General features: G+C 71.1%; 95 protein-coding genes and 1 tRNA gene (2 of these 96 cut by a window edge). 40 read left to right on the top strand and 56 right to left on the bottom strand.

Annotated features, from left to right (window positions below; translation table 11 throughout):
- On the top strand, nt 1–245 hold the 3' portion of the coding sequence (locus FOF48_RS23090; protein WP_143904933.1) for an FAD-dependent monooxygenase. 1222 nt of this gene lie to the left of the window's left edge; the window shows 245 of its 1467 coding nt (coding positions 1223–1467); its start codon lies beyond the left edge, outside the window; its stop codon occupies nt 243–245.
- A 66-nt stretch (nt 246–311) separates the two neighbouring features.
- On the opposite strand, the gene FOF48_RS23085 is transcribed toward FOF48_RS23090, so the two are convergent.
- From FOF48_RS23085 to FOF48_RS23065, 5 genes are read right to left on the bottom strand one after another with little or no spacing between them, the layout of a single operon-like run.
- Nucleotides 312–1139 carry a 3-keto-5-aminohexanoate cleavage protein gene (locus FOF48_RS23085; protein WP_143904932.1) on the bottom strand — a complete coding sequence of 276 codons (828 nt, stop codon included), beginning with the start codon at nt 1137–1139 and terminating at the stop codon, nt 312–314.
- A complete protein-coding gene (locus FOF48_RS23080; protein ID WP_221938248.1) occupies nt 1136–1534 on the bottom strand; it encodes a hotdog fold domain-containing protein in 399 nt (132 codons plus the stop codon). The genes FOF48_RS23085 and FOF48_RS23080 overlap by 4 nt, the downstream gene beginning before the upstream one ends.
- The gene (locus FOF48_RS23075) at nt 1531–2316 is read right to left on the bottom strand and encodes an OAM dimerization domain-containing protein (RefSeq protein ID WP_143904931.1); all 786 of its coding nucleotides are present in this window, start codon (nt 2314–2316) and stop codon (nt 1531–1533) included. The genes FOF48_RS23080 and FOF48_RS23075 overlap by 4 nt, the downstream gene beginning before the upstream one ends.
- A 4-nt stretch (nt 2317–2320) precedes the next feature.
- A complete protein-coding gene (locus tag FOF48_RS23070) occupies nt 2321–2800 on the bottom strand; it encodes a hypothetical protein (RefSeq protein ID WP_143904930.1) in 480 nt (159 codons plus the stop codon).
- Nucleotides 2797–4347, bottom strand: a complete 1551-nt coding sequence (locus FOF48_RS23065; RefSeq protein ID WP_143904929.1) for a lysine 5,6-aminomutase subunit alpha — start codon at nt 4345–4347, stop codon at nt 2797–2799. Before FOF48_RS23065 ends, FOF48_RS23070 begins: the two co-directional genes overlap by 4 nt.
- 355 nt (nt 4348–4702) lie before the next feature.
- On the opposite strand from FOF48_RS23065, the gene FOF48_RS23060 reads away from it, so the two are divergent.
- The 3 genes from FOF48_RS23060 (at nt 4703) to FOF48_RS23050 (ending at nt 8966) form a co-directional block, all read left to right on the top strand.
- On the top strand, nt 4703–6247 hold the full coding sequence (locus tag FOF48_RS23060) for a catalase (protein ID WP_143904928.1): 1545 nt from the start codon (nt 4703–4705) through the stop codon (nt 6245–6247).
- A gap of 105 nt (nt 6248–6352) precedes the next feature.
- Nucleotides 6353–6961, top strand: coding sequence for an ankyrin repeat domain-containing protein (locus FOF48_RS23055; RefSeq protein ID WP_143904927.1), 609 nt, complete (start codon nt 6353–6355; stop codon nt 6959–6961).
- A gap of 265 nt (nt 6962–7226) precedes the next feature.
- On the top strand, nt 7227–8966 hold the full coding sequence (locus tag FOF48_RS23050; RefSeq protein ID WP_328701068.1) for a glycosyl hydrolase family 18 protein: 1740 nt from the start codon (nt 7227–7229) through the stop codon (nt 8964–8966).
- Here the strand turns inward: FOF48_RS23050 and FOF48_RS23045 are convergent.
- From FOF48_RS23045 to FOF48_RS23035, 3 genes are read right to left on the bottom strand one after another with little or no spacing between them, the layout of a single operon-like run.
- Nucleotides 8963–9994 carry an L-erythro-3,5-diaminohexanoate dehydrogenase gene (locus FOF48_RS23045; protein ID WP_143904925.1) on the bottom strand — a complete coding sequence of 344 codons (1032 nt, stop codon included), beginning with the start codon at nt 9992–9994 and terminating at the stop codon, nt 8963–8965. The genes FOF48_RS23050 and FOF48_RS23045 overlap by 4 nt on opposite strands.
- A gap of 12 nt (nt 9995–10006) precedes the next feature.
- Nucleotides 10007–11014: an esterase family protein gene (locus tag FOF48_RS23040; protein ID WP_143904924.1), complete on the bottom strand. Its 1008-nt coding sequence runs from the start codon at nt 11012–11014 to the stop codon at nt 10007–10009.
- Between the two features lie 34 nt (nt 11015–11048).
- Entirely contained in the window at nt 11049–12068 is a 1020-nt protein-coding gene (locus FOF48_RS23035) for a uracil-DNA glycosylase family protein (protein ID WP_143904923.1), read from the bottom strand.
- Between the two features lie 225 nt (nt 12069–12293).
- On the opposite strand from FOF48_RS23035, the gene FOF48_RS23030 reads away from it, so the two are divergent.
- Nucleotides 12294–12857: an NADPH-dependent FMN reductase gene (locus tag FOF48_RS23030; protein ID WP_143905119.1), complete on the top strand. Its 564-nt coding sequence runs from the start codon at nt 12294–12296 to the stop codon at nt 12855–12857.
- A gap of 3 nt (nt 12858–12860) precedes the next feature.
- On the opposite strand, the gene FOF48_RS23025 is transcribed toward FOF48_RS23030, so the two are convergent.
- Nucleotides 12861–13679: a helix-turn-helix domain-containing protein gene (locus FOF48_RS23025; RefSeq protein ID WP_143904922.1), complete on the bottom strand. Its 819-nt coding sequence runs from the start codon at nt 13677–13679 to the stop codon at nt 12861–12863.
- Nucleotides 13680–13828: 149 nt separating this feature from the next.
- Here FOF48_RS23025 and FOF48_RS23020 point away from each other — a divergent pair, with 149 nt between their 5' ends.
- Nucleotides 13829–14236, top strand: coding sequence for a hypothetical protein (locus tag FOF48_RS23020; protein ID WP_143904921.1), 408 nt, complete (start codon nt 13829–13831; stop codon nt 14234–14236).
- 54 nt (nt 14237–14290) lie between these two features.
- On the opposite strand, the gene FOF48_RS23015 is transcribed toward FOF48_RS23020, so the two are convergent.
- A complete protein-coding gene (locus tag FOF48_RS23015) occupies nt 14291–15193 on the bottom strand; it encodes a LysR family transcriptional regulator (protein ID WP_143904920.1) in 903 nt (300 codons plus the stop codon).
- A 116-nt stretch (nt 15194–15309) separates the two neighbouring features.
- On the opposite strand from FOF48_RS23015, the gene FOF48_RS23010 reads away from it, so the two are divergent.
- A complete protein-coding gene (locus tag FOF48_RS23010; RefSeq protein ID WP_143904919.1) occupies nt 15310–16368 on the top strand; it encodes an SDR family oxidoreductase in 1059 nt (352 codons plus the stop codon).
- Nucleotides 16369–16396: 28 nt separating this feature from the next.
- Here FOF48_RS23010 and coaBC read toward each other — a convergent pair whose 3' ends face one another.
- From coaBC to FOF48_RS22985, 5 genes are all read right to left on the bottom strand, one after another.
- On the bottom strand, nt 16397–17614 hold the full coding sequence (gene coaBC, locus FOF48_RS23005) for a bifunctional phosphopantothenoylcysteine decarboxylase/phosphopantothenate--cysteine ligase CoaBC (RefSeq protein ID WP_143904918.1): 1218 nt from the start codon (nt 17612–17614) through the stop codon (nt 16397–16399).
- A 40-nt stretch (nt 17615–17654) separates the two neighbouring features.
- A complete protein-coding gene (locus FOF48_RS23000; protein ID WP_143904917.1) occupies nt 17655–20633 on the bottom strand; it encodes a carboxypeptidase regulatory-like domain-containing protein in 2979 nt (992 codons plus the stop codon).
- 111 nt (nt 20634–20744) lie between these two features.
- Nucleotides 20745–22037 (bottom strand): Stp1/IreP family PP2C-type Ser/Thr phosphatase, encoded by a 1293-nt coding sequence (locus FOF48_RS22995; protein WP_143904916.1) that lies wholly within the window; start codon nt 22035–22037, stop codon nt 20745–20747.
- A 57-nt stretch (nt 22038–22094) separates the two neighbouring features.
- Complete coding sequence (locus FOF48_RS22990; protein WP_143904915.1) at nt 22095–22607, bottom strand: FHA domain-containing protein; 513 nt, start codon at nt 22605–22607, stop codon at nt 22095–22097.
- Between the two features lie 78 nt (nt 22608–22685).
- Nucleotides 22686–23297 carry a hypothetical protein gene (locus FOF48_RS22985; RefSeq protein ID WP_143904914.1) on the bottom strand — a complete coding sequence of 204 codons (612 nt, stop codon included), beginning with the start codon at nt 23295–23297 and terminating at the stop codon, nt 22686–22688.
- 111 nt (nt 23298–23408) lie between these two features.
- Here FOF48_RS22985 and FOF48_RS22980 point away from each other — a divergent pair, with 111 nt between their 5' ends.
- Both FOF48_RS22980 and FOF48_RS22975 read left to right on the top strand, forming a co-directional pair.
- The gene (locus FOF48_RS22980; protein WP_143904913.1) at nt 23409–23603 is read left to right on the top strand and encodes a hypothetical protein; all 195 of its coding nucleotides are present in this window, start codon (nt 23409–23411) and stop codon (nt 23601–23603) included.
- 311 nt (nt 23604–23914) lie between these two features.
- The gene (locus FOF48_RS22975) at nt 23915–25177 is read left to right on the top strand and encodes a CotH kinase family protein (RefSeq protein ID WP_186002038.1); all 1263 of its coding nucleotides are present in this window, start codon (nt 23915–23917) and stop codon (nt 25175–25177) included.
- Nucleotides 25178–25234: 57 nt separating this feature from the next.
- Here the strand turns inward: FOF48_RS22975 and FOF48_RS22970 are convergent, their stop codons facing one another.
- A complete protein-coding gene (locus FOF48_RS22970) occupies nt 25235–25852 on the bottom strand; it encodes a DUF2716 domain-containing protein (RefSeq protein ID WP_143904911.1) in 618 nt (205 codons plus the stop codon).
- Nucleotides 25853–26074: 222 nt separating this feature from the next.
- Entirely contained in the window at nt 26075–27502 is a 1428-nt protein-coding gene (locus FOF48_RS22965) for a pseudouridine synthase (RefSeq protein ID WP_143904910.1), read from the bottom strand.
- Nucleotides 27503–27865: 363 nt separating this feature from the next.
- Here FOF48_RS22965 and FOF48_RS22960 point away from each other — a divergent pair, with 363 nt between their 5' ends.
- The 4 genes from FOF48_RS22960 (at nt 27866) to FOF48_RS22945 (ending at nt 37969) form a co-directional block, all read left to right on the top strand.
- Complete coding sequence (locus FOF48_RS22960; protein ID WP_255442560.1) at nt 27866–33109, top strand: copper oxidase; 5244 nt, start codon at nt 27866–27868, stop codon at nt 33107–33109.
- Nucleotides 33110–33213: 104 nt separating this feature from the next.
- Nucleotides 33214–35217: a YncE family protein gene (locus FOF48_RS22955; RefSeq protein ID WP_143904909.1), complete on the top strand. Its 2004-nt coding sequence runs from the start codon at nt 33214–33216 to the stop codon at nt 35215–35217.
- Nucleotides 35214–36344 (top strand): SCO family protein, encoded by a 1131-nt coding sequence (locus tag FOF48_RS22950; protein ID WP_255442559.1) that lies wholly within the window; start codon nt 35214–35216, stop codon nt 36342–36344. The genes FOF48_RS22955 and FOF48_RS22950 overlap by 4 nt, the downstream gene beginning before the upstream one ends.
- Before the next feature lie 11 nt (nt 36345–36355).
- Entirely contained in the window at nt 36356–37969 is a 1614-nt protein-coding gene (locus FOF48_RS22945; RefSeq protein WP_235685992.1) for an ABC transporter substrate-binding protein, read from the top strand.
- Nucleotides 37970–37972: 3 nt separating this feature from the next.
- Here FOF48_RS22945 and FOF48_RS22940 read toward each other — a convergent pair whose 3' ends face one another.
- Together FOF48_RS22940 and FOF48_RS22935 are read right to left on the bottom strand one after the other, a co-directional pair.
- Nucleotides 37973–39364, bottom strand: coding sequence for a sensor histidine kinase KdpD (locus tag FOF48_RS22940; RefSeq protein WP_143904908.1), 1392 nt, complete (start codon nt 39362–39364; stop codon nt 37973–37975).
- On the bottom strand, nt 39361–40053 hold the full coding sequence (locus FOF48_RS22935) for a response regulator transcription factor (protein WP_143904907.1): 693 nt from the start codon (nt 40051–40053) through the stop codon (nt 39361–39363). Before FOF48_RS22935 ends, FOF48_RS22940 begins: the two co-directional genes overlap by 4 nt.
- A 282-nt stretch (nt 40054–40335) precedes the next feature.
- Between FOF48_RS22935 and FOF48_RS22930 the strand changes: the two genes are divergently transcribed.
- Nucleotides 40336–41754: an FAD-binding oxidoreductase gene (locus FOF48_RS22930; protein WP_304503233.1), complete on the top strand. Its 1419-nt coding sequence runs from the start codon at nt 40336–40338 to the stop codon at nt 41752–41754.
- Nucleotides 41755–41872: 118 nt separating this feature from the next.
- Entirely contained in the window at nt 41873–42283 is a 411-nt protein-coding gene (locus FOF48_RS22925) for a VOC family protein (RefSeq protein WP_143904906.1), read from the top strand.
- A gap of 14 nt (nt 42284–42297) precedes the next feature.
- Here FOF48_RS22925 and FOF48_RS22920 read toward each other — a convergent pair whose 3' ends face one another.
- Together FOF48_RS22920 and FOF48_RS22915 are read right to left on the bottom strand one after the other, a co-directional pair.
- Nucleotides 42298–42756, bottom strand: a complete 459-nt coding sequence (locus FOF48_RS22920) for a GNAT family N-acetyltransferase (RefSeq protein ID WP_143904905.1) — start codon at nt 42754–42756, stop codon at nt 42298–42300.
- Nucleotides 42757–42766: 10 nt separating this feature from the next.
- On the bottom strand, nt 42767–43693 hold the full coding sequence (locus FOF48_RS22915) for a restriction endonuclease (protein ID WP_143904904.1): 927 nt from the start codon (nt 43691–43693) through the stop codon (nt 42767–42769).
- Between the two features lie 167 nt (nt 43694–43860).
- Between FOF48_RS22915 and FOF48_RS22910 the strand changes: the two genes are divergently transcribed.
- The 7 genes from FOF48_RS22910 to FOF48_RS22885 all read left to right on the top strand — a co-directional run bounded on the left by FOF48_RS22910 (nt 43861) and on the right by FOF48_RS22885 (nt 50524).
- A tRNA-Ile gene (locus FOF48_RS22910) sits at nt 43861–43934 on the top strand.
- 158 nt (nt 43935–44092) lie between these two features.
- Nucleotides 44093–46468, top strand: coding sequence for a hypothetical protein (locus FOF48_RS36565; protein ID WP_186002037.1), 2376 nt, complete (start codon nt 44093–44095; stop codon nt 46466–46468).
- Nucleotides 46465–46854 (top strand): YHYH domain-containing protein, encoded by a 390-nt coding sequence (locus tag FOF48_RS36560; protein ID WP_161666606.1) that lies wholly within the window; start codon nt 46465–46467, stop codon nt 46852–46854. The genes FOF48_RS36565 and FOF48_RS36560 overlap by 4 nt, the downstream gene beginning before the upstream one ends.
- 90 nt (nt 46855–46944) lie before the next feature.
- Nucleotides 46945–48567, top strand: coding sequence for an AlkA N-terminal domain-containing protein (locus FOF48_RS22900; protein WP_143904902.1), 1623 nt, complete (start codon nt 46945–46947; stop codon nt 48565–48567).
- Entirely contained in the window at nt 48539–49060 is a 522-nt protein-coding gene (ogt, locus tag FOF48_RS22895) for a methylated-DNA--[protein]-cysteine S-methyltransferase (protein WP_186002036.1), read from the top strand. Before FOF48_RS22900 ends, ogt begins: the two co-directional genes overlap by 29 nt.
- Nucleotides 49061–49091: 31 nt before the next feature.
- A complete protein-coding gene (locus tag FOF48_RS22890; RefSeq protein WP_143904901.1) occupies nt 49092–49907 on the top strand; it encodes an isocitrate lyase/phosphoenolpyruvate mutase family protein in 816 nt (271 codons plus the stop codon).
- Between the two features lie 20 nt (nt 49908–49927).
- Nucleotides 49928–50524, top strand: coding sequence for a bifunctional 2-polyprenyl-6-hydroxyphenol methylase/3-demethylubiquinol 3-O-methyltransferase UbiG (locus FOF48_RS22885; RefSeq protein ID WP_143904900.1), 597 nt, complete (start codon nt 49928–49930; stop codon nt 50522–50524).
- 12 nt (nt 50525–50536) lie between these two features.
- On the opposite strand, the gene FOF48_RS22880 is transcribed toward FOF48_RS22885, so the two are convergent.
- Nucleotides 50537–51040 (bottom strand): DUF1579 domain-containing protein, encoded by a 504-nt coding sequence (locus tag FOF48_RS22880; protein WP_143904899.1) that lies wholly within the window; start codon nt 51038–51040, stop codon nt 50537–50539.
- A 144-nt stretch (nt 51041–51184) separates the two neighbouring features.
- On the opposite strand from FOF48_RS22880, the gene FOF48_RS22875 reads away from it, so the two are divergent.
- Nucleotides 51185–52234, top strand: a complete 1050-nt coding sequence (locus FOF48_RS22875) for an NAD(P)-dependent alcohol dehydrogenase (RefSeq protein WP_143904898.1) — start codon at nt 51185–51187, stop codon at nt 52232–52234.
- Between the two features lie 56 nt (nt 52235–52290).
- Here FOF48_RS22875 and FOF48_RS22870 read toward each other — a convergent pair whose 3' ends face one another.
- A complete protein-coding gene (locus FOF48_RS22870) occupies nt 52291–52863 on the bottom strand; it encodes a TMEM165/GDT1 family protein (protein ID WP_143904897.1) in 573 nt (190 codons plus the stop codon).
- Nucleotides 52864–53223: 360 nt separating this feature from the next.
- On the opposite strand from FOF48_RS22870, the gene FOF48_RS22865 reads away from it, so the two are divergent.
- Both FOF48_RS22865 and FOF48_RS22860 read left to right on the top strand, forming a co-directional pair.
- Entirely contained in the window at nt 53224–53478 is a 255-nt protein-coding gene (locus tag FOF48_RS22865) for a ribbon-helix-helix domain-containing protein (RefSeq protein ID WP_143904896.1), read from the top strand.
- 161 nt (nt 53479–53639) lie between these two features.
- Nucleotides 53640–54113, top strand: a complete 474-nt coding sequence (locus FOF48_RS22860) for a hypothetical protein (protein ID WP_143904895.1) — start codon at nt 53640–53642, stop codon at nt 54111–54113.
- Nucleotides 54114–54125: 12 nt separating this feature from the next.
- Here the strand turns inward: FOF48_RS22860 and FOF48_RS22855 are convergent, their stop codons facing one another.
- Together FOF48_RS22855 and FOF48_RS22850 are read right to left on the bottom strand one after the other, a co-directional pair.
- Nucleotides 54126–55202, bottom strand: a complete 1077-nt coding sequence (locus FOF48_RS22855; protein WP_143904894.1) for a lysylphosphatidylglycerol synthase transmembrane domain-containing protein — start codon at nt 55200–55202, stop codon at nt 54126–54128.
- A 155-nt stretch (nt 55203–55357) separates the two neighbouring features.
- Nucleotides 55358–55561: a DNA gyrase inhibitor YacG gene (locus tag FOF48_RS22850; RefSeq protein ID WP_143904893.1), complete on the bottom strand. Its 204-nt coding sequence runs from the start codon at nt 55559–55561 to the stop codon at nt 55358–55360.
- A gap of 69 nt (nt 55562–55630) precedes the next feature.
- Between FOF48_RS22850 and FOF48_RS22845 the strand changes: the two genes are divergently transcribed.
- Both FOF48_RS22845 and FOF48_RS22840 read left to right on the top strand, forming a co-directional pair.
- On the top strand, nt 55631–56614 hold the full coding sequence (locus tag FOF48_RS22845; protein ID WP_143904892.1) for a magnesium transporter: 984 nt from the start codon (nt 55631–55633) through the stop codon (nt 56612–56614).
- A gap of 35 nt (nt 56615–56649) precedes the next feature.
- Nucleotides 56650–57639, top strand: coding sequence for an NAD(P)H-quinone oxidoreductase (locus tag FOF48_RS22840; protein WP_143904891.1), 990 nt, complete (start codon nt 56650–56652; stop codon nt 57637–57639).
- Nucleotides 57640–57643: 4 nt separating this feature from the next.
- Here FOF48_RS22840 and FOF48_RS22835 read toward each other — a convergent pair whose 3' ends face one another.
- Nucleotides 57644–58075 carry an MmcQ/YjbR family DNA-binding protein gene (locus tag FOF48_RS22835; RefSeq protein WP_143904890.1) on the bottom strand — a complete coding sequence of 144 codons (432 nt, stop codon included), beginning with the start codon at nt 58073–58075 and terminating at the stop codon, nt 57644–57646.
- An 87-nt stretch (nt 58076–58162) separates the two neighbouring features.
- Between FOF48_RS22835 and FOF48_RS22830 the strand changes: the two genes are divergently transcribed.
- Nucleotides 58163–59200, top strand: coding sequence for an agmatinase family protein (locus tag FOF48_RS22830; RefSeq protein ID WP_143904889.1), 1038 nt, complete (start codon nt 58163–58165; stop codon nt 59198–59200).
- Nucleotides 59201–59203: 3 nt separating this feature from the next.
- On the opposite strand, the gene FOF48_RS22825 is transcribed toward FOF48_RS22830, so the two are convergent.
- Nucleotides 59204–60211 (bottom strand): ATP-binding protein, encoded by a 1008-nt coding sequence (locus tag FOF48_RS22825; protein ID WP_143904888.1) that lies wholly within the window; start codon nt 60209–60211, stop codon nt 59204–59206.
- A gap of 256 nt (nt 60212–60467) precedes the next feature.
- On the opposite strand from FOF48_RS22825, the gene FOF48_RS22820 reads away from it, so the two are divergent.
- The gene (locus FOF48_RS22820) at nt 60468–61808 is read left to right on the top strand and encodes a trypsin-like peptidase domain-containing protein (RefSeq protein ID WP_143904887.1); all 1341 of its coding nucleotides are present in this window, start codon (nt 60468–60470) and stop codon (nt 61806–61808) included.
- Nucleotides 61809–61861: 53 nt separating this feature from the next.
- On the top strand, nt 61862–64027 hold the full coding sequence (locus FOF48_RS22815; RefSeq protein WP_143904886.1) for a serine/threonine-protein kinase: 2166 nt from the start codon (nt 61862–61864) through the stop codon (nt 64025–64027).
- A 44-nt stretch (nt 64028–64071) separates the two neighbouring features.
- Here the strand turns inward: FOF48_RS22815 and FOF48_RS22810 are convergent, their stop codons facing one another.
- Both FOF48_RS22810 and FOF48_RS22805 read right to left on the bottom strand, forming a co-directional pair.
- Nucleotides 64072–64719 carry a hypothetical protein gene (locus tag FOF48_RS22810; RefSeq protein WP_143904885.1) on the bottom strand — a complete coding sequence of 216 codons (648 nt, stop codon included), beginning with the start codon at nt 64717–64719 and terminating at the stop codon, nt 64072–64074.
- A gap of 102 nt (nt 64720–64821) precedes the next feature.
- Nucleotides 64822–65991, bottom strand: coding sequence for an aldo/keto reductase (locus FOF48_RS22805; protein ID WP_143904884.1), 1170 nt, complete (start codon nt 65989–65991; stop codon nt 64822–64824).
- 212 nt (nt 65992–66203) lie between these two features.
- Here FOF48_RS22805 and FOF48_RS22800 point away from each other — a divergent pair, with 212 nt between their 5' ends.
- The gene (locus FOF48_RS22800; RefSeq protein WP_143904883.1) at nt 66204–67109 is read left to right on the top strand and encodes a LysR family transcriptional regulator; all 906 of its coding nucleotides are present in this window, start codon (nt 66204–66206) and stop codon (nt 67107–67109) included.
- A 30-nt stretch (nt 67110–67139) separates the two neighbouring features.
- On the opposite strand, the gene FOF48_RS22795 is transcribed toward FOF48_RS22800, so the two are convergent.
- The 8 genes from FOF48_RS22795 to FOF48_RS36550 form a co-directional block, all read right to left on the bottom strand.
- Complete coding sequence (locus FOF48_RS22795; RefSeq protein ID WP_143905113.1) at nt 67140–67712, bottom strand: tRNA-uridine aminocarboxypropyltransferase; 573 nt, start codon at nt 67710–67712, stop codon at nt 67140–67142.
- A gap of 35 nt (nt 67713–67747) precedes the next feature.
- Entirely contained in the window at nt 67748–68989 is a 1242-nt protein-coding gene (locus FOF48_RS22790) for a hypothetical protein (protein ID WP_143904882.1), read from the bottom strand.
- A gap of 146 nt (nt 68990–69135) precedes the next feature.
- Nucleotides 69136–69612: a tenascin-X gene (locus tag FOF48_RS22785; protein WP_143904881.1), complete on the bottom strand. Its 477-nt coding sequence runs from the start codon at nt 69610–69612 to the stop codon at nt 69136–69138.
- A 124-nt stretch (nt 69613–69736) separates the two neighbouring features.
- On the bottom strand, nt 69737–70948 hold the full coding sequence (locus FOF48_RS22780) for a proprotein convertase P-domain-containing protein (RefSeq protein ID WP_143904880.1): 1212 nt from the start codon (nt 70946–70948) through the stop codon (nt 69737–69739).
- A gap of 42 nt (nt 70949–70990) precedes the next feature.
- The gene (locus FOF48_RS22775; protein ID WP_143904879.1) at nt 70991–72490 is read right to left on the bottom strand and encodes a methyl-accepting chemotaxis protein; all 1500 of its coding nucleotides are present in this window, start codon (nt 72488–72490) and stop codon (nt 70991–70993) included.
- A gap of 450 nt (nt 72491–72940) precedes the next feature.
- Nucleotides 72941–74854, bottom strand: a complete 1914-nt coding sequence (locus FOF48_RS22770; protein ID WP_143904878.1) for a hypothetical protein — start codon at nt 74852–74854, stop codon at nt 72941–72943.
- Nucleotides 74851–75585, bottom strand: a complete 735-nt coding sequence (locus tag FOF48_RS36555) for a PIG-L deacetylase family protein (protein WP_186002035.1) — start codon at nt 75583–75585, stop codon at nt 74851–74853. Before FOF48_RS36555 ends, FOF48_RS22770 begins: the two co-directional genes overlap by 4 nt.
- A complete protein-coding gene (locus tag FOF48_RS36550; protein WP_186002034.1) occupies nt 75578–75982 on the bottom strand; it encodes a hypothetical protein in 405 nt (134 codons plus the stop codon). The genes FOF48_RS36555 and FOF48_RS36550 overlap by 8 nt, the downstream gene beginning before the upstream one ends.
- A 454-nt stretch (nt 75983–76436) precedes the next feature.
- Here FOF48_RS36550 and FOF48_RS36545 point away from each other — a divergent pair, with 454 nt between their 5' ends.
- From FOF48_RS36545 to FOF48_RS22750, 3 genes are all read left to right on the top strand, one after another.
- The gene (locus tag FOF48_RS36545; protein ID WP_186002033.1) at nt 76437–76826 is read left to right on the top strand and encodes a PEGA domain-containing protein; all 390 of its coding nucleotides are present in this window, start codon (nt 76437–76439) and stop codon (nt 76824–76826) included.
- 56 nt (nt 76827–76882) lie between these two features.
- Nucleotides 76883–78838 carry a serine/threonine-protein kinase gene (locus tag FOF48_RS22755; protein WP_143904875.1) on the top strand — a complete coding sequence of 652 codons (1956 nt, stop codon included), beginning with the start codon at nt 76883–76885 and terminating at the stop codon, nt 78836–78838.
- Between the two features lie 170 nt (nt 78839–79008).
- Entirely contained in the window at nt 79009–80223 is a 1215-nt protein-coding gene (locus FOF48_RS22750; RefSeq protein WP_143904874.1) for a FecR domain-containing protein, read from the top strand.
- A gap of 35 nt (nt 80224–80258) precedes the next feature.
- Here FOF48_RS22750 and FOF48_RS22745 read toward each other — a convergent pair whose 3' ends face one another.
- Entirely contained in the window at nt 80259–81791 is a 1533-nt protein-coding gene (locus tag FOF48_RS22745; protein WP_143904873.1) for an FAD-dependent monooxygenase, read from the bottom strand.
- A 231-nt stretch (nt 81792–82022) separates the two neighbouring features.
- Here FOF48_RS22745 and FOF48_RS22740 point away from each other — a divergent pair, with 231 nt between their 5' ends.
- On the top strand, nt 82023–82982 hold the full coding sequence (locus FOF48_RS22740) for an alpha/beta fold hydrolase (RefSeq protein WP_143904872.1): 960 nt from the start codon (nt 82023–82025) through the stop codon (nt 82980–82982).
- A gap of 24 nt (nt 82983–83006) precedes the next feature.
- Here FOF48_RS22740 and FOF48_RS22735 read toward each other — a convergent pair whose 3' ends face one another.
- Entirely contained in the window at nt 83007–84764 is a 1758-nt protein-coding gene (locus tag FOF48_RS22735) for a general secretion pathway protein GspE (protein ID WP_143904871.1), read from the bottom strand.
- 65 nt (nt 84765–84829) lie between these two features.
- Nucleotides 84830–85219, bottom strand: coding sequence for a VOC family protein (locus tag FOF48_RS22730; RefSeq protein ID WP_143904870.1), 390 nt, complete (start codon nt 85217–85219; stop codon nt 84830–84832).
- 27 nt (nt 85220–85246) lie between these two features.
- Here FOF48_RS22730 and FOF48_RS22725 point away from each other — a divergent pair, with 27 nt between their 5' ends.
- Nucleotides 85247–86626 carry a response regulator gene (locus FOF48_RS22725; RefSeq protein WP_143904869.1) on the top strand — a complete coding sequence of 460 codons (1380 nt, stop codon included), beginning with the start codon at nt 85247–85249 and terminating at the stop codon, nt 86624–86626.
- Here FOF48_RS22725 and FOF48_RS22720 read toward each other — a convergent pair.
- From FOF48_RS22720 to FOF48_RS22695, 6 genes are all read right to left on the bottom strand, one after another.
- Nucleotides 86610–89702 (bottom strand): hypothetical protein, encoded by a 3093-nt coding sequence (locus FOF48_RS22720; RefSeq protein ID WP_143904868.1) that lies wholly within the window; start codon nt 89700–89702, stop codon nt 86610–86612. The two genes, FOF48_RS22725 and FOF48_RS22720, sit on opposite strands and share 17 nt — an antisense overlap.
- Before the next feature lie 24 nt (nt 89703–89726).
- A complete protein-coding gene (locus FOF48_RS22715; protein ID WP_370456605.1) occupies nt 89727–93308 on the bottom strand; it encodes a flagellar motor protein in 3582 nt (1193 codons plus the stop codon).
- A gap of 242 nt (nt 93309–93550) precedes the next feature.
- A complete protein-coding gene (locus FOF48_RS22710) occupies nt 93551–95500 on the bottom strand; it encodes an Ig-like domain-containing protein (protein ID WP_255442556.1) in 1950 nt (649 codons plus the stop codon).
- Nucleotides 95501–95643: 143 nt separating this feature from the next.
- Entirely contained in the window at nt 95644–96591 is a 948-nt protein-coding gene (locus tag FOF48_RS22705; RefSeq protein WP_255442555.1) for a FecR domain-containing protein, read from the bottom strand.
- Between the two features lie 62 nt (nt 96592–96653).
- Nucleotides 96654–98489 (bottom strand): ATP-binding protein, encoded by a 1836-nt coding sequence (locus FOF48_RS22700; protein WP_143904866.1) that lies wholly within the window; start codon nt 98487–98489, stop codon nt 96654–96656.
- A complete protein-coding gene (locus FOF48_RS22695; RefSeq protein WP_143904865.1) occupies nt 98486–101824 on the bottom strand; it encodes a response regulator in 3339 nt (1112 codons plus the stop codon). The genes FOF48_RS22700 and FOF48_RS22695 overlap by 4 nt, the downstream gene beginning before the upstream one ends.
- 196 nt (nt 101825–102020) lie before the next feature.
- On the opposite strand from FOF48_RS22695, the gene lexA reads away from it, so the two are divergent.
- The gene (gene lexA, locus FOF48_RS22690) at nt 102021–102689 is read left to right on the top strand and encodes a transcriptional repressor LexA (RefSeq protein ID WP_143904864.1); all 669 of its coding nucleotides are present in this window, start codon (nt 102021–102023) and stop codon (nt 102687–102689) included.
- 80 nt (nt 102690–102769) lie between these two features.
- Here the strand turns inward: lexA and FOF48_RS22685 are convergent, their stop codons facing one another.
- The 3 genes from FOF48_RS22685 to FOF48_RS22675 form a co-directional block, all read right to left on the bottom strand.
- On the bottom strand, nt 102770–103909 hold the full coding sequence (locus FOF48_RS22685; RefSeq protein WP_143904863.1) for a lipopolysaccharide assembly protein LapB: 1140 nt from the start codon (nt 103907–103909) through the stop codon (nt 102770–102772).
- Between the two features lie 17 nt (nt 103910–103926).
- Nucleotides 103927–104994: a hypothetical protein gene (locus tag FOF48_RS22680; protein WP_370456604.1), complete on the bottom strand. Its 1068-nt coding sequence runs from the start codon at nt 104992–104994 to the stop codon at nt 103927–103929.
- A 165-nt stretch (nt 104995–105159) separates the two neighbouring features.
- Nucleotides 105160–105942 carry an SDR family oxidoreductase gene (locus tag FOF48_RS22675; RefSeq protein ID WP_143904862.1) on the bottom strand — a complete coding sequence of 261 codons (783 nt, stop codon included), beginning with the start codon at nt 105940–105942 and terminating at the stop codon, nt 105160–105162.
- Between the two features lie 171 nt (nt 105943–106113).
- Here FOF48_RS22675 and FOF48_RS22670 point away from each other — a divergent pair, with 171 nt between their 5' ends.
- Nucleotides 106114–107643 carry an acyl--CoA ligase gene (locus FOF48_RS22670; protein WP_143904861.1) on the top strand — a complete coding sequence of 510 codons (1530 nt, stop codon included), beginning with the start codon at nt 106114–106116 and terminating at the stop codon, nt 107641–107643.
- The gene (locus tag FOF48_RS22665) at nt 107640–108641 is read left to right on the top strand and encodes a 2-dehydropantoate 2-reductase (protein ID WP_143904860.1); all 1002 of its coding nucleotides are present in this window, start codon (nt 107640–107642) and stop codon (nt 108639–108641) included. The genes FOF48_RS22670 and FOF48_RS22665 overlap by 4 nt, the downstream gene beginning before the upstream one ends.
- Here the strand turns inward: FOF48_RS22665 and FOF48_RS22660 are convergent.
- From FOF48_RS22660 to eno, 3 genes are read right to left on the bottom strand one after another with little or no spacing between them, the layout of a single operon-like run.
- Nucleotides 108638–109522, bottom strand: a complete 885-nt coding sequence (locus FOF48_RS22660; RefSeq protein WP_255442553.1) for a peptidoglycan DD-metalloendopeptidase family protein — start codon at nt 109520–109522, stop codon at nt 108638–108640. The genes FOF48_RS22665 and FOF48_RS22660 overlap by 4 nt on opposite strands.
- 44 nt (nt 109523–109566) lie before the next feature.
- Nucleotides 109567–110358 carry a 5'/3'-nucleotidase SurE gene (surE, locus tag FOF48_RS22655; protein WP_143904859.1) on the bottom strand — a complete coding sequence of 264 codons (792 nt, stop codon included), beginning with the start codon at nt 110356–110358 and terminating at the stop codon, nt 109567–109569.
- 2 nt (nt 110359–110360) lie between these two features.
- On the bottom strand, nt 110361–111659 hold the full coding sequence (eno, locus tag FOF48_RS22650; protein WP_143904858.1) for a phosphopyruvate hydratase: 1299 nt from the start codon (nt 111657–111659) through the stop codon (nt 110361–110363).
- Between the two features lie 80 nt (nt 111660–111739).
- On the opposite strand from eno, the gene FOF48_RS22645 reads away from it, so the two are divergent.
- A complete protein-coding gene (locus tag FOF48_RS22645; RefSeq protein ID WP_143904857.1) occupies nt 111740–112828 on the top strand; it encodes an ADP-ribosylglycohydrolase family protein in 1089 nt (362 codons plus the stop codon).
- A 121-nt stretch (nt 112829–112949) separates the two neighbouring features.
- Here the strand turns inward: FOF48_RS22645 and FOF48_RS22640 are convergent, their stop codons facing one another.
- From FOF48_RS22640 to FOF48_RS22625, 4 genes are all read right to left on the bottom strand, one after another.
- Nucleotides 112950–113129, bottom strand: coding sequence for a hypothetical protein (locus FOF48_RS22640; RefSeq protein ID WP_143904856.1), 180 nt, complete (start codon nt 113127–113129; stop codon nt 112950–112952).
- 400 nt (nt 113130–113529) lie between these two features.
- Nucleotides 113530–113955, bottom strand: a complete 426-nt coding sequence (locus FOF48_RS22635; protein WP_143904855.1) for a type II toxin-antitoxin system RatA family toxin — start codon at nt 113953–113955, stop codon at nt 113530–113532.
- A gap of 42 nt (nt 113956–113997) precedes the next feature.
- Entirely contained in the window at nt 113998–114963 is a 966-nt protein-coding gene (gene glpX / locus FOF48_RS22630) for a class II fructose-bisphosphatase (RefSeq protein WP_143904854.1), read from the bottom strand.
- A 41-nt stretch (nt 114964–115004) separates the two neighbouring features.
- On the bottom strand, nt 115005–115343 hold the 3' portion of the coding sequence (locus FOF48_RS22625) for a thioesterase family protein (protein ID WP_143904853.1). The gene runs 72 nt beyond the window's last position; the window shows 339 of its 411 coding nt (coding positions 73–411); the start codon falls outside the window, past its right edge; its stop codon occupies nt 115005–115007.

Genomic DNA, 115343 nt, shown 5'->3' with positions numbered 1-115343 from the left:
ACATGCCCCTCCCGCAGGAGGACCGCGCGGAGGTGCCGCTCTACGCGGCGCTGCATGCCGGCCAGTGGCTGCTGCTGGGCCTGGGCACGGACAGCTCACGCCCCCTGCCCCGCTGGGAGCCCGGCTGGCGGCCCCCCGTGACACGGCTGCGGACACGAATCCCCGCCGCACGCGAAGACCTCCAGGGCCTGGGGGGAATGCTGGTGCGCCCCGACGGGCACGTCGCCTGCGCCTGGGCCGCGTGAGGCCTCCAGGAACACGAAGGCCCGGGGCGTCGTCCGCTCCCGGGCCTCGCGTGGATGCGCCCGGGCTCAGCCCAGGCGCAGCAGCTGCCGGGCCTGCTCCGGCGTCGCGGGCTCACGGCCCGCGGCGCGGGCGCGCTTCGCGGCCTCCGCCACCAGCTCGAAGTTGCCCTTCGCGAGCACGCCCTTGGACAGGTAGATGTTGTCCTCCAGGCCGACGCGCGCGTTGCCGCCGCGCTTCGCGGCCTCGTCCACGAACGGGAGCTGCTGGCGCCCCACGCCCGCCACCGTCCAGGAGCTCCCCTCCGGCAGCGAGGCGATCATGAAGTCCAGCACCTCCGGCCGCGCCTGGAGCGTGCCCGGCACGCCCAGCACGAAGTCGAAGTGCGCCGGCAGCTCCACCAGCCCCTCCTTCGCCAGGTAGCGCGCCTCGTCGATCATCCCCACGTCGAAGCACTCCAGCTCCGGCTTGAGGCCAATCGCGCGGATGCGCTTCGCGATGTCGCGCACCAGCGGCCTCGGGTTCCAGAACACCTCTTCCCCGAAGTTGACCGTGCCCGTGGTCAGCGTGGCCATGTCCGGCTTGTCCGCGCCGGTGAGCGTCAGCCCGCCGCACCGCTCGTCCACGCCCATGCCCACCGCGCCGCCCGTGGACACCTGGACGAGCACGTCCGTGCGCTTGCGGATGGCGCGGATGGCCGCTCGGAACAGCTCCGCGTCCTGCGACGGCTTGCCGTCCGCCGTGCGCACATGCAGGTGCACCATGGCCGCGCCCGCCTCACGGCACTTCGCCGCGTCCTCCGCGATCTCCTCCGCGGTGATGGGCAGGTGCGGCGTCTGCTCGCGCGTCGTCTCCGCGCCCACCATCGCCGCCGTGAGGACCATGGGCCGGCTCATCGCTGCCCCCGCTGCTTGTCCTTGGGGACCACGCACGTGCCCGTCGCCCGGCACACCACCACGGCCTCCGGCAGCACGTCCGCCGCCGAGTCATTCACGTCCGGACGCGGACGGATGACCTTGCGCGCCTCGAAGCGCATCTTGCGCGACGTGTTGCCCGCGCTGAGGATCTCCCCTTCCGCCTCGATGAAGTCGCCCGCGTACACCGGCGCCAGGAACTCCACGGAGTCGTAGGCGCGAAACAGGCCCTCGTCGCCGTCCGAGCGGATGCACAGCTCCGTGGCCACGTCCCCGAACAGGCCGAGCATCCGCGCCCCGTCCACCAGGTTGCCGCCGTAGTGCGCGTCATGGCTGCCCATGCGCAGCCGCAGAACCGCCTTCACGCCAGTGCTCACGTGGGTTCTCCCTGGTAGTGGGAGTCCTGGGACTCCGTGCCCTCTTTCTTCATCACCGCGTGCACGATGTAGTTCGCCACGTCCGACGGCTTGGTGCCCGGCCCGAAGCCCGCGTCGAAGCCCAGCTCCAGCGCCAGCTTGTGGTCCACGCGCGGCCCGCCCAACAGCAAGAGCGTCTTGCCGTGGATGCCGGCCGCCTTCGCCGCGTCGATGAACTGGCGCGAGTTGTCCTTGTGCACGTCGCGCTGCGTGACGACCTGCGACACCAGGATGGCGTCCGCGTGCTTCGCGGTGGCCTTCTTGATGAGGTCCTCGTTGGGCACCTGGCTGCCCAGGTTGAAGGCCTCGAAGCCCGGGTAGCGCTCCAGGCCGTAGTCGCCCGCGTAGCCCTTCATGTTCAGGATGGCGTCGATGCCCACCGTGTGCGTGTCCGTGCCGGTGCACGCTCCGAACACGACGATGCGGCGGCGCACCTTCTCCTTGATGAGCGCGTTGAGGTCGTCGAACCCCATCTTGCGCACCACCACCTCAGGCACGTCGATCTCCGCGTAGTCCAGGGCCACGCTGGAGCGGGCGTAGACGACGAAGAAGGTGTACTGGTCCGCCGCGCGTTCGGCGGCCGCCACCTTCACGTCCGTGAAGCCCATCTTCTTCGTGAACTGGGCGGCGGCCTCCTTCGCCTTCTCCGACAGCGGCACGGGCAGCGTGAACGACAGCTGCACCATCCCGTCGTCGCGACGGTCGCCGTAGGGGCGGATGATCTGCTTGCTCGGCTTCACCATCGAACTACCCCTTCTTGGGCGGCGTGAACGACACGCTGGTGCCCACCTTCTCGGCGACCTGGGCGAAACGGTCCTTCTTGCCCTGCTCCATGTAGAAGACCACCGACCACGTCGTCTTCCCGTTGCACCCCACGTACGTCACGGTGTCCACGTTGCCGCTGCCGTCCGGCGCCGCGTCCGTGTCCGTCTTCGTGGCCGCCGGCTGGCCGCCCACCTTCATCATGGTCCAGCCGTCGCCGCCGATGTTCGCGAGGATCTTCGTGCGGCACAGCTCCGCCCGCATGCCCGCGGTCTGCACCGTGCCCACGTCCACCAGGAAGTAGGCGTCACCGGAGGGCGCCAGGAACTTCTCCGTGCCGTCCATGTTGGAGCGCGTCCACGCCGCCGGAGCCTTCAGCGCGATGTTCTTCACCGTCACGCTGCTCAACGCATCCGCGCTGCCGCCCGCGGACAACATCACCGCCACAAAGGTACTCAGGATCATGACGCCTCCAGCATTTCCAGGAACGGGTTGAAGTAATCCGGCGCCTTCTCCAGCACGCCGTCCAGGCCCTTGCCACCGGTCTCCTCGCGCTTCACGTCACCGAAGCGCCCCTTGCCGATGGCGGCCACCATGCCCTCCGAGTGGCACTCGCGCAGCAGCTCCTCCGCCTTGGCGAAGACCTCGCGCGCCCGGTTGGCGATCTTCCCGTCCTCGCGGACGGTGAACTCCTCGTCGATGCCGCGCGCCGCGCGGTGGATGTACGACGCGGACTTGAGCGCCACGTACCGGTCCGCGAGCAGCGGTGTGTGCATGGCCTCCGTCATCATCCCGAGCAGCTGGATGCCCTGCCGCGTCCAGATGGCCACCAGGTCCGCCATCACGTCGTACGCGTGGCTGAAGAAGATGTCCGTCTCCTTGTGCTTCGTGGGCGGCATGTACTTGAGCGGCGCGTCCGGGAAGCAGCGGCGCACGAGCATCGCCTGGGACAGCTCCAGCAGGAGCGTGTCGTCCCGGTACGGATCGATCTCGTACGAGTGGCCAATGCCCAGCTGCCAGTCCTTCAGGCCCGCGCGCTTGGCGAAGGACTCGTTGATGAACTGGCTGGCGATCACGGTGTGGGCCGCGTCGTACGCGTCCGCGGTGGTGATGTAGTTGTCCTCGCCGGTGTTGATGATGATGCCGGCCAGGGCGCAGATGCGGCGGCTGAAGTACTGGTCGATGAACGTCCGGCGCATGTTGATGTCCCGGAACAGGATTCCGTACATCGCGTCGTTGAGCAGCATGTCCAGCTTCTCGTAGGCCGCGCAGAAGGCGATCTCCGACATGCAGAGGCCGGACGAGTAGTTGGTGAGCTGGATGTAGCGCTTGAGCTTGCGGCTCTCGTCGTCCAGGGCCTCGCGCATCACGCGGAAGTTCTCCTGGGTGGCGTAGGTGCCGCCGTAGCCCTCCGTCGTCGCGCCGTGGGGCACGTAGTCCAAGAGCGACTGCGCCGTGGAGCGGATGACCGCGATGACGTCCGCGCCCGCCTGGGCCGCCGCGCGGGCCTGATCCACGTCGTCGTAGATGTTGCCGGTGGCCACGATGACGTACTTGTGCGGCGCGGGCGACATGGGGAACTGCTCGCGCAGGGCGTTGCGCTGGGCGATGCGCGCCTTCAGCTCCGTCATCGCCGCCCGGGCCTCCGCGCGCACCTCGTCGCGCAGGTTCGCCTCCATCTCCGGCGACAGGGGGCCCATCTTGTCCATGGGCAGCGCGGTGAGGCGCTCCACGGCCTCCAGCGGGCTGCGGGCGCCCAGTTGCAGCGCCCGGCCATACCAGTACGCGGCGCCCCGGTTGAGCACCCCGGCGGACTTCAGCTTGTCCACCATCAGGTTGGTGAGCGGCACGCCGCGCGCGCCCGCACCGGAGATCCCAAAGAAGCGCAGCACGGTGCGCTCATTGGAGACGGTGGTGTTGTGTTGGATGAGGTCGAAGATCGGATTGACGATCTCGGCCGCCAGCTTGCGCGCCTCGGCAATCCGCGCGTCGTCGATAAACGGGCCTGACATGCGCGCACCCTACCCGAGCCCCGCGCGCTTCGGCTCAAGAACCCGGGGCCTCCGCCCGCCAGGGGACGATGCCGCACCGCGCCTCTTGGATGGCGAGACGCATCACGCCGCGAGAGTGCGCCCCGCGACCTGGGCGACCCCACCGAAACTTCGTTGCAGGCGCGAGTACCGAAAAATCAGGCAGGAGCACCGAAAAAGCGAGGATGCCTCCCACCCAAATGACGGTGAAAACACCGCCACGTCGGTGACGGCGGCCACACTCAACACGCCAACTTATTGAAATAACTGAAAATGAGTACGCGGCATGGGACGTGCTCTGTGGCTGCCCGCGGTCCCCGCAACCCAAGGAGTCCCCTTGAACCGACGCTCCCTGCTGCTCGCGATCCTGCTGTCTGGCACTCCCGCCCTGGCCGCTGGCAATCCGCCTCCCATCACCACCGACTCTGGCGCGCCCCTGGGCACGAACCAGAACTCCAAGACCGCGGGCCCTCGGGGCGGCGTGCTCCTGGAGGACTTCGCCCTCATCGAGAAGCTGGCGCGCTTCGACCGCGAGCGCATCCCGGAGCGTGTGGTGCACGCGCGCGGCGTGGGCGCCTACGGCACCTTCGAAAGCTACGGTGACTTCTCCGGCCTCACGCGCGCCTCCGTCTTCTCCCAGAAGGGCAAGAAGACGCCGATGTTCGTGCGCTTCTCCACGGTCATCCACCCCAGCGGTTCACCGGAGACGCTGCGCGATCCGCGCGGCTTCGCGCTGAAGTTCTACACGGACGAGGGCAACTGGGACCTGGTCGGCAACAACCTGCCCGTGTTCTTCATCCGCGACGCCATCAAGTTCCCGGACATGGTGCATTCGCTGAAGCCGTCCCCGGTCACCAACCGGCAGGACCCGAACCGCTTCTTCGACTTCTTCAGCCACCAGCCTGAAGCCACGCACATGATCACCCAGCTCTATTCGGACCTGGGCATCCCGGCGAGCTACCGGCAGATGGACGGCAACGGCGTGCACGCGTTCAAGTTCGTCAACGCCAAGGGCCAGGTGAAGTACGTCAAGTTCAACTGGAAGTCGCAGCAGGGCGTGAAGGGCCTCACCGTGGAGGAGGCCACGAAGCTGGGCGGGCAGGACTTCCAGCACGCCACGCATGACCTCTACACGAACATCCAGGCCGGCAAGTTCCCCTCGTGGGAGCTGAGCGTGCAGGTGCTGGATCCCAAGGACCTGGACGGCTTCTCGTTCGATCCGCTGGACGCGACCAAGGAGTGGCCCAAGGACAAGCTGCCGCCGGTGAAGCTGGGCAAGTTCACCCTCAACAAGATGCCGGACAACTTCTTCGAGGAGACGGAGCAGTCCGCGTTCTCCCCGGGCGTGACGCCGCCGGGCATCGAGCCGTCCGAGGACCGGCTGCTGCAGGGCCGCCTCTTCTCCTACGCGGACACGCAGCGCTACCGCATTGGCGCCAACTACCTGTCGCTGTCCGTGAACCACGCGCGCAGCGCGGTGAACAACAACAACCAGGGGGGCGCGCTGAACAGCGGCAACACGAAGTCGGACGTGAACTACGAGCCCAGCATCACGAACGAGACGTCGGACACGCCCTCCGCGCTCCTCTCCAGCGCGCCCCTGTCCGGCACCACGCAGCAGCGGGCCATCGACAAGACGGACAACTTCTCCCAGGCGGGCGCCTTCTACGCGGCGCTCGACGCGGGCGGCAAGGAGCGGCTCATCCAGAACCTGGCCGGCGACCTGGGCCAGGTGCGCGACGCGAAGGTCCGCGCGCGCATGGTCGGCTTCTTCTACACGGCCAACGCGGACTACGGCACGCGGCTGGCCAAGGCCGTGAACGTGAAGCTGGACGACGCGAAGGCCGCCATCGCGCCGCTCGCCACGCGCGACCAGCCGTGACGTAGCCCCGGGGCCCCGGAGGTCCTCCGGCGGCCCCGCCCTCCCCCTTCTTCCCGCCCCCGTCCCCGGTCCCCTTTCGGGACGGGGGCCCCTGGAGACGCCCTCATGCTTCGCAAGCTGCTGCTGGGTTCGTTGGGTCTGTTGACGCTGGTGTGCACGCTGCTCGTCGCCGCGTGGATGTCCCTGCGCGCACCGGCGGCCCCCACCGGACGACTGCTCGCCACCAGCGACGCGGAGCGCTACCTGCTCGCCGCCGCACGCGAGGGAGAGACGGACATCGTCACCGGGCTCGTCAAGGCCGGCACGCCCGTGGAGGCCCGCGACAACCGCGGCTTCTCCCCGCTCATCCTCGCCGCCTACCACGGCCACACGGACACGGTGAGGGCGCTGCTCGCCGCCGGGGCCGACGCGTGCGCGGGCGACAACCGGGGCAACACCGCCCTCATGGGCGCCGCCTTCAAGGGCTACGCGGACGTCGTGAAGCTCCTGAACGCCCAGCCCTGCGCGGTGGACCAGACCAACCGCCTGGGCCAGACCGCCCTGATGTTCGCCGTCCTCTTCGGCCGCACCGAGGTCGCCGACGCGCTCCGCCACCGCGGCGCCTCCCCCTCCCTGCGCGACACCAGCGGCCGCTCCGCCGACGACTGGGCCCAGACCCAGGTCCCCGCGGCCCCCGTCGCGCCCGCCTCCACCCCTACGGCTCAGGTGCGCTGAAGTCCGACATCTGAAATCCCCGCGCGCATGCTGGGTGCCTCTCACACCAGCCGTTCTTGCTGGGTGATTTCCCATCCACTGAGGTTTCGTGATTCGCTAGTGGGATGGGATTAGTCGGGTTAATACGGGAATTGCCATTCATACAAAAATACCGCATTTTTCCACTTAGGCTTGACTCGCCTGGGGGGTCCGGCCGCATAACATGCCGCGTCCTTCCAGGAGCGCAGGGATGATCAGCCATCGGGCAATGCCAGTGCGTGGGTGGGTGGGTCTGACCCTCGTGGTGATGTTGAGCGGTTGCGATTTCGGCGGGGGGCCGGACAAGCCGGAGGTGCCGCTCACGGCGCCGGAAGCCCCGAAGCAGGTGGTCGCGCAGCCGGGGGATGCGTCCGCGTTGGTGACATGGTCGGTGCCCCCCAGCGACGGTGGCAGCCCGCTGCTCTACTACGTGGTGCGCTGCGTGCCCGAGTGCGGCGGCGCGCTGGTGAAGGTGCCGGACACGCAGGCGATGGTGCGGGGCCTGAACAACGGCCTCACCTACGTCTTCAAGGTCGCGGCGGTGAACGCGATGGGCGAAGGCACCGCCTCGGTGGAGACAGACCTGGTGACGCCGCAGGCGGGGATGAGCATCCCGAACCCCACGGCGCCGGGACAGCCGCGCTCGGTGGTGCCCACCGCGGGCAATGGCCAGGCGTACGTGAGCTGGCTTGCGCCGGCGAGCTACGGCGGCCGGCCGCTGTCGTACTTCAAGGTGATGACGGAGCCGAGCGGCCGGGTGCAGCGCGTGGACGCGCCCGCGTCGGGCATGCTCATCGACGGCCTCGCGAACGGGACGGCGTACACCTTCACCGTCTGCGCGGCCAACGAGGTGGGAGAGGGCCCGTGCGTGCGCACGGCCTCGGCGGTGACGCCGCGTCCCGGGGGCGCGCCCGCCAGCTGGGTGATGGGCTACTGGGTGGGCTACCAGCGCGACCTGTACCCCGTGGACGCGGTGGACATGTCGCTGCTCACGCACGTGGTGGTGGGCCGCATCCGTCCGCGCATCGACGGCACGCTCTATACGGACTTCGACGTGGACGCCATCGAGGGTCCCAAGATGGCGAAGGCGCTGGCGCAGCGCGCGCATCAGGCCGGCAAGAAGGCGCTGCTGATGCTGGGCGGCATGGGTGAGTACGACGGCTTCAAGGCGGCGACGGAGACGCTGGAGAAGCGCCGCAACCTGGTGCGCAACATCATCAACGTGATGCGCGAGCTGGAGTTCGACGGCGTGGACGTGGACTGGGAGCCCATCCTCCTGCCGCAGGACAGCGCGCCGGTGCTGGCCCTCCTGGATGAGCTGCGCGCCGCGGATGAGAAGATCATCCTCACGGTGCCCGTGGGCTGGGTGAACTCCAACTTCACGCTGGGCAAGGTGGACGCGGAGTTCCACCGCCAGCTGGCGGCCCGCGTCGACCAGATGAACGTCATGGCCTACAAGATGAGCGGCCACTGGGGGCAGTGGGAGAGCTGGCACTCCAGCGCGCTGTTCGGTGAGAACTCCGGCCACCCCAGCTCCGTCGCCAGCTCCGTGCAGGCGTTCCTGGACGCGGGCGTCCCGCCGCAGCGCCTGGGCGTGGGCATCGGCTTCTTCGGCACCTGCTGGCAGGGCGTCACGGAGCCGGGCACGCCGCTGGACGGGCGGCCGGACGTGAAGGAGGAGCAGAGCGACAACGCGATGAGCTACGCCAACATCCAGTCGCTCTACTACTCGCCGGAGGCGTACCGCTGGGATGAGCGGGCCAAGGTGCCCTACCTCTCCTTCCCCACCGCGTTCGGCCCGCAGTCGTGCAACTACATCTCCTACGAGGACATCCCGTCCGTCACGGAGAAGGGCCGCTGGGCGCGCGAGAAGGGCCTGGGAGGCGGCATCATCTGGACCATCAACCAGGGCCACTTCCGGCAGGCCCTGGCAGGCCAGCAGGACCCGCTGATGCGGGCCACGCACACGGCCTTCCTCCAGCCCTAGACGTAGCGGGACTCGAAGAGCTGGCGCAGCGACGGTTCCGTGCGCAGGAGCTCCAGCGTGAGGGTCGCGTGGCCGGGCACGTAGCCATTGCCCACGAGCATGGTGACGTCCTTGCCCACGCCCTCCGCGCCCAGGGCCGCCGTGGTGAAGCTGGTGGCCATGGAGAAGAAGATGACCGTGCCGCCGTCCTTCACGGACAGCAGGGACGCCATCTCCGTGTTGCCCACGCTGGCGCAGTTGACGACCAGGTCGCAGAGCTGACCGTCCGTCGCCTTCCGCACGGCCTCCATCACGTCCACGCCCTGGGTGGCATCCACCTTCAGCGCCTCGTCGCACAGGCCGATGGCGGACAGCGCGTCCAGCGCCTTCTGGGAGATGTCCAGCGCGAGCAGCCGGCCGCGGCTCTCCAGGCTGCGGCGCGCCTGCGCGAGGCACAGGGCCCCGCTCTTGCCCGCGCCCAGCACCGCCACCGTCATGCCCGGGCGCACGTGGCGCGCCACCAGCGCGGGCGCGCCGCACACGTCCAGCGCCGCCAGCGACAGCGTGTCCGGCATGTCCTCCGGCAGCTTCGCGTAGATGCCGCTCGCGAAGAGCAGCGCGTGCCCCCGGATGTCCACCCGGTCGATGTCCACGTGCACCGCCTTCACCTCGTCGATGACGAGCGGCGTGAGCGTCAGGCTCACCAGGGTGGCGATGCGGTCCCCCGGCTTGAGCACGCCGTTGGCGGGGTGCTTCGCGCCCAGCTCCTTCACGCGGCCAATGAGCATCCCGCCCGAGCCGGTGACGGGGTTCTGCATCTTGCCGCGCTCGCGCACGATGTCCTGGATGCGCCCCGCGATGCGCGCGGGGTCACCGCCCACGTCGTCCTTGATCTGCTTGAAGGACGCCGCGTCGATGTTGAGGCTCTCCACGTCGATGAGCAGCTCCGCCTCGCGGCACGGCAGCGAGGGGTCCAGCTTGCGCGCGCGCTGCGGCAGTACGCCCTTCTCACCGACGACGCGCGACAATCCGTACGAATCCGTTCCCATGGCCTTCCCCCATCAGTCCTGCGTCAGGCGCGGCACCAGCACCGCGAGCGACCGCTCGAAGCGGTACGACACGCCCGAGTGCCCGTCCTCGAACTCCTCGTGCACCACGTCCACGCCGCCGCCCTTGAGGTCGTCCGCCACCATGCGCGTCCCCCAGCGCAGGTTGAACTCGTCGCGGGTGCCGGCGTCCAGATAGACGGTCTTCAGCTTGCGGAAGGAGTCCAGGAACTTGGGCACGAAGCGCACCGGGTCGTGCACCAGCCACCGGTTCCACACGTCCAGGCGCAGCCTCGCGTTGTGCTGTTCGAAGGGCAGCTCCAGGTTGAGCGGCTCGCCCTTCTTCGGCGAGTACGCCGCCGCCATCGCCAGGATGTTGATGACCGGGAAGTCGTCGCCGCGCACCTTGGTGTCGCGCGCGCGCTGACGCAGCTCCGTCACCCAGGACTCCACGCCGCCCGCCTTCAACAGCGCGGCGGCCGCCTTGGGCAGGTCGGGCATGTAGGAATACTCGAAGTAGGAGTCCGGCGCGTGCGCGCCCACCAGGGAGAAGACCTCCGGGTGGTAGCGGCCCATCACCAGCGCGCCATAGCCGCCGGAGCTGTGGCCCACCACCGCGCGCGAGGCCGCCTTGGGCAGCGTGCGGAAGGTGCGGTCCACGAACCCGACGACGTCCTTGACCAGGTAGTCGCGGTAGCGGCCGATGGCGTCGCTGTTCACCCACTGGCTGCCGCCCAGCTTCGTCCACGCGTCCGGGAACACGCCGATGACGGGGGGAATGGCGCCCTGTTCGATGAGCGCATCCAGGCGGTCCGGCACGGAGGGCGAGAAGCCGGACGCGTTCGTCCAGGAGCCGGCGCCGTTGCCGAAGGCGTGCAGGAAGTAGACGACCGGGTAGCGCTGGGTGCCCTCGGCGTAGCCCGGCGGCAGGTACACGGTGAGCCGGCGGCGGGCCGGATCTCCCAGCGGATTGTTCTCCAGCGCGGGCGACTGCACTTCGCGCGTCTCGAGCACTCCCTTCATCGCGGTCTCTCCTGGTCGCCGTGCGCCGCGCGGTTCACGCGCTGGAGCCCGGATGCTTGCCGAACAGCTTCATCACCTGTTGCAGGTCCTCCCACGCCTTGCGCTTCTCCGCGCTGTTGCGCAGCAGGTAGGCCGGGTGGAAGGTGGGCATGAGCCGGATGCCCTCGTATTCGCGCCACGCGCCCCGCATGCGGGTGATGGGCGTGGTGTCGCGCAGCAGCGTCTGCGCCGCGAACTTGCCCAGCGCGACGATCACCTTCGGCTGGAGCGCGAGCAGTTGGGAGCGCAGGAACGGTTCGCACGCGGCGATCTCGTCCGGCTCCGGGTTGCGGTTGCCCGGCGGGCGGCACTTCACGACGTTGCAGATGTAGACGTCATCGCGGGTGAAGCCCATGGCGCCGATCATCTTGGTGAGCAGGTCGCCCGCGGCGCCCACGAAGGGCACGCCCTGGATGTCCTCGTTCTCACCGGGGCCCTCGCCCACGAACACCAGGTCCGCGCGCGGGTTGCCGGAGCCGAACACGATGTTCTTGCGGCCCGTGCACAGCTTGCAGCGGCGGCAGTCGCCCAGCTCGCGGCGGATCTGATCCAACGTGGGGCGCTCGCCCTCCACGACGCCGGGCAGCGCGCCGCTGGAGCGGGGCGTCGTCCGGGGCACGTCCAACAGCATCCCCGGGGACGGCGCTGGCGCGGCGCGCGGGGCTCCCGCGTCGGCGGCCAGGGGGCGCGAGGCCATCACCGGAGGCGGAGCGGGGGGCGGGGGGCGGGGGGCGCCCAGCGGCTGCTTCATCGCGGCGTGCAGGGTGTCGCGCGAGGGGGACTCCACCGGGGGCCGGGGTGCCGGGGGGGCGACGGCCGGCTCGGGGGGCCGGGCTCGGGTGATCATCGAGCGCACCGACGAGGCGGCCGCGCGCTGCTGCTGGAGCTCGGCGGCGACCCTCGCGTCCACGAGGAGGGCGCGGCCACCGGTCTCCTCCTGCCAGAGGAGGTGGCGGCGCACGTCCTGGAGCACGTCGGCCAGCTCCTGCGCGGAATCGAGCGTGTCGTCGGTCACGGTGTTGGATCGGTAGCGGAGGGGCCGCCCCGGCGCAAGGAAGCAGCCAGGGAAGTTGCCTGTACGCTTAGCCCAGGGCCGGGTCCTCCGCCACCTTCCGAGCACAAGGGCGGCCTCTGGTCGAATCAGGACACACCCCAGGCGAACCACCTTTGCCTCCGGGAGGCCGCGCGGGAGAAGGTCCGGCGGCACGCACATGCCCTCTTTCCCAGGAGCACCGTGGATATGATCAAGGTGGCCATCGTCGTTGGTAGCACGAGGCCGGGCCGCAAGGCGGACACCGTCGCCCGGTGGGTCCATGACATCGCGAAGAAGCGCACGGACGCCACATACGAAGTGGTCGACATCCAGGACTTCCAGCTGCCGCTGCTGGACGAACCGGCCCCCCCGTCGATGGGCAAGTACACCCAGGCGCACACCCAGAAGTGGGCCGCGACCGTCGCCGGGTATGACGCGTACGTCTTCGTCACGCCCGAGTACAACCACGGCACGTCCGGCGCGCTGAAGAACGCGCTCGATTTCGTCTACGGCGAATGGAACAACAAGGCTGCGGGCTTCGTGGGCTACGGCAGCGCGGGCGGTGTGCGCGCGGTGGAGCAGCTGCGCCTCGTCGCCGCGGAGCTCCAGCTCGCCACGGTGCGCGCGCAGGTGCAGCTGTTCCTCTCCACCGACTTCGAGCACTACACCATCTTCAAGCCGGACCCGGCCAAGGAGAAGTCGGTGAACACGCTGCTGGATCAGGTCGTCGCCTGGGGCACCGCGCTGCGGACGGTGCGCGTGAAGCCGTAGCCCTCAGGTGTCCTGGCGGGCCCGCTCCGAGGCGGCCCGCCGCAGCACCTCCGCCGTGTCGGGATCCGCCGGGAAGAACGACTCGATGGCCAGCTCCGCGAGCGTGATGTCCACGGGCGTGCCGAACACGGTGGTGGTGCTGAACAGGGACAGCCGCCCCAGCGACGTACGCACGCGCAGGGGCACCACCACGCCCGCGAAGTCGCGGGCCTTCGCGTCGCCAGGGGCCTCCGGCACCGGGTAGCCGCGCAGCTCCTCCAGGAGCGCCGCGAGCGTGGCGTCCGCGGTGATGTCCACCTGCCGGTGCAGCCGCATGAGGACGTGGTCGCGCCACTGCCGCAGGTTCTCGATGCGCGGCGCGAGGCCGGAGGGGTGCAGGCTCAGGCGCAGGACGTTGACCGGCGGCTGGAGCATCTCCGGGGCCACGTCCGCCAGGAGCGCGCCCACCGCGCGGTTCGCGGTGACGAGCGTCCAGTGCCGGTCCACCGCGAGCGCCGGGTACGGCTCATGGCCCGCGAGCACCAGCTCCACGGCCTCGCGCGTGGCGCGCAGCGCGGGATCATCCAGGGGGCGCTCGGCGAAGACGGGCGCGAAGCCCGCCGCCACCAGGAGGCCGTTGCGATCTCTCAGGGGCACGTCCAGCTCCTCCGCCAGGTGGAGCAGCATCTCCCGGCTGGGCTGGGAGCGGCCGGTCTCCAGGAAGCTGACGTGACGGGTGGAGACCTCCGCGCGCAAGGCGAGGTCCATCTGGCTCAAGCCCCGCCGCTGCCGCCAGCCGCGCAGCAGCTCTCCCACGGGACGGCTCTGCTGAAGGCTCGTCATGGCGGTGAAGATAGGGGGCCCACGTCAGCGCTTCCATTCCCTCGGAGGTAATCGACAGCGCGCGGGCCGGCTCGCATCTTGACGCTCAGCGACGGACGGCCTCGCGGCCCACTCCGCCGTCTCCACCTCTTCGCGAAGGAACGCGTGCCATGAGCCACAAGAACATGTCGGGAAGCCTGTTGCGCCGTGCGCTGCTGCTGGATGGTGTCGCCAGCGGGGCCATGGGCCTGTTGATGGCGGTGGCCGCGGGCCCCATGGGTCCGCTGCTGGGCCTGGAGCCGGGGCTGCTGCGCGCGGCGGGGCTGGGGTTGATTCCCTTCGCCCTGATGCTCGGGTTCCTCGCGTCGCGGGCCACCCTGCCCGCCTGGCCGGTGTGGTTCGTGGTCGCCGTGAACGCGCTGTGGGTCGTGGACAGCGTGCTGCTGATCACCCACGGCCCGACGGCGCCGACGGGGCTCGGGGTGCTGTTCGTCACGGCCCAGGCGCTGGCGGTCGCGGCGTTCGCGGCGCTGGAGTACGCGGGGCTGCGGCGCGGCGACACCGCGGCCCTGGCCTGAGCGGGCTCAGGGGCCGCGCGGTGGCGCCCCACGTCGCGCCGCGCGGGCCCTGCGTCAGCCCATGCCCACTTCGCTGAAGTAGTCCAGGAACGCTCGGATGCGCGCCGGGAGGTGCTTCGCGGGATCGAGGAACACCGCGTGGAAGACCACGGTGTCCCCCGGATTGCGATCCTCCAGCACCGCGACGAGCCGCCCCGCCTTGACGTCCTCGCGCACCTGGAAGGCCGCGATTCGCGCGAGGCCTGCCCCCGCGAGCGCCAGGGTCCGCAGCGCTTCGCCGTCGCTGGCCGACAGCGTGCCGGAGGTGGGCACGCTCACCCCGGCGCCCCGTTCGACGAGCGGCCACTGCTCGAGGGCGGGCGTGTGGCTGGCCGCGATGCGGGTGTGTCGTTGCAGGTCGGCCACCGTCTTCGGCGTGCCCACGCGCTTCAGGTAGGCCGGCGCGCCGATGATGATCTTGCGCGTCTCCCCCAGCCTGCGCGCGATGAGGTTGGAGGACTTGAGCGGGCCCGCGCGGATGGCCACGTCCGCGCGCTCCTCGAGCAGATCCACCACCTGATCCGTGAGCCCGATGTCCAGGCTGATGCCCGGGAAGCGTTCGCGGAACGCCGGCACGTGGGGCAGCAGGAAGTGCGTGCCATAGGGGACGTTGGTGTTGACGCGCACGCGGCCTGAAGGCGCGTCGTGCGAGGTGACACCGCGCTCGGCGGACTCCAGTTCCGCGAGCACCTGGACGCTGCGCTCGTAGAAGACACAGCCTTCGGCGGTGAGCTGGAAGCCCCGGGTGTTGCGGTGGACGAGCCGCGCCCCCAGGCGGGCTTCCAGCCGGGCGACGAGCTTGCTGACCGCCGACGGCGTCATCCGCAGCGTGCGCGCCGCCGCGGAGAACCCTTCCTGCTCGACGACCCGGACGAAGACTTCCATCTCTCCGGAGCGATTGATTTCCAGACGCGCCATTGAATTGAACTCACAAGTCCTGTGCCTGGCGGTGCCCTACCCCGCGTCATGGCACGCGAATACTAGACCTCTCGCGGACCCGAGACCGTCCCGTCCCGAGCCGCACGGAGGACACCATGAACACCCCCAAGAATGTGGCCCTGGTCGTCGGGGCCAACGGAATCGCCGGACTCAACCTCATCGCCCACCTGGAGACACTCGAAGGGTGGGAGGTCATCGGACTGTCGCGCCGGGGAGGCGAAGCCCGGGAGCGCGTGCGCTTCATCTCGGTGGACCTGCTCGACGCGGAGGACAGCCGAAGGAAGCTGGGCGGGCTGACGCAGGTGACCCACATCTTTTATGCCGCGTACCAGGACCGGCCGACACCCGTGGAGTTGGTGGCGCCCAACGTCGCCATGCTCGTCAACGTGGTGAACGCGGTGGAGCCCATCGCCAAGGGGCTCCAGCACATCAGCCTGATGCAGGGCTACAAGGTCTATGGCGCGCACCTGGGCCCGTTCAAGACGCCCGCCCGGGAGACGGATGCGCATCACATGCCCCCCGAGTTCAACGTGGAGCAGCAGGACTTCCTGGAGCGCCTTCAGAAGGGCAAGGCGTGGACCTGGTCCGCGATCCGCCCCTCCGTCGTGGTCGGCTACGCGATGGGCACGCCGATGAACGCGGCGCTGGCCATCGGGATATACGCCGCCATGTCAAAGGAGCTGGGACTCCCGCTGCGCTTCCCCGGGCCGCCGGCCGCCTACGACATCCTCCTGGACGTCACCGACGCCCGGCTGCTGGCGCGCGCCACCTTCTGGGCGGCGACGAACCCCAAGAGCGCCAACCAGGCCTTTAATATCAACAACGGCGACCAGTTCCGCTGGAGCGAGATGTGGCCGAAGATCGCCCGCATGTTCGACATGGAGGTCGCGCCGCCCCTGCCCCTGTCACTGGTCGACGTGATGGCGGACAAGGGACCGCTCTGGGACACGATGGTGGCGAAGCACGGGCTCGCGCGAAACGCGTACGCGGACATCAACCCGTGGCGCCATGCCCACGGGGTGTTCTCCACGAACTTCGACTTCCTCGCGGACACCACCAAGGCGCGGCGGTTCGGGTTCCAGGAGCACATCGAGTCGGAGGTGATGTTCCGCGAGATCTTCGCGGACTATCGCCGCCTCAAGGTCATCCCCTGAGCGCTTGCGTGTAGCAGCGAGGAGCTGCTCAGCCGCGTGGTGGCACCAGCAGCAGCGCCAGGATCTCCGCCGCCACCGCGCGCTTGCTGCCCTCCAGCATCCGGTCCGCCCCCGAGCGCGTGAGCACCGTCACGCGGTTCGTGTCCGTGCCGAACCCCGCGCCCTCGGCGGTGACGTCGTTGGCGACGATGGCGTCCAGGCCCTTGCGCTCCAGCTTCTCGCGCGCGTGCTCCACCACCCGCTCCGTCTCCGCCGCGAAGCCCACCAGCACCGGGCGCTTCGCCCTGCCCGCCACCTTGCGCGACGCCTCCAGCAGCACGTCCGGCGTGCGCACCAGACGCAGGTTCTCCGGGCCCTCGCCCTTCTTCACCTTCTGCGGGGCCCGCGTCTCCGGACGCCAGTCGCTCACCGCCGCCGTGGCGATGAACGCGTCCGCGGACTCCACGCGCGCCAGCACCTCGCGCGCCATGTCCTCCGCGCTCACCACGTCCACCACCTCCAGGCCCGTGCGGTCCACCGGGCCCACCGGCCCCAGCACCACCGTCACCGTGGCCCCCATCGCCCGGGCCTCGTGCGCGAGCGCCAGGCCCATCTTCCCCGTGGACGGGTTGGAGATGAACCGCACCGGATCCAGGTACTCGCGCGTGGGGCCCGCCGTCACCAGCACCTGCTTGCCGGTGAGCGGACCGCCGCCCAGCCGCGCCGCCACCGCGGACACGATGGCGCCCACGTCCGCCAGTCGGCCCGACCCCACGTCTCCGCACGCCAGCATCCCCGCGCCCGGCCCCACCGTCGTGAAGCGCGGGTCCGCCACCAGCGACGCGACGTTCTCCTGCGTCCGGGCGTTCTCCCACATCGCCACGTTCATCGCGGGCGCCAGCACCACCGCGCCCTTGAAGGCGAGCAGCGACGTCGTCACCGCGTCCCCGCCCAAGCCCGCGCGAATCTTCGCGAGCAGGTCCGCCGTCGCCGGGGCCACCACGTAGGCCTCTCCCCAGCGGGCGAGGTCCAGGTGGCCGAAGTTTCCCTCTTGCGCCGGGTCGAAGTAGTCCGTGAGCGGGGGATGCCCCACGAGCGCCTGGAAGGTGAGCGGGGTGACGAACTGGCGCGCGGCCTCCGTCATGGCCACCCGCACCTCCGCGCCCGCGCGCCCCAGCTCACGCACCAGCTCGCAGGCCTTGTACGCCGCGATGCCGCCACCCACGCCGACGATGATCCGGCGACCCTTCAATGCCGATGCGTCCATGCGGCTTCATTACGCGCCAGCCCGTCCGGTCGCAACACGACTACCGCAGGGACACCTCGCCCTGGGAGGGCACCTCCACCGCGCGCACCACCGGGCCCGCCCCCGGCGTCTCCACGTGGAAGGAGCCCCACACCAGCGTGTAGCGACCCGGCCTCAGGCCCTGCACCACCACCCGCTCCGTCATCGGCTGGTAGACGAGCTGCGCGTAGCGCGAGCGCAACAGCTCCGCGGGAGGGTTCCCCACCGCCCCCACGTCGCCCGGCACCACCCACAGCGCCTTGCCCCGCTCCGGCTGGAGCAGCACCGTGAGCGACCCCGTGCCCGGCACCGGCCCCAGGTCCAGCGTCATGTCCGCGCCCGCCACCTGCACCACCACCGCCGGCTCGCCCACGCCCCCGCGCCCGCCCACCACGAAGCGGTAGCTGCCCGGCGACAGGTCCGCGCTGTAGCGGCCGTCCGCGCCCGTGATGAGCGACACGGTCTCGCTGCGGTCCGCGTTGAGTCCATCCACCTGGGACCCCGCCGCGGGCCGCCCGTCCGACAGGTACACCCGGCCCGTCAGGTGCGTCGCGGGCTTGAGCGTCAACTCCACCGGCGCCGTGCTCCCCCGCGGCACCTCCTGCGTGCCGCTCACCTTGCCCTTGCGCGCGGACACGGTGAAGCGCGGCACGAAGGGCGGACTCGCCAGCGTGAAGCGGCCGTCCGGCCCCGAGAGCACCGACCCGTCACACACGTCGCACGTCACCACCGCGTCCGCCACCGCGCCGCCCGACGCATCCCGCACCTGACCGGACACCGATGGCGCCTTCACCAACACCACGTCGCCCATGTCCGGCGTCTTCGACGGGCGGTCCACCACCTGGGGCTCGTAGCCCGGCGCGTCCACCGCGACGATGAGCCGGTCCCCCGCCGTGGACAGCGGCAGCTCGAACCGCCCGTCCTGGCTGTTCACGTCGTGCTCGTCCACGCGGAAGCGGCGCACCGGCTGGCCGGAGTCGTCCACCACGCGGCCCCGGAACGTCGTGCGCCGGCGCATCTTCACCTGCACCGGCGGGCCGCCCGGCTTGCCCTGCGGCCGCTCCATCGCCTCGTAGCCGGTGTGCCGTGCCTCCACCACGTAGGTGCGGTCCGGCCGCAGCGCGCGGAACTCGAAGTGACCGCTCGAGTCCGACTGCACCGGCTCCGCCACGCGCGGCATCACGCTCATCGCCGCGCCCACCACCGGCTGACCGTCCTCGTCCACCACGTCGCCCGCCAGCTGCGCGCCGGGCTCCAGCGTCACCGCCACCTGCTGCGTGGCGCCGTCCTGCATCGTCACGGAGCGGGGCGTCGACTGCAGGTACTCCGGATGCGACGCCATCAGTTGGTACGTGCCCGGAGGCAGCCCGCGCATGGGCACGACGCCGTCCGGGCCAGAGGGACGGTCGCTGCGGAAGATGTTCTCCGGGTCCGCCCACATCACCACGTCCGCGCCCTCCACCCGCCGGCCGCCGCTGGACACCGTCACGTCCACGCCCGCCTTCGCCTCCAGCGACAGCGTCACGTCCGTCGCGGGCGCCGTCACCTGCACGCTGCCGCCGCCCCACTCGGAGTGGTGCGCGTGGAGCGTGTAGAGGCCCGCCATGGGCACCTGCGCCGCGAAGCGGCCGTCCTCGCCCGCGTGGGTCACCTCGCCGGTGGGCTGCACCAGGATGGACACGTTCGACGCGGGCCGGCCGTACTCGTCGATGACCTGCCCGGTGATGAGCAGGGCCTTCGCCAGCTCCAGCTCCAGCGGCGTCTCCCCCTGCGCCACGCGCGCGGGAAGCTGCGCCGTGGTGAAGCCCTCCGCCTGCCCCTCCAGCACGTACTCGCCCGGCGCCAGCGGCCCCAGCTCCGCCAGCGCCCCGGTGGGCACCGCGTCGCGGCGGATGAGGTCGCCCGCCACCGTGCGCAGCAGGAGCTGCGGGTTCGGAACGGGCTGCCCCTCCTCGTCCACCACCGTGACGAGCAGCCGGCCCGCGGCCTCCAGCTCCAGCGTCACCTGCGTCACCCGCTGCGACAGCGTGAGCATCTGGGGCGCGGATCCGAAGCCCGGCGCCTCCGCCGTCACCACCACCTCGTCCGGATACAGGCCGTTGAAGCGCACGGGCGCCCCCTGTGCCTCCGTGTGCTCCTCGCGAGTCAGGTGGTCGCCCCGCAGCCGCACCGTCGCCGCCGCGGGCGCCCCGTCGCGCGTCACGCGCACCTCCAGCGTGCGCGACGGCGTCAGCTTCAGGCGCAAGGGCTGCGAGTCCGCCTCCACCTGCTGCGCCACCGCGGGCTGGAAGCCCTCCGCGTCCGCGAGCACGTAGAAGGGGCCTTCGCCCAGGCCCGACAGGGTGAAGGCCCCGCCCGCCCCCACCACCGCCTCGAAGGGCAGCGGCACCTTGCGCGACACCGCGCGCACCCGCGCCCCAGGCCTCGGCTGGCCGGAGTCATCCACCACCGTGCCGGTGATGCTCCGCAGCGGCGGCAGGTACAGGTCCACCGGCTCTCCCGGCGCGGCCCGCGTCCGGAGCGCCACGCCCAGCCCCTCCGCCTTCGCCCAGACGGAGAAGGACACGCCCGACAGGTGCTCGAAGCGGAACCTCCCCTGCGCGTCGGTGCGCACCGTGGCGCGCGGCGTGAGGAAGCCCTGCTGCTGTTCGAAGAAGGCCCGCGTGTGCAGCGCCGTCTCATGCGCGGTGCAGGCCAGCAGCGCCTGCCCGCATTCATCGCACCGCACGTCCGCCAGCGTCCGCTCCGCCGTGGCCGCGAGCGACACCTCCGCGTCCGCCACCGGCTTGCCACCGCCGTCCAGCACGCGCCCGGTGAGCGTCAGCCCCTCCTGCGACCCCGACGAGACCGCTACCGCGTTGAACGCGGGCATCCCCTGGCGGATGGAGTTGGCGGGAACGGGCGACACGGGGCGCGCGGACGCAGCGCCCCACCGGGGCCCCCACACGATGGCGGCGAGCGCCACCACGGCGGCCACTCCGATGACGAGCCATTTGCGCATGCGGATGCGGGGGGAAACCCTACTCCCCGGCCGGCCCCCCAACGACGGTTTCCCCCGGGAAATTCCGGAGCGTCCTGTTGAGGACGCCCCAGCGGACACCGGGGGTCCCGCTCAGTCCTCGGCGAACGGCTGGATGGCCTGGGCCACGGCCAGCTCCTGCCGCGCCTCGCTCAGCTCCGAGTTCGTCGCGCGCAGCCGGTCGCTCAGCACCTGGACGAAGCTCCAGAGCATCTTCACCGCGAGGATGGCCTCGCGCTTCATCAGCCCCATCAGGTCCGAGCGGGCGATGACCATGGTGCGGGTGGGCTCCGTGGCGCGCACCGTGGCGGAGCGGGGCGCGTTGTCGATGAGGCCCATCTCGCCAAAGTGACCGCCCGAGCGCAGCTCCGCGATCTCCACGCCGTTCTTCTCGATGGCGACCCGGCCCCGGATGACGACGAAGAGCTCCTCGCCCGGCTGGCCCTCCACGACGATCTCCCGGCCCGCCGGATAGGTGCGCGTGGTGGCGATGGACAGCACCGCCGTCTGTTCCTTGTACGTGAGGTGGCGGAAGAGCGGGATCTTCCGCAGCGCCTCCATGCGCGACTGCGCCTCGCTCGTCTCCTCGCTGGCGAGCGCCGCGCTGTCGCCGGCCACCTTCACCACCACCGCGGTGATGTTGTCCTTGCCGCCGCGCTCGTTGGCGATCTCCACGAGCTTGCGCGGCAGGTCCCCGGGCTGCAGGCCCGCGACGAGGGGGAGCATCTCCTCGTCCTCGAGGTAGCCGTGCAGGCCGTCGGAGCAGAGCAGGAACACGTCGCCGGGCATCAGGTCCACGATGAGCGTGTCGACCTGGACCGACTCCTGGATGCCCACCGCGCGCGTGATGACGTTGCGGTACTGCGAGGTCGCCGCCTGCTCCTTGGTGATGGTGCCGGCCTTGAGCTGCGCGGCGACGAGCGTGTGGTCCTCGGTGAGCCGGTGGCACTGGCCGTGGCGCACCAGGTACACGCGGCTGTCGCCCACGTGGCCGATGACGCCCTTGTTGCCCCCCACCGCCAGGCACACGAACGTCGTGCCCATGCCTCGCTTGGAGGCGTCCGTCATCGCCGCGCGGTAGATGTCCGCGCACGCGCGCTGCACCGCCACCTCCACCAGCGCGGCGGCCGCGGAGCGGCTGTCCGCCGTGGGGTTCTGGGCCAGGTCCTTGAGCAGGTGCCGGTTGGCCGCGATGTGCTGCTTGACGACCTCCGTGGCCCGCGCGCTGGCGACTTCACCCGCGGCGTGTCCGCCCATGCCATCGGCGACCATGAACAGGCCGAGCGACGCGTCCACCATCATCGCGTCTTCGTTGTGCTGCCGTTTCCGGCCGACATCGGTCAGCCCGAAGGCTTCTGTGGTCAAGGCCACCGCGAACGCTCCCATCCGTGCCTAGAGGGTGACTCCGCACGTTACGCAGGCCGCCGAAGACGTGGCAAGGCTTCAGGGTTGCAGTCGCACCGCCAGCAGGCGCGCGAAGCCGCCTGCCGTGTAGAAGCTGACCTCCACCTGCCCGAAGCGCAGCCGCATCCCCTCCCCCACCGGCGTGGGTTTGCGGGGCAACAGCCGTCCTCCGGCCGCGTACGAACCGTTCTTCGACCCCGCATCTGTCAGTACAAAACCGGTATCCCCGGCGTCCCGCGAAAACCACGCGTGAAACCGGGACACACTGCCATCATCCAGGACGACGTCGTTGTTGCCGGTGCGCCCCACGGTGATGCCCCGGCCAAAGGCATTGCCCGTGGACTTGACGAGCGGGAAGACGATGGGTTCGTCCTGACCGAGCGTCGGCGGCCCCGCGTTCGTCACGGTGCGCAGCGGGTAGTCCTCCTGGTCGGAGGAAGGAGCCGAGCCCAGGGCGGGCATGAACAGGAGGATGCCGGCGGGGAGACCCCGCTCGAACTCCTCTCGGTTGCGCAGGTAACGCGCGACGTGGGCACTGAGCAGCTCTGCCATGGACGTGAACGGGGACGCGGCATCCGGCGCCCATACCGGGCGGCCGGTCCGCGCTCGCTCACGGAGTGTACCCCGTCCCTACCGCCAATCCGCGAAAAATCCGATGTTCACGCCACCCACGAAGTCACGTGCGAAGCTGCGGTTCTTCAGCCCGAAGGGCTCGGCGTAGCCCAGGGCGACCCCCAGGCCCAGGTCCTGGAGCTGGTAGCCAATCTGGAGGCGGCCCTGGACGGTGCCCGCGACGCGCCGGTCCGCGGGCTGGGTGGTGAAATGGGCGCCATAGAAGGTGGGGCCCGCCGTCACCTGGAAGCCCCAGTGGGCCTTGCCGGGCAGGTGGTTGCGGTAGCCGAACCCCAGCTGCGCGGTGTGCTCGTAGTAGGACGTCACCGGCAGCACGAAGCCCTGGAGCGCGGTGTCGGGCAGGGACGCCGCCCACCCCACCCCGCCGTCCAGCACGGCGATCCACGCATCCTTGCGGTCCTGGAAGATGGTGAACTCCCACGTCAGGTGCAGGTTGGGGATGACCGCGCCGTTGCGCAGCTGCGTGCCCAGGAACACCTCCCGGGGCAGCCATGCGGGCGTGGGCGAGACGTGACCTTCCAGTTCGTTCGACCTGCGAGACTGCGCGGACGCGGTCGTGGAACCCAGGGCAAGCGAAATAACCAGCAATGCGCGAGCGAGGAGCGTCATGGGACTCTATCCCCCATGGCAGCGCGCGCTTGTCAACGAAGTGTTCCGTTGGCTATGACACGCGACGCCCTCCGTGAATCGCGGGAGGGCTTTCTAGGAGCGGGACACCGCATGCCAGTCGTCACGGTCCGGGCCAGCAGCAAGCAGGGTCCGGCGCAGCTCGACACCCTGGTCCGCAAGGTCACCCAGACGACCTCGGGGCTCCTGGAGGAGAACGACCGGGTGCTGGTCGTCTACCGTGAGGGACACGCCAGCCTGTATTACGAGGGTGCGCCCCGCCCGCGCGCCGTGTCGCGCCCGGCCTGAAGCCGGGCTGCTTTCAGCCCACCGACCCGCGCCGTCGCTCGACCTGCCCCCCAGGACGTCCTTGGCATGGCCGCGGGGGCTGCCCACCTTCGCCCCGGCGGCAATGCTCCCCACGCACCGGCCGTGAAAGGCCCGCCGTGCCCGCGGGGCCACCGTCGCACCGGCCGTGACCGGGCGCGGAGGGATGGCGAACGCCTCGATCCCTGAGCCAGGGCAGGCTCCCACCGGAGGCTGGTGCGGGGGCGAAGGTGCGGCGGGCTTCGAGGCGAGGAGGCGGGGGGATGGGACGAGCGAGGCGTGGGTCCCTGCGCATGGCCCTGGGACTGACGCTGGCGCTGGAGGCGGCCACGTCAGCCTGCCTGCCCGAAAGCCCTTGGGCGACCGACGTCCCCGAGTGCACGCGGACGGCGGGCGCCGCGCTCGAGCAGGAGGAGGATGGGCTGCCGGTGATCCACCTCTACGTGGCGCAATCGCTGCCCGACGACGACGACTACCGGCCCGCGCGCGTCTTCTTTCGCGGGCGCTGCTACGCCATCCGGGCCCGCTATCGCGGGGAAACGTCGCAGGCCTTCCCCAAGCGCAGCTTCACGCTCGACTTCGACGATGGGCAGACCCTCGACGCACCCCTGCTCGCGGGCGGGCTCTCCGGGCGGCGCAAGGTGGCGTTGATCAGCCCCTTCAATGACAACTCATACATCCGCACCCGGCTCACCTTCACCCTGTGGAGCATGATGTCCTCCGAACACCTCCAGGTGAAGGCGTTCAGCGCGGTCGTCTATCTGGACGGGCAGTATCACGGGCTCTTCACGGTGGTGGACCACGTCGACCGGCACTCGCTGGCGGCGCAGGGGATGGATCCCGAAGGGGAGCTCTTCAAGGCCGTGGACAAGAGCGCGAACTTCTCCCAGTGGGATGAGGTCGGCAGGCTCAAGAGCACGCTGCATCAGGGCTATGAGAAGAAGGAAGGCGATCCCAAGAAGGGCGACCAGGCCTACGCCAGCATCGAGCAGCTCACCGCCTTCGTGGCGAACGCCCCTCCGGAGCGCTTCCGCGCGGAGCGGGGCGCCTGGATGCGCGTGGAGGACTACGAGGACTGGTGGATGCTGGCCCACCTGGCGGCGCTGTCCGACTCCGTGACCAAGAACGCCTACCACTTCCGTGCGCAAGGGCCGACGGGCTCATGGCGGTACATCCCGTGGGACACGGATGCCAGCTTCGGACAGGACTGGAACACCCTGCGACGGGCCCCTCGACCGATGGCCACGTTCCCGGAAGAGAACCGGCTGTTCGCCCGGATGATGGAGGATCCGGCCATCCGCCAGCCCCTGCGAGAGCGCTTCCACACCCTGCTCCACACCTCGCTTCACCGGGACGTCGTCCAGGGGCTCATCGACACCTACGCCGCCGAGGTCGACCGCGCGGCCCGGAGGGATGAAGCCCTCTGGGGCGAGGCCTACCGCCACTTCCCGCGCTGGAGCCGGCGCGCGGACATCAACGGCTTCGAGGGCGAGGTGAGCTACATCCACTCCTGGGTGGACGCCCACTGGGATCTCCTGGAAGAGGAGCTCCGCTGAGCGCGACACGGCGGCACCGTCCGCCGGATGGACGCGACGGTCGCCTCCGGGCCGGCATCAATCCTCGGGGCCCAGCCTGCGGGAGCGCAGGAAGAGCGCCGGGGGATCGCGCTCCACGGCGGCGATGAGGCGCGGGCCCAGCAGCTCGTAGGTCTCCGTCTCGATGGGCCCCCGGCCCGGGGCCTCCAGGCCGTCGAAGTTGCCCACGCGGTAGCGCGCCGCGAAGACGAAGTGGAAGTCCTGCGGCGCGAAGAGGTGCTCCGGGTCCCCCGCGGGGTGCACGTCCATGGCCCAGCGCGCGTTGAGGGACGGCGGGTGGATGCCTCGCTCCACCATCTCCATGTGCTCTCGGGTGTAGAGGCCGGTCATCTCCTGGAGCGTGGCGCCCGCCTCGAAGGGGACGTGCGGGTAGAAGCGATAGCAGGGGTGCTGCGGATCCAACGCGTAGAGCCAGCCGCCCGGTGGAGTGAGTTCGCGGAAGACGGCGAGCATCCGCTCCGCCAGGTCGCGGTAGAGCTCCAGCCGGGCGTCATGCTCCAGGCGGAAGAAGGCATCGTCGACGACGAAGCGCACGCAGCCCTGCTCCGGAGCGGGCCACGGGTGATCCAGCGCGTGGCGCTCCTCCTCGCCCGCGAGGGGCATCCAGGCTTCGGGTTCCGGCTTGAGTTCGAGCACGACGACGCCCCCCGCTTCACGTAGGCCCGGGGTATGGCGCGCAACGCGGGGACGGCGCAAGCACCTGTCAGGAGGGGTCGGGGCCTGTGCACGGCATCCGACGTCCCCGGGGCTCGGGCCGGGCGCGGCGGACACAAGGCCGTCACCGGGTGTCGCGCGGTGGACGCCGCGCCGCCGGGCGCCGGGCCAGGGCACGGAGCCCGGGGATGGGGTTCGTTGGGGTCAGAAGGGCGCGGCGGACGTGAACTCCAGCCGTTGGCCGGTGCGGGGGTGGACGAAGTCCATGGCCTCGGCATGGAGCATCAGCCGGGCGTCCGGCCTCCCGAAGCGCGCATCCCCGGCGATGGGGAGGCCCAGCCCCAGTCGGTGCGCCGCATGGATGCGCAGCGACTGGGGAAGCTGGAGCGCCGGCACCCACTCGACCCGGGTGCGTGAATCCTCGCGAACGAGGACCTTCCACGCGCTCAGGGTCCGCCTGCCGTGGCGCGCATCGACGCAGTCCTCCAGCGGCGCATGGGTCGTCCCCCGCAACGGCAGGTCGATGACGCCGGAGTCGCCCGCGACACGACCGTCGACCCAGGAGACATGGCGCTGTCGCGCTTCACCCCGGGAGAACTGGCGCTGGAGCGCGGCCCGCGTCGCGGCGTCCCGAGCGATCGCCACCAGGCCGGAGGACTCGGGCTCCAGGTCCTGGATGAAGCCCGCGCTGCTGAGGTCCGGGAACCGGGGCTGGAGGCGCACGAGCACCGAGTCGCGCGAGGGCGCGTGACGGCCGGGCAGCGTGGGCAGTCCCACCGGCTTGTCGACCACGAGGAGCCACGGGTCCTCATGAAGGATGCGCGGCCCATCCACGGGGGACGGAGGCGGTGGCCCGGGGTCCACCGCCAGCCCTTGAAGCATGTACGGCAGGACCGTGCCGCATTTGTTGTCACACGCCGGGTAATACGCGCCGGACTCACGGCGGCCATCCAGCGGCGGCGCGCCCCACCAGAACTCCGCCAGCACCCGCGGCGTCAGGCCCTGGCGAAAGGCATACGCCAGGAGCTTGGGTGCCGCGCAATCCCCCGCCCCGCCCGGCGGAGGCCGTGGCGCGAAGAGCGCCGCCAATGTCTGTGTTTCTCCCCGCGCGTTGGGAATCACATACCCTTGTGTCACCTGACGCCAGAGCGCGCGCGAGCGCTCCGCGCGCAGGTGCTCCACCTCGGCGCGGAGGGTGTCCACTTCCCGCAGCGCGGGCGCGGCCGGAGTGCCTTGGGCGCGCAACGCGTCCGCGTCCCGGAGCAGCGCCGCGTGCCGCGCCTCCAGCGCGGCCAGCTCCGCCTCCCCCGCCGGCCAGTACGCGTCGCGGGCCACCGGATCGAACAGCGGCGGAACGAAGCCCTCCACGTTCCAGGCGCCCCCCAGCATCCCGGAGAACGCGCTCAGGAACCCCAGCCGCTCCCCAGGAGCCTCCACCACCAGCACGCCGAACATCTTGCCGCCCCCGGGCCGCCACAGCGCCTCCCAGCGCGTGGCCCCGTGCAGCAGCCGCCGCTGGAGCGCCTCCGCCGCCCCGCGGCCCCAGGGGCCTGGAGGACCCGGTTGGAACGGGCTCGCCAACCGGACGGGGAGCGCCCCGTCCCTGGGAGGCAGTCGTTCGATGAGCGTCACGTTGTCGCCACTCGGAGTATTGCGGACATTTCTTGACTTCACAGGATGGGCCGAGCCCTGGCGGATCCGCCACCGGGCCGGATCTTCCTTTGAATCTTCTTAGAGAAGACGACTTCCTCTGTCCCGGCCTCAACAAATCCGGAGCGTTGAGCGGACTGTTTACTTCATGGCACCACCTCCCCTAGTGAACTGACGACACTCCATGTGTGTCTGTGTTTCATCCAATTCCTCCCTGTGCGGGAGGGGATCCTGAGAGCCTTTCTCATGAAGAAGGCTCTCATCCATGGCATCGAGCAACGTCGAGGGGGCGTCTTGTTTCCAGTCCACCAGAGAAGCATTGCGTCAAGGTTCAGGCGAACCGCGATGTTCGCGGCGCTTAGTGGCGTGATGGCCTGTGGGTCGAGCGAGCCGGGTCAAACCCCGGAAGGCGCCACGGCCACGGGTGCCAACACGCAGGGCATCCAGATCGTCAACGGGCCGTTCCGGGACAAGATCCTCCCCGCGCCCGTCACGCCCCCCTCTCCGTCCTGCAAGCGGACCCTCCTGGCGGAGGTGGTCGCGTTCGATCAGGTCTACACCTACAACCGCCTGGGCTCCTACAACCCCACGGGCATGATGTACGCGCTCCTGGACGACGTGGAGCCCATCAACGGCAAGTCCAAGATGGGGCCGGGCAACGTCCGGCTGAAGACGGACAAGCGCCCGCGCCCGCTCACGCTGCGGGCCAACGTGGGTGACTGTCTCACGGTCAAGTTCCAGAACATGTTGGCGCCCACGCGCTCCGCCATTCCCAGCCCGTCCCAGTCGCAGCCGGGCGTGAGCCGGGCCTCGGGCTCCAACAACGGCTGGACGTTCCTGCGCAAGGTGCTGCCCGCCTGGGTCCTGACGCCCACGTACAACCGGGTCGCGTCGCTGCTGGAGAACACCGCCATCGGCGGCATCTGGTTCGGGGCGGGCGACGAGGCGAAGTTCGACGACACGCACCGCGAGGACTCCCCCGCCACGCGCACCGCGTCCCTCCATGTGCAGGGGCTCCAATACCTGTCGATGAGCTCGGACGGGGCCTACGTGGGCAAGAACGCCAGCAGCCTGGTGAGCCCCGGCGGCAGCACCACGTACACCTGGTACGCGGACCACGAGGGCGTCTTCTTCTTCTACAGCATGGGCGCGTCGTTCGGCGGCCAGGGAGACGGCGGCTCCACGGTCCACGGCCTCTTCGGCGCGGTCAACGTCGAGCCGCCCGGCGCGCGCTGGTACCGCTCCAAGGTCACCGCCAAGGCGCTGGAGGCCGTCACCACGGCCCGCAATCCCGACGGCACGCCCATCATCGACTACGAGGCCACGGATGGCTCGGGCCGTCCGGTGCTGGCCATGCTCGACAGCACCAACAAGATCCGCCACGGCGACCTGGAGGCGCTCATCACCGACTATTCGAGCACGGTGGTGGGGACGAGCACGTCGCGCGACACGGGCAGCTTCCGTGAGTTCACCGCCATCTACCACGACGAGATCAAGGCGGTTCAGGCCTTCGACGAGCTGGAGTGGAACCCCACGTTCCACAGCGTGCGCGACGGCTTCGGCATCAACTACGGCGTGGCCGGCCTGGGCGCGGAGTTGCTCGCCAACCGCGCGAAGATCGGCCCCACCAAGGACTGCATCACCTGTGAGTACGAGGAGTTCTTCCTGGAGTCGTGGGCCAACGGCGACCCGGCCATGAACGTGGAGAAGGACGCCGCCGGCCGCGCCACGCAGGCGCTCTACCCGGACGACCCCACCAACGTGCACCACAGCTACCTGGGCGACCCGGTGCGCATCCGCAACATCCACGCGGGCCCCGCGGAGACGCACGTCTTCCACCTGCACGCGCACCAGTGGAAGTACTCCCCCAGCGTGGAGACCTCCAACTACCTGGACTCGCAGACCATCGGGCCGGGCTCCACGTTCACCTACGACATCAACTACGGCGGCTCCGGCAACCGCAACTTCACCGTGGGCGACTCCATCCACCACTGCCACCTGTACCCGCACTTCGCGCAGGGCATGTGGGCGCTGTGGCGCGTGCATGACGTCTTCGAGGCCGGCACGTCCGACCGCCTCCTGCCTGACGCGGAGATCAAGAACGGCACGCCCAACCCGGCCGTCATCCCGCTGCCCAACCGCCCGATGCCGCCCATGCCGACCTACGCGGACACGGTCGTCACGGACGGCAGCGGCAACCTCGCGACGCGCCCGGCGTTCCCCGGCTACCCCTTCTATATCGCCGGCATGACGGGCCGCCGCGCGCCGCAGGCGCCGCTGGACCTGGAGTACGACGGCGGCCTGCCCCGCCACATCGTCACGCGCGCCGTGGGCACCGTGGCGTACGGCGTCTCCGGCCGCTTCGACGTGGACCCCAGCGCGCTCAACATCAAGCTGCTGCCCCAGGACGGTACCCGGCTGGAGAAGAACGCCATGGCGTTCCACGCGGGCGAGTTCCCCAACGCCTCCAGCGTCACCACGCTCTACGGCGACACGGCCGCGGGCTACGCGGCCTACACGCCGCAGGGCTCCTCCGGGAAGTTCACCGTCAACGGCCGCAAGCCGGTGGCGGGAGCGCCCTTCGCGGACCCCTGCCCGGCCGGCGCGAGCGTGCGCAACTACCGCGCGACCTACCTGCAGATCGACATGCAGCGCATCAACCGCGCCGGGTGGCATGACCCGCAGGCCCGGCTGATGGTCCTCAACGAGGACGTGCCCGCGACCCAGGACGGCCTGCGTCCGCCGGAGCCCTTCTTCTTCCGGGCCGAGTCCGGCGAGTGCATCAACTTCTACTCGACGAACCTCATCCCCAAGCACCTGGAGCCGGACGCGTTCCAGATCTACACCCCCACGGACGTCATCGGGCAGCACATCCACCTGGTGAAGTTCGACGTGACGGCGGCGGACGGCGCGGGCAACGGGTGGAACTACGAGGACGGCACCCTGTCCTCCGACACCGTGGCTGAACGCATCCACCTGGCCAATGCCGCCGGCGGCGCGTTCGCGGCGGACGGCAACGTCAGCGAGACGGGCACCCGGGTGACGCTCTCGGTCCCCGCCTTGGGTTCGCACCCGCGCGTCAGCCGCGCGCCGCTCACGGCGCAGACCACGGTGCAGCGCTGGTGGGCGGACGACCAGTCCGCGAACCGCACGCTGGAGACCGTGTTCACGCACGACCACTTCGGTCCCTCGTCGCACCAGCAGCACGGCTTCTTCGGCGCGCTCATCGTGGAGCCCAAGGGCTCCAAGTGGCGCGACCCGCGCACCGGCGTGTACTACGGCTCGCGCGTGGCGGACGGCGGCCCCACCAGCTGGCGCGCGGACGTCATCACCGCGGATCCCTCGCAGAGCTTCCGCGAGTTCGCGCTGGGCTTCATGGACTACAACCCGCTGCTGGACGAGTGCGGCCAGCCGGTGAACCCTCCCAACTACAAGGAGGACGCGCTGCCCTGGGCGGTCGGCTTCGAGACCACCCCCATGCCGGAGGCCATCAGCGCCGCGGATCCGGGCGGCATGATGGTCAACTACCGCAACGAGCCCATCCCGCTGCGCATCTCCAAGCGCTCCACGCGCTGCGGCACGCGCAAGCTGCTCAGCACCAAGGAGGGTGAGATGTCCAACGTCTTCCGCTCGGACATCCACGGCGACCCGTACACGCCGCTGATGGCCGGCTACGAGGGCGACCGCATCAAGATCCGCCTGGTCCAGGGCTCGCAGGAGGAGCAGCACAGCTTCAACCTGCACGGGCACAAGTGGCTGCGCGAGGGCGGCGACCCGAACAGCGGCTTCCAGAACGCCCAGGCCATTGGCATCTCCGAACACTTCGAGTTCGAGCTGACCGGCGGCCTGCCCGCCATCGGCGGCACGTACGAGACGGCGGACTACATGTACATGAGCGCGTCCAACGGCGACCTCTGGAACGGCATGTGGGGCCTGATGCGCACCTACCGCCACAAGCAGAAGGGCCTGCGCACGCTGGGCGATGTGGCGATGCTGGCGGTGGACCTCAACCCCCGGCTGGACCTGGCGGTGTCGGCGGGAGGCAAGGAGCAGCTCCAGGCCTATCCCCCGGTGGAGCTGCTGGAGATGCCCGCGCGCTCCGGCCTGCCCCGGCTGAGCGAGTCGGACGAGACCATCCAGGCCTCCTACGAGACCAACGACAAGGGCGAGGACGTGAAGCAGCGCACCGTGACGTTCGCCCTGGAGGCTCGCGAGGCGATGATGAAGATCGACCCGGACCTGGTGCTCCAGTACGAGAGCACCGGCAAGCTGGGCATCAAGCCGGTGAAGATCGACTCGTGTCCGCGCAACGCCCCGGTGCGGCTCTACACGGTGTCGGCCATCGACGCGCGCAACTGGTTGCCCGGCGGGAGGCTGGTCTACAACAGCAAGTACGGCCTCTATGATCCGGACGCGATCATCTTCGCCCGCGACGAGTACCTGTCCGACCTGAAGCTGGGCAAGCGCGCGCCGGAGCCGCTCATCCTCCGCGCGCGGGCCGGTGAGTGCGTGCAGGTGGTGCTCACCAACCGGCTGCCGGCGACGGCGCTGACGAAGAAGGACGTGTGGGCGCACCACTCCGCCATCACGTCCAGCTTCAACGTCAACCAGACGCGGATGTCGAACCACGTGTCGCTGCACCCACAGCTGGTCAACGTGGACGTGAACACGGATGACGGCGCGAACGTGGGCCTCAACGCGCAGCAGACGGTGGCGCCCGGGACGACGCGCACGTACCGCTGGTACGCGGGCGAGTTCAAGAGCTCCCCGTGGACGGCTCCGTTCCCGGTGGGCATGGTGACGCCGACGGAGTTCGGCATCATCAACCTGCGCAACATGGCGGACGTGGTGAACCACGGCATGCACGGCTCCATCGGCGCGCTCGTCGTGGAGCCCGCGGACGCGGACTGGAGCGCGGACACCGGCACGGACGCGCAGGCGCGCGTGCGCTACACCCGCAAGGACGGCAGCAAGCAGACGTTCCGGGAGTTCGTCCTGCTCTACCAGGACGACCTGGGCCTGCACACGGACAACACCCGCTTCCAGGACACCAACACCAGTGGCCTGAACAGCGGCACGGCGCTGCGCAACACCAACGGCATCGACGACTCGCAGGACACCGGACAGAAGGGGTTCAACTACCGCACCGAACCGCTCTGGGCCCGCCTGGGCGTGCCGCCGCAGACGCCCCCTGAGCAGACGAACAACTACGACCTCACGTCCATCCTCAGCACCAGCGTGTACGGAGACCCGGCCACGCCGGTGTTCACCGCCAAGGTGGGAGAGCCGCTGCGCTGGCGCGTGGGGCAGCCGTCGGGCCACTCGCGGCAGCACGCCTTCAGCATCCACGGCGCGGAGTGGTCGCGAAACCCCTGGGCCGCGGGCATGCAGTCGCGGGTGATGGGACCCAACCCCAGCTCGCCCATCGTGTCCACCCAGGGAGGCTCGTCGGTGATGCACCACTGGAACATCGTCCCCGAGTACGGCGCGGGCGGTGCGTACGGCGTCCCGGGTGACTACCTGTACCGAGACATGCCCAGCTTCCTCTGGAGCAGTGGCGGTCTGTGGGGCGTGTTCCGGGTGGAGTAGTCCCGGCGCTCCTGGCAACACCTTGGGCGGCGCGGCGGTGGAAGGTTCCTTTCCCCTCGCGCCGCCCCCTTTCCTTCCCTGGCAGCACCGCTTCGAGCCGCCCCATGCGCAAGCCCTACGTCCTCGCCATCGCCGGCCTGCTGTCCACCGGCCTCATCGCCGCGGGCGGACACTTCCTCTTGCGGCGTGCCCCCGCCGCGCCTGAGTCACCCACCGCGCCGGTCCCCTCGCGCGCCCCACCAGCGCCCATCACCGCGGCCCCCGTGAAGGTGACGCGCGACGGGGTGTCGCTCGCGTTCGGCCTCACGCTGACGCCCCGACCGGTGGAGGCCGAACAGGGCTCGCCGCTCCAGGCCGTCGCGCGCGTCACCCTCGCCGATGCCCGGACGGGAGAGCCGCTGACGGGGCGCCGGCCCCTGGCGTGGATGCGGCTGCGTCCCCCAGGGGAGGCCGCGCCGGACGACGCGGCCTGCCGCACGCAGGTGAAGACCTATCTGGGTGGCCTGTTGTCCGCGCAGGCGGACGTGGACTTCAACGCGTACTGGTTCCTCACGCTCAACCACGACCAGACGGTGTCGGTCATCAACCCGCAGATCGCCTTCGACCGCACCAAGCTGCAACACCTGGTGTCCGTGGGCGGCGCCGCGGCGGACTGGGCGCTGCTGCCGGACCGCTCCGCGCTGTACGTGACGCTGCCCGGGCAGGACACGGTGTCCGTCGTGGACGCGCAGCGCTTCGTGGTGACGCGCCCCCTGCACGTGGGCCGGCAGCCGGGCCGCATCGCGCTGGCCCCGGACGGCCTCACCGCCTGGGTGAGCAACGACGGCGACGGGACGGTGACCATCATCGACACGCCCACGCACTCCGTGCGCGATCCGGTGGATGTGGGGGCGGGACCGCACGCGTTCGGCTTCTCCGACAGCGGGCGCACCGCGTGGGTTTCGGCGCGTGAGGCCCCCGTCCTCACGGCCCTGGACACGGCCTCTGGAGAGGTGTTGGGCCGGGTGGAGGTGGGGACGGGCGTCACCGAGCTGGCCTGGAGTGACGTGGCCCGGGCGCTCTTCGTCGCACGGCCTGGAGCACATGAAGTCCTGGTGGTGGACACCACCCGCCGCGAGGTGTCCCTGCGCATTCCGGTGAAGGGCAGCCTGGACGCGCTGCGCTTCGACAACACCGGCCGGTGGGCCTTCCTGGTGCACAAGGACACCGACACCGTGGACATCGTGGACGCGGCCACCAGTCAGGTGGCCCACACGCTCCCCGGCTTCTCCGCGCCGGACTCCGTCGTCTTCACCGACGCGTTCGCCTACGTGCGCAACACCACGGACAGCCGGGTGACGCTGGTGGAGCTGAAGACGCTGGAGGGCACGGGCACGCCCGCGCTGGTGCGCGTCACCATGGGGCAGCGGCCCGCCTCGGAGGCCCGGGTGCTGGGCCGCTCGGATCCCATCGCGCCACTGCCGGAGGGCAACGGCGTCATCGCCGCGGGCAACGCGGACCGCGCGCTGTTCCTCTACCAGGAAGGCATGATGGCCCCGCGCGGCACCCACCTGAACTACGGCCGCGAGCCGCGCGCGGTGAAGGTGTTGGATCGTTCACTGCGCGAGGTGGAGCCCGGCGTCTTCACCGCCCGGGGCAGCGTGCGCGAGAACGGCACCTACGACGTCCAGGTGCTGCTGGACAACCCTCGCGTCGTGGCGTGTCTGGAGTGGAAGGTCGGCGAGGTGCCCGTGGATGCCTCCTTCGCGAGGACGCTGCCGCTGAAGCTCACGCCGGAGTTCGACGCCAAGCGGATGTACGCGCCGGGCCAGACGGCGCCGCTGCGCTTCCGCCTGGAGCCCACGGCCGGCGCGGGCCAGCCCGCGGTCGCCCCGGAAGAGATCCGCGTGTTGATGTTCCGCACGCCCGGCACCTGGCAGGTGCGCACCGAACCCCGCCGCGTGTCCGATGGCGTCTTCGAGGTCGACTTCAGCCCGCCGACCGAAGGCCAGTACAAGTTCGTGGTGGGCGTGGAGGGCCGGGGCGTCGACCTGGGCCGCCTGCCCACGTTCACCCTCGGCGTGTCGCCCCCGCTCGCGGCCGCCCTCACCTCCGAGTCCGCACCATGATGGCTCCCTCCCTGAAGCAGGCGCTGTTCGCCCTGGCGCTGACGTGCGCGCCGTTCGCCCGCGCACAGGAGGACGTCCGCGTTCCCCTGCCCGCTCCGGCCGCGGCGCCGGCCCCGGGCTCGCTGGAGGTGACGGTGCCGGACGTCCCGCTGGTGGATCAGCATGGCCGGCAGGTGAAGCTGTGGACGGACCTGGTGCGCGGACAGACCGTGGCCATCAACTTCATCTTCACGCGCTGCAAGACCATCTGCACGCCGATGACCGCCACGCTCGCGCGCGCACGCAAGGAGCTGGGGGAGAAGTCCAACGCGCGCTTCATCTCCATCACGCTGGACGTGAACAACGACACGCCGGAGCGGCTGGCGAAGTTCGCGGAGCCCTTCCACCCCGGGCCGGACTGGTCCTTCCTTACCGGAGAGCCCGCGAAGGTGAAGGAGGCGCTGGTGGCGCTGGGCGGGTACGTGCCGGACAAGGAGTCGCACCGGCCGCTGGTGCTCATCGGCAACGCGCTCACGAACAAGTGGACCCGCGTGGACGGGCTGGGCAGTCCCTCGCGAATCGTGGAGGCCCTGCGCGAGGCCCAGGCCTCCTCCGCCGCCCCCTCCGAGCTGACGGCCCTGGACGGCACCGCCGCCCAGGACGCCGCGGCCGCGAAGTACTTCACCAACACGGAGCTGGTGGATCAGAACGGCAAGACCCACCGCTTCTACGAGGACCTGGTGCGCGGCCGGACGGTGCTCATCAACTTCGCCTTCACGTCCTGCAAGGGCGCGTGCTCCCCCATCACGCAGCACCTGGCGGAGGTGCAGAAGAAGCTCGCGGGGCGCATGGGCAAGGACCTCCACATGCTCACGCTCTCGGTGGACCCCACGAACGACACGCCGAAGAGCCTGGCGAAGTTCGCCAAGAAGTTCGGTGCCCAGCCAGGGTGGTACTTCCTCACGGGCTCGCGGGAGAACATCACGCTCGTGCTGAAGAAGCTCGGCGGCTACGCGGAGAAGCCTGACGAGCACAACACCACGCTGCTCATTGGCGATGCGGCCACCGGCATGTGGGTCAAGTCGCCGGCCATGGCGATGGCCGATAACATCGTCGCCGCGGTGGAACACCTGAACGATCCGAAGTGAGGGAGCGCGGCATGCGGCGGATGCGCGGTGGTGGGAGGGGGCATGACGGCGTGCTCCGGTGGAGCGCGAGGTTCGCGCTGGTGGCGGCGCTGCTGCTGTCCGCATGCAAGCGCGAAGCACCGCGCCCGGCCGTCACGCCCGCCGGGTTGAAGCAGGGGCGCGGGCTCTTCCAGCAGGGCCAGTCCCCCCACGGCGCGGCGCTCACGGGCTTCCTGGGCCCGGAGCGCGTGGAGCTGGAGGGGGCCGTCGCCGCGTGCGCCCGCTGCCATGGGCCCTCCGGCCGGGGGAGCCGCGAGGGTGGCGTGGAGGTGCCGGACATCACGCCTGGCTCGCTCCACCATGCGCGCGCGCGGGGGTTGGAGGACACCGTGGACCGCTCGCGACCGGCGTACACCCGCGCCACGTTGCTGCGCGCCATCACGGAGGGCACCTCCGCCAGCGGCCGGCCCCTGGGCGTGGCCATGCCGCGCTACGAGCTCGCGGAAGCGGATGCGGACGCGCTGCTCGCGTACCTCCAGGCGCTGGACGTGGCGACGGACCCCGGCCTCTCCTCGACGACGCTCACGGTGGGCGCGGCGCTGCCGTTGAGCGGACGCCTGGGGCCGGTGGGACAGGAGGTCCAGGCGGTGGTGCGCGCGGTGTTCGCGGACGTGAATGCCCGGGGCGGCATCTTCCGGCGCCGACTGGAGCTGGTGGTGGAGGACGACGCGGCGCTGTACGCAACGGCCGCGTCCTCCGAGGGCGCGGACGCGACGGCGCGGCTGCTGGACCGGGACGTCTTCGCGCTGGTGGCCAGCGTCCGGCCCGCGCGGCTCGCGTCCGATACGCGGTTGGAGCGCGAGGGCGTGCCGCTGGTGCTCCCCCTGCCCTTGGACTCCGGACCGCTCCCGGAGGAGGGCCCGGTCTTCTTTCTCTATCCGGAGGCCTCGGCCCTGGCGCGCATCGCCGTGCAGCACCTGGCCGCCACGTCCGAGCCGGAGCTGCGCCGCCAGCCTCTCGCGGTGGTGCACCCAGGGGATGAGGCCGGCCGCGCATGGTGGGAGGCCGTGCGCGCGGAGGCGGGGCGCAGGGAGCTGGCCCCTCCGCTCGACTGGGGCGCGGCGTCAGCGGTGGAGCGGACCGCGGCCACGCCGCCCTTCGCGGTGCTGTACACGGGCACCCCGGAGGGCCTGAGCGCGCTGCTGAAATCCCTGGAGGCGCGTTCGCTCCGCGTCCCGGTGTTCGCGCCCGCGACGCTCGCGGATCCACGGCTGCCGGGGCTCATGGACGGGCGCCTCACCTTCCTGTCCCCCGTCGGGTTGGGCGCGCGCGCGCCCGACATGGAGGTGCTCACGGCGTTCATGGATCGCCATGGCCTGAAGCCGGCGCATCCCGCGTTCCAGCTGGGTGCCTACGCGGCGGCGCGGGTGTTCGTGGAGGCCGTGACCCGCGCGGGCGCGGACCTCACACGCGCGGGCCTTCAGCTGCAACTGGAGGCCCTGCGGGACTTCGACACGGGGGTGTCGCCACCCGTCAGCTTCGGCGCGAACCGCCGGGTGGGCGTGCAAGGCGCCCAGCTCGCGAAGATGGACGCGGCGACGGGTCGGCTCGTGGCCGCGTCGGATTGGATTCCGCTGTCGCCCTGAGCGTCACGTGCCGGCTCGCGGCGCGGTGGGGAGCTCCAGCACCATCTCGGTGCCACGCCTCACCTCGGGTGCCACGTAGGCCCGGCCGCCGTGGCGCCGCGCGACCTCCTGGACGATGGCGAGGCCCAGCCCCACGCCGGGCATGGCCTCCGCGCTCGCCACGCGATGGAACGGCTCGAAGACCGCGACATGATCCGACGGGGGAATGCCCGGGCCTGCGTCCGCGACGCTCACCCGGTGGAGCGCACCATCCAGGGTCAGCCGGACGTGGATCTCCCCACCCCGGGGTGAGAACTTGAGCGCGTTGCCCAGCAGGTTGTCCACCGCCTGCCGCAGGCTGCCCGCGTCGAACCACGCCTCCGCGCGGTCCGGGGCCTCCAGGTGCACGAGCAGGCCGCGACGCTCGGCCTCCGCGCGGGAGCCTTCCACCGCCTGCGTCAGCAGCGCGCACAGGTCGCCCTTCTTCCGGTCCCACGAGCCGCGCCCCGCGGTGGCCATGTCCAGCAGCGTGTCCGCGAGCAGCGCCAGCCGGTCCACCTCCGACCTCGCGTCCTGGAGCGCGTCTCGCAGCTCCTCCGGACTCCGTTCGCGCCGCAGCCCCAGGTCCATGCTGGTGCGCATGAGCGCCAGCGGCGTGCGCAGCTCATGGGCGGCGTTCGCGATCAGCCGCTCCTGAGCTTCGCGCGCGCCCCGCACCCGGGCGGTGGCCTCCGCGAGCGCCGCGCTCAACTGGCCAATCTCATCCTGCCCCGCGTCGGCCTCCGTGGGCGGAGTGAGGTTCCCTTCGCGAAGCCGCTCCAGGTTCAGCCGGATGGCCGCCAGCCGCCGCGACAGCCGCCGCGCCTGGAGCGTCTGCACGCCCAGCAGCAACAGCCCCGTCACCGCGGCCAGCGAGAACGCCAGACGGAAATACGAGTCCACCGAGCGATCCACCTGCCCCAGCGACGCCAGCAACCGCAGCCCGTACCACTCGCCCTGCGGCGAGGACACGTTGACCATCACCTCGCGCCAGCGGCTCCCGTCCCGTGCCACCCGCGTGGAGAGGACGGGAGGCCCCTCGTGGGTGCCCGGCACACGGCGCGGCTCCTCGGGAGCGCCCTCGGCGATGGGTGGATAGCGCATCACCAGCCTGCCATCCGACTGATACAGGTAGCCCTGGGGCGCGAAGGGACGCACCTGCTCCACCAGCGGTGAGACGGCCATGTGCAGGTGCACCTTCTGCCCCGGCCCGTCGAAGAGGCTCACGCTCTCCACCGCCGCCTGGGCCAGCAGGGCCCGGTCCAGCGAGCTCTCCAGGTCCGCGCGGAACAGCTGCCCCGCCACGAGCAGCGCCCCCAACGTTGCCAGCGAGGGCAGGAGCGCCCCGAGCAGCCACAGGCGTCGGGTCAGCCTCACGCGACGGGCCGCCCGGAGGACTCCACCACGAGCTTGTAGCCCACGCCGCGCACGGAGCGGATGGCCACGTGCGCGGCATCCAGGCGCTCCAACTTCGCGCGCAGGTAGCCCACGTACACGTCGAGCACGTTGGCGCTGCCGTCGAAGTCCGGCCCCCACGTCTGCTCCATCAGCCGCGCGCGCACCTGCGGTTCACCAGGATGGCGCACGAGCGCGCTGAAGAGCGCGAACTCCCGCGCGGTGAGCGACTCCTCGCGAGCCCCCATGCGCAGCAGCCGGCGGCCGGGCTCCAACACCAGCTCCCCCATGCGCACCACGCCTTCCTTCGCCTCGCCCCGGCGCCGCAGCACCTCCAGCCGCGCCAGCAGCTCCTCGAAGTCGAAGGGCTTCACCAGGTAGTCATCCGCGCCCGAGCGCAGCCCCAGCACCTTGTCCGCCGTGGTGCCTCGCGCCGTCAGCATCAGCACCGGAGTGCGGACGCCCGCCTCTCGCCAGCCCTTGAGCAACGTCATGCCGTCGGTGTCCGGAAGCGACCAGTCCAGGACGATGACGTCGTAGTCTTCCGGGTGGCCCAATGCGAGCGCTTCGCTCCCTCGCGAGCAGACGTCCAGGGAGTGCCCCTCCTCCTCCAGGCCCCGGCGGAGAAGGAGCACCATCTTCGCTTCGTCTTCGACGAGCAGGAGTCTCATCCGCCGTACCGCCTCCTCGAACCGTGCCATTCGAACCCGCGGTGTTACGGATTGTTTCATGACCCCTGGAGTGGGGCCAGCATCCGCACGCCGAGCCGCGGCCCCCCTTGGCGAAGGGGGCCTGGTTCCTCGACGACCTGAAGGGCGCCCACGAGCGACCGCGCCTGCGCACAGCGAGGCCGACCCTCCCCCCGCGTGAGTGACACTTCGCGGACTCGGGGCTGTCGTCCCTGGGGCGGAGGCCGCGGACCTGCGGCAAGCTGGGCCCTGGATGGGGGATGGATGACGGGTGCCCTGCCCTGCGTTCATCCCTGGGACCGGGAGGCATTCGTGTCGGACGACGTGGTGCAGGCGCTTTCCAGGGTGTTGCCGGCGGAGTCCCTTGTCACCGACCCGGACGTGCTCGCGGCGCACCGGAACGATCAGGCGGAGTGGGCCCCCTCCGGCATGCCTCGCGTGCTCGTGCGGCCCGCCTCCACGGCGGAGGTGCAGGCCGTGCTTCGCGTCGCCACGGCCCTGCGGGTGCCGGTGGTGGCCCGGGGCGCGGGCTCGGGCCTGTCCGGGGGCGCGAACGCCAGCGAGGGGTGCATCGTCCTGTCGCTCCTGCGGATGAACCGCATCCTGGAGGTGGACCGGCGTGCCCTTCTGGCGGTGGTCCAGCCCGGGGCGCTCAATGGCGCGGTGAAGGCCGCCGCGGCGGAAGCGGGCCTCTGGTACGCGCCGGATCCGGCGAGCTGGGAGTTCTCGTCCATTGGCGGCAACCTCGCGACCAACGCGGGGGGCCTGTGCTGCGTGAAGTACGGCGTGACGGGCGACGCGGTGATGGGCTTGGAGGCGGTGCTCGCGGACGGCTCCGTCGTGCGCACGGGTGGGCGCACGGTGAAGAACGTCGCGGGCTATGACCTCACGCGGCTCTTCGTCGGCTCCGAGGGCACGCTGGGCATCCTCACGGAGGCCACGCTGCGGCTGCGCCCCCGGCCCCCGAAGGCGACGACGCTCGTGGCCGCGTTCCCCACGCTCGTGGCCGCGGGCACGGCCGTCTGCGACATCATGGAGCGGACGCGCCCCTCCCTGCTGGAGTTGATGGACCGGACCACCGTGCGCGCCGTCGAGTCCTGGAAGCCCATGGGGCTGGATGTGGACGCCGCGGCCCTGTTGCTGGCGCGCTCCGACGCGGGCGGCGCGCAGGGCGAGGAGGAGCTGGGGACGATGGTGGCCGCCTGCGAGCGGGCCGGAGCGACCTTCGTGATGAACACCGCGGACGAGGCGGAGGGCGAGCTGCTCATGGGCGCGCGCCGGTTCGCCTTCCCCGCGCTGGAGCAGCGCGGGGCGACGCTGCTGGACGACGTGGGCGTTCCCGTCTCACGCATCCCGGAGTTGCTGGAGGCGGTCGAGCGCATCGCGGAGCGGCACGCGGTGGTCATTGGAACGTTCGGCCACGCGGGCGATGGGAACATGCACCCCACCGTCGTCTTCGACCGGAAGGACCCCGAGGCGCTGGCGCGGGCGAAGGCCGCGTTCGACGACATCCTGCGCGCGGCGCTGGACCTGGGGGGCACCATCACGGGTGAGCATGGCGTGGGGTCGCTCAAGCGCGCGTTCCTGGGTTCCCAGTTGGGCCCGGAGACGCTGCGCCTCCACCAGGCGATCAAGGGCGCGCTCGACCCGCTGGGCATCCTCAACCCCGGGAAGCTGTTGTGATTCCAGGTGGATAGCGGCGGAGGCCGGGAAAATAAATCCGGTGTCGATCCCGTGCGCGCACGTTCGTCGTGAGGGTGAAGGCGACGTTCGCCTCATCCCCTTTCGAAGGAGACACACCATGGGCACGAAGATCTTCGTCAACCTCCCCGTCGAGTCGCTGGATCGCGCGGTCGGGTTCTTCACGAAGCTGGGCTACAGGTTCAACGCCCAGTTCACCAACGACAACGCGACGTGCATGGTCATCACCGAGGACATCTACGCGATGTTGCTGGTGAAGCCCTTCTTCAAGAGCTTCATCAAGAAGGAGATCGCGGACGCGAAGAAGTCCACCGAGGTCATCATCGCCCTGACGGCGGAGAGCCGGGCCGCGGTGGACGCGCTGCTGGAGAAGGCGCTGGCGGCGGGCGCGAAGGAGAGCAAGGAGAAGATGGACCAGGGCTTCATGTACCAGCGCAGCTTCGAGGACCTGGACGGGCACCAGTGGGAGAGCTTCTGGATGGATCCGGCCGCCATCCAGCCGCAGCAGTAGGCCCGAGCCCCGCGTCAGAGCGGGCGCTTCATGCCTTCATGGCTCGCCTCGAAGCCCAGCCGCTTGTAGAAGCGATGGGCATCGAGGCGGCGCTTGTCGGTGGTGAGCTGCATCACGCCGCAGCCCCGCGCCCGGGCGCGCTCCATCGCATCCAGCATCAACGCCTCGCCGATGCGCTGTCCCCGCAGGTCCGAGCGCACGCGCACGGCCTCCACCAGCGCGCGACGCATCCCGCCCTGGCTCAGGCCCGGGATGTACGTGAGCTGCAAGGTGGCGAGGATCTCTCCATCCCGCTCGCCCACGATGAGCTCGTTGTTCGGGTCGGCGGAGATCTCATCGAACGCGGCGCGCACGGCGGGGACCGGCAGCTCGGTGTAGCCCGTGCGCGTTCGCGCGATGGCGTCATCCGCGAGCAGCTTGAGGATCGCGGGCAGGTCCGCGACGGTGGCGTAACGGAAGGTGACGGGGGACATGGCGGTGAGTCTACTCCTCCGAGAAGAAGTCGGAGTCCACGCGCTTGAGTTCGTAGGAGCCCACCGCGTTCACGCCGATGCCGAAATCGAACATCAACCCCGAGAGCCGCGCGCCGTCGATGAGGACGATCTTCTTGTCGATGCGCGCCACGTACTCCCGCGCCTCCTTGGAGAAGTTGGAGGTCGTGATGAAGACGCCCTTGCGCGCGCGTTCCCCTTCGAGCGACCCCGCGAAGCCCTGCACGTCGGGACGGCCCACGGTGTTCTGCCAGCGCTTGGCCTGGATGTAGATGACATCGAGGCCCAGGGGGTCCTCCTTGATCATCCCGTCCACGCCGCCATCGTGGCTGCCGCCCAGCGCCTTGCCCGCGTCCTCGAGGGAGCCGCCGTACCCCATCTTCACGAGCAGTTCGACCACGAGCCGTTCGAAGAAGCGGGGACTGGATTGCAGCGTCGCGGCCAACAGCTCCGCCTCGGTCTTCTTGCGCAGGTCCTTGTAGGCACGCTCCAGCGCCTCCTCGGGGGTGATCGCCGCGGAGTCGACAGGCACGTCCAGGGCGGTCCGGGGTGCGTCGGCCACGTCCCCCTCGGTGCCGCGTGTGACGAAGTCCTTGAACCCGTCGAAGCGCAGCAACGCCTCCGTGTCGAGGGCCGCGGGCTTCTGGTCGAGCACGTTCTTGCCGCGTTCGGTGATCTGGAACACGCCACGGCGGACCGAACGGAGCAGGCCCGCCTTGTCCATGTATGTCTTGGCCCAACCGAGCCGGTTGTCGAAGACGGCCTGCTTGCCGCTGGGGAGCAGCTCCGTGCGTTCCGCCTCGGAGAGGCGCAGGGCGAGGGCAACCTCCTCGCGCACCTCGCGCACGAGGTGCTCCTGTCCATCCGCGAGCCGCTCCAGGAGCGGGAGCATCAGGGACTGGTAGTCGGGGACGGGCATGACGCCCATTCTAGGCGACTGTCCGCCATGGACCCCGGCCAGGTCGCCGGGCCGGCACGGCGGACGGTCCCGCCGCGGCTCCCCGTGGGGCTGTCAGCGAGGGGGCCCAGCCCCGTCCGAAGTTCTTGCGGTCACGGCTCCGTCCCGGTATACGGGCCGGGCTTCACGGCCAGGTAGCTCACCTGGTTAGAGCGGCGGTCTCATAATCCGCAGGTAGTCAGTTCAAGTCTGACCCTGGCCATCAAGCAGCCCCGGAGTCACTTTCCCAAGTGATTCCGGGGCTTTTTTCGTTTCGCGGGGCCGCCTCCCCCTTTTGGGGCATTGGCGGGTGCCTCGCGTCGCGGTCCCATCCTCCCCGTCCGGGCGCGCATCGCCACCGCTCCGGGGGGAGTCCGCACGATGCTGGAGGATGGAATCGAACAGAAGGCCCGGGACGCCGCGGTGCGCTGGGCGCGCTGGCGGCTGGGGCCCGCTGGCTTCGCGGACCTGCTCACCCGGGTGGATACCTCGGTGCTCCGCTATGGGCGCCTCGTCACCCGCTACGCCATCCGCACCGGGACCTGGGCGGAGGAGCCCTTCTCGGGCGGCGCGAACACGAGCCGGCAGGCTCACGCCGGGGCTCCGCCCCAGCTCGAATCCCTGGACCTGTGGAGCGCGTCCCCGGAGGCGCTGGCGGAGCAGTCGTCGCACCTCGCGGAATGTCGTGGCTGCCAGGGCGCGGGACAGGTGACCTGCCCCACCTGCGGCGGGTCCCTTCGCGCGAGCTGCTCCGGCTGCGGCGGTTCGGGGCGGCGGATGAGCCGGGCTCGCAAGAGCTACCGGATGGTCAACTGCTCCGACTGCCGGGGCAATGGCACCAAGAAGTGCGTTCGTTGCTCCAAGGGGCTCGTGGGTTGCCGCCCCTGCCGGGGTTCGGGAACCCTTCGCCGGTGGTTGAAGGTCACGACCGTCCAGCGCACCCAGGTCCGCGCGTGGCCGGATGCGAAGGCCCTCTCCGCGCACAAAGGCCTGCTCGAGGATTCGAACCGGGCCCTCCAATGGCAGGACGCGCGAACCCTGGCCTCCGTCGAGCACCCGGGCCCCCTGCCCGACTCCATGCCTGGCGAGGAGGCCCGTTCGGCGGGGTTCCCCATCGCCCGGTCATCGCTGGAGCCGGAGCTTGAACCACTGCGCGGGCGCATCCTCTCCCAGACCTTGGATGTCTTCGAGGCCCCTTCCGCCACTGTCTGTTTTGAGTTCGCGGGCAGGACGGGCTTCATCCACATGCTGGGGCGGAAGCTCCAGCCCACCGCGGCCCGCGACACAGCGCCCTTCCACCGGCGCTTCTGGGCCCTGCTGGGCATGGCCATCGCCGGCTTCTTCGCGATGCCCTTCCTGGGCGCCGCGTTCACGGAGCGCCACGCCTTCTACCAGGAGCCCTCCCGGAGCGCCCTCGCGATGCTCGCGATCCTGGGGCTCTGGCCCGGCACCTGGTGGTGGACCGCGACGTGGCTGCGCCGACGCCGCGTCGGCGGCGCGAAGTCCCCGGCCCGATGGCACGACTGGATCGGCAGCGGCCTGACGGGGAGCTGCGCGCTCGTGCTCGCGGGTTGCTTCCTGTTCATCCGTCCTTCGGTGTCGGAGCTGGCCCGACTGACGGCCGCGGGAAAACTCCGCGAGGCGGAGCCGCACGCGGACCTGCTGGAGTCCAGCGGTGAGGCCAGTCCGGCCTTTGTCGAGGCTCGGAACGCGTTCGTGCTGGCACGACTCCAGGGCATGGAGAACCGCGCCGCCATCGCGTTGATCCAGCGCTACGCGGACGCCCATCACGGAACCGAATCCCTGGAGGCCGAACGCCAGAGACTGCGCGAGGCCTGGACGCTCTCCGCGTTGGCGCGAGGCGAGGAGGGGCCGGTGGAAGCGGAGCTGCACGCCCTTTCGGAGGAGCGGGCCCCAGCCGCGCTCGTGGACCGTCTTCGCGCGAAGCTCGAGGACATCCGCATCGCGAAGGGCAAGGCGGCGCTGGAGAAGGGCGAGGTGGCGCAGGCCCTCCAATTCCTGACGCGCATCCAGGCTCCCGCGCTCGCCTCCGAACGGCCCGAACCCCTCCTCGCCCGGGCGTATCTGCTTCAGGAAGGGAGCTGTCCTGCCCGCGATCTTCGCTGCCGGGCCACCGCGCTCCAGCATGCCGTGGCCATCGACCCGGGCGAGCAGGCCCGGACGGCCCTCGCGTCCTTCCGCACGGCGGAGCTCTCCCGGCTGTCCCGGGCCGCGAAGGTGTCGGCGGGGATTGGCCCCGCGCTGCGGGAGCTTCAGGGCGCGAACCAGGATGCCAGCCTGCTGCTCTCCGTCCTCGAAAACGACGCGGAGCTGAGCGCCGCGCGAGCCCTCCTGCTGGACCGGCGGCAGGAGCTGCTGCGCGACCGCTTCCCGCTCAACGAGCCCGTGGAGGTCGCCCAGGCGCTGCTCGGTCCTTCCGGATGGGTGTCGCAGCGCCCGGACCTGCTTCGTGTCATGGACCCTCCCTCCGGCGCGATCGCGTACCTGTTCATCGGGCAGGGCATGACGCGAGGGCTCTACGTCACCTCCCCGGAGCATGGGAGTCAGGGGCTGTCGACGGCGGCCCTGCAACAGGCGGTGAAGCGCTTCACCGGACAGGAGTTCTCCGCGAAGGACCTCGTGCGCGTGGGCAAGGGCGTGGCCCATGTCCCTGCGCGCGTGGGCCGCCACCCGGCCTTGTTGGGCTGGCACGACACGACGCTGGTCGAAGCACAGATTGGACGGGTGGAACCATGAGGCTCGACAAGAAGACATGGCTCGGAATGACTGTCATCACCGGGCTGGTCTGCTCCCACTTCGCCTGGGCGCATCCGGGACGGACCAACAGCTCCGGCTGTCACAATGAAAGACGCACGGGCGGATATCATTGCCATGGCGGTGGTGGTTGGAGCGCACCCGCGGCCGCGGCCGCGCCCGCGCCCACGCGGATCCAGGTCATCGCCATCCCGCGCGCTCGGGTGTGGATCAACGGCACGTTCGTCGGCATGTCCCCGACGCCCGTGGTCCGGGTCGAGGGCACGAAGAAGGTCCAGGTGCTGCTGGAGCACGCCGCGCTGGGCCGCCACGAGACGACCACGACCCTGGATGCGGGGGAGACGACCCTCCTGACGGTGAGGTGGTAGGCGGGCCGCCGCCAGTCCGGCCACACAGGGGAGAACGTCCACGTCCGAAAACGGCCAGACATCCGGGCCCCGCCGTGGGACGTTTCTCCCATGAACGGCCTGGACCCCGCCGCTTGCTACCGTGCGCTGACCACGCGGGACGCCCGCTTCGACGGGCGCTTCTTCACCGCCGTGAAGACGACGCGCATCTACTGCCGCCCCATCTGCCCGGCCCGCCCCCCGCGCTTCGAGAACTGCACGTTCTTCCCCACCGCCGCCGCCGCGCAGGAGGCCGGCTTCCGCCCGTGCCTCCGGTGCCGGCCGGAGACCTCGCCCACCCTGGCCCCGTGGCGCGGCACCTCCGCCACCGTCTCCCGCGCCATGGCCCTCATCGCGGACGGGCTGCTCGATGCCGATGACGCGAGCGTGGAAGTGCTCGCCGCCCGGCTCGGCGTCGGCGGTCGTCAATTGCGGCGGCTCTTCCAGCAACACCTGGGCGCCTCGCCCCTCGCCGTGGCCCAGACACGCCGCGTCCTCTTCGCCCGCCAGCTCATCCACGAGTCCTCCCTGTCCATGGGAGAGGTCGCCCTCGCGTCTGGCTTCGGGAGCGTCCGGCGCTTCAACGCCGTCTTCCAATCCCTCTACGGCCGCCCACCCGGCGCCCTCCGCCGCACCCGCGCCGCTCCCGCGACCTCCTCCGTCCCCACGGTGACGCTCCTCATCCCCTACCGGCCGCCCTATGACTGGGAGGCCTTGATGGCCCACCTGGGCGCCCGCTCGCTCACCGGCATGGAGCACGTCGAATCCGGGCGCTACCTGCGCGCCTTCTCCAATGCCTGGGGCCGGGGTGCCGTGGAGGTCTCCCCCGCTCCGGGGCTCGACGCACTGAGCGCCACCCTGCGCGTCAGCGACGTGAGGATGCTGCCCTCCGTCGTCGCTCAGGTCCGGCGCGTCTTCGACGTGGGCGCGGATGTGGAGGCCATCCATTCGCACCTGTCGACGGATGCCCTGCTCGCTCCCCTCGTGACCGCCCGCCCAGGGCTTCGCGCGCCCGGGGGCTGGGATGGCTTCGAGCTCGCGGTCCGCGCCATCCTGGGTCAGCAGGTGACCGTCTCCGCCGCCCGGGGACTGGGGCAGCGGCTCCTCGCCGCCCACGGCGAACCCCTGGGCCTGGAGCTCACCGGCGATGCTCGGCTCCAGCGCGCGTTCCCCAGGCCGCAGGCGCTCGCCACGGCGGACCTCACCGGACTGGGCATGCCAGCCGCCCGGGCCCGCACGCTCTCCCACCTCGCCGCGGCGGCCGCGGCGGATCCCGCCCTCTTCCAACCCGGCCCCTCGCTCGCGGACACCGTCGCGCGCTTCACGCGCCTGCCTGGAATCGGCGAATGGACCGCCCAGTACATCGCCCTTCGCGCCGTCCGGGAGACGGATGCCTTCCCGGCCTCCGACGTCGCCCTGCTGCGCGCCGCGACGGAGGCCGACGGCCCACGCCCCACGCCGGAAGCCCTCCTCCATCGCGCAGAAGCATGGAGCCCGTGGCGAGCCTACGCCGCCCAGCACCTCTGGACCGCGGATGCGACCCGTGCGCGGACGACGGCCGCGCCCCTCGCCAACGCCAGCCAGCGAAAGCGGTCCCCTGCCACTCCCGCGCCGGCCTCGGACTCCACCCGGCCCGTCGCGCCCGCCCCCGCCAAACGAGACGCCCATGCCCGCACGCCTGCGCTTCTTCATTGATTCCACCCCAACACCCGCCGGCGTGGCGCTCCTCGTCTGCGATGAGGAAGGCCGCCTGCGCGCGCTGGACTGGGAGGGCTACGAGGCCCGCATGCAGCGGCTCCTGCGCCTGCACTACGGCGAGAACGGCTGCGTCCTCGAGACCGCGCGAGACCCTGCCGGCCGCACCTCCGCGCTCCAGGCCTATCTGCGCGGGGAGCTGTCCGCCATCGAGGCCCTTCCCGTGGAGACCGCGGGCACGCCGTTCCAGCGCGAGGTCTGGCGCGCCCTCCGGGACATCCCCGCTGGCACCACCACCACCTACGCCCAGCTCGCGGAGCGCATCGGCCGTCCCAAGGCCGTGCGCGCCGTGGGCGCGGCCAATGGCGCCAACCCCGTGAGCATCGTCGTCCCGTGTCACCGCGTCGTCGGTGCCAATGCCTCACTCACCGGCTATGCCGGTGGGCTGGAACGCAAGCGCTGGCTGCTCGAGCATGAGCGGACCCACGCTTGAATCCCTCTCACCCCTTCCGGAGTCTCCTCGCATGACGACCCGTCCCGAAGCCGCCAGCACCTTCCGCGCGCTGCACCAGGGCCCCGACCTGCTCCTGCTTCCGAACGCCTGGGATGCGGGCAGTGCCCGCCTCTTTGAAAGCCTGGGCGCCCGCGCCATCGCCACCACCAGCGCCGGCGTCGCCTGGGCCCTGGGCCACCCCGATGGGAACGCGCTGCCCGTGGAGGCATTGGTCGCGACGGTGCGCGCCATCGCCAGCGTCATCCGCATCCCCCTCACCGTGGACGCGGAGGGCGGCTACTCCGACGACCCGGCCACCGTCGGAGAGAACGTGGCCCGCCTCCTGGCGGAGGGGGCCGTGGGCTGCAACCTGGAGGATGGCAACGGCTCTCCTGAACAGCTCGCGGCGAAGATTGAACGCGTGAAGCAGGCCGGCGCGCGCCTGGGCGTCGACGTCTTCGTCAACGCACGCACGGACGTCTACCTGCGCAAGCTCGTGCCCCCCGAGCGCCGCGTGGAAGAGACCCTGGCCCGCGCCGCCCGCTATCAGCAGGCCGGCGCGGACAGCCTCTTCGTCCCCGGCGCCACGAGCGCGGCCGACCTCCAGGCCATCACCCGGGGAACGCCGCTGCCGGTGAATGTCCTCGCGCATCCGGACCTGCCCAGCGCGCCGGAGCTTCAACGGCTGGGAGTTCGGCGGCTCAGCGCGGGCTCGGCCATCGCGGAATCGCTCTGGGGGCGAGCCGAGGCGCTCGCCGCCACCTTCCTGCGCGAGGGCCACTCCGCGCCCCTCTTCGAAGCCGCCGCCAGCTATCCATCCCTCAACGGGCTGATGACCCGGCGTTGAGCCGCGACGCCGGAGGCACCGTGTCCCACGACGACCGTCAGCGCTGGAATGAGCGCTACCAGCAGCAGGCACCCGCGCCGCGCGAGCCCTCCGCGTTCCTCCGCTCGCTCGAGGACCGGCTGCCGCGCACGGGCCGGGCGCTCGACCTGGCCGGAGGCCCGGGGCATGACGCGTGCTGGCTCGCGAAGCGCGGGCTGGACGTGACCCTGGCGGAGCTCTCCGACGTGGCGCTGACCCAGGCGGAGGGGCTCGCGCGCGAGGCGGGAGTGGCCCTCGCGCTCCTGCGCCTGGACCTGGAGGTGGAGCCGCTGCCTCCCGGTCCGTTCGACCTCGTCGTGTGCCTGAACTACCTCTGGCGGCCCCTGTTCGCCTCGCTGCCCCAGGTGCTCGCGCCGGGCGGGCTGTTCGTCTTCGCCCAGCCCACCCGGAGCAACCTGCGGAAGCACCCGCATCCGTCCGCCCGCTTCCTCCTGGAGGACGGCGAGCTGCCCACGCTGCTCCAGGGCCTCCAATCCCTCTCCATCACCGAGGACTGGGCGGAGGACTCCGGACGACACGAGGCGCGGGTGCTCGCCTGTCGCCCCAGCAAAGACAGACATGGCGGCGCGCGGCCGTAGCGCCGCCCCCTGTCAGCTCCGGCGGCGGTACTGGATCTCGATGGCCTTCTGCGCATCCTCCCCGGGCTGGATGTTGAAGTGCGTGATGAGCAGGGAGTCGGGACCGCGCACCTCGATGTCCGTGCGCCAGCCCCAGCGGGGCGACTGCTCCCCCGTGAAGTAGCTGCCGAGCACGGAGAACCGGTCGCTCACCCCGGGAGTACCCACCGAGTTCAAGATGTCGGTGCCCACGTGAAAGGTGTCGACCCACACCATGGTGAAGTGCCCACCGTCCAGGTGGTAGCCCAGCGTCGCCATCCCAGACAGCGGCTTGCCGCCCATCGCCGACGTGTACTCGTGCACCACGAAGCGGCCGTCGAGCACGCCGCGGATGGTGCCTGTGATGGGCGACTCATCGGCCACCGTGTCGGGCTCGAACCACGTGCGCGCGACGCCCTCCCACGCACCGACCAACTGGGAGAGGAAGTGATGAGGGCCACCGGCGGACTGGGATTGCTGGAGACGTTCCTGGCTCATGGGCGCGGAGTCTCCTGAATTCCGCCGCCGCGGGTCCACCCCCGTGATTTCCCCCGGCGACGGCAGGGCCCGTTCATTAGATTGACGCCCCGCTTCCGGACCACCCCGGAGGCCGCCTGCCTCGATTCCTTCCAGGAGCCCGCCGTGCCCACCACCCCCGCCTATGCCGCTCCCAGCGCCCGCGCCGCGCTCGGTCCCTTCACCGTGGAGCGCCGCGAGCCGCGCCCCCACGACGTGCTCATCGACATCCTCTACTGCGGCGTGTGCCACTCCGACATCCACCAGGCCCGCGACGAGTGGGGCGGCGCCACCTTCCCCATGGTGCCGGGCCACGAAATCGTCGGGAAGGTGTCCAGGGTGGGCAGCGCCGTCACCACCTTCAAGGCGGGCGACACCGTGGGCGTGGGCTGCTTCGTGGACTCCTGCCGCGAGTGTCCTCAGTGCCTGCAAGGCGAGGAGCAGTACTGCGACCAGGGCATGGTGGACACCTACAACAGCCACGACCGCGACGGTCAGCCCACCTACGGCGGCTACTCCACCCGCATCACCGTGGACTCGAAGTACGTGCTGCGCATCCCGGAGGGAATCCCCCTGGAGCGCGCCGCGCCGCTGCTCTGCGCGGGCATCACCACGTACTCACCCCTGCGGCGCTTCGGCCTCAAGGCGGGAGACGCGCTGGCCGTCGTGGGCCTGGGCGGCCTGGGCCACATGGCCGTGAAGCTGGGCAAGGCGATGGGCGCGGAGGTGACGGTGCTGAGCACCTCGCCGTCCAAGCGCGAGGGCGCCCTGGCGCTGGGCGCGACGCACTTCGCCGCCACGTCGGACAAGGCGACGTTCAAGACCCTGGCGAACAAGTTCGACTTCGTGCTCGACACCGTCTCCGCGCCGCACGACTACAACGCCTACCTGCGCCTGCTGAAGACGGACGGCACGATGATCCTCGTCGGCGCCCCGGAGGCCCCCACCCCCGTGGCGGCGTTCTCGCTCATCGGCCGGCGGCGCAGGCTGGTCGGCTCGCTCATTGGCGGCATCCGCGAGACGCAGGAGATGCTCGACTTCTGCGCGAAGCATCAGGTCGCGTCCGACGTGGAGGTCATCCCCATCCAACACATCAACGACGCCTACGAGCGCATGATCAAGGGCGACGTGCGCTACCGCTTCGTCGTGGACACGGCGAGCCTGAACGCGAAGTAGCGAAGCCCGCGCGAAGCCCCGGCACCGCCTGCGCGCGCCGGGGCCTTCGCGTGCGCTCAGCCGCGCCAGGCCGTCCAGAGCGACGCGACGCCGAAGAGGAAGAAGAGCGCGGCGGTCCCCCAGCGCATGTACTTCATGTTCACCTTCCCCGACAGCCGGTCGCCCAGGAAGACGGCCAGGCCGTCCGACACCATCATTCCCGCGGTGGTGCCCAGCGTCACCAGCACGGGGGCCTGATAGCGCGCGGCGACGGCCATGGTGGCCAGCTGCGTCTTGTCCCCCATCTCCGCGACGAAGAAGAGCGCCACCGTGGTGAGGAAGGGGCCGAAGCGCGGAGGCTTGTCGGCGTCCTCGTCCAGCGTGTCGGGCTTGAGCGTCCACAGGCCGAAGCCCAGGAACAGCGCGCCCAAAATCAGCGCCATCACCCGCGCGGGGACGTGGGTGGACACCCACGTGCCCACCGAGGACGCCAGCGCGTGATTGGCCACCGTGGCCACGAAGATGCCGCCCAGCACGACCCACGGCTTGCGGAACTTCGACGCCAGCGAGAACGCCAGCAGCTGCGTCTTGTCACCCATCTCGCTGGCGGCGACGAGGACGAATGAACCGGCGATTGCTTCCCACGACATGAAGGCACCCCTTCCCAGTTCCTGGCGCGGGGGGTCGTGAGGAAGCGCTTCAGGGAGGAGCGCGCACGACGGACCTCGGCCAGGGAGCGTTGAATCCCTGTCCGAAGGTCTCGTTCGCCTCGCACTCCAGCGAGGTGGGGGCCCGGGCTGTCACCAGCCAGTGTGTCGAGCGCCCCTCCGCCCCTGGTCCCGGGCGGGAACTACTCCCCTTACGTGAGGAGGCCAGTAGCAGTGCCCCTGGTGTGAGTCAACCGGCCACGCCGGGTGTCCCTTTTTTTGACGACACGAGAGCCTGCCCCCCTAATGCCCGGGTCAGGTCGGTAGCGGCCTGTAGCAGCAGATTTCCTGGAGGAAGCCCCGATGCAGGATGGAAGCGCCAGCCCACTGAGCCCCGACGCTCCGTCGTCCCCCTCCGTGGTGGAACCCGGTGAGGTCCGCAGCCCCGAGGCCGACATCGTCTCCACCCACGTCCTCGTCCCCGAGGAGCAGGTGCACAAGCTGCGCGAGCTGGCGCGGCGCACCCGCATCCATCAGAGCGAGTACCTGCGCGAGGCCGTGGAGGACCTGCTGTCCAAGTACGGCCGCATGCCCGCCAAGACGGAAGGCGAGTCGTGAGCGGCCCCCTGCCCCGCCTCCGTGTCCGCTCCCTGCGGGAGCGGCTGCGGCGCTGGTTGGAGCAGGAGCTGTAGACCCCCGCACGCGGGCTCCAGGGCCTCCCTGGAGCCGCCCGGGTGGAACACGCTAGGGTCGGCGCATCCTCTTCCAGGAGCCCGGCCATGAAGCGTCCCTCCCCGCTGCCCCTGGTCCTCGCGCTCGCCGCCACCGGCTGCGCGGCCCCCGGCTTCGACAAGCTCTACCCCGGCATGACCGCCGCCCAGGTGGCGGACGCCATGGGCAAGGGGCCGGCGCGGGCGCAGGAGTTCCAGGACGGTTCGTCAGCCTGGTACTTCGACGAGGACCACTGCGTGCTGATGCGCGACCAGGTGCTCGTGGCCAAGTCCACCACCGAGACGCGCACCGCCGTGCGCACGCCCGTGGGCACGCTCGAGGACCAGGACAAGGCCTGGTGCGGCCCGCCGGGCACCGACGCCCAGGGCCGCCGCGAGCAGACCGTGCAGACGCCCTTCGGAACGTTCAAGGGCACCGTGGACCCGGCCGCCGTCACCGAGCAGGTGAAGAACACGCTGCGCGGCCAGCAGGGCGCCCCGGTGGCCACGGACGGCGGGCAGGCCACGCAGCCCACCCCGTAGCGCGGCGGGCTCTCAGGCCACGGACGAGCGGGTGACGGCGCCGTCGTCGCCGTCCTTCTTCATGTTGCCGGCCAGCTCACGGAAGGACATGTGGCTGACGGACAGCAGGATGAGGCCGAAGCCGATCTGCTGCACCGTCTGGCACAGCCACAGCACGTTGGCGTAGGCGAGGCCGTGGGCGTTCACCAGCGCGGCGGGCAGGAACAGCCCCAGGCCCACCTTGGTGGCGGCCTGGAAGGTGCCCATCATCCCGGGCGCGGCCGGAATCATCACGCCCACCACCAGCACGCACATCACGATGTACGACTGGAACAAGGACAGGCGCATGGGCTCGCAGGCGACGCCCGGCGCGGCGCCGGAGCAGTCGAAGGCGCGCGCGAGCAGCGCCATGCCCAGGCCGTTCACCGCCCAGTAGCCAATCGTGTAGAGGAAGAAGAGGGCGATGTGGCGGCGGTCGGGGAGCTGGCGCATGGCCCCCACGAAGGTGTCCACCACGTCCGCCACCTTGTCGGCGATGCCGGGCGAGAAGCGGCCCACGGTGGCGCGCACCAGCCGCACGGTGCGCTCCTGGTGCCACAACCCCAGCAGCAGGAACACGAGCCCGCCGCCGAACACGGCGAACATCAACCACGAGCCCAGCTTCACGTACCGGACCTCGGGGGTCTCCACCGGGACGAAGAAGAGCAGCGCGCGGAACAGCGCCGCGACGAAGAGGCCGTCCACGATGCGCTCCAGCACCACGGACGTCATGGCCGCGCTGCGGCGGATGGAGCTGCGCTGCGCGATGAGGAAGGGCCGCGCGAACTCTCCCAGGCGGAACGGCAGCACCAGCAGCATCATGAAGCCGATGCCGGACGCTTCATTCAGCTTGCGGAACGGGACCCGCTCCAGCCCCGACAGCAGCGCGCCCCACCGCAGCGCGCGGAAGACGTGGATGACGGTCAGGCACGCGAAGTATGGGAGGATCCACGCGTAGTTGGCCGCCTTGAGGCTGGCGATCTGCGTGGACACATCCGTGTCCCGGAAGGCCCACCACATGAAGGCAACAGTGACGAGCAGGCTGGCGATGAGGTTGACGGCGCGTTTCACGGCACGCGGGTATAGCGTCACTCTCCCTGCGACTCCAGCGGTACGCCTGCCTCCCGCCCTCCGGGGCGGACGGGCGTGAGCCCCGCGGCGGCGCGTCCCCTGCCCCGTCATTCAAACAGGCAGGGAATATTTCAATGGCAGGCAGCAGCACTGCCTCAGGCGTCGTGCCTGCGTGTGTCGCCGTCGGAGGGCAGCTCGTCCTCCTGCTGTTCGGCCTGACGGTCGGGCACGCGATACTCCTCGCCCAGCCAGCGGCCCAGGTCCACGGCGCGGCAGCGGCGGGAGCAGAAGGGTTGGGAGGTGTTTTCCGGGCGCGGAGGCACGGGCTTCTGACAGATGGGACACGGCGCGAGTGGCATGGTGGATGGAGTCCTAGATAAGCCTTGACGCTCCGGCGGGCCAGGACGTTTCGTGCCCCGGGCGCGCAGATGCCTCCCGAGACCGCTCACACGCTCTTGCAGGGCGACCGGCTGTCCCGGGACTTCACCGCCGTGGGCGTGGAGGACACGGTCGCCCAGGCGCTGGCGAAGCTGCGCGCCCACCCCGGCACGGGCGAGGTCTTCTACTGCTACGCGTGCGATCCCGAGGGCCGGCTGGTGGGCGTGGTGCCCATCCGCAAGCTGATCCGCGCGGGCCCCGAGGAGCGCATCGCGTCGCTGATGTTCACCCGGGTGGTGAAGCTGCCGGTGGACGCGTCCGACGCGGTGGTGGAGGACTTCTTCGTCACCTACCGCTTCCTGGCGTTCCCGGTGGTGGACGCGGACGGGCGCATCGTGGGCGTGGTGGAGATGAACGCGTTCGTGGACGCGTTCTCCGACACGCTCTTCGACGAGGTGGAGGGCCGGGTCCGGGACGAGGTCTACCGCTTCGTCGGCCTGCCCCAGGGGGAGCTGAAGGAGACGCGGCCCACGCGGCTGGCGCTGAAGCGCTTCCCGTGGCTGCTCGTGAACATCGCGGGTGGGTTCCTGGCGGCCACGACGACGCGGCTGTTCGAGCACACGGTGGCCCATCTGGTGGTGGTGAGCGCCTTCATCCCCATGGTGCTGGTGCTGTCGGAGAGCCTGGGCGTGCAGACGACGGCGGTGGCGGCGTCGATGGTGACGCACGGAGAGGTGGACCTGAAGGTCGTGGCCAGGGAGGTGCTGGCCGCGAGCCTGGCCGGGCTGATGGCGGCGGCGGTGGTGGCGCTGCTGGGGCGCCTCTATTCGCCGGGGTTCGCGTTCCCCCTGGCGCTGTTCGGGGCGGTGGCGGTGTCCGCCACGCTGGCGTCGTGCCTGGGCGGGGTGCTGCCCTTCCTCTTCAAGCGGCTGAAGGTGGATCCGCATCTGGCGTCGGCGCCGCTGGTCCTGGCGGTGTCCGACAACGTGTCGTTGCTGGCGTACTTCGGACTGGTGACGAAGCTGTTGTTGTGAGTGGCGGTGGGTCTCTTCACGGTGGGAGCAGGGTCATGAAGGTCGTGCGCATCACGAAGCCGGGCGGTCCAGAGGTCCTCGCGTTCGAGGAGCGGGCCGCTCCCGTCCCCGGTCCCCATGACCTCCAGGTGCGCGTGCGGGCGAGCGCGCTGAACCGGGCGGACCTGCTCCAGGTGCGGGGCGCCTATCCCCCGCCGCCCGACGTGCCCCAGGACGTTCCGGGCCTGGAGTACGCGGGCGAGGTGGTGGCGGTGGGCCCGCGCGCGCGGAAGTTCCAGGTGGGCGACCGGGTGATGGGACTGGTGGGCGGGGGCGCGTGGAGCGAGGTGATCACCACGCACGAGCGCGAGGCCTTGCGCATGCCGGACGGCCTGGACTTCGCGGACGCGGCGGCGCTGCCGGAGGCGTACCTCACGGCGTACGACGCGCTGGTGCTCCAGGCGGACCTGCGGCCCGGGGAGACGGTGCTGGTGCACGCGGTGGCGAGCGGCGTGGGCTCCGCGGCGGCACTGCTGTGCCGGGCCATGGGCGTGCGCGTGGTGGGCACGGGGCGCAGCGCGCGGAAGCTGGCGCGGGCGTCCGAATGGGGCGTGGGCCAGACGGTGCTCTGCGAGGCCAGCCCGCCCGTGTTCGCGGACGCGGTGCTCGGCGCGACGGACGGCCGGGGCGCGGACGTGTGCCTCGATTTGGTGGGCGGCCACTACCTGCCGGAGTCCCTGAAGGCGATGGCGCAGCGGGGCCGGCTGATGCAGGTGGGCTCGGTGGCGGGGAGCCGGACGGAGCTGGACCTGGGGCTGGTGATGCGCAAGCGGCTCACCCTGATGGGGACGGTGCTCCGCAGCCGGCCGGCGGAGGAGAAGATGCTGCTCACGCAGGTGGCGGAGCGGCAGCTGCTGCCGCTCTTCAACAGCGGCGCGCTGCGGGCCGTGGTGGACGCCGTCCTGCCCATGGCGGACATCCGCTCCGGGCTGGAGCGGATGGCGGGCAACAGCACCGTGGGCAAGCTCGTGGTGCGCTGGGACTGAGCCGCTACACGCGCTTCCTGCGGGGCGCCGCCTTCTTCGCCGCCGCCCCCGGAGCCTCCAGGGCCTTGAGCACCTTGGGTGACGCGCACCGGCGCCAGGCCTCCTTGAGCAGGGATTGCAGCAGCGGCCGCCCCACGGTGGTGAGCTGGACGATGACCATGGGCCAGTCTTGATAGTGCGGCGTCACGCGGAAGATGTCGGGCTGGGTTCGCAGCAGCGCCTCGCGGTGATCGAAGTCCACCTTGATGACGATGGAGTCCTCATCCAACACGCGCGCGAAGAGCGTGTCGCTCACCCGGAACCCGGGCGTGCCGTAGGAGGGACGCTCCTCCGTCGCGGGCAGCGCCAGCGCCAGCTCGCGTACGTCGTCCACCGTGAGCCGGCTCCCGCGCTTCGCGGGCTTCGGCTTCGCCACCGTCTTCTTCCGGACCGCCATCCGTGCCTCCCTGCCCCCTTGCTACCTCGCGGCACGGCGGCACGGAAGCCATTGCGCATGGGATGCGGAACCGTATCCTGCGCCGCCATGGCTACCTCCTTCGACCCCGCCGCCGCCGCGCAGCCGGACTCCGGCATCTTCGGTCTCCCCCACTCGCCCGACGAGGCGCACGTCGTCGTCATCCCCGTCCCCTTCGAGGCCACCACCAGCTACGGCGGCGGCACGTCCCAGGGCCCCGCCGCCCTGCTGGAGGCCAGCAAGCAGGTGGACCTCTTCGACGTGGAGACCGGCCGTCCCTACGAGCGCGGCATCGCCATGCTGGAGGCCCCCGCCGAGCTGCACGACTGGAACACCCGCGCCAAGGAGCGCGCCCAGGTCGTCATCGAGGCCGGTGGCATCGAGTCCGGCGCCCCCGAGCTGCTCGCCGCCGCGAAGGACGTCAATGCCTTCAGCGAGAAGCTCAACGAGCACGTCTACCGCACCGCGAAGCACTGGCTGGACCAGGGCAAGCGCGTGGCCGCCGTGGGCGGAGACCACGCCATCTCCTTCGGCATCATCCAGGCCCACGCGGAGAAGTACCCCGGCATGGGCGTGCTCCACCTGGACGCGCACGCCGACCTGCGCGTCGCCTACGAGGGCTTCACCTGGTCGCACGCGTCCATCTTCTACAACGTCGCCGAGCGCATCCCCGGCGTGAAGACGCTGGTCCAGGTCGGCCTGCGCGACATGAGCGAGAACGAGCACCGCTACATCGAGGAGTCGAACGGCCGCATCCACGCGTTCTTCGACGCCGTCCTCCAGCAGAACCGCTTCGACGGCCTGCCCTGGAACCAGCAGGTGAAGCAGATCGTCGACAAGCTGCCGCAGCAGGTCTACCTGTCCTTCGACATCGACGGCCTGGACCCGGTGCTGTGCCCGAACACCGGCACCCCCGTCCCCGGCGGCCTGTCCTTCCCGGAGGCCACCGCGCTCGTCGCGGGCGTGGTGCGCTCGGGCCGCACCATCGTCGGCTTCGACCTGACGGAGGTGGCCCCCGACCCCGAGGGCGGCGAGTGGGACGCCAACGTGGGCGCCCGCCTGCTCTACAAGATGATCGGCTGGATGCTGAAGTCGCAGAAGGCCTGAGCGTCAGGCCACGCGCGGCAGCGACACGCTGAAGGTCGCGCCCCGGCCGGGCTCCGACTCGGCCGACAGCGCTCCGCCGTGCAGCTTCGCCAGCTCCGACGCCACATAGAGCCCCAGCGCGTCCCCTCGCGCGGGGCCGTCCGGGAAGGGCTGGAACAGCCGGAGCAGCTCCGCGGGGGGGATGCCCGGCCCGGGGTCGCTCACCCGCACCAGCACCTGCTCCGGGGAGGCCCGCAGCTCCACGCGCACCCCGCCCTTCCTCGCCGCGTTCGACAGGAGCACGTCGAACACCTGTCCCAAACGCTCGGGATCGAACCGCAGGTCCACCGACTCCGGGGGGACCTCCACCTCCACCGGGACGCCGGGCCCCGTCGTGCGGCAGCGCGCCACCGACGCCTCCAGGTGCGAGCGCAGGTCGCCCTCCACGGGCCGCAGCGTCACGCTGCCCGCGCTCAGCCGGGCCGCGTCCTGGAGATAGCGCCCCAGCCGCTCCAGCGATTGGAGGTGCGCGCCCAGCGCGTCCACCGCGCCCTGGCTGGCCGGCGACAGCGACTGGAGCACCCTCAGCTGTTCGCGCGCGGCCTCCAGCGGCCCCTGGAGCGAGCGCGCCACCCACTGGCCCAGGGCCTCCACCGGCGTCGCGGGCTCCGGATCCACGGCGGGGACCTTCTCCAGCGCGTCGCGGACCAGCGTCTCGAAGTCGGTGATTTCAAAGGGCTTGTTGAGGAACGCGGACGCGTCCGGCGACCCCTGCTGGAGGACGGCGCTCAACAGGATGATGGGCACGTCCCGCAGCCCGGGCTCCTGCCTCAGCCGGCGGCACAGCTCCATGCCGCTCATGCGCGGCATCATGTGGTCCGTCACCACCAGCCGGGGCCGGCGGGCCCGGGCGAGCATCAGCGCCTCCTCGCCATCCCGCGCGCGCACCACGTCGTGCCCCAGGTCCTCCACCACCTGGCTCAGCACCTCCAACACGGCCGGTTCGTCATCCGCGACCAGGACGAGACTCATGCGCCACCCCTTCCTCGGCCCCCGCGGGCTTCAAGCAACACGCCGCGCCAGAACGCCGCGGCGCCGTCCTGTGTCCCCAGACCGCAATCAGGCAGGCTCCAGGACGTGGTGCCTGGAACGCGTTCGATCCCGGTCGCGGCTTCTGGTCTATGAAGACCCGGACGCCGCTTCCAGACATCCCGGGAATGGCTGGGGCCTTCCCGACATTCAGAGTGTCTTCCGGGAGACAATTCCCGGCGGCGTACGGAGGAAGGGCATGAGGGCAGGACACATCCGGTGGGGGCTCGTGCTGGTGGGGCTCGTGCTGGCGCTCCCCGCGCACGCGGATCGCTCGCGGCGGCGCAGCGACGTGGTGGAGGTGGTGGAGAAGGTCTCCCCGGCGGTCGTCTACATCGGCACCGAACAAGAGGTGGAGTCGCGCTTCCGGGGCCGCTCCCGCTCACCGCTGGAGGAGTTCTTCGGCCAGGGCATGGCGCAGCCGGAGACGCGCCAGCGCATCCAGGGGCTGGGCAGCGGGGCCATCATCGACCCGTCCGGCATCATCGTCACCAACGACCACGTCATCCGGGGCGCGTCCGCCATCCACGTGGTGCTCGCGGACGGGCGCACCTTCGACGCGGAGGTGGTGGGCAGCGACGCCAACAACGACCTCGCGGTCCTCAAGGTCAACGCGAAGGATCCGCTGCCCACCGCGAAGCTGGGCACCAGCTCCGACCTGATGATTGGCGAGACGGTGGTGGCGATTGGCAGCCCGTTCGGCCTGAGCAAGACGGTGACGGCGGGCGTGGTGTCCGCCACCGGCCGCACCTTCCGGGCGGACGACCGCGTCTACAACGACTTCCTCCAGACGGACGCGGCCATCAACCCGGGCAACTCCGGCGGGCCGCTGCTCAACGTGGACGGGGAGATCATCGGCATCAACACCGCCATCTACGCGAACGGCCAGGGCATCGGCTTCGCCATCCCCGCGGACAAGGTGCGGCGCATCGTGGAGGAGCTCACGCGCTTCGGGAAGGTGCGTCCCGCGTGGGTGGGCATGGACACGGCGGACCTGCCCGCGCAGGTCGCCGCGCGCCTCGGGTGGGACCGCACGTACGGCGTCGTCGTGACCCGCGTGGAGCCAGACAGCCCCGCCGCGCAGGCCGGGGTGCAACGCGGGGACGTGGTCGCGGAGCTGGGCGGTTCGCGCATCCAGGACGCGGAGGACTTCGACTCGCGCGTGCGTGGCTATCCGGCGCGCTCGGTCTTCCCCCTGGTGCTCTTCCGAGCAGGTTCAAGCCGCACGGTGCAGGTCACGCCCATCGAATTTCCTGCTCGCCTGCTTGAAACGCTGGCGTGGGAGAAGCTGGGACTGCGCGTGAAGGAGAGCAAGGGCGGGATGGCGATCGCCGCGGTGCGAGCGGGCTCCGCCGCGTCGGAGATTGGCCTGGAGCCGGGGGACCTGATGCTGCGGATGAACAACCAGCCGGTGCCCACGGGTGACACCTTCCGTGAAGCCCTGCTGACGGCGCGACGGGGACGTAGCGTGCTGTTGCTCGTGCGGCGCGGGCGTTACGGCTACCACCTGACGTTGCCTTTCGAAGGGCAGCGGCTGTAGTCGCCTCCCGGGGATTCCAGGATCGGCGGGAAGGGCACTAGCATGCCGTTCCCATGAGTTCGCCTCGCTACCAGTCACTCGGACCCCTCCTCGCCGGAGAGGGCTCGCGTGCCTTCCTCGGACTGGCGCTGGAGGATGGCGCCACGCCCCGCCCCGTGGTGCTCATCTGGGCACCGCCTGAGATTGCCCAGAGCCCGGAGCTGGTGGCGCGCCTGGAGCGCGAGACGAACCGCGCCATCGTCTTCGAGCACCCGAACATCCTGCGCGTCCACGGCCTGGAGAAGCTGGACGGTGGGCTGGCGCGCGTCACCGAGTTCGCGGATGGCGAGCCGCTGCGCCGCGTGCTGGAGGCGCACCCGCGCATGTCGCCCGCGTTCGCGGCGCTGGTGGTGGCGGACGCGGCGATGGGCCTGCACTACGCGCACGTGGCGGGCAACGACGACGGTTCGCCCCTGGTGCACGGAGACATCCGCCCCGAGACGCTGATGGTGTCCTTCAGCGGCTTCACGAAGGTGACGGGCTACGGGGCGCTCTCCGTGGCGCCCCGCGAGCGCGGTGGCAAGCGGGTGAAGAACCGGCGCGCGTACACGTCCCCGGAGCAGCTGCTGGGCGGGCGCGAGGCCGTCAACGTGCAGTCGGACGTGTTCCTGCTGGGGCTCACGCTGCACGAGTGCCTGACGGGGAAGATGCCGTTCAAGGAGTCGGCGGATCCGGACAAGGCGGTGCTCAACCGCGCCCTCCCGCCGATGCCGTCCGACGTGCCGCTCAAGCTGGATGCCGTCGTGCGCCGCGCGACGACCAAGCGCGCCCTGGAGCGCTACCCGTCCGCGCTCGCGTTCCGCGAGGCCGTGGTGGATGCCCTGGGCAAGCTGCCGACGCACGAGTCCTTCGCGGAGCATCTGGCGAAGCTGTTCCCGCCGGAGAGCGATGCGCGGGCGGCACGGCGCAAGACGATTGAGCTGGGCATCGCGGATGCGCTGGCGAAGGCCGGGATGCCCCCGCCGCAGATCGCGGAGATCATCGCCCAGGGCGCGGGGCTCGCGGAGCCCGTGAAGAGCCGGGTGCCGGAGATTTCGACGGCTGGGGCGGCGCCCACGCAGGCGGCGAGCCCGCAGGCTCCGGCGTCCGTGACGGCGGCTGGCTCCGCGCAGGCGGCGGCTTCGAGCGCGCAGGCAGCGGGCTCGGCGCGGACGGCGCAGAGCGCCCAGGTTTCCGGCGCGGCACAGGCGGCGGCTCCGGGCACGCAGGCTTCGGGCTCCGCGCAGGCGGCGACCTCGGGCATGCAGGGCTCGGGCTCCGCGCGGGCGGCGGCTCCGGGCTCGCAGGTTTCGGGCTCCGCGCAGGCCGCTCCGAGTGCCCAGGCTTCGGGCGCGCAGGCCGCGGGCTCAACGCAAGCGGCGGCTCCGGGCTCGCAAGGCTCGGGCTCCGCGCAGGCCGCTCCGAGTGCCCAGCCTTCGGGCTCCACGGGCACTCAGGGCACGGGGGCCACGAGCGCTCCGTCCGCCACCGCTTCCGCGGACGCGCGGCCCGCGGGTCCCATCTTCGGCGGGGCCGCGAGCCCCACCCCGCAGGTGGCGGAGAAGAAGCCCTCCCGTTCCTGGGTGCCCTTCGTGGTAGGCGGCTTCGCGCTGACGCTCGGGGCGGGCGCGGTGGTCATCCAGCGCCAGCTCCAGGGCACCATGACCGTGGAGACGCTGGACGCGGGCGTGCCCGCGGTCGTGGCGGCGCCCTTCGACGCGGGCGTCGAGGACGCGGGCATCCTCGCGGATGCGGGCGTGGACGCGGGCCCGGTGATGGGCATGCTGGACCTGACCGTGGATCCCCGCGTGGAGGTCACGCTCAACGGCGCGCTGCTGGGCCGCACGCCGCTGTCCGCGCCGCTGCCGCCGGGCCGGCACCTGCTCACCTTCACCAACGGCGCGCTGGGCATCTCCGTGTCGCGCACGGTGACGGTGGCCCCCGTGGGCCGCTCCGCCTTCCAGTTCTTCCTCAACAAGGCCTTCGTCAACGTACGCGGCCCCGCCGGCGCGAACGTCTCCATCGACGGGAAGCCCGTGGGCGTCGTCCCGGTCGAGGAACTGGACGTCTACGAGGGCTATCACCGGCTGAACGTCACCGTGGGCCCGTCGCACTGGCAGAAGACCTTCACCATCGAGCCCGGCCAGCGCGTCAACTTCGACGTGGACTTCCAAGCCCCTCCTGAGAGCGCGGAAGACTAGCTCTCAGTGGAGGCGGCGCCCGCGGCTCGCCCCGGTCGCCGCCCTCACTTCGGGAGCGGTTCCCGCACTTGCTCCAGCTCGAGGGTATCGATCTGGGCCAGCAGGCTCCGCGCGGCCTGACACGCGGGGTCCTCCAGCCCATACTTGCAGGAGCGCCCCAGCACCTCGCGCGCCTTCTTCATGTCTCGCGGCATGAGCTTGCCCTGCACGAGGTTGAGGCCGTGGATGGAGCATCCCCACGGGTCTCCCTGTGCGCACGTCTTCTCGAAGGTCCTCGCGGCACAGGACAGCACCTTGTCGTCGGATTCTTGCTCGACCTGGAGCCCCGCGGCCCGGTTCGAACAGCCCGAGCTCACCCCCAGCGCACAGGAGCGGTAGAAGAGCGGCTCCGCCCACTTCGCGGTGGCGGCGTCGTTCTGAAGGGCCAGGGCGAGGGCGTAGCAGGCCGTGGCATCCGACTCGAAACACTGCCTCGCGCACTTGGAGAGCCGCGCGTCGCAGTAGGTCGTGAAGTCCTTGAGCTTCGCCTGTCGCGCGGAAACAACATCCGCGGGGCACCCCTCGCGCTCGGCGACGCTCGCGCGGGTCCGCACGAAGTCGACCGCCTGCGCGCGGTCCTCCTCTGGCGTCAAGGGACGCTGGCAAGCGCCGACTAACACCAGCATCGCCGTGAGGGACACCCATCGAAACATGACTCGCCCACCCGTTCAGTCCGTACGCCCCCTCTCCCTAGCTGAACTTCGGTAGCTGCGTCACGCGAGTCGAAGCCCCCCCTGCGCAGGGGGGGCGTCAGGTCACTTCGTTTCGTCAACGACGCGCATCTGCATTTCATTCATGCGGCCCCCGTGCACTTCGAGCTTCGACAGCGCCGCGTGGATCTCACGCAGGTCCGCGGGCGTCAGCTGCACACCGACCGCCGCCAGGTTCTCCTCCAGATGGTTCAGGCTGCGCGTGCCTGGAATCGGAACGATCCACGGCTTCTGCGCGAGGAGCCACGCGAGGGAGAGCTGGGCGGGAGTGGCGTGCATCCTCGCTGCGAAGCTCTTGAGAAAATCGACGAACGGGGCGTTGGCCGCCAGGTTCTCGGGGCTGAAGCGATCAAACCCAGACCGAAGGTCCGTTTTGGGATCGAGCTTTGTCTGCGCATTCAGGGTCCCGGGCAGATACCCCATCCCGAGCGGACCCCACGGAACGAAGCCGATCCCCAGCTCCTCGCACGCGGCGAGAACGCCGTTTCGTTCGGGTGCTCGCTCCATGATCGAGTATTCGGTCTGGACCGCGGTCACCGGCTGAACGGCATGCGCCCGGCGGATCGTCCGCGCGCTCGCCTCGGAGAGACCGAAGTGCAGGACCTTTCCCTCGGCGATCAGTTCCTTGATTGCCCCCGCCACGTCCTCGATGGGCACACTCGGATCCACCCGGTGCTGGTAGTAGAGATCGATGCGGTCCGTCCTGAGTCGCTTGAGCGAACCCTCGACGACCTTCTTGATGTGCTCCGGGCGGCTGTTCAGCCCAGGGGGACCCTCCAGGTTGAAGCCGAACTTGGTCGCGATCACGACCTGGTCTCGAATGGGCGCGAGCGCCTCTCCGACAAGGTCCTCGCTCGTGTATGGGCCGTAGACCTCGGCCGTATCGAAGAACGTGACGCCCCGCGCATGGGCTGAACGAATGACCTCGATGCCTTGGCTTCTGTCGGCGGGCGGGCCGTAGTTGGCACTGATGCTCATGCATCCATGCCCCAGCTCCGAGACCTCGAGGCTGCCGAGCTTTCGCATCTTCATCTTGCTCTCCCTTCCACGCGGCCCGCGGGTGTCTTCCTTGGGCTGACTGGGTGATGTGGCGCACGCCACCGAGCCGACAGCCAGCCCTGCCCCGACAAGGGCGCTGCTCGCCAGGAAGTCACGGCGACTGAGGGCTGGGCGCTCTTGAGGGTTCGATCCAGCTGTCTGCTTGTTCGCTTTCATCGAGAGTCCCTTTCGTTGTCGCGCGGCCCGGCACTGCCAAGGCCAGGGGGCGCGCTGAAGCGACACCCCTGGAATAAGCCCCGACACCGCAACGGACCAGATGCCCTCGGACAAACGGGCCGTTAAGCCCTTCTCGACAATCGGACTCGACACCCGCGGTAGCGTTGTGGGCCTCCGCGACGACGGACGCGGTCATCGAAGGCGGGGCACGGATGAGCACGGTTCCATTCCCACAGCTTCAGGCGTTCCTGACCGTGGCGCGCCACCAGAGCTTCAGCAGCGCGGCGAGCGAGCTGCGCGTCTCCAAGTCCGCCGTCAGCCAGGCAGTGAGGCAGCTCGAAGAGCAGCTGCGCGTGGTGCTGCTGACGCGCACGACGCGCAGCGTGGCCCTGACCGATGCGGGAAGACGCCTCGTCGAGGAGGCAGGCCCGGGGCTCCGCCAGTTGCAGGCAGCCCTGACCACCGCATCCGCCCAGCCAGGCGAGGCGGTGGGCCGGCTGCGACTGTCCACCCCTGGGATGGCGATGCCCTTCGTCATCGCGCCCGTGCTCCCCTCCTTCCGCGAGCGGCACCCGCGCGTGGAGGTGGAGGTTGTCGTCGAGGACCGCTTCGTGGACATCGTGGCGGAGGGCTACGACGCGGGCGTGCGGCTGACCGAGGCCATCGAACGCGACATGGTGCAGGTGCGTCTCACCGGTGCCTTCCGCTTCGTGGTGGTCGGCGCCCCCAGCTACCTCGAGCGCCACGGCACGCCCCAGAAACCCGGGGACCTCCTGCACCACGATTGCATCACCTACCGCTCCCAGACGAACGGGACGATCTACGCCTGGGAGCTGGAGCGCGGCCGCAAGAACTGGCGCGTGCCGGTGCGAGGAGGCGTCATCACCAACGACGGCCAGGCAATGCTGTCCCTGGCCGAGGCAGGGACCGGGCTCACGTACGCATTCGAACCCATGGTGCAGGAGCAACTGCGCACCGGACGGCTGAAGGTGGTGCTCGAGGCCTATGCACCCTCCGTTCCCGGATTCTTCCTCTACTTCCCCAGTCGTGCGCAGCGCTCCGGGCCGCTGCGCCTCTTCGTCGAGGCGGCTCGCGAGCTCGCGATCAAGTCCGTGTGACGGAGTCACGAACCCAGCTGGCGCGATGCCTCAATCCAGCGTCCCGCACTCGGCGATCCGCTGAACCCGGAGCGCGGCCAGCCGCTCCAGTGGGGCCGCCGCCTCGGGCCCCTCCAGCATCGACACCGCGCGGGCGACCGCATCCAGGGTGGACATCCCCGCCGGGTGCGAGGGGTCTCTCAGCCGGAGCATTCCAGGCTCGGGCGCGGGCAACACCAGACGGGGGAGCCCCCGAAGCAAGGGGAGCCGCTGGGTCATCCTGCGGGCCTGTGACCAGCTCGCATCCAGCACCACCAGCTGCCTCGGCGCGGGAGCGTCTGGCGGCGCGAGGGGCCCGTCCGGGTAGAGCAGCCAGGTGCCCGCCTCCGACAACCGCGCGGTGTCGAGGAACTCCACCGGGGAGCCGTAGGTGAGCAGCTGGACGTTCGTGAGGGTCAGCGCGGCCAGCCGCCCGGTGTTGCTCTTCTTCCCGCCCTCCATCACGTGCTGGAGGAGGAGGAACCGGGTCCGCGTCTCCACCCGGGGGATCTCGGCACACAGGCACAGGTGCACCGGGAGGTTGCACTGCTGACAGCGGGGGCGGCGGTAGACGCGGTGAGACATCTCCATCGCTTGTAACCCAAAGGCGCGGTGGACGGTCACTTCGCCGGAGCAGGCTCCGGGGCCTTCACCGTGACGACCGAGACCTTCCCCTTGTCCTGCTGAAGGGTGTGCGTGCTGCCGATCGCGAAGCGCTGGAACTCCTCCAGGGTCTCCGGCGTGTACGCGACTGGCGGATGGCCTTCGCCCTGGAAGGCCACGGTGTACTTCGCGCCGCGTGAGTTGCGTTCCTTCTCACCCTTGGGCAACGCCCTGGCGGGGCGAAGCTCCGCGTCCGAGGGCCAGCGTGTCTCCAGCGTGGTGCCGCTCGCCTTCACGGTCCTCTCGAAGGTCCAGTTCCACTCCTTCCACGCGTACCACTGCGCGTCGCGCGACACGGTCCGGTAGCGGGGCTCCTGCCGCGAGAGCCGCACGTCGACGTAACGCGGCTCCTTGCGCGTCTTCGTCACCGAGCAATAGCGGGTCGTGCAGCGCCTCCCGCCGCCGGTACACGTGGTCTTGCACGTGGCGAAGCCGTTCCGGTTGCTCGTGCAGTTCTCCTTGCACGTCTCGGGCGTGGTGGAGCAGTCCTCGCCGCAGGCTTCCTTCTCCCGGTAGGTCTCGGTGGTGTACCCGGACTGACGCTGCTCCGTGTAATAGACGGTCTCGTAGCCGTCTGGCACCTGGTCGTCGTGGTGGTGGCGCCGGCCCTGGGCTCGAACCTGGAGGGCGCCCTCCGGCCGGTCCTCGGCGAAGCCCTCGTGGTCGACCAGGTGGTAGCGCTCCACGGTCACGGTGTGCTCCCAGGCGACCTCCTTCACCTGGAGCGCCCGCGTCCACTCCGGCCCGGCCGGGACAACCTGCTCGGAGATCGCCGCAGCGGACGGCGCAGGGGCGTTCCAGGCGCCGATCCCGAAGGGACAGCAACACCCGAAGAACACCACGACCAGCAGCGCGTAACCGCACCCGCGCCGGAACGACGATTGCGTCTTCTGCCCCGCGGCCGGAGCCGGAGAGGCGCCCTCGCTCGCGGGCGCTGCGGCACCGCAGTTCCGGCAGCTGCCGTCGAAGGCCCGCTGGTCGCTGTCGCAGTAGGCGCAGCGCCAGTTCGGTCCAGCGGTGGCCATTCGCAGGAGCGCCGCGTCGGTCACGGTCACGGCGGAGGCCGTGTCCTCCGGCATCTCGTACTGCTCGCTGCCGTCCTTCGCGTTCTTGCAGAACTGGCACACCGTATGGCGACCGAGGTTGCGGTGGGTGCAGTTCGTGCACCGCCAGAACATCTCAATCTGCCGCTCCGACATCCGTGTTCCCCCTCTGGAACAGGCACTGACTGCCGAGCCCTATACCATGTTCCACCCGCGCCGCCCGGATGCGGAGACTCCGGGCGGCGTCCGTCGTGGAGCGGGGACCGTCACACGCAGGGGCGCGGCGGCCCCGAGCGCTTGGACTACGGGTTCTGCGGCTCCTGCGGGCCAGGGAGGCAGTCCGCCGTGCACCAGCCCACCTCGTGGAAGTCGCAGAGGCCGTCACCGCACGTCTGGCTCCCGCAGTCCGCCAGGCAGGTGGCCACCGTCTCGCCGCCATTGCAGATGCCGTCGCCGCACCAGGTGGAGGGGCCACAATCCGACGGGCACGTGGCGTGGGTCTCACCGTTGTTGCACCAGCCGTCCCCACAATAGGCAAGCGGGGTGCAGTCTTCGGCGCAGGTGTCGATGGACTCTCCATGGGCGGCGTCACAGAAGCCGTCACCACAGATGAAGGCACACGGCAGACAATTGAACGGGCCCACGCCCCCACACGGACATTCGGTCCCGAGCGCGGCCTCATCCTGCGCCAGCGCGGCGGAGTCCACGTCCATGTTGCCGCACGCGGCGAACAGCCCCAATGACAACCCAGCCAACATCACCACCAGACGCACTTTCACGGGAGACTCCTGGTTGGAGAGACCCATTGTGATAGCACAGCCTGTTTAAGCAGTTAAACCATCCTACCCGCCCTACCACGCCCAGGCTGAAAACCAGGCGTGGCGGGCCATCGTGCGTCCCCGCTCAGTCGTAGCGGCTGGTCAGCTTCAGCATCCACTCGCGAAGCCGGCCATTGCCCACGCCGGACGGGTTGACCACGTGCAGCTTCCACAGGCCGTTGATGGTGCCGTCGCGAGGAATGCCTCGCGTCACCGGGATGCGCTTGGGCGGCGTGCCTTCGTTCGGCCCGTCCCACAGCAGCGCCGTCTCACCGCCTGGATCCTCCAGCGTCAGCACCAGCTTGGACGGGTTGTTGTGCACCAGGTCCAGCTCCACGGTGATGTCCTCCGGCACCGTCGCCTGCCCCACCACCGACTGCCACGACGACTGCGGCGTCGTGTTGCCATGCAACGCCAGGTCCGAGTACGCCGTGAACTCACCCGACATCCACGCCGGCCGGCACCAGCCCTCCGTCGCGCCCGACGCCAGTCCGTGGCACGTCAGCCCCGCCTGACACGGCACGAACAGCGAGCACGCCGCGCTGTCCCCCGGCAGGCTCGCCGTCGTCACACAGCGGCCGTACGGGCTGGAGGCGTCGCCTGGGATGCCCTCGCACGCGAGCCCTGACTGGCAGGTCGTCGCGCCCGTGCACGGGTCCCCCTCCGCCCCCTGCCGCGTCGCCGTCTTGAGGTTCTGGAGCGACGTGCCATCCACGCCCGGCAGCCGCCCCAGCTTCAGGATGTGGAGGAACGGCCGCGCCGCCACCACCGCGTTCGCCGCCACAGCCGACAGGCCGTAGGTCGTCTGCAACGCCCCCACCGACTGCGCGTTCACCACCGCCAGCGCCCGGCGTGCCTCGGCCACGTTGAACGGCACCCCCTGGAACGTCCCCACCGCCCCGTCCACCGGCAGCTCCACCCGGCCCGTGCCCCGCGCGTACATCTCCAGCAAGGAGAGCGCCACCGGCCCCACCTGGTTCAGCGCGGCCACCTGCTCGATAGAGACGAACCGCCGGTCGTCCCCCGTGTGCAGCACGCCGTCCGGGCCCTCGCGCCAGTCGATGATGCTCTGCGCCGCCTGCGAGTTCAGCGGCACCTGCGTGTCCAGCACGGAGAACGTCGTGGACGGATCATTGAGGAACGACACCACGCCGTTGCCGGCGGGCGTGCCCGTGGCCAGTTCCTGCCCCTGGGCGGCCAGCGCGGGCACGGCGTTGTCCGACACCGCGGCGGCGCCGCAGCTCAGGAGGAATGGAATCGAGGAAAACGACAGAAAACGACGGAGTCTGGAGGTCATGCCCTCCATGTACTCCATGGCGCGCTCCCTGTCGGCGACCGGTCAGGTCCTGTCCTGATAGAGGGCGATGACGCCGTGCACCTGATCCGTGACGTGCTGGAGGCTGTCGGCCGCGGCGTGGGTGGCCTCCACCCGCGCGACCGACGCCTGCATCAGCTCCGTCAGGTCCGACACGGCGTTGAAGATCTGCGACACGCCCGCGGACTGCTGGCTCACCGACGCCGAGATCTGGCGCACGGCGTCCGCGTTGCCCTGCACCAGCCCGGACAGCATGCGCAGCCGGTCTCCGGAGGCGCGGATGGTCTCGATGCTCCGCCCCATGCGCTCGCCGCCCTGACGGGTGAGGTCCACCACGCCCTGGATGCGCGAGCGCGTGTCATCCAGCACGGCGCGCACCTGCTGCGTCGCCGTCACGGACTGGGACGCGAGCCCCCGGATCTCCCGCGCCACCACCGCGAAGCCTCGCCCCGCCTCCCCCACCCGGGCCGCCTCGATGGCGGCGTTGATGGCGAGCACGTTGGACTGGTCCGCCAGGTCCTGCACCGTCCGGGTGATGCCGGCGATCCGCTCCGTGTACGCCGCGAGCGCCTGGACGCGCTCGGAGAGGTCCGTCGCCTGCGCACGCAGGTCCGCCAGTCCCTCCACGCTCCGGCCCATGGCCTCCTCCACCGCCGCGCCCACGTCCCCGGCCTCCTCCGTGCTCCTCAGCACCTTCGTCGCCTGCGCGGAGGCCAGCAGCGACGTCTGGCGGATCTCCTCCGCCGTCACGCGCGTCTCCTCCAGCGCCCGCGCCTGCCGGGCCAGCTCGTGGCGCTGCTCACCCGTGGACTCCGACAGCGTCCGCATGGAGTCGCGCAGCGCATCCGCGGACCCCACCAGCGGCCGGACCACCCGCTCCTCCACCGCCTGCCGCGACAGCTCCAGCTGCGCCTCCCGCTCCGACGCCGAGCGGAGATCCCGCTGGCCCTGGACACAGGAGACAATGAGGAAGAAGTCCTCGAAGGCCACCCACGCCAGGTGCTCCATCCACCGCCAGGACTCCCGCGCGTGCATGCCGAAGATGGACTCCGGCCAGAAGGCGCCTCGCAGGAAGAGGTCCGCCCCCACCACGCCGCTGAAGGTCAGCAGCACCCTCCAATCCCGGTAGATGGCGAGCAGCGCCAGCGAACCGAAGATGTGGAAATGCGTCTCGATGCGTCCCCCCGTCAGGTGGACGAGCAGCCCGGACATCATCGCCTGCCCCACCGCGATGATGTGCCGCGTGGACTCACGTCCGGGGCGCGCCAGCGCGAGCACCACCGGCGGCCCACCGAAGAGGAGCCCCAGCCCCACCGCCACCTCGACGTGGAAGTGGACCGCGCTCTCCAATCCCTCCCAGGCCCGGGGAGACACGGTGAGCGCCGCGATGATGCCCGCCAGCCATTGCAACACCATCAGGACCACGAAGGTCCGGTCCGTGCGCCGGCCCAATGTCAGACACTGCTCCTCGAAGAGCTGGCGCGACCGCGCGGACACATCGGCTTCGGACAGTTGGATTCTCATCGCGGGGTTTCACCGGAGGAACGCGGGGGCGCCGTCAGCGCACGACCCAGGACGGGGACGGAGGATGCCGGGGCCGAAGCCCACGGCGCGTGGATGGCCCGGGCCGCCCACGACAACCCCGTCGGCGCGAGCCCTCCACCGCTCGACCACGGCAGGGCCCTGCGCCAGAGCGCGATGTGTTTCAGACCCGCTTCAAGGGGCGCCCGGGCCGGGGCATCCCTGGGGCCTCGCGCGACAACCGGGGCGGCCATTCGCCGCCATGCTGGTGAGTTCCCGTGTCATTGGCAATCCGGAAACAAGCAGGCGGGGATGGACAAACGCCAAACTCGAATAGCAATCAACTCCGGAACCTGACGTGAGACAGGAGAGAACATGCGACATCCCCCTGGATAGCCCGGAGATTCAGCGTCCTCACGCGCCAGGATGGCGAACCCCGGGAGGCGCCTTGCTTCAGCCATGGGCCTCGCGCCACTCCAGGGCCGACTCCGCTTCTTGCGCCGGGAAGCGAAGCAGCGGGAGCAGTTGCTCGCGGATGAGCGGCTCCCAGCCCAGCCGCTCCGAGAGCGCCCACCCCGTCGCCAGGAGCAGGCGGCCTTCATGCGCGTCGCGCGGGAGGCGGCGGACCACCTCCTCCGCCACGCGCTCCGCGGTCCTCAGCTCCTGCTCGCGGAGCACCGCCGGGGCCAGCGCCTTCCAGGCCTCCACGGTGTGCGCGAGGCCCGCGTCCCTGGCGTCCGCCACCGGGTCCGCCACCACCAGGTTCGGATGCGCCGACTCCGACAGGCGCTGCCGCTCGCACACGGCGCGCAGCGCACGCCGCGCGCCACTCACCCCGGAGATGACGCAGATGGCGCCGCACCCCAGCGCCTCCAGCTGCGCGAGGCCGTAGGACTCGTAGAGCGACTGCCCCAGGGACACCTCCGTGGCCCGGTGCAGGTCGTCCCGCGTGAAGTCCAGCCCCTCGGGCCACGTGGGCTGGTTCACCAGCGCGATGTGCACGCCGGTGTCCTTCGCGTTGAACGCCTCCACCCTCGCCTTCACGCTCCGCAGGTTGTCGGACGGCTCCGCCTCGTTCCATTCCGTCACCATCACCAGCAGCGCGGGCTTCCGCTCCGGCGGCAACAACGTGGCCAGGTGCTCGCAGACGTCCACGTCCCGCCACAGGCCCTTGCAGACCTCGTCCCGGGCGATGTGCGTGAGCAACAGCCGGAAGTCCTTCCCCCAGTGCTTGCGCGCATGGCGCAGCACCCGCGCCCGAGCCGCCTCCTTCGCGTCCCAGCCCGTCTCGATCGGCCGATGCCCGTGGGGCACCACCGTCACCGGGTGGAGCGCGTAGCGCGTGTCCAGGAAGCGCAGCTCGTCCGCCACGGACGCGCTCACCGCGCCCACCCGGTCGCACAGGTGGCCGTTGCGGAGGATCTGGAAGCTGGGCCACGCGCCAACCGGATACACCTCGTCGAGCGTGCGGCCCGCCTCCAGGCCCAGGCGCTGGATGTTGTAGTAGCGCGCGTCGGACGCGCCCTGCCCCTGCTCGCCGGACTCCACGAGCGCCCGGGGCGTGCGCACCTCGCCCGCGTAATACACCGTGCGGCACCAGTCCCGTCCGTCCAATAGCGCCTTGTACGCGAGCGGCAGCGACAGGTGCTCCTGCGCCAGGAGGACCGTCCCCGCCCCGTCCCTGGACCGCAGCCGCTCCAGCGCGTCGAAGACGGGCTCCGCGAGCGTGACGGCCAGCATCGCGTCGTGATCCAACGGCGGCGCATCCACGAGGCCATGGTGCACCGCGCGCCGGAACAGCCGGTTCACCCACGGTGCCGCTCCCAGCCGCGTCCCGTGGCGCTGGCGCCAGACGCGCGACAGCATCCGCCACGGCGCCGGACGCCGCCCCCGGCAGTCGAACACGAGGTCCACCCCGAGCAGGGTGTGCAGCCGCGCCAGGAACCGGGGCAGCGTCCCCATCCGCACCCGGTGGCCCCGGAGCACGTCGGTGACGTCCACGAGCAGCACCTCCACCGGCCCGCCCGGAGCGTCGCGCCGGCCGTAGACGAACGACACGTCGTGCTTCTCCTCCAGCGGACGGAAGACGCGCGTCCACCGCTCCGGGTTGTGGCGCCGCAGGCCGCTATAGAACACCTCGCCGTGCGCCTCCAGGTCGTGAACGAGCGACGCCTCCGACGCGTAGCTCCCCGGCCCGCACGGACGCACCGCCGGGCTCACCAGCAGCGTGCGCGGGAAGGCCTGGCGGTACTCGGGCGCCGCCAGCAGGTGCTCCAGCACCACGCCCATCCCGCCGCGCGTGCGCGTGGCCTCGTGGGAGAGATGCACGAGCAGATCTCCCCGAGCCCCCAGGTCCACCGTGCTCATGGCGCCACCGTCCAGACCCGCTCGCACAGCCCCCTGCCCGCCCCCAACCGCCGCGCGTGCGCCTCCACCGCGGGCAGCGTCAGCGGCTCCAGCTGGCTTGCGTAGAACGACAGCCCCCGCAGCTTCGCGGGCCACAGCGCCGTCACGTCCAGACACCGGGGCGACAGCCCGAGCGCCCACGCGTAGTCCACGATTTCATCCTCGGGCGGGTGCGCGGAGTACGGCAGGTCCTCGTAGTAGACGACGCCCCGGTCGCCGCGCAGCGCGCGCACCGCGTCGCGCACCAGCAGGTGGTCCACATGGCTGGAGATGCCCAGCGGCACGTAGCAGACCGCCTCCGGGGACACGCAGGCCAGCACCTCCTCCAGCGCCAACCGGAGGCGCGTGGCCAGCGCCGCCAGGGCCTCCTCCGGCTCCGGCGCGCCCCCCGGCGGCGAGCGCAGGCTCGTGTCCCGGAAGCCCAGGTGCACGAGGTCCGCGCCGTGCGCCCGGGCGAACCGCCGGTCCTCGCCCATCCGCAGCGACGACACCTGCAGCGCTCGCGACGGGTCCACCGGCAGCTCGAACTCCCAACAGCTCTGCGAGAAGACCGTGACGAGCGTGGGCACGACGCCTCGGGGCACGCCCAAGAGGCTCGCGTACGCGCCCAGCGCCACGTCATCCGGATGCGGTGAGAAGAACACGTGCTCCGGCCCGCCCTCGTCCCGCCGCCGCCACGCGCGCTCAGACACGGGCGCCTCCCACTCGCGCCGACGTGGACCTCGCGTCCAGCGGCGAGGCGCACAGGTCGCCCTTGAGCATCGCGAAGCCCAGGAGGACGGTGCGCCCGCCACCGTTGACCACCGTGCGCCGGAGCGCCCACCCTGGCGCTTCCCGTCCGCGCGGCGGCCTCTCCAAGAAGCGGCCCGCGGTGCGGAGGAACGGCTGCGACAGGAGCACACGCTGGGCGGTGGCCTCGTGGCGTTGGGACAGCCCCTCCAGCGGGTGGCGCGACGCGGAGCCCCCGAGACGCTCCAGGTTGAAGAAGCCTGGCGTGGCACGGTGCGCGCCGCGCCGCCACGCGAAGGCCTTCCGCGGGCTGGGCGTCCCGGCCCCCGAGCCCTCCACGCGCGGCGGCCGGAGGTCCATGGCGCGTGGTGTCCGCCTCCGGATGAGGCCCTCGCGCCTTGAAGGGAACGGCCTGGCGTGGGGGGACGGGACCGGAGTCCTGGACGCGGCGTCGGGCATGGGATGTCGGGTCGTCATGGGTGGGATTCAGGCTGAGACGTGTCGCAGATTACGGGTGGGCTCTGACATGCCCGGACCCGTCCCGACCTGGACCCGCGTCCAATGCCTCTCAATTCCAGCCACCTCCCAGGTCACCTGGCACACCCGTCATGGAGGCCGTGGCGGCGGCGTCCAGGAGCGGTCCGTCCGGCGGGAGACACCGGCTGTCTCCACTCGGAAAATGGATTCATTCGCGCGGGGCGTTCGGCACACTCCGAGACATCCGGAGGCCCGGCTGTACGGGTGGAGACAACCCTTGCGACGCGGGGGCCGGTGCCTTGACGGAGGCCCCGCCGCTCGCGCTCCAATCCCTGTCATGCCTCCGCCCCCGACACGTCTGCTCATCGCGGTGCTGCTGGCCGGAACCTGCGCCTGCGCGCGCGCGCCCGTTTCGAGTGACAGCGACGCCCGGACGCTCCTGCGGATGGAGGCGATGCGCCCGGCCGTGCCCCTGGGCCCGGCGGCGCGGGTGGAGCAGCGCGTGCGTCCCACGGGCCTGCGCTTCGACGTGATGCCAGAGCGCGCCCGCGTGTTCGTGGATGGCCGGGCGGTGGGACTGGCACGTCAGCTGGGGACGCTCCTTCCCCTGGCGCCGGGCGTCCATCAGGTGAGCGTCCAGTTGGAGGGCCATGCCACGTGGCGGGCCGAGGTGATGGTGGGCGACCGGCCCGAGCCTATCGAGGTGACCTTGACCGCGTCGCGGTGAGACGCGGCCCTTCGGGATGTGAAGCGCGGCGCCATTCAACGGGGGAGGAGACCGGCGTGAAGCTGCCAAGGAAGAAGGGCCGGCTGTTCCGGTTGCCGTTCGCGGATGCACCGGAGTCGCGCGCGCGGCTGTGGAAGAGCATGACGGAGCACGGGCTGTTCGTTCCCGAGGATGCGCCACAGCCCATCGGAACGGAGTTCCCGCTCCAGGTCGCCTTCCAGGGCGCCGGGCCCGCGGTCTCCGGCCGCGTCCGGGTGATGGAGCACGGCGTGTCCGGCTGGGTGCGCGGCTACTTCGTCAAGTTCGTCGCGCTGGACGAAGGCAGCCTCCCGCTTCCGCTGAGCCCTCGCGGCGCGCCGCCGAGCACACCGCCCGGGGCGCCGCCCTCCGACCCACCCGGGCCCGTGGCCCCGGGGAGCGAGGGCCCCTGGCGCGAGGAGCCGACGCCGGTGGGCATCCGGCCCCGTTCGACGGCGGACGCCACGTCGGCGTTGAACGACTACTCGCACCTGGAGCTGTTGCACGCGCGCGACCCGGAGGCATGGCAGGGCGGCCTGAGGCCGTTCGACGCGTTCGGCCCGTACCAGCTTCTCAAGCGCCTGGGGACGGGCGGCATGGCGGAGGTCCTCCTCGCGCGGCGCACCATGGCCGAGGGCGTGGACAAGCTGGTGGCGCTCAAGCTGGTGTTCCAGGAGTACGCGCGCCACCCGCGCCTGTCGGAGCTGTTCCTCACCGAGGCGCGCCTGAGCGCCACGCTGCAACACCCCAACGTCATCCAGGTGTTCGACGTGGGGAGCGCCGCGGGCCGGCCGTTCATGGCCATGGAGTACGTGCACGGCCGCAACGGCGCGGACCTCCTCCAGCGGCTCCAGGACCGCGGGAGGCAGCCCCCCGTGGCGCTCGCGGTGAGCATCGCCATCGAGCTGGGCAAGGCGCTGGAGTATCTGCACGGGCAGCGCGACCTGGACGGGCGCCCGCTGCACCTGGTGCACCGCGACGTCAGCCCGGGCAACCTCCTCATCGGGCTGCACGGCGAGGTGAAGCTGGTGGACATGGGGGTGGCGTCGGCCAGCATCGCCAGCGGCAATGATCTGCTGGTGGTGGGGAAGCGCGCGTACATGGCGCCCGAACAGGCGGCGGGGGGACGCCCGGAGCCCGCCTGGGACATCCACGGCATGGGGCTGGTGCTCCACGAGCTGCTCACCCTGCACCGCGCCTCCGAGGGGCCTCCCGGAAAGGAGACCGCGCCCGCGGGGGTCCTGAAGCCGTCCCACTTCAATCCGCAGGTGACGCCGGAGCTGGAGCGACTGGTGCAGTGGGCCACCGCGCCGGAGCCCTCGGGCCGGGCGCCCAGCGCCAAGGTGCTGCGGCAGGCGCTGGAGCGCGTGCGGAGCACCCTGCCCCCCTTCGACCTGGAGCAGACGCTGCGCGAGCTGTTCGGCGAAGCGCTGGACCGGTCGCAGCGGGAGACGGAGACGCTGATCGGCATCGCGCGGGGCAAGGACCGGCCCCACGCCTTCCCGCGCTACCACCGGTGGCTCGATGCCGCGGCGAAGCGGATTCCGGGGGCGGTGAAGCTGGCGGCCTCGCGTCACGTGCGTGCGCTGCGCTGGGGCGCGCTGGCGCTCACCCTCCTCTTCGCGACCGGTGGGGCGCTGCTGTGGCCGCTGCATGCGAGGGAGCGGGAGGTGGCCGGGCATCTGCTGCGCGCGGATCAGCTCATCGCGGTGGCGAAGCTGTCGGGCTCGGGCGAGGACACGGCGCTGGCCCAGTTGCAGGCGGCCCGGGCGCTCCGGCCCGAGGACCCGCGCGTGCGCACGCGGCTGGCGGCGCTGGCGGATGCCTTTGAACGGCTGGCGGCGGAGGCCACGCAGCGGGGCGACGTGGCGGAGGCGATGGCGCACCTGCGCGGCGCGCTCGAGGCCGCGCCCGAGCGGAGCGCGCCACGGATGCGGCTCCGGTTCCTGGAGGGCGAGGTGCGCCGGGCGCCCTCCGGATGGAGGGGGCGATGAGCGAGCGCGTGCGGCGCTGCAAGGCTCCGGTCCGGGGCATCACGCGCCCGCGCTGCTCCCGGAAGAAGGTGCCACGAGCGCGACGAGGGCCTTGGGCCGGACTGTGGAGGATGGTGAGGCTCCGGCTCGGGGCGACGCTCCAGGCCTCCCGGCGACCTCGCGGGGCCTTCATGGGGTTGGTCCTGCTGTTGACCGTCGCGGGTTGCACCCGGACCTCGGAGGGCGAGGGCGTGTCCGAGGCCGCGTCGCGGGAGCTGGCCGCCATCGTGGCCACCTGCGCGGCGGCCCAGGGGCCCGTGGACACGATGCGCACGACGAGCGCGTACTGGGAGCCGTTCGAGGCGGGGGCCACCTTCCGCGCCGGGGACTGGGTGCGCACCGGGCCGGGGGCCTTCGTGCGCATCGAACTTCGGGGAGGCGGCCGCATCGAACTGGAGGAGCTCACCGTGGTGGTGGTGGAGCGCCCTGCCCCGGAGGAAGGGGGCGGTTCGGTGGTGACGCTGGAATCGGGGAGCACCTGGGGCGTCCTTGCCGAGGATGCGCAGAGGAGCGGCCCGCTGGTGCTTCGGGGGGACGACGGACGGCAGGTGACGCTCACGGCGGGGGCGCACACCGGGCCCACGGAGTTCCGCGTCACCCGCACCCCGCGCGGCATGCGTCTGAGCGTGTCCCGAGGCCGGCTGGTGCTGTCGGAGGGCGGGAATCGCCGCACGCTCGACGCGGGCGGCTGGCTGGACGTGAGCCGCGGGTTGGAGGACTCCGAACCCGACGGCCCGCCCTTCCCCGCGAGCCTCTCACCGGGCGTGGACGCGCGGATCGCGTGGAGCCCGGAGCTGCGCATCCCGCTGACCTGGAAGGCGCTGGACGGCGCGAAGGGCTACCAGGTGCAGGTGGCGCGCGACCTGGGGTTCACCCGACGCGTCATCGACATGCGGGTGGAGGAGCCGGGCTTCATGTTCATCCCGCCGGAGCCCGGCATGTTCGCCTGGCGCGTGGCCGCGGTGGATGCCTCCGGACAACCGGGGGAGTCTGGCTTCGCGCGCCGGATCTTCGTGGACCGCAAGCGACCGCGCGCCATGCTCGTCGCCCCTCGCGACGGCTACGAGACGCCGGATGCGACGGCCGCCGAGGAGATCGTCTTCGCGTGGCAGTCCACCGGTGGAGCGCCGCGCTACCGGCTGGTCGTCGCGCGCGACCGCGAGCTGCGCCACCCGGTGCTCGTGCGCGAGGGCAGTCCGCAGCAAGTGGTCCTGCCCGGGCTCGCCCCCGGTGAATACTACTGGGGCGTGTACGTGGCGGAAGATCCGCCGGTGCCGCTGTTCCAGAAGGCGCGGAAGCTCGTGGTGCCCGAGACGTCCGTGGCGCCCGCCGCAGTGGCGCGCTAAGGGCCGCTGACAAGACCTCGCCCTGGCGGGGGTGCTCAGCGCGCGCGGATCGCGAACCACCTCGCCGCGGCGCGCGTGATGTCCTCGGGATTGGGAGTCGCATCGCTTGCCCACGCGACGAACCCATCCGGACGCACGAGCAGCGCACTCAGTCCAAGGCGCTCCTTGGCGTCCTGGGCCACGTATCTGACCTGGTCGCCCCAAAGGCCCCCCAGCGCGTGGAGCGACGCCTGCCGGCCGAAGTCCAACAGCAGACCCTGACCATCTCGGAGCAGCGCGCCGAGCCTCGCTCCATCCTCCAGCTCGAAGTCCGGGCAGCTGCGGCCCACCAGCGGGTGTTCATCGCCGAGCTCGTAGCGCAGGGCCGCCCCCCAGACGCGTTCAGCGAAGTAGGTCGCGCCGTCGCGCGTGTCGATCAGGTCGCGCAGGATGGCTTCGAGCGCACGGGAATGTCGGCTGGGCCGCATCAGCGCCACTTGGGCCCGCGACCAATCGAGGATGCGCGCCCCGACCGGATGCCGCTCCGTGGTGTAGCTGTCGAGCAAGCCCTCGGGGGCATCGCCTCGAATGGTCGCGGCAAGCTTCCACCCGAGGTTCATCGCGTCTCCAAGTCCGAGGTTCAAACCTTGTCCGCCGAGCGGTGAATGAATGTGCGCGGCGTCGCCCGCCAGCAGCACCCGTCCCTTGCGGTAGGTCGTCGCCTGGTACGCGCGGTCGGTCCATGTCGTGGCGCCGTGCAACGCCTTGACGGTCACGTCCGTGCAGGACACGCGCCGCAAGACGGCTTGCACGTGCTCGAGCGTGACCGGTTGGGTGCGATGGAACGCGCCGCCGTCGAAGTCGGCCATCGCGATCACCCCTGGCTGCCCCTGGTTGTACATCCCGGTCTGCGTGTAATGACGGCCCGGGCGGAGCATCTCGGGGTCGGCGAGTTCGACCTGGACCGAGTAGCCCGTGAACTCAGGCTCGGTCCCGACGAACTCGAAGCCACCCTGCTTGCGGACGGTGCTGCGGCCGCCGTCGCAACCCACGAGCCACCGCGCGCGAACGCGCTGCTCGCCAGCATGGACGGTGACTTCATCGTCCGAGGACTCGAAGCCTTCGACCCCCTGGCCGCGCTGGAGCTCCACTCCGACGGAGAGTGCATGAGCCGCGAGGACGCGCTCGAGGTGCTCCGTTTCGATCCCCAATTGGGTGTCCGCCGGGCTCGGGAGCCGGTACGTCCACCGCGACGCGTCGATGTTGCCGTAGTCGAACGCGATGCCCGCGAAGTGTCCGGCCGGCCCGCGGAGCTGCGCTCCGGACGCCATGGAGCCAGGTCCCGGCTGGCCCGGGGCCCTCTCATCGGCGCGACGTCTCGACGCAAGCTGTTCCAGCAGTCCGCGCCGGTAGAAGGCGTCGACGCTGGGGCCCCAGAGTCCTCTCCTTCCAAACGGGAGCCGCTTCAGGGGTGAGTGCGGATCCTCCGCCTGTTCCAGCACCAGCACGGAGAGCTTCGCGAGCCGCAGCTCGCACGCGAGGAACAGGCCGACCGGGCCGGCACCTGCGATGATCACGTCGTAGACCATGGGGCCCTGCTCTTTCTTGTGAGCCACCCAAGGATATGGAGTGACTCCAAGTTTTGTGTCAACCCAAGTGGCAGCCCGGCGATTCATCGACACGGATGCTCTCGCGGCTGCCAGGCATCCAGGGAGCGCCGCGCTGAAGCTCCGCGACCGTCCTCGCGCGCCCTATGATGCGCGGGTCGAACCCAGCCGTCCGCCGCGAGGCTCCGGCGCCCTTCCGCAGCAGGTGAACCCATGTCCGTGGTCCTTGGAGTCGTCGCAGGCACCGCCGCTCTCGTGGCCGGCCTGCGGTGGTGGTTGATGAACCGCGAGGGCTCGCCCCGCACGACCGAGCCCTTCGACGGACACATCCACCGGGTCGGCAAGGCGGTCATCGCCGAGCGGCGCTGCGAGCAGCCCCGCGCCACGGTCATCGCCATGCACGGCTTCGTGGCGGACATGCGTTACTTCACGCGCCACTACAGCGCGCCGGACGTCCAGCTCATCCTGCTGACGAGCTGTGACTACCACCTGCCCATCACCGGCTCTCGGGAGCAGCCCGCGCCCTGGGCGAAGGTGCCGGCCGAGCCCGAGGGAACCATCGCCCATGACGCGGCCGTGCTGGTGCAGGCGCTGGAGCACCTGCCGAGGACGGACCTCGTGCGGGTGCATGGGCATTCGCGAGGAGGCGCCGTGGTCCTGGAGGCCGCGAAGCAGCGGCCAGAGTTGTTCGAGCGGGTGGAGGTGGTGCTGGAGGCGCCCGTCCTGCCCCAGGGGCGCCCCTACAGGAGCCTGACGCGGCCGCAGGTGTGGCTGTTGCCCTTCCTCATCCCCCTGTGGCGGCTCGCGCCCATCGCACGGCACAACCGGGGGGCGTGGGGACCGCTGGAGGATTCGCGCAAGCGCGAGCTCATCATGGCCTTCCCCTTCAACCCGAAGCGGGTGGCGACCCTGATGGCCAACCTGCTGGACATCGACGCCTGGAGTCAGGGGCGGGATGCGTCCCTGTTCCAGAACGTGCGGCGCGGCACGGTGCTGGTTCCAGGGAAGGACCGGGTGCTGGAGTCGTCCTCCATGCACGCGAGCGCCCGGCTCGCCGGGCCTGGAGTCGAGGTGGTGACCCTGGAGGGCTGCAGCCACTTCGTCCTGTGGGACCGTCCCGACGCGATGCCCGCGTTGGGCCTCCCGGTGGCGCATCCCACCGGGAACGGCTGAGCGGTCGCCGCCGGGGCCGCGAGGCTAGGCGCTCTTGCGCCGCCGCATCATCGCCTCGTACGAGCGGCCCACGCCCTGCGAGAGGATGAGCAGTTCGCCCACGTCCGGCGGGGTGAGCTGGTCGGGTCCGTTGTCCACGTAGAGCAGGTGCACGACCTTGCCGCGCACGAGCAGCGGGAGGATGACCGCCGTCGTGGGGAAGCCACCGCCCAGCAGCCGGTAGAACATGCCCATCGCCGCGTCCCGCTTCACCGGGCCCACGTAGTGCGAGCGCAGATCGCGCACGAGACGGAAGGTGCTCTGGTCGCGCAGCGGGACGCCAATGCGGCGGACGCCTTCGTCGTTCACGCCCTGCCCCATGCCGTGCCAGCCCGTCACGAGGTTGCCTTGCACCGACAACAGCAGGCACCGGCGCCACTTGCCCAGCGCGAAGCGCAGCACCGTGCGAGCCACGTCCTCGCGGTCCGAGCTGCGCGCCAGCTCCGCCTGGGCCTCCGGGAACGTGAGCGGGGTCGCGGGAGGCGCCACATGCGCGGACCCACCCAGCGCCCGGCCTTGGGGCGCCGTGCGAGCGCGAGCTCCCGGCACACCCGCCTGCGCGGGCGCTCCCGGCACACCCGCCTGAGCCGCCATGTGCACGGGGACGCCTGGCACGCTTGCCTGAGCCGCGACATGCGCGGGCACGCCTGGAGCATCCGCCTGAGCTGCCGCGTGCGAGGCCCCACCCAGCGCACCCGCCTGAGCCGCGACGTGCGCAGGCACTCCCGGCGCACCCGCCTGAGCCGCGACATGCGCGGGCGCTCCCGCCTGAGCCGCGACGTGCGCAGGCGCTCCTGGCACACCCGCCTGAGCCGCCACGTGCGAGACCCCACCCAGCACACCGGCTTGAGCCGCGACGTGCGCAGGCGCTCCTGGCGCACCCGCCTGAGCCGCCACGTGCGCGGGCACTCCCGGCGCGCTGGCGCCCTGCCCCACCGTGCTCGTAGCCGCGGCGCGGGCCGCCTGCGCGGGCATGCCCTGCACCGGAACGGGCGGAGCCACATGCGCGGGGATGTCCACGCGCGGTGACACGGGCCTCTGGCCCACGGGGGACTGCGCGGGCGCTCCGGAACGCGGCTGCGCCGCAGGATGAGCGGGCAGCGCGGCAGGCGCCTCCTGCACCTCCTCGCCCGTGATGATGAGCTCCCCCTCCAGCACGTCCGCGTCGGTCTCCGAACCACCGCGCAGCGCCTGCGCGTAGACGGACTGGAACTCCTCCTCGCTCATCAGGTCGGGAGGCCGCTCCTGCGCCTTCGCCAGCTCCGCCGCCGCGCCCTTCGCCGGCCGCGCCTGGACCGCGTTCATGTCGATGGCGCGCAGCTGCCGGAACGCCTTCGCGTACCGCCGCAGCAGCTGGTTCATCCGGAACTCGGGGATGACCACCGGCACCACCCGCTTGCCCGTCTTGAACGCGATGGCGTCCAACGTCGGGAAGTCGTGCGGGTTCACCACCGCGACGCTCAACCGCGTCGCGTCCGAACGCATTGGCAGGAACTCCTTGTCGTCCGCCTCGCTCAGGTTCACCAGCGCCACGGCCTTCGGGTCGGGAACCATCTCACCGGACGCGTAGGCGCAGTTGTGGAGCCGGCCCAACACCTTCGCCAGGTCCTGCTCGGACAGCAGCCCCAGCTCCACCAGGTTCGTTCCCAGCCGACCGCCGTGCACGACCTGCGACTCCAGCGCCTCCTCCAGCGCCTCCGCCGACACCAGGCCGTCCTTCACGAGCAGTTCACCCAGGCGCATGGGGCCCGCTTGTAGCCATGCCCCCTCACCCTCCGCAAGCATCCGGCCAGGCCCGCTCGCCCCCTCTAGTCCTCTGGGTGATGGCTCAAGCCCACCCGGTTGCCCTCCGGGTCGCGCACGTAGAGCGTCCAGCGCGTCTCATGCTCCAGCGGCACCCCCACACGGGCCAAGGTCTCCACCACCCCACCTCGGGCCTCGCGCGGAATTCGGAACACCAACATCAACAGACCCGGCGCCGGATGGCGGAACGGCACCGGCTCCGGCAACCCCTCCACCGCTTCAATGGCCAGGAAGGCCCCCCCGGGGACGGCGACCCAGATGCTCCGCAGGGTGCCGTCCTCGCGCAGGTGGCGCTTGAGCTCAGGAAAGCCCAGCAGGTCCCGATAGAACGTGGTCACCCGCTCCACGTCGTTCGCTTGAATCGCCACATGGTGGAAGCCCTGAACGTCCTTCATGGCGTTGATGGTAGGGTCTGCCCGCCCATGGCGCGACTGCTCATCGTCGAGGACAACCAGGAACTGGCCTCCCTCATCGCCACCGTGGCGCAGAACCGGGGCCATGAAGCGCTCACCGTGTTCACGGGCGAAGCGGCGCTGGAGGCCCTGGGGCCCGTCACCCGCTTCGACGCCGCGCTCGTGGACCTGCTGCTGCCGGACATCCGCGGCAGCGAGGTGCTGGCCGCGCTGCGCGCCCACGCCATCCCCGCCATCGCCGTCAGCGGCGTCTACAAGGGAGACCGCTTCGCGCAGGAGGCCACGCAGGTCCACGGCGCCCTCGCCTTCTTCGAGAAGCCCTTCGAACTGGACGCCGTGCTCGAGGCGCTGGAGGAGGCCGCGGGCGTGCCGCCGGTGACGCACGGGGAGCTGCTCGACGAGGTGGACCTGCTCGTCCTGGAAGAGCTGGTCCAGGAGGATGCGGCGGACCTTGAGCCGGTGCCCGCGCCGTCCGCGCAGGCCCCGTCCTCCGAATCCGCCGAGCCCGCGGAACCCGCGCCCTCCAGCGACGCGGAGGCGGAACCGGACGTCTCCGAGGCCCTGCCCCTGCCCTTCGCCCAGCGCGCCGCCGTGTGGACGGAGGCGGCCCCCGCCCCCGCGCGCCGCCGCCGCCAGCTGCCGGAATGGTCGCTCAGCGGAGACCTGGCGCACACCTCGGTGCCGCGCCTGCTCAACGCCTACTACGAGGCGCGCCACCACGGAGAGCTGAAGCTGCGCCAGGGCACCGTGCTCAAGGTCGTCTACTTCGAGGCAGGGCGCGTCGTGTACGCCGCCTCCAACCTGGCCCCGGAGCGCTTCGGCCGCTTCTGCCTGCGCAAGGGCGCGCTGACGGAGGCCCAGCTGGCGGAGGCCACCAGCTACGCGCGCGAGCACACGCTGCGCACCGGCGACGCCCTGCTGAAGCGCGGCCTGCTGAGCCCCAAGCAGCGACGCCGGCTGCTGGAGGATCAGGTGAAGGAAATCCTCTGGTCCACCTTCGCCTGGACGGAAGGAGGCTACGGCTTCAGCCCCATGCGGCCGCAGCGCGCGGACCTGGTGCCGCTGTCGCTCTTCCCCGGCGACCTCATCCTGGAGGGCGTCACCCGCACGGAGACGCTGGTGGCCCTGCGCCAGCGCATGGCGCCCGGGCGCCGCCTGTTCCCCGCGGCGGATCCGCCGTACGGCCTGCACGAGCTGAAGCTGGAGGGCCCGCAGGCGCTGCTGCTCGCGTTCGCGGATGGAACGAAGACGGTGGAGGACCTGCTGGCCCTCACCGACATGTCCGAGCGCGAGACCCTGGCCACCCTGCGCGGGTTGGAGCTGTCGGGCGTGCTGGAGGAGCGTCAGGAGACGCCCAACCGCCGCCAGCGCATCAGCTTCGGGCTCTGACGCCGCGCCGCCGCCGCGCGGCCCATGCCAGCGCCCCCAGCCCGAAGGCCGTCACGCCCGAGCCGCCCCCGGAGCACCCGCAGCCCGACGTGGAGGGCCGGGGCACCTCCTCCTCCGACACGGCCACCCCGCGCATCGTCGTGACGCCCTGGTATCCGGGCGTGCTCAGGAGCGCCGGCCGCACCACGTACGTGAGCGTCGCGGTCGCGCCCGCCGGCAGCGGCACCGACTCCACCGCGAAGCCGCTGTCCGTCACGTCCGTGGGCGTCACCGGATGGCCGTTCAACGTGACGCTCCCAGGCACCACCTGCGCGCCGGTGACGGCCTCCGCGTGGCGCACGGCCGTCACGCCACAGGCGGTGTCATTGCGCAGCGTCACCCGGACGCCCACCTGACCGGAGTCGGTGCCGGGCCCTGTCTCGGTCTGGCGCTCCACTCCCACGAAGGGCCGCGCGCCAATCCGCACCGCGTGCGCCCGCGTCGCGCCGGAGGCCCCCGTGGCCGTCGCCGTCACGTCCAGCGTGACGAACTCGCCCACCAGCGTCTCCAGCTCGGTGTCCGTCGTGGCCAGCACCACCGAGTCGCCGCTCGCCAGGGGCGGCGCCAGCTCCGGCCCCCCGGCGTGGGCCCAGGCGAGGTCCACCACGGAGCACGAGCCCTCCGGCAGGGTCTGTCGCAGCGTGCCCCGGGCGCCCTCGCCGCAGACGGCGACGAGCTCGCCGCTCACCTCGCCCAGCTGTACGGGGCGCGCGGGCCGGTCGAAGGTCAGGACCGCGTCGGGGGCGAACACGGGCCCGCTCACGGACGCCTCCTGGACGCGCGCCCGCAGGGTGTAGGTGCCACTGCCGCAGGTCGCGGGGAGGTCCAGCTCGAACTCGCCCGCGGCCCCGACGAACGTGCGCGAGTCCAGCACCCGGCCCGGGTCGGCGGGGTCCTCCAGCGTCACCACCGTGGTGAGCGGGCGCATGCCCGTGCAGTTGAGGGTGGGCGTCGCCACGCGGCCGTGGACCTTGCGCTCCTCGAGACGCTCCACCGCCACCGTGGGCACCACCATGCTCAGCGGCACCCAGCGCGGCTCCACCGACACGTCGAGGTCGGACGAGGGCCCATCCAGGGCGTAGCCATCCACCGTGATGCGGTTGAACGCGCGCAGCCGCAGCTGAAGCGTGTCCACGCACGTCGCCGAGGTGAGCAGCACGGAGGTGCCCTCGACGGGCGACGCTCCCACCGGATTGCGATCATTGCCCAGCAGGGCCGCCACCGCCACGCCTGACGGATTGTCGAGGACCGACCACCACGTCGTCACCGCCGGCAGCCCGGCGACCCCCGCGCACGTATGGGTCCCCTGGGGCGACAGGGCCGTCCCGGAGAAGACCGGGCGCGAGCCGCTGGTGAACGGCGCGTCCGGGGGCCCCCATGGGTGGAGGTCCACCGGGACCGTCGTGGGACTGGACGTCAGCGCGCCGTCGTTCGCGCGGACCTCGTAGTTGAAGACGTTGGGGCCCGGCTTGCAGCGCTCCGCCCGGCTGGAGGGCGGCGTGAGCGTGGCCACGCCCGCGGCATCCACCTCCAGCGCCGGGGCCTTGCTGGGCGTCATCCACGCGTACGTGACGGGCTCGCACCCGGAGGCCCCTCGCACCGGGGTGAGGGTGCCCGTGGGACCGCCCATGAAGAAGGCGCCGCCGACCACTCCCACCGCGGCCTTCTGCGGGGGTGAAGGCGCGACGGTGTGCCGCATCTCCAGCTCCACCGTCTTCGCCGTGTCGTGCGTCCGGAGTCCATCGGAGGCCACCAGATCCAGGAAGGACGTCTGGGTCGTGCAGATGCCCGGGGGCGCCGTGAGCGTCAGCCTGAGTCCGCTGTCCTCGCGCGAACCCAGCGGCGCCTGCACGACGTTGAGCGGGCTGCCCTGGGCCCGGACCGAGGCCGACACGCGCACTGCATCCCCGTCCGCGTCCCGGAGCTTGAGGTCCACGACCTGCGTCGTGCCTTCGTCGACGGGGATGCGCGCCGGCAGGGCGCTCACGTCCGGCCGGTTCAGGTTCTTGTAGATGAGGACGTTCTGCGCGGGACCATTGAGGATGGCGACGCAGTAGGACGCATCCGCGCACGCCAGCTGCAACGCGGACTGGGTGACGCCCACGGGCAGGTCCGTGTTCTGCCGCCAGAGGCTGCCCGGCAGCGCGGACCGCTCCACCGGCTCCGCGCTGAACGCCGCGACCTTGCCGTCCGGCTGCTTGACGAGCATCAGGCCGAAGCCCGTGCCCGCATCCGAGCCGCTGGCCACGTCGAAGGCGAGCGCGTCGACCGAACCGGCGCCCACCGGAATGGGCTCGAAGGGCGCGGGGGAACCTCCCAGCGTGCCCCGGAACAAGCCCCCGTCGTTGCCGAAGTAGGCGACCGGCTGCGCCGGATCCACGCCAGGCACCAGCGCCACGCTGCGGGCCGAAAGCGGCGGGGTGATGCCCGTCGCGGGGTAGGGGGTGCTGGAAGTGCCCCGGTACCAGACGAAGGTGGCCTTCTCCGACGACACGGAGAACAGGGCGTGGGGCACACCATCCGACTGGGGGGGGAGCACCGCGAGCCGCGACTCGGTGGCGACGCCCGCCAGCGGCATGTCGAGGGCGCCCCAATCCGCCGTCCCATCCGGCGGGAGGAGCGACGTTCGGAACTCCGAGTTCATCAGCGGAAGCACGGACGCGGAGGCGTAGCCCACGCCACCATCCGCCGTGACGCGCACGGCGCGCACCACGTAGTCGTTCCCCACGTCCGGAAACAGGTGCCGGCCGTCGTCGGCCGGGGAGCAGGCGCCCACGCTCTTGAGCGTCCCATCGGTGCGGATGCCCACCACGCAGTTGGGGCCGCGCAGGAAGCTGCCGGCCATGCCCTCATTCAGGGTCGTCACGCCGCCGTCGCGGGAGACATAGAGCTGCGTGCTGGTGGCCACCGCGAAGAAGCCGGGCCCGAAGACGGCCACGTCCTTCGGGACGCCCGTCTGGGTCTGGACGTTCGTCCACTCCGCGCGCGCCACGCCCGCGCACAGCGCCAGTCCCAGGATGATCCGCCAGACTCGCACGTTCGACGTCCCTTTGCCCGGCGCCTACCAGGCCACTTCCGCCCGCAGGTAGAGGCGGTCCGGAGCATCCTCCGATTCGGCTCCCAGACCCAAACCGCTGAAGCCCAGGACCGTGTACCCCAGGGCAATCCGCAGGCGCTCGTCGAGCCGGTACGCCACCTCCGGACGGAGCGCGCTCAGCCCCTGCCCGTCCGCGGCCGAGGTGCGCCTCACGCCCTCCACCGCGACCTCCAATCCCCCCAGCACCCGCACCGACGGACGCAGCGTGCCCGTCCACACCCACCGCGCGGAGTCCCCCAGGCTGGAGCGCCCGACGTGCAGGCCCGACGCGACGGAGAGCCGGTTCCCCAGCCGCACCGCCGGCATCAACGACAGCGTCTGGAGCACCCGGTCCCCGAAGACGGAACGCGCCCCGGGGGACAGCTCGCGCGTGAGGCCGTAGCGAGCCACCACCAGCCAGGGCCCGGGCCGCCAGACGAGCGCCGCGAACCCCTCCGCGAACCGCGCCTCCAGGCCATCCCGGCCCGCGGTGTGCGCGAAGTCCAGCCGTCCAGAGGCCGTCACGTCCTTCAGGAGCTGCGCCTCGGCGGCCAGCGCCAGCACCACCTGGGTGCGGTCCACCGGGCCCGGGGCGCCTCGCGCGGGGGTGCCCTCCTCGTGACGAAGTTCAGCGCGCACGTCCGCCCGGAAGCGCTCCCGCAGCCACTGCGCGGACACACTGGCCACGTCGCGCCGCAGGTCGCTCTTGATGTCCAGCGGCTGGCGCACGCCGCGCTCGTAGCGGGCGCCCGCGCTGAAGCCGCTCTGGCCCGCCGCCCACTGGAACCCCACCGCGCGGGCCAGCCGCAGGGCCGTGGCGTCGTGCGCGCTCACGTCCTCCACGAACAGCGTGGTGCCATCCCCCACCTCCGTGCGCGCGCCCGTCACCGCGCGGGCCGCGCCGAAGTCCGGCCCGTCCACGTCCACGGAGTAGCCGCCGTAGTACGTCTCCAGTCCGCGCCGCACCCGCGCGTCCAGCCACGCTTGTGGGCCCAGCTGAGGGCCCCAGCCGCCCTTGACGCCCACGCTGGCGTCCTCGTCCAGCATCACGTCCACGCCCGCGGAGGTGAAGGTGTCATCCATCCGGCCCGGGCCCGCGCCCCGCTCGTTCACCCGCTGCCGGTGGCCCACGGTCACGGTGATGCCACGAGACACAGCGTAGGAGCCCGCCACGCCCAGGGACGTCCGGCCGCCCTCGAGCGCCTCTCCCACGCCGGCCACCTCCGCGGCGCGCAGCCAGCTGTCGCGCACCTCCACGCTCACGCCCAAGGGGCGGAACTCGTAGCCCACCGCGGCCCCCAGCGTGCGGGCCGCGAAGGGCGTGTCTTCGAAGGGCAGGCGTGGATCCGCGGAGCGGCGATCATCGCCCAGGAGCGTGAGCGACACCGGCCCCAGGGGCTGCACCACCCGCAGTGACAGCTGCCGGAAGCGGGCGGCATCCAGGTGAGCGCCATCCGAGAAGCCCTTGGAGCGCTCGCGCCACGCGGCATCCAGGGAGCCTCCCTGGCCCAGGGGATCCGACCCGCTCACGCGCAGGCCCACCGCGCCGCCATGGTCATCCTGGGTGCCCACGGGGCGGAGGAAGGACAGGCCTCCGTCGTCGGAGACGCCCAACACGCTGGACTCCACCGCGAGGCCCCGGCTGGAGGCGGCCTCGGCGATGAGGGAATAGCCCCACAGCGACGTCTGGCCGCGTCCGGACAGCAGCTGGAAGGGCGCACCCATCCGGCGCTCGCGCACCGCGGCCAGGCCCACGGTGGAGCCGCGCCAGCGCGCCCAGGCCTCGCCCCCCACCGAGTCGCGCGGGTCGCCTGTTCGCAGCACGGCGTAGTCCACGACGAGCACCGGTTCGGGCCACTGGGTGAGCGCGTCCGTGCGCAGCAGCGAAGCCCCGGCGAGGAACGACAGGGGGCGCGCGAGCAGGATGCGCCCCGCGAGGTAGTCGATGTCGTAGTCGCGTCCCCGCACGAGGTGCTGCTCGCCCAGCGGCAGGCCGGTGACGCCGTCGCGCACCTCCACGCGGATCAGCTCCGACCCCTCCGCCACGGCGCCGCCCCCGAGGTAGTAGAGGCTGCCCCCGGTGGCCCGCAGCTCCTCATGCGCGGGCACCGCGGCCAGTCCGCGCGTCGGGTCGACCAGTCCCCCCGCGAACATGTTCAGGCCCACGCGCACCTCGCCCAGTTGTTCGCGCAGCTCCGCGTAGGGGCCGAAGAGGGGGCGGTGGTAGCGGCCCACTTCGCGGTCCTGGAGGAGCGCGCGGTACGTGCCGAAGCCCGCGCGGCCGTACTGCTCATGGCGGGCTTCCAGGCGCAGGCGCCCCTCCGAGGGGTTGGGGGTGAGGGACACCGAGTCATCGCCCCACTGCGCCGAAACGAGGTCGGGATCCGGCCAGCGGTCGAAGCGCTCCGGCAGGCGAGGACGCAGCCAGTCCACGAGGGGCGCGTCATGCAGCTGGCGCACGTCGATGTCGCTCAGCTCCAGCTCACCCACCACCTGCACCGGCCCCACCTGCGCTTCGCCATGGACCGCGCCCCGGCCCCGGAGACGGAAGCCGCCGCCCGCTGGCGCGATGCTGGCTTCCACGTCGAGCAGACCCACGGCAAAGGGCTGGGCGCGCGCTTCGACGGACACCGTCGCGGAGCCCGAGGTCCCGTCCGGAGGGCTCAGGGTGAGGGGGATGTCGTTGCGTCCTGGCCCGAGCCGCACGGGCAGGCGCGCCTGGCCGTCCGGGCCCACGAAGGACGTCTCGTCAGGTGACGTCACGCTCGTGCCGGGGGCCGCCTCGATGCGCAGGGACGTGTCCCCGGTGGGCAGAGGGCCCTCCGCGGAGAGCCCGCGCACGGTGCCCAGGCGGGACACCTTGCCCGGGATGACGAGCCAGCCGCGCGCGCCGCGTCGCACCACGTCGAAGCGCTGCTGGAGGAAGTCCACCGCTCCGTCCGCGGAGGTGGTGGTGAGGGTGATGACGTTCGCACCCGGCGTGAGCGGCACCCTCGCCTGCCATGCACCGGAGGCGTCCACGGTCGCCTCCACGTCGCCCGCGCGGATCCGATCTCCGGCGGAGGCCTGACCGCTGATGAGGAAGCGAAGTCCACCTGGGGCGACGCGCGCCTCGGGGGGGCGGCTGGGCGCGGTGGCGAGCGGCACAGGCGGGCGCTCGGGAGGGGTACGCACGGCGAAGTCCTGGAGGACGGCGGCGCCCCAGGGCACCTCCACGGTCGCGGTCCTGGGGATGACCTGACTGGCCGGCGGCAGACTGCGCACGTCGACCTTCAGCTGGTGACGTCCGGGACGCAGGTGCGGGCCGTCGGTCAGGTCCGGCACGCGGGAGTCCACGCCGGTGAGGTGGTAGCGGCCGGCGGCGTCTGTGCGCACCTCGCGGCCGGTGGCCAGCACCAGCCGCACCTCCGCGAGTCCGGGCTCGTCGGGAGCGCAGAGCCCGTCGCCATTCACGTCCACGCAGACCCGGCCCGCGATGGTCGAGGCCTGCGTCGGAGGCTCCGACGCCAGCGTCTGCGCGGAGGCCACCGGCGCGAGCAGCAGCACGAGGACGACGAGGCTCACCAGGCTCGACAGCCCGCGCCCAGCCCGTCCGGGCGCACCCACGAGGACGACGTGGCGCGTCAGGCTCGAAAGCCCGCGCCCAACCCGTCCGGGCGCACCCACGAGGACGACGTGGCGCATCAGGCTCGAAAGCCCGCGCCCAGCCCGTCCGGGCACTTCCGCCTCGCGCCATGTCGCGAGACACGAACGCGCATCCCCGCCCCACTCGGGCGCGGTCGTCGCGGCGTGCGCGGGACACGGGCACTTCAAGGCCGCACCTCTTCAATCGCGGTCACGCCCGTGCGCACATCCGCCACGGAGACGCTCACGGGGCCACTCGCGCCCCGCACCGTGAAGCGCGTGCGCCCGTCCCGCACCGACTCCTCGCTCCGCTCGCCCTCGGACAGCGCGACGTGCACCGGCCGATCCACCAGGACGTGGCCGAGCGAGTCCTCCACCCAGCACGTCACCCGCGCGCCCTCCACGTGCACCCGCACGTTGACCGGGAGCGGCGGCCCCAGCTCCACCTTCCGCACGACGGGCGCGGGCACCAGCGGCTCGGACTCCGGGAACACGGGCCCCCCGGGGGCCAGGACGTGCACCGTGACGGAGAGCCCCGGCCACACGGCATGCGACACGCGCAGCCCATCGGTCGACCCCGCGCCCTGATCCAACGCGCCCAACCGCAGCGTGCCATCCTCCCCCGTCACCTTCTCCACCGCGCCCACGCGAAGCGGCTGCCGCGGCACGGGCCAGCCCGCCAGATCCACCACCCCCGCCACGAGCCCCCCCTCCAGCCGCCACACCGCGAGCCGCGCGGGCTCCGTCCCCAGCGGCCCGAACGCACGCACCGTCAGCTCCGCGCTGGAAGCCCCGGTCCCTGTCGGCGCCCGCCAGGGCAAGGTGAAGGTCCCCAGCGGAGCCTCCACCGCCTGGCCCGGCGTTCCCACGGAAGAGGCGAGCTCCACCTTCGCGTCGGGGCGAGGCTGGCCCGCCGCGTCGCGCGCCACCACCACCACCTCGCCCGTCGTGCCCTCGTGGATCAGCGGCTCTGGCAGCGACACCGCCACGTCGCGCACGGCGCCCTGCACCAGCTGCATGGGCAGCGACTCGCGCGATCCGGGGCCGCGCTGAGGCCACGCCGCGTCGATCCGCTCATCCGCCGCCAGCGTGCGCGGCGCCGTGTAGCGCCACTCCAGCATGCCGTTCGGATCGCGCAGGGGCCCCTCCAGCCGGCCGTACTTCGCCTTCACGGTGACGCGGGCATCGCCCACCGGGAGGCCCTTCGCGTCGCTGGTGGCGCACAACAGCCGGGCCTGGGACACGCCGTCCGCGGGCAGCCGCTGAGGGTTGAGCACGCACGCCAGACCGTCCGTGGGTGGCAGCTGGAGATCGATGGCGATCCGCTCCTCGTTGCCCGCGCGATCCTCCACCACGCCCCGGGCCATCGGGTAGCCAGGAGGCACGACGAGCGGCAGCACGAAGCGCCCATCGGTGCCCACCTGCACGGGCCCGAAGCGCTTGCCCGCGACCTCCAGGGACACCTGCGCCCCAGGCTCGCTCTTGCCCGGCAGGTCCACCGAAGCCGCCAGCGGCACCAACAGCCGCCCGTAGGCGCCATGGACCGACTGCGGATGCGGCCACGCGGACAGCGCCACCAGGATGGCCGCCTCGGGCAGGCGCGTCTTTGGGAGCACGTAGCGGGCCACGTAGGTCCCGGGGCCCGAGTGCGTGAGCCCCTCCACCTGCCCCGTGCTCGCGCGCAGCACCGGGGGCGCGCCGCTGTCATCCGGCGTGCCGTCCGGACGCAGCCGCCTCACGGTGAGCGTCGCCTCCGTGTCGCGCCCCTTCACCGGGAGGGCGGGCTCCAGCGACAGCTCCATGCGGCTCGCGGGCGGCCCCACGTCGTAGCGCGCCTGGGCCTCCTCCCCTTCCCCCTTCGCGTGCACCACCACCTCACGCGCCTGGGGCAGGGGCACCACCACGTAGGTGCACAGCGGCGCCGCCGTCGGGCCGGGCCTCACCTGCGCGCCGTCCGCCGTCACCGTGGACAGCGTGAACGGCACCGGCCGCCCCTGGGCATCGCGGCGCACCACCGCCACCGTGAAGCCTTCCGGCGGCACGGGCACATCCGGGCCGAGCAGCTCCAGGGAAGCCGCCCAGACCGGGGCACAAACCAACACCAGCGCGGTGATCAGAAGACGTTCCAGGGCCACCCGACTCTACAAGGCCCTCCGCGGGGACTGCACCACTTTGCTGCCACCCGCGCGCGGATCCCCCAGCCCCTCGGCCCGGGCGTCCTCCCCGGCGGCGGGCCCGACCCTCCAGGTGGAACCGCCCCCGCAGGACCTCCCGCGGCTCACGGAGGGGCGTCGCCGGCCCGCTTCCAGAGGTCCTCGGTCTTGACCTGCATCCTGGGCGCCTTCGTGTCCACCAGCACGTCGCGTTGATCCTCTTGACGCACGCCGCCCACGCCGCGGGCGACCACCTTCACGGTGTTTCGGCCCTCCTTGAGGGCCACCTCGCGCTCGAAATGGCCGTCCTTGTCCGTCGGCACCAGGACGCCGTCCACGACCACCCGGCTGCCCGGATCCGTGTCGCCGGTGACGGTGACGGTCCGCTTGCGCAGCGCCTTGTCGTCGGGCCAGGCCATCTTCAGGAAGACGGTGCTGGGGATGGCCGCGGGCTCGCTGGGCGCCTGACCGGGAAGGATGGTGGACCGCTGGCCCGCGCGGACGATGACGAACTTCCCCTCCTTGCCCGTGAGCTTCACGTCACCCGCGCGCGTACCCACGCTCACGGTGCCCGCGCCGTTGTTGGTCATGGTGAACGTGCCGCCGGTGGTGCTGGCCTCCGCGTCGCCGCCCTTCGCCTTCAGCTCGAAGGTGTGGCGCTTGTTGGCGCGGCCCCGCACGGTGGCGGTGGCCTCGCCGTTGTTGAGGAAGAACCGCGACAGCGAGTCCGTCAGCGCCGCCACGGACACCTCGGTGCCATCCTCCAGGCGCACCTCCGCGAGGTCCCCGTTCACCAGCACCGCGAAGGAGTTGTCCCCCGTGCGAACCACGTCCGTGGGGCGCAGCGGCATGTTGCGGGTCGCGGGCCCCCAGGCCCCGTCACCGTGCCGCACGTCCACGGTGCCGTCGAAGTCACTCAGGACCAGCTCCACCGCCTTCGCGGGCTCCACCGGCGCGACGACGACGGGCGGGGGGGTGGACGGGGGCGTGGGGACGGGCGGCTCCCGCAGGAAGACGAACCAGCCCACCGGCAGCGCGGCCAGGATGAGCACGAGCCCGACGAGGAACGGCACCGGTCGTCTGCGGGAAGAAGGAGCGGCCATGCGAAGGCCTTAGCTAGCACACGCGGTGGGCTTCATGCCCGGGGCAGCACGATGGTGAACCGAGCCCCCTGCCCTGCTTCCGAGCGGACCTCCAGCGTCCCCCCGGCCTCCGTGATGATTCGCCACGCGACACTCAGGCCCAGGCCCACATTGGACCAGACGTCCTTGGTCGTGAAGAAGGGCTCGAAGATGCGCGGCCGGATGTTCTCCGCGATGCCCTTGCCCGTGTCCTCCACCTCCAGGGTGCACATCCCGTCCCGCTCGCCGGTCCGCAGGGTCAGCCGCTTCACCTGCGACTTCAGCATCGCGGTGCGCGCGTTGGACAGCAGCGCCAGCAACACCTGCGACAGGTGCCCGGGGTCCGCCTTCACGCGAGGCAGCTCCCCGCTCAGCTCCGTCACCAGGTCGATGCCCTCCCCGCGCGTCTGGTTCTCCGTGAGGCTCAGCGCGTCACGCACCACCGCGTTGAGGTCCACGGGCCGCAGGTCCGGGCGCTCGCGCTGTTGGGAGAAGCGCAGCAGGTTCTGGGTGATGTCCTTGCAGCGCTTGGCGCTCTGCTCGATCTTCCGCAGCGTCTCGATGTCCGCGTCGTCGCCGCCCCGGTCCAGCAACAGCAGCTGCACGTTGCCGAGGATGCCAGCCAGCGGGTTGTTGATCTCGTGCGCCACGCCCGCGCCCAGCTGGCCCACCGCCGCCAGCTTCTGCGCCTCCACCAACTGCGCCTGCGCGGCGCGCAGCTCCGCCGTGGCCTCCTCCACCCGGACGCGCAGGTCGTCGTTCCAGCTCATCAGCCGCGCGCGTGAAGCCTCCAGCTCCGCGCCCATGCGGTTGAAGGTGGACGCAAGCTCGCTCAGCTCGTCCTGGCCCTCCACGCGCAGGCGCCGCTCCAGCTCCCCGCGGCCATAGGCCTCCGCGCCCTCCACCACCTCCCCGAGCCGGCGGTCGAGCCGGCGGGTGAACAGCGTGCCCAACGCCAGCAGCACCGCCAGCGCGCTGGCCACGGACGCGAGCACCGTGGTGCGCAGCTCCCGCACCGGCATCAGCGCCAGGGCCTCGTCCACCGTCAGGACGACGCCCATCTCCAGGGCCTCCACCCGGGCCACGCTCACCCGGCGCGCGGGATCCTTCAACCGGAAGCTCTTCGCGGTGTCCGACCCCTGGACGGACTTCAGCGCCTCGCGAAGCTCCGGCTCCAGCGCCACCATGCGCCGGGTCGGCAGGGAGCTGGCCAGCACGCGCCCCTCGCTGTCCACCACGTCCAGCCGCGCCAGCCCCTCCCCCGCGCGCCGCAAGAGCAGCGCCTCCAACTGGGTGAAGACGATCTCCGCGACCGCGAAGGGCGCCTCGGCCCCTGCTCCCAGCTTCACCGCGACCGCGACGGCGGCGGCGCCGCTGCCTCCGTGCGGATACGCACCGCCCAGCGCCGCCTGACCCTTGCCGCCCTGGAGCGACGCCACCGGCACCGCGTGCGCCAGCCGCTCCAGCTCCGCGGAGTCGAAGCCCGGATGGCCCTGGGCCGGCTCCGCGCGGTACACGGCCGGCCCCAGGGGCTGTCCCTCGGCGTCCGTCTGGATGACGGCGCTCACCGTGGTGGACTGGCCGTACAGGAGCAGGAGCATGCCGCGCACCTCGTCGGGCGTGGCGTGCTCCCAGGGCAGCAGCTCCGCGGACCGGGCCAGGCCGTTGACGACCTCCATCAGGCTCGCCTCCACGGCCTCGGCGGTGGCGGTGGCCAGCGCGCGCTGCTGCGCGTCGATGTGGTCGGCGACGGCCGTCTCCGCGCGCGACAGCAGGAGGAAGCCCACGACGGCCAGGGGCAGCACCGTCGTGGCCAGCATGAAGAGGATGAGCTGCTGGTAGAGCCTCATCCGGTGACGGAGCGGACCACGCGCTCCAGGTCGCTGCGCAGGAAGACGGAGCCCGGGATGGCCTTCGCCCGCTTCTTCATGTCCGCGGCGCGGCGCGCGAGCTCCGCGTGGTCATGCGCGACGCCGTCCGTCATCACCGCCACCACGGACACGCTCATGATGGGGAAGTGGCGCTTCTCCCCGAAGCGATCCTCCGCCTCGATGTGGCCGCGCTCCCGGTCCTGCCGGTCGTAGTAGAGCGGGATGATGCGGTCGAACGCCTCGATGGCCCGCTGACACACCCGGTCCACCGACTCCACGGACGTGATGAAGACGAAGTCGTCGCCCGCCACGTGGCCCAGGAAGTCTCCGGTGGCGCCCTCCTGCTGGAAGATCTCCCGCATCAGGTCCCCCGTCTGGCGCACCACGCCGTCCGCCTTCGCGAAGCCGTAGTAGTCGTTGTAGGCCTTGAGGTTGTCCAGGTCCAGGTAGCAGAACGCGAACGGCTGGCGCGCGGACAGCCGCCGCTGCACCTCGCGCTCGATGGCGGTGGAGCCGGGCAGCTGCGTCGTGGGCGACGAGGACAGCTCCTGCTCCTTGCGCCGCAGCATGCTCTCCACACGCGCCCCCAGCTCCAGCGCGTCGAAGGGCTTGGTGATGTAGTCGTCGCCGCCCAGCTTCAGCGCGCGCACCTTGGAGGACGTCTCCGTGCGCGCGGAGATGAAGATGACGGAGATGTGTCCGCTGGCGCGCTCGGCCTTGATCTCCTCCAGGAACGCGAACCCGTCGCCGTCCGGCAGCGTGACGTCCAGGAGCACCGCGTCCGGCCTGCGCTCGCGCAGGGAGCGCCGGCCCTCCTCCACGCTGTGCGCGACGCCCACCTCGAAGCCCAGCCCCTCCAGCACCTCGCGGCAGATGAAGGCGATCTTCGCGTCGTCGTCCACCACCAGCACGCGCCCGTGCTGGCCGCCGCCCCGGCCTCGAGACAGCGAGTCCACCGTGGCCATCAGCTTGTCGCCAGCCAGGGGGCGCACGAGGAACGCATCCGCGCCCGCGCGGAAGGCGCGCTGGCGCTCGTCGAACGCGGAGGTGAGCAGCAGGGGCGCGCGGCGCGTCTCCGGATCATGCCGGAGGATCTCAGCCAGCCGCAGGCCGTCCACGTCCGGCAGCCGCACCGACACGAGCAGCACGTCCGGGTGCATGTTCCGGGCGGCGCTCAGGCCCTCCTCCGCGGACCCGGCCAGGCGCACGCGGTAGCCTCGCGCGCCGAGCAGGGCCTTCATGATGTGGCCCACCTCGGGCTCGCCTTCGATGATGAGCACCTTGCCGCGCGAGTCCGAGCGCACCGGCTGCGGCGCGGGCAGCGTGTCCACGCCCGCCTGCGACAGCACGTCCTGGGGCGGTTCGGTGGGCAGCACGGCGATGAAGCGCACGCCGTCATGAGAAGGCTCGGACCAGATGCGGCCGCCGTGGGCCTCCACGATGTTGCGGCAGATGGCCAGGCCCAGGCCGGTGCCGCGCACGGTGCGGTTGGCCTGGGTGCGCGCCTGCTCGAAGCGGTCGAAGATGCGCTCCAGGCTGTCCTCGGCGATGGGGTCGCCGCTGTTCCAGCAGGAGAGCACCACGTAGCCGGGCAGGCTGGAGGTGGCGCGCAGCTCCACGCGCACCTCGCCGCCCTCCGGGGTGAACTTCACCGCGTTGTTGAGCAGGTTGTTGAGCACCTGGTTCACGCGGTTGGGGTCCACCATGGCGCGCAGCGGGTGCTGCGGCAGCTGGGGCAGCACGCGCACGCGCTTCTCCGCGAAGGCGGGCCCGTACTTCTCCACCACGCGCTGGACCAGCTCCTCCAGGTAGATGCGCTCGAAGCTCATCCGCAGCCGGCCCTGCGCGAACTTCGACAGGTCCAGCAGGTCATCCACGATGCTGTTGAGCTTCTCCGCGGAGTCCTTGGCGAGCGACAGGTAGCGGTGCTGCCGTTCGTTGATGTCCCCCGCCATCCGGTTGAGCACCAGGTCCAGCGCGCCGGTGATGGAGGTGAGCGGCGTGCGCAGCTCGTGGCTCACCATGGAGACGAACGCGTCCTTGCGCTCCTCCAGGCGCTTCTGGTCGGTGATGTCGCGCAGCACCACGCACACGCCGCGCAGGGTGCCGCGCGCGTCGTTGACGGGCGTCACGGTGGTCTGCACGGTGCGCTCGAAGAGCTTCACGTCCTCGCGCAGCACCTGGTGGCCGCTGTACTCCAGGTTGCGCACCAGCTGGAACGGCTGGAAGCCCAGGCGCTCCTCCAGCAGGCGGTTGGAGGGCACCTGCCCGCCCTCCTCCACCGTGCGCAGGATGCGGCGGGCCGCGGGGTTCATCACGACGATGTCGTTCTTCTCGTCGGTGAGCACCACGCCGTCCGCCATGGACGCGACCATGCGCTCCATGCGGTGGCGGGCCTCCTCCTCCGCCGAGCGCAGCGACTGGATGGCGTCCGCCGTCTGGTTGGCGAGCACGTCCAGGAGCAGCCCGTCGTCCTCGGTGAACGCGTCCGCGCGGTGGGAGAACAGCGACAGCATGCCCACGGGCCGGCCCGCGGCGGTGAGGTTCACCGTGAGCTGGTTGGGGTAGACCACGGGCGACGCGGCGTCCTGGGTGGTGGTGCCGGTGACGCGGGTGATGACGCGGTCCTCCGGCAGGGCCAGCCCGCTGCTCTTGCGGTACGCGCCGAGCATGGACTCCTTGACGCCCAGGAGCGCCTGCTCGCCCACGTTGCCCACGCACCGCAGGCGCAGCGTGGCGCCGCGCTGGCCGTCCGGCGCGATGAGGGCCGCGCCGCAGTCGTACGGCAGCACGCGGGCCACGGCGGTGAGCACGCGGTCGATGATGGCGTCGTAGCTGGCGGGGTCGTTGGCGCTGGCGCGGCTGACCTCGTAGAGGACGAAGAGGGCCTCCACCCGCTGGTGCAGCTGGCGGATGAGCTTCTCCTTGTCCTTGCGCAGCTGCGCGAACTCCACCGCGTTCTTCACGGTGATGAGCAGGTCGTTCACGTCCCAGGGCTTGGTGACGTAGCGGTAGACCTGCCCCTGGTTGATGGCCGCGATGATGTCCTGAGGGTCCGTGTAGGCCGTCAGGAGCAACGTCGTGACATCGATGCCTTCCGCCCGGGCGGCGGTGACGAGGTCGATGCCCGTCATCTCTGGCATGCGCTGGTCGGTGACGAGGACGTCCACGGCCTCGGTCCGCAGGATTTCCAGGGCTGCGCGGCCGTTGGGGGCGGTGAGGACGCGATAGCGCCGCTGGAACATCCGACTGAGGATGTCCAGGACGTCGGCCTCGTCATCGACGAAGAGCAGCGTGTGGCGGAGGTCGGACACGGCGGCGCCAAGTGTACGCCGAGATCAACGCGCCTCCTCAAGTTGCGAGAAAGTCGGGTTGAGGGCAGCACGCACGGTATGGGTGGGGGCACTGAACGGATTGACTCTACACGTATGTTCAGGGAGCATGGGGTACTGAAATTCTGTTGCCCATCACCGCCGGAGCGGGCGGGCAGGCGGGCGAAGGAGAGCGGCCATGGAAGAGCTCACGGAGCGCCAGCGGGAGATCCTGACCTTCATCGTGAAGGAGTCGGAGGTCCGAGGCTTCCCCCCGACCATCCGGGAGATTGGGGAGCACATGGACATCCGCTCGACCAACGGGGTGAACGACCACCTGAAGGCCCTGGAGCGCAAGGGCTACCTGACGCGAGGCGAGCAGCAGAGCCGCTCGCTGGTGCCCACCAAGCGGGCGAGGCTGCTCCTGGGCCTGGGGATGAAGAGCCGCGAGTCCGGGATGATCGAGATCCCCCTGCTGGGCAAGGTGGCGGCGGGTGCGCCGGCGCTGGCGCAGGAGCACATGGAGGACTCGGTCAAGATCGACAGCTTCCTCCTGGGCGGGGTGAACGGCCGGGAGGTGTTCGCGCTCCGGGTCAAGGGCCAGTCGATGATCGACGACGGCATCCATGACGGGGACTACCTCTTCGTGAAGAAGACGCCGTCGGCGCAGCCGGGGGAGATCGTGGTGGCGCTCATCGAGGACGAGGCCACGGTGAAGCGCTACTACCCGGAGGTCGACCGCATCCGCTTCCAGCCGGCGAACGCGACCATGCAGCCCATCTACGTGAACCGCACGGACTTCCGCTCCACGATGATCCTGGGGCAGGTCGTGGGCGTGTACCGGAAGCTGCAGGGCGGCCGGACGTAGGCGGTTGCCCCAGGAAGGGCGACGCCACGACCGCCCTTCCTGGTTGAACGATTACATCTCCGCGTCATTGGGACCGCGGCTCAAGGGCACTTCGCCACGCCGCCATCCGCCGCGGAGGCAACCCGGGCGCACGCCGCCTGCACGGTGGCGGTGTCCTTCAACTCCCGCGCGAGCCTCGCGGTGGCGAGCTGCAGGTCCAGGTTCTTCGCGTGCCCCGGCTCCGCGCCCAGGCTCGTGAGGATGCGCAGGGCGTCCTGCTTGCGCCCCAACGCCGTCAGCAGCTCCGCCAGCTCCTGCATCTCCCGCACGTCCGACCCCGACACCGTGTCCAACGCCTTCTGCAGCTCGCCTTCCGCCGCCGCCCGGTCGTTCGCGGCGAGGTGCGCCCTCGCCAGCTCCACGTGGACGATGGCCCGGTCCTTCACCTTCAGCGATTCACCGTAGGCCTTCAGCGCCTCCTCGCGCTTGCCGAGCTTGAGCTGGATCTCCGCCACCAGCTCCCACAGCGTGGGGTCCTTCGGCGACTTCTTCGCGGCCTCCTCGTACGCCGCGGCCGCTTCCGTCAGCTGGCCCGCACGCACCTCCGCGTCCCCCAGCGCGCTCAGCACGTCCGGAGTCCGGACGCCCTGCCCCGTCGCCTTGCGCAGCAGCCCGAGCACCTCGTCCTGCCGCCCCTGCTTCGTCAGCACGTCCACGGCTCGCACCAGCAGGTCCGCCTTCGACGCGTCCGGCGCGGCTTCGGCGGCCTGCGTGAACTGACGCACCGCCTCGTCGTGGTCGCCCCGGTCCTCGGCCAGTTCGCCCAGCTGCTCCAGCGCGTTGAAGTCGCGCGGATGCAGCGCCAGCGCCTTCTGGAGCGACTGCCGGGCCTCGTCCTTCTTGCCCAGCTGCGCCTGGATGAAGCCCAGCCGGCTCCAGTTCGTGGAGCGCTTGGGATCCAGCCGCAGCGCCGCCTCGAACTCCTTCGCGGACTCCTCCAGTCGGCTCATCGACAGCAGCACCTCGCCCCTCGCGGCGGGCAGGCGTGGGTCGCCGGGCGACAGGGCCTTCATCTCGTCGAAGGACTTGAGCGCGGCGTCGAAGCTGCCCTGGAGGTATTCGGAGTTGCCTCGCAGGTAGAGCCCCTCCGCCTGGTCCTTCGGGTCGAGCTTCGGCGTGTCGGTGCAGGCCCCGGAGGCCAGCAATGCGAGGAGCGGCAGGGCGCGCAGGCGCGAGTACATGGAAGCTCCGTTGGACTTCAGAAGTGGTACGCGATGCCAGCGTTGACATCCAGATTGAGACCATCGCCCGCGCCGTCGTCGGCGAGTCCCAGCACCGCCTGCGCGATGTTCGTCCCCAGCTCCAACTGGAAGCCCACGCGGCCCACCAGCAGGTACTCCAATCCGACGAAACCCACGACGGACGGCAGCGGGCCCGTGTTCTGGAAGATGCCGTAGTCGCCGAACGACAACTGCACGCCCAGACCAAAACCCCAGTAGGGGCGCAATGACGTGTCCAGACGGTGGTAGTGCCGTGCCCCCAGGATGCTCGGAAGCACGTTGAGCTTGCCATCGCCGCTCTCGCCGCTGGCCCGGACCAGCGTGAAGCCCACCTGGAGGAAGCCCTGCCATTCCGGGTGGAACCAATACCCCAGCTCCAGGTCCAGCCCCGGATTCAACGACGACAGCTTGTCGATGAAGCTGTTGTTGAAGCGCAACCCCAACGTCAGTCCACCGCCCGGCGACGACGCGACCGCCCCGCCCAGCAGCGGCCGGGCCGTCACGGTCGCGCCGGGAGACTCCAGCGCGGCGCTCAGGTCATCGGACACAGCGACGGCCGTGCGAAGCAACTCTCCGTCATCGGAGGCCTCCGCACGAGGTCGAGCGAGGCTGCGTCCCTCCTGCGTGTCCACCAGGCTCGCGGTGAGGAGGTACTGGTCCCCGAAGCGGTCCAGCCGGCCGGTGAGGACGAAGCGGGCCCCCGTCAGCGTGGACAACTCCTGGAGGCAGTGGCCCTTCTCGCACGTGGTGTCGCCCAGGAGCTGCCGCTGGCGCTCGGCGCTGAGCCGCGTCTGGAGGTCGCGCTGGGACAGCACTCGCAGCCGAGGCGACTCCGCGATCCGGCTCGCGATGAGGGACGTGATGCCCGGCGCGGCTTCCTTCCCCGCCGCGTTGGCTTCGAACGGAAGCACGGCCACGGTCGCCGGGGCCTGCGTCACCTCCACGTCCGGGACCATCGCCCCCGGAGCGCCCGCCCCCGCTCCGGATGAAGACTCGCCGGGCAGGGCCTGCGTCCCAGCCTGCGCTGAAGCGGGGGGCAAGGCCATCCCCTCCTGCGCGAGGGCAGGCACCGCCAGCGACATGAGGCACGGAACGAGGAACCAGGGGGTGCGTGACACGCGCGACACTCTACCCTCCTCCAGGCCCGCGCCCAGCGCCTCCGTGCCGCGCGGCCCGACACTTCCGCCTTGCGCGCCCGCTCCCCTGCCCGCTCAGGCCTGCTGGTTGAGCTTCGCCGCGACGAAACGCACCGCGGCACGGGGACTGAACCGCAGCGAGAACGCGACCAGCCAGTTGAGGACGCCGTGCACGGCGAGGACCCGCCCCTTCATCATCGCCCCATAGGCATGCGCGGCCACCTCGGGCGCCTCCGCCACTCCCGACCGCTTGAACAGACGCGACTCCGCGTTGCCCGCGCGCGCCGTGAACTCCGTCCGCGTGGCCCCCGGGCAGTGACAGGTCACCGTCACGCCCGTGCCCTCCAGCTCGAACGCGAGCGCCTCCGTGAGCGACAGCACGAACGCCTTCGTCGCGTAGTACGTGGCCATGTACGGCCCTGGCTGGAAACCCGCCGTGGACGCGATGTTGAGGATGCGCCCCTGCTTGCGCTCGCGCATGGGCCGGGCGAACAGGTGCGTCAGCTTCAGGAGCGCCGTGCAGTTGACCTCCACCATCTCCGCCTCGCGCGCCAGGTCCTGTTCGAGGAACGCCCCGGACGAACCAAAGCCCGCGTTGTTGACCAGGAAGTCCACCGCGATCCCCAGCTCCTGGACCCGCGCGTAGAGCTGCTCGGGCGCGGACGGCTGACTCAGGTCCGCCGGCAGCACGTGCGCCTTCACGCCGTGCGCCTGCTCCAGCTTCCGAGCCAGCGCCTCCAGCTTCGCCACGCCCCGCGCCACGAGGATGACGTCGTGGCCGTCCTTCGCGAAGAGCTCCGCGAACTGCTCCCCGAGTCCCACTGACGCGCCAGTGATGAGCGCCACTCTCCGCGACATGGTGAAGCCTCCCAGCGAGCGATATAGCAGCTCGTCCGCACGCCGCGCGCCGTGCGGCCAGGGAACCCGGTGCTTCATGGCGGATGGCCGGCCGCCGCCTCCCCGACGAAGCCATTGCACGAACGCGCCGAGGACCGTATCCGGGAAGGGCACCGGAACGGGAGCGTGGCCATGGAACGGACGAACACCCTCGAAGCGCTGCTCGCGCAGGGACGCGCGGAGGACGACGCCCTGGGCGCTCCAGGACGTCCGGGGCTGACCTACGGCGCGCTGCGGGAACTCACCGCGCGGGTCCGTGAACAGCTCAATGCGTGGGGCCTGGGACAGGGAGATCGCGTCGCGCTGGTGCTGCCCAACGGGCCGGAGATGGCCTCCGCCTTCCTCGCCGTGGCCAGCGCCGCGACGACGGCTCCGCTCAACCCCGCCTACCGCGCGGACGAGCTCGCCTTCTATCTGGACGACCTCCAGGCCCGTGCCCTCGTCGTGCTGGAGGGTGCGGAAGGCCCTGCACGCGAGGTCGCTCGTGCCCGGAGCCTCCCGCTCATCGAACTGACGCCGACCTCCGGCGGACCGGCCGGCCACTTCAGCCTCCGCTCGGAGCCGCCCCTGGCAGGGACAGCGCGGCGCCCCGGAGCGCCCCGCGAGGAGGATGTCGCGCTGGTGCTGCACACGTCGGGCACCACGGCGCGACCGAAGCTCGTGCCACTGACCCACGCCAATCTCACCGCCTCCGCGAGGAACATCGGGACACGGCTGGGCCTGGGCGCTGGCGATGCGTGCCTCAACATCATGCCGCTGTTCCACATCCATGGCCTCGTGGCGGCGGTGCTTTCCAGCCTGGGCGCTGGAGGCCGCGTGGTGTGCACGCCAGGGTTCAACGCCCTGCGCTTCTTCGCCTGGTTCGAGGAGGTCCGCCCCACCTGGTACACGGCCGTTCCGACCATGCATCAAGCGCTGTTGGAGCGCGCCCGCCGCAACACGCGGAGCCTCGATGGACACCGCCTGCGCTTCATCCGCTCCTCCTCCGCGTCGCTCCCACCCCAGGTGATGGAAGAGCTGGAGCGCGTCTTCGGCGTGCCCGTCATCGAGAGCTACGGCATGACCGAGGCCGCGCACCAGATGGCGTCCAACCCGCTTCCACCGAGCCCCCGGTACTCGGGCTCGGTGGGGCTCGCCGCCGGGCCCGAGGTCGCCATCATGGACGGCGAGGGCGCGCTGCTTCCCTCGGGGGAGCTCGGAGAGGTGGTCATCCGGGGCCCCAATGTCATGTCTGGTTATGTGAACAACCCCGAAGCCAACGCGCGCGCCTTCACCCACGGGTGGTTCCGCACGGGCGACCAGGGCACGCTCGACGCACAGGGCTACCTGCGGCTCACCGGCCGGCTCAAGGAGCTCATCAACCGCGGCGGGGAGAAGGTGAGCCCGCTGGAGGTGGACACCGTGTTGCTGGATCATCCCGCCGTGCTGCAGGCCGTGACGTTCGCCCTGCCCCACCCGAAGCTCGGTGAGGACGTGGCCGCCGCCGTGGTGCTGCGCGAAGGCCAGGCCGCCACCGAGCGCGAGCTGCGCGACTTCGTGGCGGCGCGCGTGGCCGACTTCAAGGTGCCCCGCCGCGTCGTCCTCCTCACGGAGCTGCCCAAGGGGCCCACTGGCAAGGTGCAGCGCATCGGGCTCGCGGAGCGGCTGGGGCTCACGTCATGAGGATCGCCATCTTCGGCGCGGGCGCCATCGGCGGGTTCCTCGGCGTCAAGCTGCTCCAGGCTGGCGCGGACGTCACCTTCATCGCGCGAGGCGCCCACCTGGACGCGATGCGCGCCAACGGCGTCACGCTCACGAGCGGCGGCGAGACCGTCACCGTGCATCCCCCCTGCACCGACTCGCCCGACGAGGCGGGGCCCCAGGACTACGTGTTCCTCACGATGAAGGCCCACGCCCTGCCCGCCGCCGCGCCACAGGTCGCCCGGCTGCTGGGCCCGGAGACGGCGCTCGTCACCGGCATCAACGGCGTGCCCTACTGGTACTTCCACGGACTCGAAGGCCCCTACGCGGGCCGCCACCTCGAAAGCGTGGACCCCGGGGGCGTGCTGCTGCGCACCCTCCCCCCGGAGCGCGTCATCGCCACCGTGGTGTACCCGGCCGCGGAGGTCGTCGCCCCGGGCGTCATCGTCCACACGTACAACGACCGCGTGACGCTGGGCGAACCCGACGGCAGCAAGAGCCCTCGCGTGCAGGCCCTCTCGCGGATCATGATCCAGGCCGGGCTCAAGTCACCGGTGCGCCCGCGGATCCGCGATGAGATCTGGGTGAAGCTCTGGGGCAACCTCGCCTTCAACCCGCTGTCGGTGCTCACCGGTGCGACGCTCGACGTGCTCTCGCGCCAGCCGGACCTGCGCGCCGTGGCCCGCGCGATGATGGTGGAGGCCCAGGCCGTGGCGGAAGACCTGGGCACCCGCTTCCTCATCGGCGTGGACGAGCGCATCCAGGGCGCGTCCCAGGTCGGCGCGCACAAGACGTCCATGCTCCAGGACCTGGAGCGCGGCCGCCCGATGGAGATCGACGCGCTGCTGGGCGCCGTCGTGGAGCTGGGGCAGCTCGTCGGCAGGCCCATGCCCACCTGCGAGAACATCCTCGCCCTGGTCCGTGAGCGCGCGCGCCACGCGGGAGGCTACCCGCCCCGCGCGACGCCGGACGCGTCCTAGGGATTCGCGGGCGGCATCACGCCCAGGTACTCCAGCGGATCCACCGGCTTGCCATCCACGCGCACCTCGAAGTGCACGTGCGGGCCCGACGTGCGGCCGGACTCCCCCACCGTGGCGATGACCTGATCGCGGCGGACCTTCTGCCCCGTGCGCACGCGCAGGTCGCGGTTGTGCGCGTACAGGGTGATGAGCGGCGGGGCGTGCTCCACGATGACGATGAGGCCGTAGCCCTTCTGCTCGCCCGCGTAGAGGACCGTGCCCTCCTGCGCGGTCTTGATGGGCGTGCCCGCGGGCGCCGCCAGGTCGATGCCGTCGTGCGGCTCGCGGCCCTTCTTGCCGAAGCGGCCATACAGCACGCCGCGCAGCGGCCAGTCGAGCAGCCCCTGCGTCGCGAGCTTCGGACGCGACGGCGCTCCTGGACGCCCCGACACCACCCGCGCTCGCGGAGGGTCCTCGCGGCGCGACACCGCCGGCACGGAGCGGCGCGGCGTGGACACCGGCGCCTGCCCGGGCTTCGACAGCACCAGCTCCGGCTCCTCGTCCGACAGCGGCCCCGGGTCGCCGTACGTCGGTGGTTCGCTCCCGGGAATCGTCAGCTCACGGCCCACCGACAGCTCGCGCGGATCCTTGATGCCATTGGCCTGGGCGAGCTCCTCCACCGTGATGCCGTACGTCTTGGCGATGCGGTACATCGTCTCGCCCGCGGCCACGCGGTGGCGCACCGCCACCAGTTCTGGCTCGTCATGCGTGGACCGGAGCGCGAACGCCAACGGCTTGCCCGAACCCGGGGACTCGGGCAGCTCGCCCGCGGTCCCCAGGTGCGAGGAGGAGGCGGCCTGGGTGCCCACACAGCCGCTGAACAGCGCGGCCGCGAACAACACCCAGAGCGCCCTCCCCGCTCGGCTGGAGCCACCCGGCCCCAACCTCAGGCACCGCCGCCCGGACCGTGCCGCGTGAAGCCTGGCAGGTTCCACCCCGACAGCTCGGGGATGCGGCCGTGGTCGGTCATCTCGAAGTGCAGCGGCGTCACCGACACGCGCTTCTCATCGAACACGGCGTTGCAGTCACTGCCCGGGATGTTCTCGTGGGCGTACTCCGTGCCGCCAATCCAGTAGTACTTGCGGCCGCGCGGGTCCTCCTTCTCCACGACGTTGTAGCCGTAGGAGTGCCGACCCTGCCGGGTGATGGCGTAGCCGTCCGGCTCCACGCCCCCCGGGATGTTCACGTTGAGGAGCATCCGGGGCGGCAGGGGCCGCGACAGCGCCTCCGTCACCAGCGCGCGCGCGAAGCGGCCCGCGGGCGCGAAGTCGAAGGGACCTCGCGACACCAGGCTGAACGCGATGGCGGGGATGCCCAGGAAGGCCGCCTCCATGGCCGCCGCCACCGTCCCGGAGTAGGTGACGTCGTCCGCCAGGTTCGCGCCGTGATTGATGCCGGAGACCATGAGCTGGGGACGATTGTCCTTCAGCAAGTGGTTCACCGCCAGATACGAGCAATCCGTGGGGGTGCCGTCCACGGCGAACCACCGCTCGCGCACCTCCTTGATGCGCAGCGGCCGGTGCAGGCTGATGGCGTGGGAGGCGGCGCTCTGTTCCCGGTCGGGCGCCACCACCCACACCTCGCCCAGGGGACTCACCGCCTCGACGAGCGTCTGGAGCCCTTCGGAGAAGTAGCCGTCGTCGTTGGAGACGAGGATGCGGGGGCGAGACGTACTCACGGTCACTGCTTCTTCGCGAGCGAGCGGAAGGCGGACCGGCCCGCGTACCGGGCGCCGGCGCCCAGCTCCTCCTCGATGCGCAGGAGCTGGTTGTACTTGGCGACGCGGTCGGACCGCGACGCGGAGCCCGTCTTGATCTGCCCGCAGTCCAGCGCCACCGCGAGGTCCGCGATGGTGGTGTCCTCGGACTCGCCGGAGCGGTGGCTCATGATGGACGTCATGCCCGCCTTGTGCGCCATGCGCACGGCGTCGAACGTCTCCGTCAGCGTGCCAATCTGGTTCACCTTCACCAGGATGGAGTTCGCCGTGCCGGTCTGGATGCCCTTGGAGAGCCGCTCCACGTTGGTGACGAAGAGGTCGTCGCCCACCAGCTGCAGCTTGTCTCCCAGCGCGTCGGTGAGCTTCTTCCAGCCCTCCCAGTCATCCTCCGCCATGCCGTCCTCGATGGAGATGATGGGGTACTTCTGCGCGAGGGCCCGGTAGTACTCCAGCAGCCCCTGCGAGTCGTACTCCTTGCCCTCGCCCTTGAGCTTGTACTTCTTGGAGCCCTTGTCGAAGAACTCGCTCGCGGCCACGTCCAGCGCCAGGAACAGCTGCTCGCCCGCCTTGAAGCCCGCCGCGTCGATGGCCTCCATGATGAGCTTGAGCGCCTCCTCGTTGGCCGGCAGGTCCGGGGCATAGCCGCCCTCGTCGCCCACGCCCGTGGCCAGCTTGCGGCCCTTGAGGATCTTCTTGAGCGCGTGGAACACCTCCGCGCCCCAGCGCAGGCCCTCCGCGAACGTCTTGGCGCCGGCGGGCACCACCATGAACTCCTGCACGTCCACGCGCGTGTCCGCGTGCGCGCCGCCGTTGAGGATGTTCATCAGCGGCACGGGCAGCGTGCGCGCCTGGAGGCCGCCCACGTAGCGGTACAGCGGCAGGCTGTGCGCGTCCGCCGCGGCGCGCGCGGTGGCCATGGAGACGGCGAGGATGGCGTTGGCGCCCAGCTTCGCCTTGGTGGACGTGCCATCCAGCTCGATCATGCGCTGGTCCACGGCCACCTGGTCCACGGAGTCCATGCCGATGATGGAGGGACCAATCGTGTCGCGCACGTGGTCCACGGCCTTCAGCACGCCCTTGCCCAGGTAGCGGTGCTTGTCGCCGTCGCGCAGCTCGTGCGCCTCGTGCTCGCCGGTGGAGGCGCCGGAGGGCACCGTCGCACGGCCACGCGCGCCGCCCACGAGCAGCACTTCGGCCTCCACGGTGGGGTTGCCACGGGAATCAAGCACTTCACGCGCCACGACTTGAGCGATCTCGGTCATAGGGCGCCGTTTCTACGAGGCACGGCCGGAACGGGCAAGCACGCTCGCACCGTCGCCCTGCTACAGTGTCCAGCCGCCGAATGCCTCCTCCTCCCAAGCGCCGCGCCACGGGTCCCGACCCGCTTCCCGGGCAACGCGCCCGGGGTGCCCTGCTGGGGCTCGCCATTGGCAATGCCCTGGCCGTCCCCACCGCGGGCAGACCCTTCTTCGCGCCGTCCTTCCCCCAGCTCGCCGAGGGGCCCTACCTGGACCTGCACGGTGGCGGCCCGCACGAGCTGCGCAAGGGGCAGGTGACGGAGCCCACCCAGCTCGCCGTCGCGCTGACGCTCAGCCTGCGCGACGTGAAGCGGTACGACGCCGCGGACGCGCTCCGGCGATACCGGGCCTGGCAGTCCCACGCCTTCGCCGTCAGTGAACCCATGAAGGAGGTGCTGCAGGAGTGCGAGGCGGGCATGACCAGCCAGGTCAAGGAGGCCGGCCGGCGCGTCTGGTTGAAGAACTTCCGCCGCGTGGCCCCCGCCGGAGCCCTGCCGCGCGTGGTGCCCCTGGGCGTCCACCTGACCAAGGACCCCTTCGCGCTGGCCAAGGCCGCCCTCGAGGACACCGCCCTCACCCACTTCGACCCCCGCTGCCAGCTCGCCAGCGCGGGGCTGTGCGCCGCCATCGCCAAGGCGGTGACGGGCGGCCCCACCCTGAAGGCCGCCGACCTGCTGCCCGCCGCGGAGGTCGGCATCTCCCTCGCGGGCGCCGCCCTGGGGCGTCAGGAGAAGGACCACGTCCAGGAGGTGGCCCGCGCCTCCGCCCTCCTGCGCGAGGATCTGGCCCTGGCGGCCCAGGACGACCCGCAGCTGTATGGCCCGGAGCTGCACCTCCACCGGCCCGGCAATAACGCGGTGCGCGCGGCGTTCCGGCTGGCCTTCTGGGAGCTGCTGCACGTCCCCACCGTGGAGCGCGCGCTGGTGGACGTCATCCACCGGGGCGGCGACACGGAGGTCCACGCCTCCATCACCGGGGCGCTGCTGGGCGCCTTCCATGGCGAGGATGCGCTGCCAGCGGAATGGCGCCAGAAGGTCCTGCTGGCCCTCCAGCCCTACAACCCCCTCCAGAAAGGAACGGTGCTGTGGGAGGTCTACCACCCCCGGCACCTCCTGCTGCTGGCCCCGGCCTAGCCGTCCCGCGACGGCCACCGCCCGCAAATGAGAAGCCCGCGGGGGGCCGCCCGGTGAGGGACGGCTCGGCCGCGGGCTCCAGGACACGCCGTGGCGCAGGGGCCACGGGGGGTTGCGTCATTCAGGCGAGCAGGTCGATGACGACGACGCCCCGAGACGGCTTCTCGTCCTCGGTGTCCGTCCTCCGGTGGGGACGGTCATCCGGTGCGGGCAGTGGGAGCTCCACCACCGGCCGCTCGTAGTCCTCGCGGCGGAGCCGCTCGCGGCGCTTGATTTCTTCGATGATGAACGCGTCGAGCATGGGTTCGGTCTCTCCCTCAGCCTACGTACCCCGATGTACGCCCGCCGTCCCGCCCCCTTACCACTTCCACATCTCTCTGATGCAAATTAAGAACCCCGGTTTCTTTCTGGGTGCGCCGCCATGATTCCGCATGGCTGCTCGTCCACCTCCCGACACCGGGGCCATGGCAACCGTGGCACGCATGTCATGGGAACCGCAGCGGACGTTTGAAATCCGCCTGATCCTAATGCGCTCAACGCGCGCCGCAACCCGACTCGTTTCAAGTGGGTCCCCACCTTTCCTACCGCACGGTTCCGGCCAAAAAGGGCCCGCCTGCCCTCCTGCTCCCAACGCGGCAGGGGCCGGGTGGGAAGACAGGCAGGCAGGCGGAGGCTGAGGCAGGCCGTCGGACGGCGGGGCTTCAGGGGGCTTCGGCGCGGCGCTTGAACGCGTCCAGCATCTTGGGGAGCTGGGATTCCGTCAGGGTGTTGATGATGGTCTTGGGGATGAGGGCGCCCAGGGCCATCTCCACGTTGTAGGTGGCGCGCGTCTTGCCCTCGCCTTCGGGCTCCAGGGTCCAGCTGCCCTTGTTGTCCTTCATCACCTCACCCTCGACGAAGGTCCAGGACATGCGCTTGGGGCGCTCCTCGGTGACCTTGATGGTGTAGCGGATGCGCTTCACCACATCGACCTCGTAGTGCACCTGGACGGTGTTGCCCTGGCGCTGGGAGGTGGAGACCTTCTTCACCTCCGGCAGGAACTCCGCGTAGCGGTCGTAGTTGGTGATGATGTCGAAGACCTTCTCGACGGGGGCGTTGATGGTGATGGTGCGCGTGGCGCCGGCCATGGCGGTGTCTCCTGGGTTGAGCGACGAAGCGAGGGGGACAGCTTACGGCGCGTAGCCCGGCTTCTTGTCGAACTTGTGAACGGACTGGATGAAGCGGACCGTCCCCGTCTTGCTGCGCATGACGACGGAGTGCGTCTCACAGCCGCCGCCGAAGAAGCGCACGCCCTTGAGGAAGTCGCCGCTGGTGACGCCGGTCGCGGCGAACATCACCTCACCGCGGGCCAGCTCCTCGGCGGTGTAGATCTTGTGGATGTCGCTGATGCCCATCTTCTTGGCGCGGTCGATCTCCCCCTGGTTGCGCGGGACGAGCCGGCCCTGCATGTCGCCGCCGGTGGCGCGGATGGCCGCCGCGGCGATGACGCCCTCGGGCGCGCCGCCAATGCCCATCAGCACGTCCACGCCGGTGCCCTCGAAGCAGGTGGCGATGGCGCCCGCCACGTCACCGTCCTCGATGAGGCGCACGCGGGCGCCCGCGGCGCGGACCTCCTTGATGAGGTCGGCGTGGCGCTCGCGGTCGAGCGTCATCACGGTGAGGTCCTCCACGTAGACCTTCATGCGCTCCGCGATGGCGCGCAGGTTCTCCGTGGGGGACCTGGTCAGGTCGATGGCGCCCTTCGCGCGCGGCCCCACGGCGAGCTTCTCCATGTACGTGTCGGGCGCGTTGAGCAGGCCGCCCTGGCTGGACATGGCGACGACGGAGATGGAGCCCGGGCGGCCGTAGGCGCACAGGTTGGTGCCCTCCAGGGGGTCCAGGGCGATGTCCACCGCGGGGGCGCCGTCGTAGCGGCGGCCCACCTTCTCGCCGATGTAGAGCATGGGCGCTTCGTCGCGCTCGCCCTCACCGATGACGACGGTGCCGTCGATGTTGAGCGCGTCGAAGGCGCGGCGCATCGCGTCCACGGCGGCTTGGTCGGACTCGTTCTTGTCGCCGCGGCCCATGAGCCGGGCGGAGGCGATGGCCGCCATCTCGGTGACGCGCACGACCTCCATTGCCAGGTTGCGATCCATTGTGGGGTGCTCCTCGTTCGGGAATTCGGGAAGGGAAACGGTCAGGTGTCGGTGTCGTCAGCGGCCTTCAGCCGGGCGAGGGCTTCGGGAAGGCGCTGGGGTTTTCCGTCGCGGCCCACGCAGGCGTGCATCGTACGGCCGGTGCACAGGAGCGTGGGGGTCTCCGCGTCGCGCAGCAGCTCGTAGGTGAACACGAGCGACGCGCGGCGCAACTCGCGCAGGGTGGTGCGGATGAGGAGCAGGTCGTCGTAGCGCGCGGACGCCTTGTAGTGGGCGCTGGCCTCCACGACCGGCAGCAGCAGTCCGGTGCTCTCCAGTTCGCGGTAGCTGCCCCCGTGAGCGCGGAAGAACTCACTGCGCGCGAACTCGAAGTAGCGGAA

The sequence above is a fragment of the Corallococcus sp. Z5C101001 genome (genome assembly GCF_007352635.1).
GTDB lineage: Bacteria > Myxococcota > Myxococcia > Myxococcales > Myxococcaceae > Corallococcus > Corallococcus silvisoli.
Note: the sequence above shows the minus strand (reverse complement) of the source record. Positions and strands in the feature narration are given on the sequence as shown.

Bases quoted from the DNA above. Each gene is read 5' to 3' on its own strand.
- FOF48_RS23085 (WP_143904932.1), bottom strand. From the start codon at position 1,139: ATGAGCCGGCCCATGGTCCTCACGGCGGCGATGGTGGGCGCGGAGACG.
- FOF48_RS23020 (WP_143904921.1), top strand. From the start codon at position 13,829: ATGAGCCACAAGAACATGTCGGGAAGCCTGTTGCGCCGTGCGCTGCTG.
- FOF48_RS22865 (WP_143904896.1), top strand. From the start codon at position 53,224: ATGCAGGATGGAAGCGCCAGCCCACTGAGCCCCGACGCTCCGTCGTCC.
- FOF48_RS22945 (WP_235685992.1), top strand. From the start codon at position 36,356: ATGCGGCGGATGCGCGGTGGTGGGAGGGGGCATGACGGCGTGCTCCGG.
- FOF48_RS22675 (WP_143904862.1), bottom strand. From the start codon at position 105,942: ATGTCGCGGAGAGTGGCGCTCATCACTGGCGCGTCAGTGGGACTCGGG.
- FOF48_RS23065 (WP_143904929.1), bottom strand. From the start codon at position 4,347: ATGTCAGGCCCGTTTATCGACGACGCGCGGATTGCCGAGGCGCGCAAG.
- FOF48_RS22830 (WP_143904889.1), top strand. From the start codon at position 58,163: ATGGCTACCTCCTTCGACCCCGCCGCCGCCGCGCAGCCGGACTCCGGC.
- FOF48_RS36545 (WP_186002033.1), top strand. From the start codon at position 76,437: ATGCCTCCGCCCCCGACACGTCTGCTCATCGCGGTGCTGCTGGCCGGA.
- FOF48_RS22850 (WP_143904893.1), bottom strand. From the start codon at position 55,561: ATGCCACTCGCGCCGTGTCCCATCTGTCAGAAGCCCGTGCCTCCGCGC.
- FOF48_RS22925 (WP_143904906.1), top strand. From the start codon at position 41,873: ATGGGCACGAAGATCTTCGTCAACCTCCCCGTCGAGTCGCTGGATCGC.
- FOF48_RS36550 (WP_186002034.1), bottom strand. From the start codon at position 75,982: ATGGACCTCCGGCCGCCGCGCGTGGAGGGCTCGGGGGCCGGGACGCCC.
- FOF48_RS22795 (WP_143905113.1), bottom strand. From the start codon at position 67,712: ATGTCTCACCGCGTCTACCGCCGCCCCCGCTGTCAGCAGTGCAACCTC.
- FOF48_RS22635 (WP_143904855.1), bottom strand. From the start codon at position 113,955: ATGGCCGGCGCCACGCGCACCATCACCATCAACGCCCCCGTCGAGAAG.
- FOF48_RS22735 (WP_143904871.1), bottom strand. From the start codon at position 84,764: ATGCGCCTGGGTGAACTGCTCGTGAAGGACGGCCTGGTGTCGGCGGAG.
- FOF48_RS22845 (WP_143904892.1), top strand. From the start codon at position 55,631: ATGCCTCCCGAGACCGCTCACACGCTCTTGCAGGGCGACCGGCTGTCC.
- FOF48_RS22700 (WP_143904866.1), bottom strand. From the start codon at position 98,489: ATGAGGCTCTACCAGCAGCTCATCCTCTTCATGCTGGCCACGACGGTG.
- FOF48_RS22805 (WP_143904884.1), bottom strand. From the start codon at position 65,991: ATGAAAGCGAACAAGCAGACAGCTGGATCGAACCCTCAAGAGCGCCCA.
- FOF48_RS22840 (WP_143904891.1), top strand. From the start codon at position 56,650: ATGAAGGTCGTGCGCATCACGAAGCCGGGCGGTCCAGAGGTCCTCGCG.
- FOF48_RS23010 (WP_143904919.1), top strand. From the start codon at position 15,310: ATGAACACCCCCAAGAATGTGGCCCTGGTCGTCGGGGCCAACGGAATC.
- FOF48_RS22835 (WP_143904890.1), bottom strand. From the start codon at position 58,075: ATGGCGGTCCGGAAGAAGACGGTGGCGAAGCCGAAGCCCGCGAAGCGC.
- FOF48_RS22770 (WP_143904878.1), bottom strand. From the start codon at position 74,854: ATGAGCACGGTGGACCTGGGGGCTCGGGGAGATCTGCTCGTGCATCTC.
- FOF48_RS23015 (WP_143904920.1), bottom strand. From the start codon at position 15,193: ATGGCGCGTCTGGAAATCAATCGCTCCGGAGAGATGGAAGTCTTCGTC.
- FOF48_RS23030 (WP_143905119.1), top strand. From the start codon at position 12,294: ATGATCAAGGTGGCCATCGTCGTTGGTAGCACGAGGCCGGGCCGCAAG.
- FOF48_RS22985 (WP_143904914.1), bottom strand. From the start codon at position 23,297: ATGACGCTCCTCGCTCGCGCATTGCTGGTTATTTCGCTTGCCCTGGGT.
- FOF48_RS22975 (WP_186002038.1), top strand. From the start codon at position 23,915: ATGGCCCTGGGACTGACGCTGGCGCTGGAGGCGGCCACGTCAGCCTGC.
- FOF48_RS22775 (WP_143904879.1), bottom strand. From the start codon at position 72,490: ATGAGAATCCAACTGTCCGAAGCCGATGTGTCCGCGCGGTCGCGCCAG.
- FOF48_RS23025 (WP_143904922.1), bottom strand. From the start codon at position 13,679: ATGACGAGCCTTCAGCAGAGCCGTCCCGTGGGAGAGCTGCTGCGCGGC.
- FOF48_RS22915 (WP_143904904.1), bottom strand. From the start codon at position 43,693: ATGCCCGTCCCCGACTACCAGTCCCTGATGCTCCCGCTCCTGGAGCGG.
- FOF48_RS22960 (WP_255442560.1), top strand. From the start codon at position 27,866: ATGTTCGCGGCGCTTAGTGGCGTGATGGCCTGTGGGTCGAGCGAGCCG.
- FOF48_RS22860 (WP_143904895.1), top strand. From the start codon at position 53,640: ATGAAGCGTCCCTCCCCGCTGCCCCTGGTCCTCGCGCTCGCCGCCACC.
- FOF48_RS23000 (WP_143904917.1), bottom strand. From the start codon at position 20,633: ATGCGCAAATGGCTCGTCATCGGAGTGGCCGCCGTGGTGGCGCTCGCC.
- FOF48_RS22920 (WP_143904905.1), bottom strand. From the start codon at position 42,756: ATGTCCCCCGTCACCTTCCGTTACGCCACCGTCGCGGACCTGCCCGCG.
- FOF48_RS22815 (WP_143904886.1), top strand. From the start codon at position 61,862: ATGAGTTCGCCTCGCTACCAGTCACTCGGACCCCTCCTCGCCGGAGAG.
- FOF48_RS22955 (WP_143904909.1), top strand. From the start codon at position 33,214: ATGCGCAAGCCCTACGTCCTCGCCATCGCCGGCCTGCTGTCCACCGGC.
- FOF48_RS22820 (WP_143904887.1), top strand. From the start codon at position 60,468: ATGAGGGCAGGACACATCCGGTGGGGGCTCGTGCTGGTGGGGCTCGTG.
- FOF48_RS22730 (WP_143904870.1), bottom strand. From the start codon at position 85,219: ATGAAGGACGTTCAGGGCTTCCACCATGTGGCGATTCAAGCGAACGAC.
- FOF48_RS22890 (WP_143904901.1), top strand. From the start codon at position 49,092: ATGACGACCCGTCCCGAAGCCGCCAGCACCTTCCGCGCGCTGCACCAG.
- FOF48_RS23055 (WP_143904927.1), top strand. From the start codon at position 6,353: ATGCTTCGCAAGCTGCTGCTGGGTTCGTTGGGTCTGTTGACGCTGGTG.
- FOF48_RS22665 (WP_143904860.1), top strand. From the start codon at position 107,640: ATGAGGATCGCCATCTTCGGCGCGGGCGCCATCGGCGGGTTCCTCGGC.
- FOF48_RS23070 (WP_143904930.1), bottom strand. From the start codon at position 2,800: ATGATCCTGAGTACCTTTGTGGCGGTGATGTTGTCCGCGGGCGGCAGC.
- FOF48_RS23040 (WP_143904924.1), bottom strand. From the start codon at position 11,014: ATGAAGGGAGTGCTCGAGACGCGCGAAGTGCAGTCGCCCGCGCTGGAG.
- FOF48_RS22740 (WP_143904872.1), top strand. From the start codon at position 82,023: ATGTCCGTGGTCCTTGGAGTCGTCGCAGGCACCGCCGCTCTCGTGGCC.
- FOF48_RS22800 (WP_143904883.1), top strand. From the start codon at position 66,204: ATGAGCACGGTTCCATTCCCACAGCTTCAGGCGTTCCTGACCGTGGCG.
- ogt (WP_186002036.1), top strand. From the start codon at position 48,539: ATGCCCGCACGCCTGCGCTTCTTCATTGATTCCACCCCAACACCCGCC.
- FOF48_RS36560 (WP_161666606.1), top strand. From the start codon at position 46,465: ATGAGGCTCGACAAGAAGACATGGCTCGGAATGACTGTCATCACCGGG.
- FOF48_RS22930 (WP_304503233.1), top strand. From the start codon at position 40,336: ATGACGGGTGCCCTGCCCTGCGTTCATCCCTGGGACCGGGAGGCATTC.
- FOF48_RS36565 (WP_186002037.1), top strand. From the start codon at position 44,093: ATGCTGGAGGATGGAATCGAACAGAAGGCCCGGGACGCCGCGGTGCGC.
- FOF48_RS22670 (WP_143904861.1), top strand. From the start codon at position 106,114: ATGGAACGGACGAACACCCTCGAAGCGCTGCTCGCGCAGGGACGCGCG.
- FOF48_RS22950 (WP_255442559.1), top strand. From the start codon at position 35,214: ATGATGGCTCCCTCCCTGAAGCAGGCGCTGTTCGCCCTGGCGCTGACG.
- FOF48_RS22685 (WP_143904863.1), bottom strand. From the start codon at position 103,909: ATGTACTCGCGCCTGCGCGCCCTGCCGCTCCTCGCATTGCTGGCCTCC.
- FOF48_RS22825 (WP_143904888.1), bottom strand. From the start codon at position 60,211: ATGAGTCTCGTCCTGGTCGCGGATGACGAACCGGCCGTGTTGGAGGTG.
- FOF48_RS22645 (WP_143904857.1), top strand. From the start codon at position 111,740: ATGCCTCCTCCTCCCAAGCGCCGCGCCACGGGTCCCGACCCGCTTCCC.
- glpX (WP_143904854.1), bottom strand. From the start codon at position 114,963: ATGGATCGCAACCTGGCAATGGAGGTCGTGCGCGTCACCGAGATGGCG.
- FOF48_RS22745 (WP_143904873.1), bottom strand. From the start codon at position 81,791: ATGGTCTACGACGTGATCATCGCAGGTGCCGGCCCGGTCGGCCTGTTC.
- FOF48_RS22680 (WP_370456604.1), bottom strand. From the start codon at position 104,994: ATGGCCTTGCCCCCCGCTTCAGCGCAGGCTGGGACGCAGGCCCTGCCC.
- FOF48_RS22990 (WP_143904915.1), bottom strand. From the start codon at position 22,607: ATGGCAGAGCTGCTCAGTGCCCACGTCGCGCGTTACCTGCGCAACCGA.
- FOF48_RS22870 (WP_143904897.1), bottom strand. From the start codon at position 52,863: ATGTCGTGGGAAGCAATCGCCGGTTCATTCGTCCTCGTCGCCGCCAGC.
- FOF48_RS22640 (WP_143904856.1), bottom strand. From the start codon at position 113,129: ATGCTCGACGCGTTCATCATCGAAGAAATCAAGCGCCGCGAGCGGCTC.
- FOF48_RS22750 (WP_143904874.1), top strand. From the start codon at position 79,009: ATGGGGTTGGTCCTGCTGTTGACCGTCGCGGGTTGCACCCGGACCTCG.
- FOF48_RS22880 (WP_143904899.1), bottom strand. From the start codon at position 51,040: ATGAGCCAGGAACGTCTCCAGCAATCCCAGTCCGCCGGTGGCCCTCAT.
- FOF48_RS22725 (WP_143904869.1), top strand. From the start codon at position 85,247: ATGGCGCGACTGCTCATCGTCGAGGACAACCAGGAACTGGCCTCCCTC.
- eno (WP_143904858.1), bottom strand. From the start codon at position 111,659: ATGACCGAGATCGCTCAAGTCGTGGCGCGTGAAGTGCTTGATTCCCGT.
- FOF48_RS22995 (WP_143904916.1), bottom strand. From the start codon at position 22,037: ATGGGAGCGTTCGCGGTGGCCTTGACCACAGAAGCCTTCGGGCTGACC.
- lexA (WP_143904864.1), top strand. From the start codon at position 102,021: ATGGAAGAGCTCACGGAGCGCCAGCGGGAGATCCTGACCTTCATCGTG.
- FOF48_RS22935 (WP_143904907.1), bottom strand. From the start codon at position 40,053: ATGAGACTCCTGCTCGTCGAAGACGAAGCGAAGATGGTGCTCCTTCTC.
- FOF48_RS22790 (WP_143904882.1), bottom strand. From the start codon at position 68,989: ATGTCGGAGCGGCAGATTGAGATGTTCTGGCGGTGCACGAACTGCACC.
- FOF48_RS23075 (WP_143904931.1), bottom strand. From the start codon at position 2,316: ATGGTGAAGCCGAGCAAGCAGATCATCCGCCCCTACGGCGACCGTCGC.
- FOF48_RS22810 (WP_143904885.1), bottom strand. From the start codon at position 64,719: ATGTTTCGATGGGTGTCCCTCACGGCGATGCTGGTGTTAGTCGGCGCT.
- FOF48_RS22780 (WP_143904880.1), bottom strand. From the start codon at position 70,948: ATGACCTCCAGACTCCGTCGTTTTCTGTCGTTTTCCTCGATTCCATTC.
- FOF48_RS22980 (WP_143904913.1), top strand. From the start codon at position 23,409: ATGCCAGTCGTCACGGTCCGGGCCAGCAGCAAGCAGGGTCCGGCGCAG.
- FOF48_RS23045 (WP_143904925.1), bottom strand. From the start codon at position 9,994: ATGGGAACGGATTCGTACGGATTGTCGCGCGTCGTCGGTGAGAAGGGC.
- coaBC (WP_143904918.1), bottom strand. From the start codon at position 17,614: ATGGACGCATCGGCATTGAAGGGTCGCCGGATCATCGTCGGCGTGGGT.
- FOF48_RS22900 (WP_143904902.1), top strand. From the start codon at position 46,945: ATGAACGGCCTGGACCCCGCCGCTTGCTACCGTGCGCTGACCACGCGG.